Source organism: Pseudomonas sp. 86_A, from assembly GCF_017491705.1.
Lineage (GTDB): Bacteria > Pseudomonadota > Gammaproteobacteria > Pseudomonadales > Pseudomonadaceae > Aquipseudomonas > Aquipseudomonas koreensis.
The window spans coordinates 74,469-188,848 of sequence record NZ_JAFGYS010000001.1 but is presented as its reverse complement, the minus strand read 5'-3'; the positions used below and the strand labels follow the sequence as shown (position 1 = coordinate 188,848).

The window sequence follows — 114,380 nt, the reverse complement described above, 5'->3', positions numbered from 1 at the left end:
CCAGGTAGTCAAGGATGAGGGTGGAGTCCATCAGGACCACGCCGTCATCGAGGATCAGCGTGGGCGCCTTGACCACCGGGTTGATCTGCTGGAATTGCTCGAAGTGGCGGAACACCGAGACTGACTGGTGTTCGAGGTCGATGCCAAGACGTTTGGCGGAGATCGCTACGCGGCGCACGTAGGGTGAGTCGAGCATTCCGATCAGTTTCATGTGCAACTCCTTTGGCAGATCACGACCTGTGTTGGAGGTCGAATGTAGCGGGAAAAGTTGTTGGTTGACTACCGTGAAGAAAATTTTTGGCGTTTGTAATGCCTGTGAAACAGAAACTGTTACATCGGTGAAACACCCGAAAATAAAGGCTTTCACTGACCTTGCGAGGTGTTTTGGCAGGCCTATAGTCAAATTGCCAGCACCGACCAGGGATGGAACAGTTAAACGAGCTCAGGCCCTCTGACGCAGTACTCGTTTGTATTACTCCCTTGCAGTCCACGAACCCTAGATCGTTGAGGCGCCGACCTGTGCGCATCCACTGCCGCAGCTCGTGCTATCGAAACTCAAGGGAGGGTCATTGCATGAAAGTTTCCAAACATTTGGTTTTGTGTCTGGTGGGTGCGGGGTTAGCAGGATGTGGCAGTTCAAAACCGACACCCGGTGTGGTCGCGGAAAATTGGACGACCAACACCGAGCAACTTGGCATCCAGGCGATCTACCCGCCGCGTGCGCAATTTGAAGTGGGTGATGTGTTCATCGCGCGAGCGGTCGAAGCGGGCAAGAAGATCAAAACGGCGGATTATGTGTTGGGTTCGGTGCGGGTGGACCACATCGATATGAGCGAAGAGTTGTACCGGTCTGCGCCAACTGTGATGTTTGAGTCGAGCGACACTTACGACGATGGTACGGGCAACGGCACTGTAAAGACCCGCAAAGTCTTGCCTTTGATGGTGCGGGACAGGGTGGTTAACAGCCAGGTGGCATTCCCCGGGTTTACATTCGCCTCTCTGGCGGAAAGTGATGTTGGGGTGAACGTCACCAGTAGTGCGATTGGTGCATTGTTCGGGTTTGGTCGTCGGTCGCAATACAACGTTTCTTATTCGATCCCGGCGGCGGAAACCTACGGTGTCACTTATCTGGAGGCCAGGCGCCGTTTTGATCAGGAGGCGCCCGTGCGCTACAACGTGGCCGATCGCAAAAGAATGCGTGATGCTGCGACCGCCTTGCAGGCCTCTCGAGCCAGACAGTCGGATGCCTCGGATCCCATTCTTGTGTTCGTCACCGATGTTTATCTTGCCCGTGCGATCGATGTAACGGTGTCTTCGCAAGATGGGATGAGTGCTGCGTTTTCGGCGCTGACTCTGGCGATGGTCGACTTGAGTGATAAGAAAAAGAGTCTTGAAGCGCAACTGCTCAAGTTGCGTAAGCCGTCCGGTGGCTCTTCCGAAGCGGGTGCGGATAGCGAGGGGGCGGAATCGCCGGGCGAGAGCGCGGGCAAGGTACAAACCAAAACCGATAAGGTCACCAAGGTAGCAGATGCGACAAAGCCGGATTTACCAAAGCCTGAAGATAAACCGGTAACGCCGCCCGTGACGCCAGGCAAGCAATTGGAAATTGACCGGTTGCAGGCCGAACTTGAGAAGGTCAACTCGCAGTTACGCCAGCAAGTAAGTCAGGTGGCTCCCAGTTTGCCCGGGGTCACGGGATCGGTCGTCAAGTCGTCCGCGATGGGCGTAACACTTCGCCAAGCGTTTGCCCGTCCCGTAGCGATCGGCTACCGCGGTATCAACTTCAGTCTTGAGTCATTTCCCGGATCGCAAGCGGTGGTGGCAAGTGGTGGTACTAAACCGGTTCTGATTTCTTCCCCGGTGCCATTGAATAGAAATATTCGGCTTGAAAGTTTTCCGAACCTCGATCTGGATGCACCTGCGGTTGTCCCTCAGCCACCAGCTCAACGTTGACGCGGAGTCGGACATGAACGGGTCTGGAGTGCGCACACTCCAAACCCGCTCACTCATCGTCAAACCCCGCCTGCTCGTGAATCTCATCCACATTCAGTTCCAGCCGATACGCCACCGCCACAAACAACGCCTGACACAAACACAACGTCGCACTCAGCGAACGAAACGCCAGCGCGCTGCCTTCGTTCACCAGCAGCAGGCTGTTGGCGTTCCTCGCCAGTGGTGAGAGGTGGCTGTCGGTGATGACCAGGGTGTTGGCCTGTTGCTGGCGGGCGTAGCGCAGACAGTGTTGGGTTTCCTTGGCGTAGGGGGTGAAGCTGATGGCGATCACCAGATCTCCGCTACGCACGCTGCGCATCTGCTCGCGATAACTGCCGCCCAGCCCCGAAACCAGATGAATACGCTTTTGAGTGTGTTGCAAGTTGTAAACGAGGTAGTCGGCGACGGCGAAGGAGCGGCGCACGCCGACGACATAGAGGTTGTCGGCGTTGACGATCAGGTCGACGGCTTTTTCAAACGCGATGTCGTCGAGTTCGCGGCCCAGGCGTTCGATGCCGGAACGGGTCGCGTCGATGCATTCCCGTGCGAGGTCGCCGTCGCTGGCGTGCTGCGACTGGTTGGCGATCATGCTGCGGATGCGTTGCTGGTAGTTCTGCACCGGCGAGGCTTTGTGGGTGTAGGCGGTGCGGAACAGCGCCTGCATTTCGCTGAAGCCACTGAAACCGAAGCGCTGCGAGAAGCGCACGATGGCGGACGGATGCACCTCGCATTCCCGGGCGATGTCGCTGATGCGGTCGACCATGATCCGGTCGCTTTGCTGGCTCATGTAGCTGGCGATGCGCTTGAGTTGGCGCGGCAGGCTGTCGTATTCGTCGGTGATCAGTTGCAGCAGACGCTCGGCATTGATCGGGGGGCTGGCGAGGGGGCGCTCGTCGTTGGCCGGCAGATCGGGGCGGGGCATAAGTTATCCTTTGGGCTGATCAAATCACACTGTGGCGAGGGAGCTTGTCGAATCGTCGCACCGTCCCGCTGGACTGCGCAGCAGGCCCAATAATTGGGGGCCGCTTCGCGACCCAGCGGGAGCAAGCTCCCTCGCCACAGTGATGTACGGTGTGCCTGATGATAGGCGGGGTGCGGACAGTTGGCAGGGGAGATTTTCGGCGTCTGCGCAGCTGAAACGATGCACTGCGCGGGCGGCATGGCTGAAAAAAATGCAACCAACTGCCGCTCGGTTAGCCGTTTGTCTTCTATATACAGCCGCTCGACTGAATTTCTTGCTATAAACGCACTCCGATGACCGCCACGGCGCCTGTGTCAGAGCTGTTTACGGGTGTTGTCGGACAAATTCCCAGTATTTACAGTTGCTGAGGCCTCAAACGGGCCTTAGACTGCCGCCCCTTCGTAAATTGAGTGCCGGGTGGCGTTTGCAATAAACGATGCCTTTTCGTCGACCGGACACGGTTCGCCGGAACGCTCCCTAATTCGCCTTAATGCACGTTTTTTTATAGAGATATCAATGACAAAGGACAAGTTGCTGGCTATGCCGGCAGATGACTACATGAATGCCGAGCAGCACGCTTTCTTCACTGAGCTGCTGCAGAACATGAAAGTCGAAACCCACGAGCGCATTGAGCAAAACCGTATCGCCATCGAAAGCCTGGACACCCCGGCCGACCCGGCGGACGCGGCTTCGGTTGAAGAAGAGCGCACTTGGCTGGTCAACGCGATCGATCGCGACCAGCGCATGCTGCCGCAACTGGAACAAGCCCTTGAGCGCATCAAGGAAGACAGCTTTGGCTGGTGCGACGACAGCGGCGAGGCCATCGGCCTGAAGCGCCTGCTGATCAGCCCGACCACCAAGTACTGCATCGAAGCTCAAGAGCGTCACGAGCAGATCGACAAGCACCAGCGTCAGGCCTGATTCCATGGCTGTCCCCTGAATGGGGGGCGCCTGCAAAAGATCGCAGCCTTCGACAGCACCACATGGTTTTTCGTGAACCACTGTAGGCGCTGCCGAAGGCTGCGATCTTTGCTTTTGCTCGTCTGCACTATTCCCGAGCGCTTCCATTGACCTGCTGCAAACTCCACGACTAACGGACCATGGATAATGGCGTTCTAGTGGCGTTTAATGCAGTCACAACAATGAGAACAAGCGTGGGGTGTTGATATGACGAGAGATGGATCTCTGGTTGGGGCTCTGCCCGCACCAGTGCTGTTGCCGAAGAACCGCTGGATCGCTCCGACTTTGCAAAGCATCGCCCTGATGCTGTTGCTTGTCGGCATGACGCTGGGTGAGTGGTCGTTGTATATCTGCCTGCCGCTGGCGGTGCTGATTGTCTGGCTGCCACGCCTGCGTTCCCGCGCCGTCGCCGATGCTGCACCGGTCGACACCGGCAGCGCGATTTCCGAGCTCACTCGCGATCTTTCCTACACCACCAGTCATAACGCGCTGTCAGCCGCGGGCGTGGCGTTTTCCGTCAAGCAACTGGCCAGCAAGCTTGAATCGCAACTCGATGCGGCGGCGCAGATTGTCAGCAACGCCGAAGTGATGATCGCCACCGAACACGCCACCTCGCAGCTCAGCCGTGAAGCGTTGGCCGCCGCCAGTGAAGCGCATCACAGCAGCGCGGCGGGGCGCACCGAGCTGGTGGATTCGATTGCGCGCATGCACCAGCTCAGCCAGCGCGCCAACGCCAGCCGTGAGCTGATCGAAGCGCTGAGCCTGCGCAGTGACGACATTCAACGGGTGACGCTGGTGATTCAGTCCATCGCCAGCCAGACCAATCTGCTGGCCCTCAACGCCGCGATTGAAGCGGCGCGGGCGGGCGAGCATGGTCGCGGATTTGCCGTGGTGGCGGATGAAGTGCGTGGTCTGGCAGCGCGCACGGCGTCGGCGACTGGCGAAGTCGGCGAGATGGTCGCCGATATTCAGCAGCGCACGGCACAAGTGGTGGAGCAGATCCGCGAGCTGTCCAGCGATCTGCAAACCGGCGTCGAGCAGGTGGAAAACACCGGTCAGCACCTGGAAAACATTGCCCGTCTGGCCGCTGGGGTGGAAGGTCAGGTTGGCGAAATTGCCCGGGGCGCGGAAACCAATCGTGAGCAACTCGACAGCCTGTTCAAGGCGATCGAGCAGATGCGCAGTGATCTGGCGATCAGCGATCAACAGACTCGCCGCCTGGCCGAGGCTGCCGTGCAGATGGAAGGCCAGGCGGAAACCATCAGCGAGCGTCTGGCCGAAGTCGGTCTGGATGACTATCACCAGCGGGTCTACGACCTGGCGCGTGAGGGCGCGAGTCAGATTGCGGCGCGGTTCGAGGCGGATGTCGAACAGGGACGAATCAGCCTTGAGGATCTGTTCGACCGCCAGTATCAGCCGATACCCGGGACGCAACCGGCGAAGTTTCAAACCCGATTTGACCGTTATACCGATCAGGTGCTGCCAGCGATTCAGGAGCCGTTGCTGCCACGCCATGAAGGTTTGGTGTTCGCCATCGCCTGCACGCAGCAGGGCTATGTGCCGACGCATAACCTGGCGTTCAGTCAGCCGCTGACCGGTGACCAGCAGGTCGACGCCGTGGGCAACCGCACCAAACGCAAGTTCGCTGACCGCACCGGCATCCGCTGCGGCAGTCATCAGCAAGCGGTGCTGTTGCAGACTTACACCCGCGACACCGGGGAGCTGATGCATGATCTGTCGGTGCCGATCATGGTCAAGGGCCGGCATTGGGGCGGGCTGCGGCTGGGTTATAAGCCGGAGGCTGCGCGCTGATCGATTGTTACCGCTGGCGCAATGAATCTGTACACGAGCGTTGCTGTTTCCGCTGTGGCGAACTCATTAACATGGCAACTAGTTAGGTAGCTAATGAAATTGAGAGGTCAGCATGCAGAGCAGAGTCGATGTCGCGGTGATGATTGGCAGTGGCGTGCCCGCCGGACTGCGCGCGATGGGGCAGAGCGTGTGCTGGGTCGTGTTGCTCAACGGTGAGCGTCGCGGCACCGCGTTCGCCAGTCGCGTCGAGGCGGAGGAGTGCAAGGCTGCCTGGCTCGAACAACTGAAAGCCGAGCCGGGCGACAGCCTGCACTGACATTGCTTAACTTCCGTCGTGCAGGCGCACGTTCAACTCATCGACCATCCCGGCTTCTTCACCGTCGGCGCGCAGCCATTCCTTCAGCAGTTGCGCCTGTTGCGGCGACCAGAAGTCGGCATCGATCAGTTTGGTATTGGCGTCCAGCGGATGCTTTTCGATGAAGTCGTCGATCGCACTGCCTTCCGAAGGCAGTCCCAGTTGGTCGAACAGGGTTTTCAGATCATATGCAGGCAGTTCCATCGTGTACTCCTTTTGCGTGTGCCGGAATGGCGCTGTCGCTCGCCCTTTATCTGAGGCAGCCGCTAGGCAAGAGTTCGATTTGTGATTCAAGCGAACGGGCGAGAGCGCAGGCTTCGTTATGATCTTCGCGGAAACCTCTTACACGCCCGGTCGATGATTCCTTGATATGAAAGAACGCATTACCCGCCGGGACGACCTGAAAGCGTGGGGTTTTGGCGTTTTGTGGGTATTGCGCAAGTTCCGGTATAGCGCCACCGTGCAACACGAAAGGCGCGTCGATGCGAGTGCTGGAAGGCCGGACAAAGTGAGTCAGAGTGCACATATGAAGTCCTTTTCATGAGTTGGCCGACGTTTACTGGTCGGTTCGGGTAGTCGTAAGGAGCATCGCTGCTCTAGAATCGCCAGTGCCTGCTGGCGACAGGTGTCTATCTAAAGCAATTTTTTGCGGGCGATATGTCGGAAAAGGGCTTTTTTTCGTCAGCCTTTTCCCTAAAGTTTGTAGTCAGTCTTCACTACGCTTAGGTGAAGATTTTTCCTTCAAGGTCTGGCGAACGTCGGGGCAAGTTTCTCGCGCTACTTTCCAGTAGTCTTGCGAGCTCGCGATGAATGGGCGTTCTGCTTGATTCAGGTTTACTGGAGTCATTCGGTAACAGCACCGGCCTGGCCGTTTTTTTGCCGTGCGCGTTTGGCGCAGGGTACTTTTCAGATGTGGGGATGTTTCTTTGGCAGTCAGTAATCTCGATATGCATGCTTTGTTCGTGCTGGGTGATTTGCGTGCAAAGCTGGTCAAGTTGTTCCAATCGCGTTTTGTTTACATCACCGAACAGAACGCCGAAGGCATTTACGTGGCCGAGATCGACACCGAAAGCGCCTTGGTGGTCGATGACAAACCGGGGCTCAAGCTCAAGGTTGGCGATCATTTCAGCGCCTCGGTCCTGCCCAGCCGTGAAGGCGGCAAGATGGATATCCGCTTTCGCGAGATCAAACTGACGGTGTACGGCCTGGGCGATTACGCTTTTGTCGAAACGGCCGATGGTCACGCGATTCTGTTCAAGGAAGGCCACAGCGTGGTGACGGTATTTGCCGCGCATCAGCAATTGCAGGAAGGCCTGACCAAGACCCTGAAAGCCGTCACCGGCAAAGCGGCGAAATGGCGCAAGGGCGAACTGGTCACGTTCAAGGCCAGCGAATGACCGGTGGCTTGAGCCGCGCTGACTTCCATTCGCAGAACCTCGAGCGCGCGCGTGAGGAGGCCTTGCGCCTGTTCAACGCCAAAGCCGGGTTGCAGGGCGCCTGGCTGAATTGGGTCGGCGCGCAGATCTACAGTTTGCGGCCTGCGGCATACGCCAGCATGGTCAGACGCGAGCTGCAAAGCTTGCAGGAAAAGTCTGAAACGTAACCTCGTCGGCAGCATGCTCCCGGAAAAAGCAGGAACCTCGGCTACAGTCAGTTGACTGAGTATTCAGAGGCTTGCGGTCTTCTGCCGGGCCATCCTGCTATTGCTGTGAACAGCACGAGGTGCAAAGCATGAAAGGAATTCGACGGCTATTGGCCGCCAGCGTGGTCTCGTTCAGTGTGCTGACGGCCGCGCAGCCGGCAGCGGCGGCACAGGCGCCCATCCATTTCGCCGACCTGAACTGGGAAAGCGGCAGCCTGATCACCGATGTTCTGAGGATCATCGTCGAGAAGGGTTACGGGCTGCCGACCGATACGTTGCCTGGCACTACCATCACGCTTGAGACCGCGCTGGCCAACAATGACATCCAGGTCATTGGCGAAGAGTGGGCCGGGCGCAGTCCGGTGTGGGTCAAGGCCGAGGCAGAGGGCAAGGTTGTCAGTCTCGGCGACACGGTCAAGGGCGCCACTGAAGGCTGGTGGGTGCCGGAATACGTGATCAAGGGCGATCCGGCCAAGGGCATCAAGCCGCTGGCGCCGGATTTGCGCAGCGTCACTGACCTGAAGAAATACAAGGATGTGTTCAAGGACCCGGAAAGCCCGAGCAAGGGCCGGTTCCTCAACAGCCCGATCGGCTGGACCTCGGAAGTGGTGAACAAACAGAAACTGACCGCCTACGGCCTGCAGGATGACTACACCAACTTCCGCAGTGGTTCCGGTGCGGCGCTGGATGCCGAGATCAGCTCTTCGATCCGCCGGGGCAAACCGGTGCTGTTCTATTACTGGTCGCCGACGCCGCTGCTGGGCAAATTCAAACTGGTGCAGCTGGAAGAGCCACCGTTTGATGCCGAGGCGTGGAAGACCCTGACCGATGCCGACAATCCCAATCCGAAGCCGACCCGTTCACTGGCCTCGAAACTGTCGATCGGGGTGTCTACGCCGTTCCAGAAGCAGTATCCGCAGATTACCGAGTTCTTCAGCAAAGTGGATTTCCCGATTGCGCCGCTGAACAAGGCGTTGGCCGAGATGAGCGAAAAACACACCGCGCCACGGGAGGCCGCAGAAGCGTTCATGAAGGCGCATCCAGAGGTGTGGCAGGCGTGGCTGCCGAAGGATGTCGCGGACAAGGTCGCGGCCGAACTGAAATAAGCGGCGCATCTGTGGCGAGGGAGCTTGCTCCCGCTCGGCTGCGAAGCAGTCGCCATCTCGGCTGATACGGTTTACTGGATAACCGCATCAACCGATCTTGGGGCTGCTTCGCAACCCGGCGGGAGCAAGCTCCCTCGCCACAGGTTAAATGTCGACTCAGAATCGAGTCTGCACCGCTAGTTCAAAGGTGCGCGGCGTACCCAGGTAATAAGCCGGCGACACATGCGCAAACTCGGCATACACCTCATTGGTCAGGTTGCGCACCCGGCCTGTGACGGTGGTGTGTGAGTCGACCTTGTAGCTGAGGAAACTGCCGAACAGTGTGTACGACGGGACGGTCATGGTGTTCGCCGTGTCGGCATACACCGACGCCACATACCGCGCATCGACCCCACCTTGCCATTGCGGCGAAAAATCATAAGTCAGCCACAGGTTGCCCACCCGGTCCGGGACGTTGGTTGGCGTGTTGCCCTTGCGCGACACCACCACGCCAGCGGCATTCTTTTCGGTGAAATCGTCGTATTTCGCATCGACCCAGGCGAAGTTGCCTTCGGCCAACAGATTGTCGGTGATGCGCAGGGAGCTGGCGATCTCGATGCCTTTGGAGGTCTGCTGGCCCACCGGAATGCTGCTGGTGGGGTCCAGCGGATCGGTCACGGCGAAGTCCTTGCGTTCAATGGTGTACGCCGCCACCGTCGCCGAGCCGCGGCCGTTGAGGTAATCGAACTTGCTACCGATTTCCCATTGCTTGCCGGTCGACACGTCGAAGTCCTGAGTGCCGTTCGGTTGTTCGGCGGCGGTGCTGTATTGCACGTAGACGTTGGCCGACGGGATGAACTGGTAGGTCAAGCCGACACGTCCGGTGACCGGCTCCCAACTGCGCTTGAGGTGTTTGGGATTGGTCGCCGTCACGGTGCGGTGGTTAGTCACGTCGAGGTCGATGTCGTCGTAACGCAGGCCGGTCAGCAGCGCCAGTTTGTCGGTCAGGGCCAGGCGGTTTTCCACGAACAGTGCCTTGGTCGTGACCTCGTTGGTCTTGTCGCTGATCAGCGCCGGGTTGGTGCCGGGAATGTCGTAGAAATGCCCCGGCCGGTAGTGGTTCGGATCGACCGTGCTTGCGCCTTTGATGTTCAGCGGCGAGTTGGTGGTCTGGTTGACCTTGTATTCGAAGCCACCGGACCAGGTCGTGTCGAGCCCGAAAAACGTGTTGTCGTGACGCAGTTCGAACTGGTTGCCGTTCTGCTCGCCCTGATGCCGTACCTGATACGCGGTTGAGCGGTTCACCGCGCTGTTGTCGGCGTTGTACTGATAGGTCTCGAGGTTGCGGTAGTCGCGCTGGCTGTCGAGGTGATACAGCGTGTTGCGCAGGGTGGTGTTGTCGTTGATTCGGTAGTCGATGATCGAGCGTACCCAGATCGTGCGCTGCTCATAGCGCCCGTCTTCGACGTTGTAGTTGTTGAAGCGATTGTGTTTGTCGATCTTCAACTCGCCGGCCTTGGGATTGAGCACCGGCGTGCCCCAGTACGGGCTGTCTTCGTGTTCGTCCTGATACTCCAGGGCCAGGGTGTGCGACAGGTCCGGCGTGAGGTCGCTGAGCAGCGAGAACGCCACGCTCCAGGCATCGCGTTCCTGGCGGTCGATGTAGCCGTTGCTGGTGTTGTTACTGACGTCGAGGCGCGCGTAGTGCTGCACGTCGGCGCTTGGGTCGGTCAGCGCATGGTTGAGGCCGAACGCGGTTTCGGTGGTGTCGTAGGTGCCGTAGCTGACACGCCCCTCGACGGCTTGCTCGTCGCGGGTCGCCAGTTTGGTCACGTAGTTCAGCGAGCCGCCCACCGAACCTGCGCCGTTGACCAGTGACGACGGACCGCCGAGCAGTTCCACCCGATCATAGATCCACGCATCCACCGGGCGCGCGAGGCCGCCGGAGACGTTGATGCCGTTGAACATCTGGGTGATCTGGCTGCTGGTGAAGCCGCGATAGGAGACGAATCCGCCAAAGCCCGGCGGTGCGCTGGCATTGACCCCGGGCAGGGTGTTGGCGGCGTCCTGGAAGTTCTGCGCGCCGTGGCGTTCGATGTCGTTGCGGTTGGCGATGGCCACCGAGGCGGGCGTATCGCGCACGCTAAGGCCAAGGCGCGAGGCCATGCCGCTGGACTGGTCGAGGCTCAATCCCGGCTCGCTGCCGGATTCGCCGTCGATGGTGATCGGCGCCAGGTCCACGGTGGATTGCGCCCAGGCGTTAAGGGACAGGCAGCCGCACAGGCTTGCCAGCAGAGGAATATGTTTCATCGTTGAATCCTGAATGCTTGTCTAGGAGTCAGCGCACAGGCGAACGCCGCGCGTTGGCGCAGTGGGCTGAACAATCAAAAAAGGCAAAGACACTCAGGCAAGCGGCGGGGCGCGAGGATTGGCCGAAGGCCAGATGAAGCGGGCAGGGAGGTCGGCGCTGACGATGGGCGCCAGCGGCGGGCTGTGTTGTTCCGGCAGCACCGCCAGGGTCAAACTGGAGTTGAACGCCGGGCCCATGCCGCCGCCGACCGAACACAGCGGACAGCCGAACGCCTTGGACAGGGTCGGCAGTTTTTCTTCGGTGGGGTTGCTGGTCAGCGGCGCTTGAGTGGCCGGATCGACCGTACAGAACTGGCCGCCGATGCCGTTGAGTTGCATCCCGACCATTTGCCCGTGACCGATGCTGCAGGCGAACACGTTGAACAGGACGCAGCAATAAAGCATCCAGGCCAGCAGTGAGCGATCGGAACGGGAGAATTTCATGGGGCGGCACTTTACCGTACCGCTGATCGGTCGTGCACTTCAAAAAAAGCCGACTAGGATGATTTGTTCAAATCCCTTGAAAGGATTTCAACCATGACCTTTGTGATGGCTCAATGGCTGGTGACGATTTTTGCAGTGATCGCCCTGGTGCATGTGTATTGGGCGTTGGGTGGACAATGGGCAGCGGTGGCGGCAGTGCCGCAGATTCCGGTGCGCGGTTTGGTCGCGACAGTGCGGCCAGCGTTCAAGCCGTCAGGCTGGATCACGTTGCTGGTGGCGGCCGGGTTGCTGGTGATTGCCGGGTTGGTGTGCATGCGCGTCGGCTGGGGAATGCCGGCGGTGCATGACGGCTGGCTGCAATGGGTGATCAGCGCGATTGCGCTGGTGATGTTTGCCCGGGCGATTGGCGATTCGCATCTGGTGGGGTTTTTCAAGGAAGTGAAGGATTCACGGTTTGCGCGGCTGGATACCTGGGTGTATTCGCCGTTGTGTCTGGTGTTGGGGGCGGGGTTGTTGGCGGTGGCCTGGGTCTGAGGTTTGATTGATCTGGAGATTGCTATCGCGAGCAGGCTCACTCCTACATTTGGAATGCGTTCTTCTGTAGGAGTGAGCCTGCTCGCGATAGCGCCTGTCCAGGCAACCTAAGTCTTCAGCTACCGCTCTCGGTGCGGCGGCTACTGACCTCAGCCGGCACATCATCCCCGGCCATGCGCTTGCGGAACAACGCCGCCCGCGCCAGCAGCAGGGTGGTCACCGGCACGGTAATCGCCAGCAGAATCGGGATCAGCCAGGCGTGCAGCACCGGCCCCGATTTCAAGGCCGAGAAACAAATGATCGACGCCAGCGCCACGCACCATGCGCCCAGCGTCGACGCCAGTGCCGGCGGGTGCATGCGCTGGAAGTAGTCCTTCATGCGCAGCAATCCGATCGCGCCAATCAGCGCAAACACGCCGCTGAGCACCAGCAGGATCGCCACCGGAATCTCGACCCACAGCGACAATTCAGCATTCATTCGATCACCTCGCCACGCAGCAGGAATTTCGCCAAGGCAAACGAGCCGACGAAGCCGAACAGCGCGATCAGCAGCGCCGCCTCGAAATAGGTATCACTGGAATATCGGATGCCCAAGGTCAGCATCATCAACATGGCGATGATGTACAGGTAGTCCAGGGCGAGTACCCGGTCCTGCGCTGACGGTCCCTTGAACAGGCGGATCAGGGTCAGGACCATCGCCAGCGAAAACAGGAACAGCGTCAGCAGAATCGCGTTCGACAGCAACGGGCTCATTCGAAGATCTCCATCAACGGCTGCTCGTAGGCCGTCTTGAAGTGGTGGATGAAGTGCGCCTCGTCATCCAGATCCCAGACGTGCAGCAGCAGGATGCTGCGATCCAGCGCCAGCTCAGACCACACGGTGCCGGGCACCACGGTGCAGATCATCGCCAGTGCGGCCAGGCCGTGGGCATCGCGCAGGTCCAGCGGCACTTTGACGAAGCGCGAGCGCGGTGGGCGACGCCCGGCGTTGAGCACGCCCCAGGCGACGATCAGGTTGGACATCACCACGTCACGCCCCACCAGCAGGAACAGGCGCAGGATCGTCAGCGGGCGACGGATGCGCACCTGTTTCGGGCGCAGCTTGCGCATCATCAACGGTGCGGCGAACCCCAGAATCGCGCCGAGCAGCAAGTTGCCCGGGCTGACGGAGAGGTTCAGCGTCAGCCACAAAACCCACAGCGCCAGTGACAGCAGCGGAGCCGGAAACACGCGCTTCATGGCTGCACCTCCAGCATCGCGGCCTTGGCTTCCGGGCTTGGCACGGCACGGGTGCCGAGCACGGCCATCACGTATTGCTGCGGATTATTCAGCGCGTCGGCCGTGGCCTGGGTGTAACGCAGCAGCGGCTCGGCCTTGAAGGTCAGGGCGATGCTCAGCCCCAGCAGCAGGAAGATCGGCGCGCATTCGAGTTTGCGCAGCAACGGCGAAGGCCGCTCCTCCGGCGTCCAGAAGCGCTGGACGCCCATGCGCGCAAACGCCATCAGCGAGGCCAGCCCCGACAGGATCAACAGCGCCAGCAACGCCCAGGCGGCGTTCGAGATCGGGGCCTCTGTGCCCAGCCCCAATGGATTGAGCAGGGCGCCGATCAGGCTTAGCTTGCCGATGAAGCCGGACAGTGGCGGCATGCCGATGATCAGCAGCGCGCAGGCAATAAAGCTCAGGCCAAGAAATGCCATGGTCCACGGGATGACCTGACCGACCACGGCTTTCTGCTCGTCGTCGAGGTTGATGCCCTTGGGGGGTTGCAGTGATTCCTGCGGGCGCGGCAACAGTTCGCTTTCGTCTTCCAGCGGAATTTCGTTGGCCGAACGCGAGCGCTCGATCAACTCGGCCAGCAGGAACAGCGCGCTCAGTGCCAATGTCGAGCTGACCAGGTAGAACAGCGCCGCGCCAATCAGGTTCGGCTGGGCGAAACCGACGGCGGACAGCAGAATCCCCGCCGACACCAGGATGCTCAGGCTGGCCATGCGCTCCAGACGTTGCGCGGCGAGAATCGCCAGCGCCGCGCACGCCATGGTCGCCATGCCGCCGTAGATCAGCCAGTCGCCACCGAAGAACGCCGAAGCCCCGGCCTGCCCGGAGAACAGCAGCGTCCACAAACGCAGCAGGGTGTAGACGCCGACCTTGGTCATGATCGCGAACATTGCCGCCACCGGCGCACTGGCCGAGGAGTAGGCCGGCACCAGCCAGAAGTTCAGCGGCCACATGCCGGCCTTGGCCAGGAACGCCACCGCGAGAATCCCCGCGCCGGCGTGCAGCAAGCCACGATCAGCTTCCGGCACCAGCGGAATCTTCAGCGCCAGATCGGCCATGTTCAGGGTGCCGGTGACGCCGTAGATCAGCGCCGCGCCAATCAGGAACAACGACGAGGCCAGCAGGTTGATCGAAATGTAATGCAGCCCCGACGACACCCGTGCCCGCCCCGAGCCGTGCAGCAACAGGCCATAGGAGGCGGCGAGCAGCACTTCGAAGAACACGAACAGGTTGAACAGGTCGGCGGTGAGGAACGCGCCGTAAAGGCCCATCAGCTGAATCTGGAACAGCGCGTGGAAGCTTGAACCCGCGCCGTCCCAACGGGCCATGGCGAAGAGCAGGGCGCTGACACCGATGACGCCGGTCAGCACCAGCATCAATGCCGACAGGCGATCGACCACCAGCACGATGCCGAACGGCGCCTGCCAGTTGCCCGGCAGGTACACGCCGATGGAGCCGGGCACGCCGGTGGTTTGCGTCCACTGCAGCAGCATCACCGAAATGAACAGGCCGACGAGGCTGGAGAACAGGTTGATTTTCGCCTTCAGCGGCCGGTGCTTCTCGCCGAGCATCAACATGATGGCGGCGGTCAGCAGCGGCAGCAGGATCGGTGCGGCGATCAAGTGGGTCATCGCCATCATTCCTTAGGCTCCCGGCCGTCGACGTGGTCGGTACCGGTCAGGCCCCGCGACGCCAGCAGCACCACCAGGAACAGCGCGGTCATGGCAAAACTGATGACGATGGCCGTCAGCACAAGGGCCTGCGGCAGTGGATCGGTGTAGTGCAGCAGGTCTTGGGTCACGCCGTCCTTGATCACCGGTTCTTTACCGATGAACAGGCTGCCCATGCTGAAGATGAACAGGTTGACCGCGTAGGACAGCAGGCACAGGCCCATGACCACCTGGAACGTCCGTGGCCGCAACACCAGCCAGACGCCGGACGCGGCGAGCACGCCGATGGCGATTGCGATGACTTCTTCCATCAGACGGCTCCTTTGCTGGCGACGGACTTGGGCAGCGACGCGGTCTTGTGACCACGCACCGATTGGTGAGCGAGGGCGGTCAGGATCAGCAGCGTCGAGCCGACCACCACGGCGTACACGCCGATATCGAAGAACAGCGCGCTGGCGATGTGGATATCGCCCAGCAACGGCAACTCGAAATGCCAGGTGTGGGTGGTCAGGAACGGATAACCGACCGCCATCGCGCCGAGGCCGGTCGCCGTGGCGAACAGCAGACCGGTGCCCATCCAGCGCAATGGTCGCAGGCTCATTTGCGCCTCGACCCACTGCGTCCCGGCGACCATGTATTGCAGGATGAACGCCACCGACATCACCAGCCCGGCGACAAAACCACCGCCCGGCTGGTTGTGGCCGCGCATGAACAGGTAGAACGAGACCACCAGCGCGACCGGCAGCAGCAGGCGCACCAGCACCGCCGGCACCATCATGAAACCGAGTGCGGTATCGCTGGCGGTCCGTGGGTTGACCAGATCGGTGACCACGTCCGGCGCGAGCAGACGTTGCTGGGCCGGCAGTTGCAGGCTTTCTTTCGGCGGGCGGAAGCGTCGCAGCAGCGCGAACACGGTCAGCGCCACAGCCACCAGCACGGTGATTTCACCGAGGGTGTCGAAGCCGCGGAAGTCCACCAGCATCACGTTGACCACGTTGCTGCCACCGCCCTCGGGCATGGCACGACTGAGGTAGAACGAGGAGATGTCGTTGGGTGTCTGTCGCGTCAGCATCGCGTAGGACAGCAGCGCCATGCCGGCGCCGACGGCAATCGACAGCAGCAGGTCGCGCAGACGGCGGATGCGTGCCTTGCGCAGGCTGCTTGGCAGTGGCGAGACTTCTTCGATGCGTCGCGGCAGCCAGCGCAGACCGAGCAGGATCAGCACGGTGGTGACCACTTCCACGGCCAGTTGCGTCAGCGCCAGGTCCGGTGCCGAGAACCAGACAAAGGTCACGCAGGTCATCAGGCCGCAGACGCTGACCATGGTCAGGGCGGCGAGACGGTGGTACTTGGCCTGCCACGCGGCGCCGAGGGCGCAGGCAATCGCCAGCAGCCACAGGGTGACGAACACGATGGAGCCCGGAATCTTCGGCCGGTCGCCCCAGCTAAGGCTGCTGTGCAGCATCGGGATCAGCCCGGCGAGCACCGCCGCCAGCACCATCAGGAACAATTGCATCTGCAGGCGCCGGGTGCCGAGTCGGCGTTCTACCCGGCGGGCCAGACGCATCATTACCACCAGACTGCGCTCGAACAGGCGCTTGCCGTTGAAGCGGCCCACCAGCGGCGGGTATTTGAAGCGTCCACGTTTGAGCTGGTTGCGCAGCAGCAGATAGACCACGATGCCGCCGGACATGGCGATCAGGCTCATGATCATCGGTGCGTTGAGACCGTGCCAGATCGCCAGGCTGTACTCCGGCAGCGTGCCACCCACCACCGGCAGCGCGGCGGCTGCGAGCAGCGGGCCGACCACTTGCGCCGGGAAGATCCCGACGACCAGACAGGTGAACACCAGCAGCTCCACCGGCGCACGCATCCAGCGCGGTGGCTCGTGCGGGGTGTGCGGCAGGTCGGTGGCTGTCGGGCCGAAAAACACATCAACCGTGAAGCGCAGCGAGTAGGCCACGCTGAACGTACCGGCGATGGTCGCGACAATCGGCAGCGCCGCTTCGACCCACGCGGTGGCGTTGATGAACACGGTTTCGGCAAAGAACATTTCTTTCGACAGGAAACCGTTGAGCAGCGGCACGCCGGCCATCGAGGCACTTGCCACCATCGCCAGCGTCGCGGTGAACGGTATCAGTTTGATCAGGCCACTGAGCTTGCGGATATCGCGGGTGCCGCTTTCGTGGTCGATGATGCCTGCGGCCATGAACAGCGAGGCTTTGAAGGTCGCGTGGTTGAGGATGTGGAACACTGCTGCGACCGCCGCCAGCGGGCTGTTCAGGCCTAGCAGCAGGGTGATCAGGCCCAGATGGCTGATGGTCGAGTAGGCCAGCAAACCCTTGAGGTCGTTCTGGAACATCGCGCAATACGCGCCGAGCAACAGCGTGCACGCGCCGGCGCCGCTGACGATGTAGAACCATTCTTCACTGCCGGCCAGCGACGGCCACAGACGTGCCAAGAGAAAGACCCCGGCCTTGACCATGGTCGCCGAGTGCAGATAAGCCGAAACCGGAGTCGGCGCCGCCATGGCGTGCGGGAGCCAGAAGTGGAAAGGGAACTGGGCGCTTTTACTGAGGGCGCCGATGAGAATGAGGGGAAGCAGGATGGGGTAGAGGGCATGTGCACGAATCAGATCGCCGGCGGCCAGGACCTTGTCCAGGTCATAGCTGCCGACGACATGGCCGAGGATCATGACCCCCGCCAGCAGGCACAATCCGCCGGCCCCGGTGACCATCAACGCCATGTACGCGCCACGCCGGGCATCGGCGCGATGGTGCCAGTAGCCGATCAACAGGAACGAGAAGAGGCTGGTCAGCTCCCAGAAGAACACGATCTGGATCAGATTGCCGGAGATCACCAGGCCGAGCATCGCGCCCATGAACGCCAGGAAGAAGGCGAAGAAACGCGGCACCGGGTCGTCCGGCGACATGTAGTAACGGGCATATAAAGAAACCAGGGTGCCGATGCCGAGGACCAGCAGCGAGAACAGCCAGGCGAAGCCGTCCATGCGCAGGACGAAGTTCAACCCCAGGCTGGGCAGCCACATGAATTCTTCGCGGATCACGCCGCCGTGGGCGATTTGCGGATACAACAGCGCGACCTGCACGGTGCCGATCAGAGCGACCAGACCTGCCAACAGGGATTCGGTATTACGCGCGTTGTGTGGCAGCACCGCTGCCAGACAGCTGCCAATGAATGGCAGAAGCAGTAGAACTATCAGGGACATAGGCTTCTAATCTGCGGAAGTTTGTGAAGCATCATACGTGCCAGCTCCCTGATTACCAAACCCGAGGATGTCTCAGAATCCTACAAAGTAGTCTGGAATTTTCTGTTTGGCTCTGTTTCCAAAGCGAAAAGATCGCAGCCTTCGGCAGCTCCTACATTGGAATGCATGTCCCTGTAGGAGCTGCCGAAGGCTGCGATCTTTTGATCTTCGCTTTCAATTGCCGCTGTCGTTTTCCAAGGCACCTTCAACTTCGACGTCAACCTTACCCTTGGTCTTCAGCTCGCTGACAATCACCGCCGCCACGATCAACCCGGCACCCAGCAGCGCAATCGCCGGCAAGCGCTCCCCGGCGATCCGCCCGACGATGCCGGCCCACACCGGCTCACCGGCGTAGATCAAGGTCGCACGGGTCGGCGAAACGCTTTTTTGCGCCCAGTTCATCGCCACCTGAATCGCCGCACTCGCCGCGCCCAGGCCCAGCGTCGTCACCAGCAGCGTCCAGGAAAAATCCGGAATCGCCTCGCCGGTCGGCACCACCAGCAGGAACGACAGCACTGACGTCGCCGCCAGTTGCACCACGGTCACCCGGCGTACATCGACCTGGCCGGCGTAGGTGCTGATCAGAATGATTTCGGCGGCAATCGCGATGGCGCTGATCAGCGTGGCAATCTCGCCGGGGCTGAAATTCAGCGACGCGCCGGACGGCCCGGACAGCAGCATCAAACCGGTAAACGCGAGCATGATGCCGATGCTCGGCATCAGCCCCGGTCGACGCCCCAGTACCAGCCATTGCAGCAACGGCACAAAGGGCACGTACAACGCGGTGATGAAGGCCGACTGGCTGCTCGGGATCGTCTGCAGGCCCACCGTCTGCAAGCCGTAACCCAGCATGATCGCTACACCGATGAACGCGCCGGCCTTGAGTTCGAACAGGGTCAGTGCGCGCAAGTGCCGCCAGGAGAACAGCGCGACGATGGCGGCCGCTGCGGAGAAGCGCAAACCGACGAAGAACATCGGGCCGCTGACGGTCATGGCGTGTTGCACCAGCAGGAACGTACCGCCCCAGACCATGGTGATCAGCACCAGCACGCACTCGGCCTTGCTGAAGCGGGAGAAGCGAATAGGGGAGGAGGAGTCGTTTGCTGACGTCATGACCTTGCGCACTATAAAAGGCAGGACGCACAATGCGTCCAACGTTGCGCAGTATACTGCCCAACCCCACCGAGTGAGCAATATAGTGCACAAAGATTCCAGCCAACGGGCGTCCGTCCTGCAACACGTCAGCCTGAACGTCCGGCGCCTGCGCCATGCGGCCGACATGAGCCAGACCGCGCTGGCCGAAAAGTCCGGTGTCAGTCGGCGCATGCTGGTGGCGATCGAGGCCGGGGAAAAGAATGTCAGCCTGACCACCCTCGACCGCGTTGCCGAGGCACTCGATGTGGCCTTCAGCGACCTGATCCAGGCTCCCGACGCCCGCGACCCGAGCCGCATCAACGAAGTCGCGTGGGCCGGCACCATTCCCGGCAGCAAAGCGGTGCTGCTGTCCAAGGCCACCGCCACCCGTGAGGTCGAGCAGTGGGAGTGGTGTCTGCAACCGGGCGAGGTTTACCCCTCGCAACCGGACGCCGATGGCTGGAGCGAGCAGATCTACGTATTCGAGGGCTGCCTGACCCTGATGCTCGGTGAGCAACGGCAGCAGATCGCCACCGGCGAGTTTTTCATGTTTGCCAGCAACCAGCCGCACAGCTATCGCAACGACGGCGACGTGGCGACGCGGTTTGTGCGTAACGTGGTGATTTGAATGAGTGAGTGTGCAGACATCCTGATCATCGGCGGTGGCCTCAGCGGCACCATGCTGGCCGTGCAATTGTTGCGGCGCCCCGGCCAGCGCCGGATCCTGATCATCGAGCCGCGCGCCGAACTCGGCCGCGGTGAAGCCTACAGCGCGGTCGAACTGGGCCATACGCTGAACGGCAATGCGGCGCGGATGAGTGTCGACCCGGATAACCCCGATGACCTGACCCAATGGCTGACCACGCACATTGCCGGCGGTGGCTGGCCCGAGTCTGCCGAGCAGAAGGTGCCGGTCAGTGAGCTGTTTCCGCCGCGCGGCCTGTTTGGCGTGTACGTGCAACAGCGTCTGGCGCAGGCGCGGCTCGCGGGTGCGCAGCACGGTTCGACGCTCGAGCATGTGTGTGCCGAGGTGGTCGATCTGCAAACCGCTGTCGATTCGGTACAGCTGACCTTGAACGATGGTCGGCGCTTGAGCGCTGCGTACGCGGTGCTTGCCACTGGCATGTTCCCGGCCGCGCGCACGCCGCAGAAAAACTCCAGTGGCCTGAATGCCGCCGCGCTCGATCCGTGGGATGTCGCGGCCATGCGCCAGCTCGATGCGCAATCGACGGTGCTGATCATCGGCTCGGGGCTGACCATGGTCGATGCGGTGGTTTCGCTGGAACAGGCCGGGCATCGCGGGCCGATCGAAGTGTTTTCCCGTCACGGTCTGTTGCCCCATGTGCGCCGGCAACCGCCGACGTGGGTGGATTTTCTCGCCGAAGACCCGAGCATCCGCACGCCCCGGCAATTGCTGCGTGAATTGCGCAGGCAATGCCGGGATGCCATCGCCCAGGGCATCGACTGGCAGGCACCGCTGGACACCGTGCGCGCACATATCGGACGGCTGTGGAGTCAGGCCACTGACGTGCAGCGGCGACAATTCGTACGGCATGTGCGGCCGTGGTGGGAGAGTCATCATCACCGGTCGCCGCCGCTGAGTGCCGCGTTGGTCGAGCGTCTGCACCGTGACGGGCGATTGCGGATTCAGGCAGCGTCGTTCAAGGGGCTTGAGCCTGCGTCGGGCGCTGGCGTGAGTATTCGCCTTCGACGCCGTGGTGAAGCCGACACCTGTGTGGTGCACGGGGCGGCGCTGATCAATTCCAGCGGTATCGAGTACGACTGGCGCCGCGTTGCGCGGCCACTGCCGCAGCAGTTGCTGGCGCGCGGACTGGTGCGGCCGGGGCCGCTGGCGTTGGGGATTGCGGCGGCGGTGGACGGTGCCGTGCTGGATGCCGAAGGGCAGGCCGGCAGCCGATTGTTCGCCATGGGGCCACCGCTGCGCGGGATGTGGTGGGAGAGTACGGCGGTGACGGATGTGGCGTTGCAGGCGAAGGCGTTGGCGGCGCGGCTGGTGGATTGAAAGCAGACCGACTTGCACAGATCCCTGTAGGAGTGAGCCTGCTCGCGATAGCGGTGGGTCAGTCACCTCATTGCTGAAGGGGCTGACGCTATCGCGAGCAGGCTCACTCCTACAGTTGAACGGGGCAGCTCAGTCATCTCGGCAGCGCATTCATCAACCAGCGCTGGCGGATCTGCTCCAGGCTGCCATCGGCGCGCAAGGTTTCCAGTGCCTTTTGCCAGCGCGCGACCTGCTGCGGATCGGTCTGCAGCGAGAAGGCAATGTAAGTGTCCTGATGCCGCAGCGGGATCTGATACTGCAAGCGCCCCGGTTCCATGCCCTGGGTTCGGGCCAGTGCGGCGGTGGACAGGGTGTCGGAGACCACGAAGTCGGTCCGGCCGAGGCTGAACAGGCGCATCATCTGCTCAGGCGTTTCAACGCCTTCGAGGTTCTTCAGGTTTTGCTGTTGCAGGTAGCTGTAGATCAGCCATTTGCGCGGCACGCTGATGCGACCCGCCTGATCAGCCTCCTGCAGGGAGCGTACGCGTGGTTGGTTATAGGCATGACCGTAGAGGGCCGTTTCGACTTCGATCAGCGGCCCGACCCATTGGAAGCGTTCATCGCGCTCATCGGTCCGCAGGACGGTGAACACGCCGGTATTCGGGGTTTCGCTGGCAGTGCGCAGGGCACGCAGCAACGGCACTTGTTGCAGGCTGATGCGGTCGCCGACCTGTGCGGCCAGGGCGCGCACCACATCCACGCCGTAACCCACCAGTTGATCGCCTTGCTGAAAATGCAGGGGCGGGTGGTTGTCGGTGAGCAGTTGCAGATCCGCCGCATTGGCCGCGAGGGCCAGGAGTGACAGCAGGCACGCGGCAATCCGTTTCATGAATCGTCCCTGAACAATTGATCGCGAAGCTTAGTACGGGCCGAGGGCGGCTGTCGTGAGGAATGTACGGGGCTTTTGTGTCAGAAACAAAGGCTGTTTGGCTGCGCAGGGATCCGCCATAACAATTGTGGGAGCCAGCAGGCTGGCTCCCACAGGGAGGTGCGTCAGCGGTGCGGGTTACGCCACCACGCGATAGCACGGCACGTACGCCGCGCCGCCCGGGAGTTTCATCCGGTGCTGAGCGACGAAGGCTTTGAGCAGCGCGTCGAGCGGTTGCATGATCGCCGCGTCACCGCGGATTTGGTACGGCCCGTGTTCTTCAATCAGACGGATGCCCTTGTCCTTGACGTTGCCGGCCACGATCCCGGAGAACGCGCGACGCAGGTTGGCCGCCAGTTCGTGGGGCGGCTGGTCGCGGTGCAGCTTGAGATTGGCCATGTTTTCGTGGGTCGGATCGAACGGACGCTGGAAGCTTTCGTCGATCTTCAGCAGCCAGTTGAAGTGGAACGCGTCGTTGCGCTCGCGGCGGAACTGCTTCACCGCTTTGAGGCCGGCGGTCATCTGCCGGGCGACTTCGGCCGGGTCGTCGATGATGATCTGATAGTGCTGCTTGGCCGCGTCGCCGAGGGTGGCGATGACGAATGCGTCGAGTTGCTCCAGGTACGGCGCGGCATGTTTCGGCCCGGTCAGGATCACCGGGAACGGCAGGCCTTCGTTGTCCGGGTGCATCAGGATGCCCAGCAGGTACAGGAACTCTTCGGCGGTGCCGGCGCCGCCGGGGAAGATGATGATGCCGTGGCCGACACGGACGAACGCTTCCAGACGCTTCTCGATGTCCGGCAGGATCACCAGCTCATTGACGATCGGGTTCGGCGCTTCGGCCGCGATGATGCCCGGCTCGGTCAGGCCGAGGTAGCGGCCACCGTGGATGCGTTGTTTGGCGTGGGCGATGGTCGCGCCCTTCATCGGGCCTTTCATCACGCCGGGGCCGCAACCGGTGCAGATGTCGAGGCTGCGCAGGCCCAGTTCGTGGCCGACTTTCTTGGTGTATTTGTATTCTTCGGTGTTGATCGAATGACCGCCCCAGCACACGACGATTTTCGGCTCGACGCCCGGGCGCAGGGTGCGCGCGTTGCGCAGCAGGTGGAAGACGTAGTCGCTGATGCCTTGCGACGTGCTGAGGTCGATGCGTTGGCTGTCGAGTTCGTTTTCGGTGTAGACGATGTCGCGCAGGGCGCTGAACAGCATCTCGCGGGTGCTGGCGATCATTTCACCGTCGACGAAGGCATCGGCCGGAGCGTTCAGCAGTTCCAGGCGCACGCCGCGATCCTGCTGGTGAATGCGGATTTCGAAGTCCTTGTAGGCTTCCAGAATGGTTTTCGCGTTGTCGACATGGGCGCCGGTATTGAGGATGGCCAGGGCGCACTGGCGGAAGAGGGTGTAGGTGCTGCCGGATCCGGCTTCGCTCAGTTGCTGAACTTCACGTTGAGAAAGGGTTTCCAGGCTGCCTTTCGGGCTGACCGAGGCATTGATTACGTGTCGTTGGGTCATGCAATGATCCTTAAAACGATGTCATCCCCAAACCGGCGGATGGCATCCGAATAGTGTGTATCCATGAATGAAGATGGCACGATCTGCGCTGTACCGCCATGTCCCCGTTGGACGCTGAAAAGATGAAAAGGGCCCCCAGCATAGCTAAATCGTGCACAGAGGCGATAATGCCCAGCGAGTTTTTTCCGTTGCCCTTTTTATCGCTCAAGGAAGTCATGCCCGATGTTCGAGATCCAGCCGATGGACGCAGCAACGTTTCGCCAGCAGACCCGCCGCAGCACGCTGATCATTGCCGTGCTGTTCCTGGTGCTGGCGATGGGTTTTTCCACGGCGGCGGTGGCGCTGTTCGGCGAACCCGGCGGGGATAATCTGCGCTTCAACGTCGGCGGGGTGTTCGTCGCGTTGCTGCTGACGGCGGCGCTGATGCGCGGGCAGTTCTGGCATCAGGCGTGGATGGCGCCGGCGGTCTATAGCTGGCGGCTCAAGCGCAGTCTGATGAGCGTGACCAATGTGATGCATCAGGTGACGGCGGCGGTCGAGCAAAACGATCCGACCGCGATGAAGGTGCTGCGTTTCTACCATCTGGGGCTGACCCAGATGCACGAACTTGACGGCAACTCCAGCGATCATGCGCAGTTGCATCGGGAAGTCGAGGCGCATAAAGAGCGGATGCAGGCGCTGGGTCTGGAGATCGACCAGAAACGCCTGGATCCGGCCTGGCTGACGGCGTTGAAACCGGCTGCGGGTTAAAACGGGATCCGGCTGGCGCGGCGCAGTTTCCACGCGCGGATCAGGCGACCATAGACCAGCAGGTTGATCACCAGCACAACGCTGCCCAATGCCAGCTGGATCTGCGGCGTCAGGCCGGCGGGGTAGATGATCGGCCAGATGTAGTGCTCGATGAAGCCGCCGGCGTATTCGGTCTGCCCGGCGGCGTGGCGCATCAGGTTTTCCCAGTAGGTCAGCGGACAGGTCAGGTGCAACACCTCGACCGCCACGCCCCATGCCGCCGCCGGCAAATGCAGCCACATCACACGCGGCCACTTGAGCACCAGCAGCCCGCCGAACAGCACGAACAAAATGAAGCAAAGGTGAAACAGCACCAGCCCGTCGGCTGCGATTCGGTACAGCATGTCGTCTCCCTGACGCGATTGTGAAGGGCTCCATGGTACGCCGGCAGCGGCCGCGGGGCGCTGCGATTTAATGCTGTACCGGGAATGTTGACAGCAATCTGTGGGCGCATCGTGTTCAATTTGCAGTGGGACAAACTATATTTGCTTAGTTCGCGGGGGGCGATCGGACGTGTGTTGTTCACCCGTAATACGTTGCTCAGCCTGCTATTGAGCAGGGCGATGAGCTTTTTACTGCGCGGGTGGTTGTAAGTTGCAACGGTAAAATTGTTCTACGCTTAAAGGATTCAGGTGGCTTTTATCCAGAGCGAGGTGGACATGACGACTGAGCAAGAGCGTGTGGATGAAGACGAAAATGTCGATGAACCGACCGAAGAAGAGATCGAGCGTGAAAAGCGCAAGGAGCAGACCTGGAAGCACGATGATGACAAGGAACTCACAGGGCCCGATGTGAAGTTCTAACGCCAATTTGCAAAAAAAGCCCCGCGATTGCGGGGCTTTTTCGTTGTTCAGAGGTCTTCCAGCTTCGAGAAGTCCGGGTGTGACGCCCGGTAGCCGAGGGTCCTGTCGATCCACGCATTGAGTTCGTTGACCATCACCGGTGGGTGGCCGGGATAGTTTTCGAGTGTGGTACGCAGGACGCGTTCGATGTCCGGCACTGAACGCAGGTTTCGGGTCTTGATGTAGTGGCCGATAAAACAGTCGAGTTGAAAGCGTTCTGTCATGGACAGATAGATACACTCCAGGCCGTTGGCCTGTTTGATTGCAAAATCGTCGCGCAACTTAGTTCTCTGCAAGGCTTGTTAAAGTTGTAGGGGATTCCTGGTTTCTTGACTCTTTGGTCAACTGGTATGCCAATTGGAAATGCGGCGCGCATGCTAGCTGTAGCGAATGTAAAAGTATGTATGACGGTTGAAATGTCAGACAGGCGGTTATTTCGCTCAAACGACTGTTTTCTTCCGGTTGTCTCAGCATTGAAACAGCACCTGTAAAGATCTTGCGTCATCTGAAGAAACGCGTAAGGGCAGGGGATTGTCAGGTGATTGCTTCAATCAGGTGGGCGCCTTGATTACGTGAATTGCCAACCGCCTTGTCGACCTTGTGCCAGGCGAAGGCTTCGCTGCTTTCGCCCTCGAACAGCAGCATTTGTTCAGCACGCTCAACGGGTGTTGCCGGGTCGAGCCATTCGCGCGCCAGATCGGTGCACAGCACGATCGGTCGTCGATCATGGATATCGAGCAAGCCACCGGCGCTGTCGGCGGTGATGATCACGAAACCATCGTCTTCCCGGGCCTGCGTGCCGGGTGTCGGAAACTGGCCGATGGCCGCGCAGAAAACCGGCCCGTGGTCGGCCCGTCGGATCAGCCACGGCTGTCGCCCGCCGTCCGGGGTATCGACCCATTCAAACCAGTTGTCGATCGGCACGATCAGCCGATGGCGCCAGATCGCCCGGAAAAATGGCCCGTGGGCGACTTTCTCTACGCGGGCGTTGATCGGCGCGGCGCGGTCTTTGGCCCAGTGCGGGCGCCAGCCCCAGCGCAGGTTGTCGGCACAGACCTGTTGCTCGTGCTGATGCAGGACCGCCAGTGCAGTGGTCGGCGCCGCGTTGTAGCGATCCAGCGGCGCGTCGCCGACGTGATTGATCAGCGCATCGGGAATGCTCAGCACCGCGACGAAGTCGTGAATGCCGCGGTACTGCGAGAGTCTTCCGCACATGAGCCGAATCTCCGGTTGGACGCTTTCAGCTTAGTTGGCGCTGGCCAATCAATCCTTCGCCTCCTGACCGGTGAACGTGTCGCGCCAGACCAGCCAGCGGCGTTCAACTACTGCGAGCAAACCGTCGCTGAGTTTACCCAGCAAGGCGAGCACGATGATCGCAGCCAGCACGATATCCGGCCGTGACGTTTCACGGCCGTCGCTGAGCAGATAGCCCAGCCCTTTGGTCGCGGCGATCAGCTCGGCGGCCACCAGAAACATCCACGCCAGGCTCATGCCGCTGCGCAGCCCGGTGAACAGGCCGGGCAGGGCGGCGGGCAGCAGAATCCGCCGCACCAGTTGCCAGCGGCTGAAGCCATAAATGCGTCCGACCTCCACCAGTTTGCGATCGATGTTGCGAATTGCCGCGACCACATTGACGTAGACCGGAAAGAACGCGCCGATGGCGATCAGGACGATTTTCGACGTTTCGTCGATGCCCAGCCACAGCAGCAACAACGGCACCCAGGCCAGGCTCGGAATCGAACGCAGCGCAGCGAACGTCGGCTCCAGATATGCCTCGGCCTCGCGGCTCAGACCGACCCAGGCAGCAAACACCAGGGCCAGGCTGGCGCCAATCGCAAACCCGAGCAACACGCGGATCAGGCTGGCACCCATGTGTTTCCACAGTGCGCCTTGCGCAAGGTCGGTAAGGGTCAGGGCGATTTCACTGGGTGCGGGCATTTGGTAAGACGGCAGCCAGCCGATGCGCACGATGAATTCCAGGGCGACCACGATCAGCAGCGGCAGCGCCAGACCTTTCAGGCGCCGTCGCCACGTGGGGTTGAGGGGGGAAGGGCGCGGCCTCGGCAACGTTCGAGGCGCGGGCAGTTCATTACTGCGTGTGGTCATACGCGGGCTCCGCTCACCGTGAAACCGCGTCAGGCGCGGGTTCGCGGTGAGTCTGCTGGGTTACTGGCGGGCGACGGCTTGCTGCACACCGCTGTCGAGCAACTGATCGATGACTTGATCGACATTTACCCCGCGCCGCACCAGCTCCTCGGAAACCAGAATCGGCGCCGCCGCCTTGGATGCCTGCACGTCGTTGGCGGTGAGTTGCGGGCTGCTCAGGTCGGTGCGCGACAGTTGCAGTTTGGCCACGTCCAGCGGCAGACCGGATTCCTTGGCGAGCAGGGCTGCGAACTCGTCCGGGTTCTTCAGCGCCCACTGCCGCGCTTGCTCGTAGGCTTTGATCACGGTGTCGATGGTTTGCGGATGTTCTTTGGCGTACTGCTCGGTGACGCTGACCACGCCATAGCTGTTGAACGCCGGGTTGCGATACAGCAGACGCGAACCGGCCTGCACCTGACTGGCGGCCATGTGCGGATCGAGCCCGGCCCAGGCATCGACGTCACCCTTTTCCAGCGCAGTACGACCATCCGGGTGTTGCAGGTGCACCAGCTCCACATCGTCTTTCTTCAGCCCGGCCTGTTGCAGGCTGCGCAGGGTGAACAGGTAAGGATCGGTGCCTTTGGTGGCGGCGATTTTCTTGCCCTTGAGATCGGCGATGCTCTGGTGTGGCGAGTCTTTGCGCACCACCAGGGCCGTCCATTCGGCGCGGCTGTAGACGTAGACCGATTTGATCGGGCTGCCGTTGGCGCGGCTCAGCACGGCAGCGAGGCTGGCGCTGGAGGCGAAATCGACGCCGCCGCTATTCAGATATTCCAGCGAACGGTTACTGCCCTGGCTGAGTACCCAGCTGACTTTGGTTTGCGGCAGGGCTTTTTCGAGGAAGCCGAAATGCTTGAGCACCAGACTCACCGGGGAGTAATAGGCGTAATCCAGATGCACCTCGGCGGGCGCCGCTTCGATTGCGTGGGCCAGCGGCTGCAGGCTCAGCGCCATGGCGCTGGCGACCAGCAGCGTTTTGAGACGGGAAAACGGTAAGAACGATGTCATGGGGCGCTCCGGCAAAGGCACTGTTTTTATGTCCAAAAAGATATTTTTATCAGCTGCGTCCTGCATGAATGGAATATTGCAGGCTCTGTGCCATGTGTTCGGAGGCCCGTATTTATGGGAGTTCGTCCCGTTTTGGCGCCGTTCAACTGTTGCCGGAACAACAGTGTGCCAAGGGGCTGTTGCCCCGCGAACAGTCAGCATTCAGGGTGCTGAGCTTATGCATTAATCGAATTTAAAAATGGTCCATCAAGAGCGTTATGGTCTATGCAACATCTATCGCAGGACCCGCCATGAAGCTCTCTAGATTCCTCCGCATGACACTGATTGCTGGACTGTTCACCACACCGCTTTCCTACGCTGCTGAGCCGTTGGTCCTGCACGTCGGTGATCAGAACTACTACAACATCCGCGCCTCGATCGAGGCTTCCGGGGTATTGAAAGATGCGCCGTACAGCGTCGACTGGAAACATTTCCAGGCCGCTGCGCCATTGGCCGAGGCGTTGCAGACCGGCTCGCTGGATCTGGGCTTTCTCGGGGACTCCGGTTTTCTGTTTCTCGCCGCCAAACAGGCGCCGGTGAAACTGATCGGGGTGTCGCGGCAGAACCCTGACACCATCGCGTTGCTGGTGCCGAAAGATTCACCGGTGAAAACCATCGCCGACCTGAAGGGCAAAAAGGTCGCCTATTGGCCCGGCGCCTGGAGTCAGCAACTGACCTTGCGCGCGCTGGAGCAGGGCGGTTTGCCGGAAAACTACGTCGACTTCGTCAAGTTGATGCCGATCGATGCCGCGGCGGCGCTACCCCAGGGCAGCATCGATGCCTTCCCGGTATGGGAGCCGTACATCTCGCAGCAAATCGTGTTTTCCGGGGCGCGGCCAATTCTTACGGCGAAGAACCTCATGCCCGGCCTCAGTGCCATTGCCGCGTCGGCGCCATCAATCGACAGCAAACGCGAGGCGATTGCCGATTTTCTCGGACGTTTGAAACGGGCGCGTGCCTGGGTCGACAGCCATACCGACGAATACGCTGACCTGTGGGCGAAGAAGGCCAACCTCGATCAGCAGGTGTCGCGGCACTGGTTGCGCCAGGCGCACATGAGCGTCGGACCGGTGGATCAACAGGCGGCGGCCGACCTGCAAAGCACCGCGGACTTCCTGTTCAAGGTCAAGGCATTGCCGGCGCCGCTGGCCACCGCCGGGATCATCGACACCTCGTTCCAGCACGCCCTGGCTGACTGAGCGAGCGCCGGAACCAAACCCTGTGTAACCTATCCCACCCGGGCTCGCACAGCCGGGCACAGGGATGGATCAGGGCGACGGAGTTTTGCCAGACGACAACAGGACCGCAAGGGTCAGGTGCCAGGCAAAACATGAGATACGCGTTCAACCTTCTTTGTGCAGCGGCCATCGCGCTTGGGCTGGCCGGCTGCATTGCCGCGCCCGTCGAGTTGACCGCGCAGACCGAAACCCGCCTCAAGGCCCAGGCGCCGGTGCGCTTCCTGCTGACGTTCGATGACGGTCCCAGTGCTTCGAGCTTCTGGAACCCGTCGGCGACGGTGCTCGACAGCCTCAAGGTCAACCCGGTGCAAGCGGACATCAAAGCGGTGTTCTTCGTACAGACCCGCGCCCCCCGGGCCGGCAACAGTGAGATTGGTCGCGGCATCATGCGTCGCGAACACGCCGAAGGGCACATCCTGGGTTTCCACACCGCCACCCATTGGCACACCAATCATCGTTCGCTCGACCCGCAGGAACTGGAACAGTCGTTGACCAACGGCACGGCCGATATCGCGGCGATCACCGGGGCCGCGCCGGTCTTGCTGCGTCCACCGTTCTGGAACTACGACAAGCGCACCTTCGCGGCCTATCAGCAACACGGCTTGCATGTGTTGTTGACCGATTTGAGCGCCAACGACGGCAAGATCTGGGGCTTCAACGCCAGCCCGAGGCGTCGGGCGAACATGCTGCGTCAGCTATCGGAAGTCCGCGAGCGGATTGCTCTCGGCGAATTTCCCACCGTGGACGGGGTGATTCCGGTGGTGGTGACCTTTCACGACCTCAACCGCTACACCGCGCGGCACACCCGCGAATACCTGCAAATCCTCCTCGACAGTGCCGCCGCCACGGGCGTGCGACTGGCGGACAAGCCGTTTTACGACGACCACGCGGCGCTGCAGAAAGCGGCGTTGGCGCGCACGGTTCAGCAGAGTTCGGAGGCAGTGCAATTGCCGGGAATCTGGAACTGGATTTGGGACCATGACGCCCACTGAGGCAGCGTCAAATATGTGATCGGGTTGGCAGTTGCCAGGGCGGCAGGTTGTCGAGCGCTCATCTATGCTCAACCGGTCGACCGACTCATCGCCTGCGAGGCGTGCGCCCCATGCTAGCCATTGACGACATTTGCCGGATAGTCGAATCCGGCTTTCCGTTGCTTAAATGCGAATGCACAAAGTCGGAGCAGGGACTGTTGCGGATCAAGGTGTACGAGCCTGACTCCGGGCGAGTCGAGTTGTTGCTCAATGGCGTGTCGCCGGAACACCTGAAGACGATCCGCGACGTTTCCAATTTCGTTGGCGAGTTGCGCACGGAAATGCGCGCCGGGCGCCGGGCATTCGCCGGTTGAAACCCTACAAGCGTCGCTGAAACGCCTGCACGATGCGCAGCGTCGCGTCGCTGGTGGGCAGATTCTGCACCGCGTCCAGCGGATGCCAGATGCATTCGGTGATTTCGTTTTGCGGGCGCAATTGCTCAAAGTCCAGCACCGAGGCCTCGTAGACATGATGCTGGGTGCTGCCGCTGTGTAACTCCATCAGGTACAGCATTTGCTCGGCATCGAGCGCGGTTTCTTCCTGCAACTCGCGGGTTGCCGCCCCGGCTTTGCTTTCACCGGGCTCGACTTTGCCGCCGGGCAATGTCCAGCGGCATCGGGGTTTGCGCACCAGGAGAATGTGTCGATCCTGTTCGCAAATGACGGTGGCGCGTATTTTCATCTGTTACCTGTTTGCCACTTGTCACAAAAGTGAAATAAATCTGCAATATCCGAGCCGCTTCGCGGATTGAAGGTTCCGTCGAAGTTTGGAGCATCGGGTCGAACGAAAAGTGCCAGCGCTTGGGCGCCTGGCGGTCGCGACACCCGGTCGGCACATTGCTGGCAGCAGGGTGTAAGGTAAAACGGTAGGGCTGAATCAATCGTTGGCAAAAAAGGAGGTGCCCATGAGCATTCCTGTATTGAACAAGATGCACATCAACGGCTACGACGTACTCAGCGTAAACAATGGGCCCATGGCGGGTTTGTACCCAGGGCGACCGGCTTGCTTCATTTGGTAGCAGAGAAGAGGCGCTGGCGTACGCCGCCGCGTTGCCGGGTTACAAACAACGCTCGGCGCGGGCGCAAAGTCACACCGAGCGTTGAAACCCATCTAACGAAAGAGCCCCGGTCGATGCCGGGGCTTTTTGTGAGCGGAGGGGAAGTCAGTGAATTTTAATTCGGCTGATGGAGCGCGTCTTCACTTCCCTGGCGTACAACTGCAACCGTTCTTCATCACTTTGCAGGACCTCGCAAGACCTCAGCACCGCCTGGGCATCTGCTTCGTTGCCGCTCTTGCGCAGTTGTTCGGCAATGCGCTTGAGGTCGACCGCCGACCAGCGCAGATCCGATGCAACGGCCTGCAGGTCGCGCTGAAGTTCGTGTTCGTATGGATTGAGCCGCATGATCACCTCCGGAACCTTCTCGGTAGAACAGAGTAGTCGCATTTTTCGCCGGCGACGTACAGCTCGTCTGCCACTGGGCTGATCGGATGTAAATGTTTGTCCAAATACCCTTGCGGACGTCGTGCCACGATGGAAGTGCGCCCGGTAACACGGTACATTCGCGTTTTTTCAGATCAGGGAAACACCATGCGGATATGGATCGGGATTTTGGCGTTGGCATTGCTGGCAGGTTGCTCATTACCCGCATCGCTGGTACCGGGCGAGCCAAACCTCAGCAAGACCACCACCAAGGCGCCTAAAGACTATGCCGCGTGCTTGTTGCCGTTGTGGCAGCAGGACATTCCGAAGACCACGCAGACGTCGATTTCCAACGGCTACCGTATCAAGGCGCCGAGCCTTGTCACCGCTGACGAGATTCTCGACATCATCAAATACAAGGACGGCAGCCGCGTTTCCCTGTATCAGGGACCGCCATGGGCCAAGTCCGGGTCGTTGCGCAAATCGGTGCGTGACTGCCTGTAACGCACGTCTTCAGTTACGACAGCCAGCGACAAAAAAGCAGAAACCGGAGCAACGGTTTCTGCTTTTTTTTTTGCGTTTTGCGCAAGCCACGTTGTTCATTTGCAAGGCTATGAAAAAAACTCATGGCCCCATGATTTTTAATGGTTACAGCCCTCGCAAACCCCGGTGTTAAAAAATCGCAAACACAGCTCATCAATAACAACCAAAGAGCGTTTGCAGCCATGCCCCATGTTCCCCGCCGCATCTCCCCACGCCCGTTATTGAGCGCACTGGCCACTCGGCCCGCGTGAGCTATCGACCCTCCCTCACATCGCAAAAGAGTAATGACTGATGAAAGAACTCGACCTGTACATCGGTGAAGGTTTCGAAGGCCCGGGCGTGAACGCCGCACACATCAACATCCTGATCGGCCCGCGCAACGGCCCGGCCGGGCAGGCGTTCGCCAACAGCCTGGCGTCGCCGAGCCAGGGCCATTGCCCGTTCATGGTGATCGCGCAGCCGAACATTCCGGTCAAGCCGATGACCCTGTACGTGAACAAGGCCGCGATCAGCAGCGACCTGCACGGCAACGCCACCTGGGGCGCATCGCAGGCCGGGATTGCCAAAGCCGTGCTTGAAGCGCTGCTCGACGGCACGTTGCCGGCGGAAGCCGAAGATGAATGGGCGATCGTCACCGCCAACTGGGTCAACCCGGCCTGCGATGACCTCGATGCGGTCTACCGGAACAACTACAACGCCTGCCGCACCGCGATCCGCGCCGCCCTCACCGGCAAACCGGAAACTGCGCAACTGGCCGATGTGGTCAACCACATCAGCAACCCTTTCTACACGCCAAAAGCCTGAGGTCCGCGCCATGCAATACATTCGTTTGGGCAACTCCGGCCTGCAAGTCTCCCGCCTGTGCCTGGGCACCATGAACATGGGCACGCCAGACTGGAAACCGTGGATCTTCAATGAAAAACAGAGCGAACCGATCGTCGCCCATGCGCTGGACAACGGCGTCAACTTCATCGACCTGGCGGACTTCTATTCCGCCGGTGTCGGCGAAGAAGTGGTCGGGCGCATCGTCAAGCGCCTGGCCCGCCGCGACGATCTGGTGATCACCACCAAGGTCGGCTACGGCACCCGCAGCGGGATCAACGCCAGCGGCCATTCGCGCAAACACATCATGGACAGCATCGATGCCTCGCTGAAGCGCCTGGACATGGATTACGTCGACGTGTTCATGCTGCATTACTTCGATGTCAACACCCCGGTCGAAGAGACCATGGGCGCGCTGAACGACATCGTGCGTTCCGGCAAGGCGCGTTACATCGGCGTGTCGACCATGCTCACCGGACAACTGGCGAAGATCCTCATGGCTTGCGAACGCAACGGCTGGGTCAAGCCGATCAACATGCAATTGCAGCTGAACTGCGCCTACCGCGAAGAAGAGCGCGAGATGATTCCGTTCTGCCGCGACCAGGGCATCGGCGTCTCGGTGTTCAGTCCGCTGGCCCGTGGTCTGCTGACCGGCGACGTGCAGTCGACCCGCAACCAGACCGACTTCTTCACCCAGCAGATGTACAGCGACGAAGCCTCGTTCGAAATCGCTCATTCGGTGCAGCGCGTGGCCCGCGCCCGTGGCGTGTCGAACGCGCAGATCGCCCAGGCGTGGGTGGCCAATCATCCGGGGGTCGATTGCATGCTGGTCGGCGCCGACACCACCGCGCAGTTCGACAGCGCACTGGCGGCGTTGGAAACAAAACTGGATGCCGATGAGTTGCACGAACTGGAGCGCAATTACACCCCGTGCGACGTGATCAACGATTACACCGCCGGCAAACGTATCCTGCGCACGGCGCGTCCGGGGCTTGAGCGTTTCACTTTGCAGGGAGCGGTGGCATGAGCGAGCTGATCCGTCACGGCAACTTCATTGATGGCCAATGGGGGCAGGGTGGCGCGACCTACGCGGTGCGCAACCCGGCCAACGGCGAGCTGATTGCCGACGTGCAAAAGGCTGGCGCCGAAGCAACCAATCTGGCCATCGACGCCGCCAACCGCGCACTGCCGGCGTGGCGCAAACTCACCGCCAAGGAACGCAGCCAGCGCCTGAAACGCTGGAGCGATCTGATGCTGGCCAACCAAAAGGACTTGGCAACGCTGCTCAGCCGCGAACAGGGCAAACCGCTGGCCGAGGCCATGGGCGAAGTGGCCTACGCCGCGAGTTTTCTCGAGTGGTTCGGCGAGGAAGCCAAGCGTGCCTACGGCGATGTGATCCCAAGCCACAAGGCCGATGCGCGGATCATCGTGGTCAAGGAAGCCATTGGCGTGGTCGCGGCGATCACCCCATGGAATTTCCCGCTGGCGATGGTCACCCGCAAGGTCGGCCCGGCGCTGGCGGCGGGTTGCACGATGATTCTCAAACCATCGGAAGAGACACCGCTGTCGGCATTTGCTCTGGCGGTGTTGGCCGAGCGGGCCGGGATTCCGGCGGGCGTGTTCAACATCGTGTCTGGCGACGCGGTGGCGATTGGCGGCGCGCTGCAAGCCTCGAGCATCGTGCGCAAACTGTCGTTCACCGGCTCCACACGCACCGGCAAATTGCTGATGCGTCAGGCCGCCGACACCCTGAAAAAAGTCTCGCTGGAACTGGGTGGCAACGCGCCGTTCATTGTCTTCGACGACGCCGATCTGGACGCCGCCGTCAGAGGCGCGATGGCCTCGAAATTCCGCAACACCGGGCAGACCTGCGTCTGCGTCAATCGCTTCTTCATTCAGGACAGCGTCTACGAAGCTTTCACCGGCAAACTCGCCGAAGCGGTGGCTGCGATGCGCGTCGGCAGTGCGCTGGAGGGTGAAACCGAGCAAGGCCCGCTGATCAACAGCGCCGCGCTGGCCAAGGTCGAAAGCCATGTCAGCGATGCGCTGGAGAAGGGCGCCACGCTGCTGTGTGGCGGTCGTCGCCATGCACTCGGCGGCACCTTCTATGAGCCGACCATCCTCACTGAGGTCAACGGCGACATGCTGATCGCTCAGGACGAAACCTTCGGCCCGGTGGCCGCGTGCTTCCGCTTCAAGGATGAGGCCGAGGTGCTGGCGCTGGCTAACGACACGCCATTCGGTCTGTCGGCGTACTTCTACAGCCGCGACATCGGCCGGGTCTGGCGCATGGCTGAAGGGCTGGAAGCAGGGATGGTCGGGATCAACGAAGGGATCATTTCCACGGAAGTGGCGCCGTTCGGTGGCATCAAGGAATCGGGCCTCGGGCGCGAGGGTTCGAAGTACGGTCTGGATGACTATCTGGAGATCAAATACCTGTTGATGGGTGGCCTCTGACCCCCACCACCACCCCTTGTAGGAGTGAGCCTGCTCGCGATGACGGTGCATCAGGCAATACGGCTTTGACTGACATACTGCTATCGCGAGCAGGCTCACTCCTACAGAAGAAGCAAGAGCAATCGGTTTCTCCGTCAATAACAACAATTGGAGACGAACATGTCCGCTCAACCGGTAAAAATCGACGACCTGCCCATCGGCCGGTTTCATATCAAGATCGCCGGCCTGACCTTCGGCGCGCACTTCACCGACGGCTACATCCTTGGCCTGATCGGCATCGCATTCACCTTGCTCAGCCCGCAGATGCAGCTGGATGCGTTCTGGCAGGGCTTGATCGGCGCGTCGGCGCTGATCGGGCTGTTTCTCGGCAGTCTGTTTTTCGGCTGGATCTCGGACAAGGTTGGCCGGCAGAAAATCTTCCTGGTCAGCTTCGTGCTGATCACCATCGCCTCGGTAATGCAGTTCTACGTCGAAAGCGCGATGAGCCTGTTCCTTTGCCGGGTGTTGATCGGCATCGGCCTGGGTGGCGATTTCAGTGTCGGTCACGCGATGCTCGCCGAGTTCTCGCCGAAGAAACATCGCGGCGTGCTGCTCGGTTCGTTCAGCGTGATCTGGACCTTTGGTTACGTTGCCGCGACCTTCGTCGGCACGGCGATGCTCAGCCTGGGCGATGACGCCTGGCGCTGGATGCTCGCGTCGTCGGCGATCCCGGCGGCACTGATTCTGCTTGCACGCATCGGCACGCCGGAATCACCGCGCTGGCTGGTCAATCAGGGGCGCATTGCCGAGGCGCGGGCGATCGTCAAAAAGCATCTGGGCGACAACGTCGAGCTGGACGAAACCCGCAGCACGGAAACCCGCTCTGGCTACGCGGTGCTGTTCAGCCGCGAGTACCGCAAACGCACGGCGTTCAACTGCCTGTTCTTCGTCTGCATCGTGATGCCGTACTTCGCGATCTACACGTTCCTGCCGTCGATCCTGCAGAAGATGGGCCTGGCCGAAGGCTTCGGCACCGAACTGATGCTCAACCTGCTGCTGATCCTCGGCGCGTTGATCGGCATCTGGTGCACGATCAAGTTCAGCCGTCGTGGCTTCCTGATCAACTCGTTCATCATCCTCGCGGTGGCGCTGTTCCTGCTGGCGGTGCTGCCGGGTAGCGCGGCGTGGTTGATGGTGCTGGTGTTCGGCGTGTTCACGTTGGTGCTGTCGGCGGTGAGCAATCTGGTCGGGGTATTCCCGGCGGAAAGCTTCCCGACTGAAGTGCGTGCCAGCGGCATTGGCCTGGCCACCGCGGTCAGCCGTTTGGGCTCGGCGGTCAGCACCTTTCTGCTGCCGGTGAGTGTGGCGGGGATTGGTTTGAGTCCGACCATGGGCATTCTTGCGGCGATCCTGGCGATTGGCGCATGGCTGTCGTGGGCGTGGGCGCCGGAGACCAAGTCGCTGACGCTGAGTCAGGCGTGCAAGGCGCAGAGTCCGGTGGAGGGGAGCGTCACCACAGTGACCAAAGTGGCGACACAAATCTGACTATAGGCGTGAGCCTGCTCGCGATGAGGGACTGACATCCAAAATGGATGCTGGCTGAAAGACTGCTATCGCGAGCAGGCTCACTCCTACAATGGGAGCGCGGTGTTTCAAGGGTTACTGACCAGACTCAACCAATCGGTAAACAGCTTCACTTTCGACAAGCCCTGCTTGTCATTCGCCACGTCCAGCCAATAACCATACGGGCCGATCACCTCGATCGGGGTGATCGGCAGCAGGCTGCCGTTGGCCAGTTCCTTTTCGATCATCTGCCGGTCGATCACCGCCAGCCCGCCACCGGCCAGTGCGGTGTGGATCACCTGATCCAGGGTGCTGAATTCCAGACCTTGGGCGGCATCGATGTCGTCACGGCCCATGGCCGCCAGCCAGTTCTCCCAGACCTTCAAGCGCTTGCCGTCGTGCAGGATGTGCAGCAATGGAAATTGCCGCAGGTCCGGCGCCTGGTCGCCGTCGAACAGCTCCGGGCTGGCGACGGCGATGTGGCGTTCCATCACCAGCAGTTGGCTGGCGCAATGGCTGGACGCTGCGAGGCCGAAGCGGATGTGGCAGTCGATCTCGGCGAGGCTGTCGTGGCCGGCCTGATTGGTCACGCTGAGGCTGATGTCCGGGTAGCGCTGGCAGAAGGCGCGCAGGTGCGGCGACAGCCAGCGCGTGGCCCAGGTCGGCGGCGCCAGCACGCGCAGGCGTTGGCGCAGATTGGGTACGCGAATGGCTTGCAGGGCGCGCTCCATGTGGTCGAAAGCCTCGGCCAGATGCGGCTTTAAATTGCTGCCGGCCTCGGTCAGCGACAGGCCTTGCGGCGTGCGCACGAACAGCGCGACGCCGAGGTAGTCTTCAAGTTGTTTGATCTGGCGGCTGACGGCGCCCTGGGTGACGTTCAGACCGAGTGCGGCCTGACTGAAACTGCGATGCCGCACGACTTCTTCAAACACGCGCAGGGTGTTGAGCGAGGGCAGTTGACGCATGAAGGCGGGACCCCGGGTCGAGCGTTTGGCTCGGTGTTATTTTTGTAGGTTTTGTCGGTAGGGGCTATCTGACTATTGGTGGGGATTTGATGCAAGTGTTGTTTGGGCGGACGCCATCGCGAGCAGGCTCACTCCTACATTTGGATCTGTGCACGGACCACTCTAGGAGTGAGCCTGCTCGCGATAGCTATGTCATGAACGCCAAAGCATCAGGATCAGAAGTAATACCCGACATTCACATACAACTGATTCTCCCACTGATCCAGCCCGCCCGCGCCCAGGCTCTGGGTGTAACTGCTGCCACCGATGTACGGATCGTTCCGGCCGAACAACCACTCGGTCGCCACCCATAATTTGCTCACCGAAAACGAGCTGCCGAGGATCATTCGTTCAGAGGTCTTGAAGCCGCTGGCGGATTTGTCGAAGGCGCTGTAATTGGCGTAGAGCTTGATCCCGCTGACTTGATCGAACAGGTATTTGCCGGCCACGTCGTAGCTCAGGTCCGCCACGTACAGATTGCCGCGACTGGCGACGTTGTAAGTGCCGTCGTAACCGCCGAGGGTCACCAACTCATCGTTACCGGCATTGCGCGGCGACATCTGCTGGCGTGCCGCCTGCAACTGCACACCCCACGGGCCGTTTTTGCCCAGGTAGTGCACGGCCACGGCGTTGCGCCGACCGTCGTTGTCGGTGTCCTTGTTTTCCAGAGTCGAGGTCAGGCCGGAGATCCCCACTTCGGACTTCCACGGGCCCAGGTCCAGTGCTTTGGCCACGCGCAACACCACGGTGTTGCGCTCCTGGTTATCGCTGCCGTCCGCCACGTAGCTGTCGGCCCCGGACACCACGCTGGAGTAGGTCACCCCCTTGCTCGTGCCTTTGCCTTGCCACGCCGGGCGCAGGTAGTAGCCGCCCTGAATATTCCAGTCGCCGCTTTGCTGGATGTATTTGACGCCGACCTGCTGCACGTCTTCCAGGCCGATGACGTTGCCCAGGGTTTCGTAGAAGGTGCTGCCGAAGTACGGTTGCAAGCCGAATGGCACGGTGTTCAGGCCGACTTGCAGTTGCTGGTCCGGGTTGAACTTGTAGCCCACCCAGGCGAACTTGGCGAACTGAATGTCGCCATAGTTTTTCGTGTACTGGTAAGGGTAGGAGCGACCGTAGAAGCGGTATTGCGCCTCGCCGATCCAGCTGTCGGAGTTGTATTTGGCGCTGAGGAACACCGTGTCGAGACCGAACTTCTGAATGTCGCGATCCGGGTCCACATCCCAGCGCGCACGAATGGCGCCGCCGAGGTCGAGGTTGTCGGTGACTTGTACCGCCATCGCCGGCGCAGCAACGCTGCAGAATAGAACGATAGAGGTGGTGCGCAGGCGCAAAGAGACAGGGAAGGGCATGGAGCGGCTCTCGATTGTTTTTATTAGAGATGCCGCGCAGTTTTGCCATCCGCCGGAGGTTGAACAAACGATAAAAACGATGCGCAAACCTGCATCGAATGCATGTTACTCGGAAAATCCTGTAGGACAGTCCGGCACAGTCGTGGGATGCTTGGCGCCTTGTCAGTGGTTTTCGAGTGCCTTGATATGAAACGCAAAATGCCCGGCCTGAACGCGCTCAAGGCGTTCGAAGTGGCCGGCAGCACCGGCAGTTTTACCCGCGCCGCCGAGTTGCTTAACGTCACCCAGAGTGCGGTCAGCCGTCAGGTGCGGCAGCTGGAAGAACAGCTCGGCGAAAGCCTGCTGGAGCGCCGCCATCATCATCTTGAGCTGACAGCCGCCGGCAAGGTGCTGCTGCGGGCGTTGCACCAGTCGTTCGACAAGATCGAACTGACGGTGCGCAGCATTCAGCAGAAAACCCATTCCAACCGACTGCACATCAACGCGCCGCCGACCTTCACCAGTCGCTGGCTGATGCCGCGTCTGGGGCGCTTGCGCGAGCAGCATCCGGAACTCGAACTGAGCATCACCACGCGTTTGCAGGACAGCCTGGCAGAAACCAGCACCCTCGATTGCGCGATCCGTTTTGGCGATGGCGAATGGGACGGCCTCGACAGTTCGCTGCTGATTCAGGAACGGCACATCGCGGTGTGCGCGCCGTCGTTATATGCCCGCGAGGGCGGCGAGCAGGGCATCGACCTCAACCGCCTGACGCTGCTGCATGTGCTCGCCAGGGAAGATCAGCGTTACCTGACCTGGAAGCACTGGCTGGACGCGGCACGCATCAGCGGCGTCGATACCCAGGGCGGCTACGAGTTCGACCTGCTGGACCTGGCGATCCAAGCCGCGACCGACGGCCTGGGCATCACCATTGCCGACTGGCACATGGTCGCGGCGGAACTGGCCAGCGGGCAGTTGACCCAAGTGCTGAATGTGCACGTGGAAGGGCATCAATCCTACTGGCTGGTGACCCGGCCGGAGCAGACCGAGATGCCGCAATTGCAGGCGTTTGCGCAGTGGCTGCAAGAGGAGATCTGGCTGGCGCAGCGCCAACTGGAGCCTTCCACTGCGGTGACCTGAGGAAAAAGATCGCAGCCTGCTGCAGCTCCTACAGGGGAAGGCGATCAATGTAGGAGCTGCCGAAGGCTGCGATCTTTTGGGTAACCTGCATTTTTCGAATGTTCAACCGCCCTTTAAATCGTTTGTTCAACCTGCCGTCGATGACAAGACTGGTGGCATTGATAAAAACAAACGATGGGCGATACACATGCGAATCGAGCGAAATTTTGTTAACGGCCAGTTTGTCGAGCCGGCCAGCGCGGCGTTGATCGCGGTCTACAACCCGGCCACCGAAGCCTTGCTCGGCCATGTGTCGGCCGCAAGCGCCGAAGAGGCTACCGCAGCTGTCGATGCCGCCGCCGCTGCGCAAAAGCGCTGGGGCAAGCTCACCAGCATCGAGCGTGCCGAGCACCTGCGAGCGTTAGCCATTGCCCTTGAAGAACGTGCCGAAGCCATCGGCGCCGCGCTGGCTGCCGAATCCGGCAAGAGCCTCAACGACGCCAGCAACGAAGCGCGCTACGCCGCGCAGATCACCCGCTACCACGCCGAATGGGCCCGGCGCATCGAAGGCGAGATCATTCCCAGCGACAGCCCTGACGAAAACCTGTTTCTGCACCGCGAACCGATCGGCGTCGTCGCGTGCCTGATCCCGTTCAACTATCCGGTCTACACCTTGCTGCGCAAGATTGCCCCGGCGCTGATTGCCGGCAACACCGTGGTGGTACGGCCGAGCAACAACACGCCGACCTCGGCGTTCGAAATCGCCAAGGCGGTGCAGCAGTCGGGCATGCCGGCGGGCGTCATCAATATTCTGACCATGGATCACGCCACAGCGGCGGTCGTCTGCACCCATAAAGCCGTGGGCCTGATTACCCTGACCGGCAGCGTCAACGCCGGGCGCATCGTCCTCGACTACTGCAAGGCCAACATCGCCAAGCCGTCGCTGGAACTGGGCGGCAAGACCCCGGCGATCATCGAGGCCGATGCCGATCTGGAAGCGGCGGCCACTGCGATCATTGCCTCGAAAACCACCCATTGCGGCCAGTTGTGCACGGCAGTGGAGCGGGTCTACGTGCAGGAAAGCGTTCACGATCGATTCCTCGCGTTGCTCAAGGCCAAAATCGCCGCTGTGAAATTCGGTGATCGCGCCACCGATGCGAGCCTGATGGGCCCGCTGGTCAACGCCAGTTCGCAGCGCAACATCCACGCCATGGTCGAGCGCGCCATCGCCGACGGCGCGGTGCTCGAAAGTGGCGGCGTGCTGCCGCAAGGCAAGGGGCATTTCTATCCGCCGACCCTGCTCAGCGGCTGCCGCCAGGACATGGAAATCGTCCAGGAAGAAATCTTCGGCCCGGTGCTGCCAGTCCTCAAATACCGCGACATCGACGAAGCGCTGGCCCTGGCCAACGACCATCAGTTTGGCCTCGCGTCGGTGCTCTACACCGAGAATTACCGCACCGCGCAGAAAGTCGCCAACGCCATCGAGGCCGGCGAGTTGTACGTCAATCGCACCCCGGCCGATCCGTATCAGGGCTACCACGCCGGCTGGAAACGCTCCGGCCTGGGCGGCGATGACGGCAAGCACGGCATGCTCGAATTCACCCAGACCCGACTCGTGGTCATGAAGTACTGATCCACCGCTACACGCCTCATGCTGCACCTATAAAAACAATTATCAGGGGCGCCCGGAGCACGGGTTGCCCGAGGTCACTTCAATGTCCAAGCATGCATCCTCTGCTGCCGCTGTTCAGGGATCCCATTCGGCTGTGAAAAGCCCGAGCGACAAGGGAAGTCGCTATTTCCAACTGATGTTGCTGGTGCTCGCCGCCGGTGCGATCTATCCGATTCTGTACCTGCGTCAGGTCTACCAGACCACGATGCTCGAGGTGTTCCAGATCAGCCACAGTGAACTGGGCTATCTGTACTCGATGCTCGGCACGATTTTCCTCCTCAGTTACTTGCCCAGCGGCTGGCTGGCCGACCGGATTGCGCCGCGCTTTCTGATCTTCTTCTCGCTGGTGGCAACCGGGGCGCTGGGTCTGTGGTATTCGACCGCGCCGTCGCTGACCGGGCTGATGATCATCTTCGGTTGCTGGGGGTTGACCACCGGTTTGACCTTCTGGGCCTCGGTGCTCAAACGCGTGAAGATGATCGCGCATCACACCGAGCAGGGACGCTTCTTCGGCATCCTCGATGGCGGTCGCGGCCTGGTCGAGGCGCTGCTGGCGACGGTGGCACTGGCGCTGTTCGCCTTCGCCACTGAAACCCGCGGCGAATCCACCGCCGAAGGCTTTCGCCATGTGGTCTATCTCTACGCCTTCACCTGTATCGCCATCGGCTGTGTGCTGGTATTGATCAAGGACCCGAAGTCGATGGAGGACACGCCGCCGGTGGAGAAGGGCAAGTTCAACCTGCTCACGGATCTGGCGACGCTGGTGAAGATTCCCGAGCTGTGGCTGGTCACTGCCATCGTGTTCTGCGGCTATCACATCTTCTGGGCCACCTACAGCTTCTCGGACTACCTGCAAGGCAGCGGCCTGACCGCCGTCATGGCCGGCACCATCACCACCATCAAGTTGTGGATGCGCCCCATCGGCGGCATCGGCGGTGGCTGGCTGGGGGACAAGTTCTCGAACATCTCGGTGTTGATCGTCGCGCTGTTGCTGGCGAGTCTGGCGATCATCGGCCTGATCGTCTTCCCGGCGCTCAACAGCATGGGCCTGCTGATCGCCACGGTGATTTTCATTGGCCTGATGACCTACGCGATTCGCGGTCTGTACTGGGCGATCCTCGACAGCTGCAACATTCCGCTGCGCATCACCGGCCTGGCCATCGGCATCGTCTCGGTGGTCGGCTACATGCCGGATGCCTTTATCCCGTTGATCAACGGCTACCTCACCGAACACTTCCCCGGCGCCTTCGGCTACCAGCTGTACTTCGGCTACATCGCCGCCATCGGTCTGATCGGCACCCTGGCTGCCGTGGTCCTGCGCGCCCGAATCAATCGCAAATCTCTCAATAAAGCAGGTGCCTGAGATGAAAGTCATCGCCCTTGAAACCCATATCGTCGCCGTACCGCCACCGCACGTGGGCGGCATGTACTGGCTGTTCGTCAAGCTCAAGACCGACTGCGGCATCGAAGGCGTGGGCGAGATCTACGCCGCGACCTTCGGACCGAAAGCCATGCTGCCGATCATCGAAGACGTGTTCGAACGCTACCTGCTCAACCAGGATCCGCACCACATCGAACGCTTCTTCCGCCAGGCCTATTCCAGCGGGTTCACCCAGCGTCCCGACCTGACCATGATGGGCGTGGTCAGCGGTCTGGAGATGGCCTGCTGGGACATCATCGGCAAAGCGGCGAACAAGCCGGTTTATGAGTTGCTCGGCGGTAAGGTCAACGAGCGTCTGCGTTCCTACACTTACCTGTACCCGGTCAACAGCCGTGGCGAGTACGACTACGACGACCCGGACCTGGCGGCTGAATGCGCCGTCGAGAACATGAACAAAGGCTTCACCGCGCTGAAGTTCGACCCGGCCGGCCCGTACACCGCGTACTCCGGGCACCAGATTTCGCTGGAGGTGCTGGAGCGCTGCGAAACCTTCTGCCGCAAGATCCGCGAAGCGGTGGGCAACAAATGCGATCTGCTGTTCGGCACCCACGGGCAGATGGTGCCGTCGTCGGCGATCCGTCTGGCCAAGCGTCTGGAAAAGTACGACCCGCTGTGGTTCGAAGAGCCGGTGCCACCGGGTCAGGAAGAGGCCATGGCGCAAGTCGCGGCCAAGACCAGCATCCCGATTGCCACCGGTGAGCGCCTGACCACCAAGTACGAGTTCTTCAAGCTGTTGCAGGCCGGCGGCGCGTCGATTCTGCAGATGAACGTGGCGCGCTGCGGCGGCCTGCTCGAAGCCAAGAAAATCGCCAGCATGGCCGAGGCCTACTACGCGCAGATCGCCCCGCACCTGTACAACGGGCCGATTGGCGCGGCGGCGAGTTTCCAGCTGGCGACCTGCACGCCGAACTTCCTGATCCAGGAGAGCATCGAGACCTGGGGCGGCTTCCATGCCGAGATCCTGAAAAAACCGCTGCAGTGGCAGGACGGTTACATCATTCCGTCCACCGAGCCGGGTCTGGGCGTGGAGCTGAACATGGACGTGGTGCGCAAGCATTCGCCATACACCGGCGCGCGCCTGCACCTGCAAATGGCGCCGACTCCAGTGGACGTCAAAGACACATCGCCAGCGCGTGGGTGACACGGTTCCTGTAGGAGTGAGCCTGCTCGCGATAGCGGTGGGTCATTCTCTGAAGGTGGCGGCTGATACGACGCCTTCGCGAGCGGGCTCGCTCCCACAGTGGAATTCCGGCGCTCATTCAAATTTTGTACAACGACTTACGCGGTAACCGTGCATGACATACGACTACATCATCGCTGGCGCTGGCGCAGCAGGCTGCGTGCTGGCAAACCGGCTCTCAGCCTCCGGGCAATACACGGTGCTGCTGCTGGAAGCGGGCGGCAAGGACAGCTCGCTGTGGTTCAAGATCCCGGTCGGCTTCGCCAAAATGTATTACAACCCGACCTTCAACTGGATGTACTACAGCCAGCCGCAGAAGCAACTGGGCAATCGCGAAATCTACGCCCCGCGCGGCAAGGTGCAGGGCGGATCGGGGTCAATCAACGCGATGATCTACGTGCGTGGCCAGGCCCATGACTTCGACGACTGGGCGGCCAACGGCAACGCCGGCTGGGGCTTCAAGGACGTGCTGCCGTACTTCCGCAAACTGGAAAATCATCCGCTGGGCGACAGCGAATACCACGGTGGCAGCGGCCCGATCAGCATCACCCCGATGAAGGGCCAGACCCACCCGATCTGCGATGTGTTTCTTGAAGGTTGCTCGCAGCTCGGCTATCCGCGCAGCGACGATTTCAACGGCGCTAAATTCGAAGGTGCGGGCCTGTACGACGTCAATACCAAGAACGGTCAGCGCTGTTCCAGCAGCTTTGCGCATTTGCACCCGGCACTCAGCCGGCCGAATCTGACCATCGAGCATTACGCACTGGTGGATCGCGTGCTGTTTGACGATGCGCAACAGCGCGCCACCGGTATCTCGATCACCCAGCACGGTGTCGTGCGTACGTTTACTGCGCGCAAGGAAGTGATCCTCTGTGCGGGTGCGGTCGACACGCCGAAGATCCTGCAATTGTCCGGCGTGGGCGATCGCGAGCTGCTCGCCAGGCACCAGATTCCGCTGGTCAGGCACCTGCCAGCGGTGGGGCGCAACCTGCAGGATCACCTGTGCGTCAGCTACTACTACAAGGCCAACATTCCGACCTTGAACGATGAACTGAGCTCGCTGTTCGGCCAGCTCAAACTCGGCCTCAAATACCTGCTGACCCGCAAGGGCGCGCTGGCGATGAGCGTCAATCAGGCGGGCGGATTCTTCCGTGGCAATGCCCAGCAGGCGCATCCCAACCTGCAGCTGTACTTCAATCCGCTGTCGTACCAGATCCCGAAAAACAACAAGGCCAGCCTCAAGCCAGAGCCGTATTCGGGCTTCCTGCTGTGCTTCAATCCGTGCCGGCCGACCAGTCGCGGGCACGTTGAAATCGCTTCGAAAAATCCACGGGATGCGGCGTTGATCGACCCGAACTACCTCAGCACGCAAAAGGACATCGATGAAGTGATTCAGGGCAGCCGCCTGATGCGCACGATCATGAGTGCGCCGGCGCTCAAGAGCATCACCGTCGATGAAGTCTTGCCGGGGCCGGCGGTGGAAACCGATGAGCAGATGTTGCAGTACTTTCGCGACAACTGTGGCTCGATCTACCACCTGTGCGGGTCCTGTGCGATGGGCGCGGACGAGCAGACGTCGGTGGTCGACAAGCGCCTGAAGGTGCATGGTTTCGCAGGGTTGCGGGTCGTCGATGCGTCGATCTTCCCGAACGTGACGTCAGGCAATACCCATGCGGCGGTGCTGATGGTGGCGGAGAAAGGGGCTGATCTGATTCTGCAGGATGCATAGGTTTTAGCGGCGTGCGTAATGCGCTGTGACAGTTGGGCGGCGGCATTTTTTCAGTCTGCACTAGGCTTTGATTGCCGGTCACTTATCGGGCCGGCAAGTCTTTCAAGGAGCCCTGGATCATGGATGATCTGGTCAAAGAAGTGATTCCGCTGTTGCAATACCTCATCCCCGGGTTTGTCTCGACCTGGATTTTTTATACGCTCACCGCATTCAAGCGACCTAACACGTTTGGGCAGATTGTGCAGGCGTTGATTTTTACGTTTGTGATTCATGGGGTGGTGTTGGGGATCGGGGCTGTTGCCTTATGGATAGGCTCGGAGGGCTTTTCTGTAGGGAAATGGGATGGCAAAGCCCAGGCTATGTGGGCGTTTATGGTTTCAACGGGACTCGGCTTGTTGTCGTGTGCGCTGGCCTCGAATGACAAGTTGCACAAATGGTTACGAAGTAAAAATGTAACCAATAAAAACTCTTATCCCAGCGAGTGGTACAGCACGTTTGTCCGCCACAATCGGCTGGTAACGCTGCATTTGACCGATGAAAGGCGATTGTTCGGCTGGCCCATCGAGTGGCCTTCCGGCCCCCTGGAGGGACAGTTCATCATGCTTAATCCAGGCTGGTTGGGGGAGGATGGCGTGGCGTTGCCTTTTGGCGCCGAATTATTAGTGATAGATTCCTCGAAAGTTCAGTGGGTCGAATTCAGTTCTGTCGAAGAGGTTTCACCATGAGCGCAAAAGAGCCTACTCCCATGCCACCTAGCGTCAGGCGCCTCTTTTATGGCCCGGACGGCAAGTTGCTGGCCAAGCCGCTTGTCAAAGGGCCGAGTGCGCCGCCACCGCTAAAACGCCATCATAAAGATTGACTGAACGCCGCTCATCGAGCGGCGTTTTGTTATGTCATGCATTCATGGGATCTGCGGTCAAAGCGTATCCACCAACCAATCCCGAAACGCCTTCAACGACGGCAACGCCTCATTACGTGGCGGGTACACCAGGTAATAGCTGCGCCGGCTGGTGATCGGTTCCCCCAGTTGCAGCAGCTCGCCGTTAAGCAATTCGTCCTCCACCAGAATCCGCGGCACCAGCCCCACGCCGATATTCGCTCGCACCGCTTGAATCAGGTGCGAGGTCATTTCAAAGCTCGGCCCGATGCGCATGCTGCGGTGCGGCAAGTCGTGATGGGTGAACCATTCCGCCCAGGCCTGGGCGTTGCTGCTGACATTGAGCAACAGCTGTCCGGCAATCTGTTGTTCAGCGTCCAGCCGTTCGGCTGCCGACAACTGCGCACTGGCGATCACCACCAGTTCTTCAGTGTGCAGGGGCAGGGCGCTCAGCCCTGGCCAGTCACCGGCGCCGACACAGATCGCAGCGTCGATCTCACTGGTGTCGAAGTCGATCGCTTCGATTCGCGAATGCAAGTGCACGGTCATGCCGGGGTGCGCGGTGTAGAAATCCTTGAGGCGTGGCAGCAGCCATTTCGAGCCGAAGGTCGGCAGCGTCGCCAGACGCAGGCTGTGAATGCCCGAACCAAACGCCATCGCCTGCAAGGTCGCACTGCGGATCTGCCCGAGGGCTTCGGCCAGTTCGCGCTGATACATGCGTCCGACATCGGTCAGCACCACTTGCCGGCCTTCACGGCTGAACAGGCGCATGCCGAGCATCTTTTCCAGAATCTGCACCTGGCGGCTGACCGCGCTCTGCGTCAGCGACAGTTCGTGGGCGGCGCGGGTGTAGCTTTCATGGCGCGCGGCGGCCTCGAAAGCCAGCAACAACGACATGGACGGGGTGAGGGTGCGTGGATTCATTCGTTTTAGTCATGGATTACGGGTCGATTTTACGCTTGTCCCGACGGCGCCAAGCAATGAACATAAGCACCATGAGATGGCGGGAGCGTGACGCAATCATTCGTTGCGCACAACTGTTCACCGCCACACGGCCCGATTTTGACCGAGATTTACCGACCGATGATTGCCCAGCTGTCGCCCGCCAGCGCATTGAGCGCCGATTACCAGCAGTTCCTCAACGCCCTGAAAACCAGCGGCTTTCGTGGTGAAATCAGCGCCGATTACGCCAGCCGCGTGGTGCTTGCCACCGACAACTCGATCTATCAACGCCTGCCGCAAGCGGCGGTATTCCCAATGGACGCCGAGGATGTGGCGCGGGTTGCACGCCTGATCGCCGAGCCGGCTTACCGGAAAGTGGTGATCACCCCGCGTGGCGGCGGCACCGGCACCAACGGTCAGTCGCTGACCGACGGCATCGTGGTCGACCTGTCGCGGCACATGAACCGCATTCTGCAGGTCAACGTCGAAGAGCGCTGGGTGCGCGTGCAGGCCGGGGTGGTCAAGGACCAGCTCAACGCTGCGCTGAAGTCTGCCGGGCTGTTCTTCGCCCCGGAGCTGTCGACCTCCAACCGCGCCACCGTTGGCGGCATGATCAACACCGACGCCAGCGGCCAGGGCAGTTGCACCTATGGCAAGACCCGTGACCATGTGCTGGAGCTCGACATGGTCCTGCGCGGCGGCGAGCGCCTGCACGGCGAAGCACTGGCCGAAGATGATCTGGCAGCGCTGTGCGCCCGCGAAGACCGGGTCGGCGAAGTCTATCGCTGTGCGCGGCAGATCATTGATGAGCAGGGCGAACTGATCAAGCAACGCTTTCCTGATCTCAACCGCTGCCTGACCGGCTACGACCTGGCGCACCTGCGCGAGGCCGACAATCGCTTCAACCTCAACAGCGTGCTGTGCGGCGCCGAAGGTTCGCTGGGGTTTGTGGTCGAGGCCAAGCTCAACGTGCTGCCGATTCCCAAACACACCATGCTGGTGAATATCCGCTACGCCGGGTTCATGGATGCGTTGCGCGATGCCCGGGCGCTGATGGCGCTCAAGCCGCTGTCGATTGAAACCGTCGACTCCAAAGTGCTGCTGCTGGCCATGCAGGACATCGTCTGGCACGGCGTCGCCGAATACTTCCCGCAGAGCGCCGAACGGCCGACACTGGGGATCAACCTGGTGGAGTTCTGCGGTGATGATCCTGATGATCTGCAGCGCCGGGTCGAAGCCTTCCTCGAACACTTGAGCCGCGACGCCACGGTCGAACGCCTCGGGCATACGCTGGCGGTCGGGCAGGCGGCGGTGAACAAGGTCTATGGCATGCGCAAACGCGCGGTGGGCCTGCTTGGCAACGTTGCCGGGGAAGCGCGACCGCAGCCGTTTGTCGAAGACACGGCGGTGCCGCCGCAGCACCTGGCCGAGTACATCGCCGAGTTGCGCGAACTGCTCGACAGCCACGGTTTGCAGTACGGCATGTTCGGCCACGTCGATGCCGGCGTGTTGCACGTACGGCCGATTCTCGACATGAAAGATCCGCAGCAAGCGGCACTGGTGCGTCCGGTGTCCGATGGCGTGGCGGCGCTGACTCAGCGCTACGGCGGACTGTTGTGGGGCGAACACGGCAAAGGCCTGCGCTCGGAATACGCGCCGGCGTTTTTCGGCGAGCTGTACCCGGCGCTGCAGGCGCTGAAAGCCGCGTTCGACCCGTTCAATCAGTTCAACCCGGGCAAGATCGCCACCCCGGCCAACAGCGATGCGCAGCTGTTGAAGATCGACGAGGTGACCCTGCGCGGCGAACTGGATCGGCAGATCGACGAGAAGGTCTGGCAAAGCTACGGCGCTGCCCTGCATTGCAACGGCAACGGCGCCTGCTACAACTTCGATCCCGACGACGCCATGTGCCCGTCGTGGAAGGCCACCCGCGAGCGTGCGCAATCGCCCAAGGGCCGCGCCTCGCTGATCCGCGAATGGCTGCGTTTGCAAGGTGAGGCAGGCGTGGACGTGTTGGCCGATGCGATCCGCCGGCCGGCGTTTTTCAGCAGCTTGTGGACGCGCTGGCGCAACAGCCGCACGCAGGATGCGGACTTTTCCCATGAGGTTTACGACGCCATGGCCGGTTGCCTGGCGTGCAAGTCCTGCGCGGGCCAGTGCCCGGTCAAGGTCAATGTGCCGGAATTCCGTTCGCGCTTTCTCGAGCTGTATCACACCCGTTATCTGCGCCCGGCGCGGGATTATCTGATCGCCTCGCTGGAGTACAGCATCCCGTACATGGCGCGGATTCCGGCGCTGTACAACGGTTTGATGGGCGCCTCGTTGGTTCGCAACCTGCTGGAACGTCTTGGCGGCATGGTCGATGTGCCGTTGCTGAGCCGTTTTGATTTCCACGCGACGCTGCGTCGCTGGAATGTGCAGCCGGCGACGGTGGCCAGGCTCTCGGCGCTGACCCAGGCCCAGCGCGAGCGCAGTGTGGTGCTGGTGCAGGACGCGTTCACCCGTTATTTCGAAGCGCCGCTGCTGGCGGATCTGCTGGAGCTGATGTCGCGGCTGGGCTATCAGGTGTATCTGGCGCCGTTCAGTGCCAACGGCAAGCCGCTGCACGTGCAGGGCTTCCTCTCGGCGTTCAACCGCGCAGCGTTGCGCAACGCCCGGCAACTGCGCGAGCTGGCCGATGTTGGCGTGCCGCTGTTGGGGCTGGACCCGGCGATGACCTTGGTCTATCGCCAGGAATACCTGAAAGTGCCCGGTATGCAGGCGTGCCCGGACGTGGCGCTGGTTCAGGAGTGGCTGCTCAAGGTGATGCCGGAACGGGCCTGTGCTGACACAGCCCAGCCGTTCCGTTTGCTGGCGCACTGCACCGAGAAAACCAATGCGCCGGCGGCGACCCGGCAGTGGGAGCAGGTGTTCGAACGGGTCGGGCTGAAACTGGCGACCCAGGCCACCGGTTGCTGCGGCATGTCCGGCACTTACGGCCACGAGGCGCGCAACCGCGAAACCTCGGCGGTGATCTACGAGCAATCCTGGGCCAGTCAGGTCGAAGCGCCGGCCGAGCGCGGCGAAGCGCTGGCCACCGGTTACTCATGCCGCAGTCAGGTCAAGCGCCAGTCGGATCGGGCGTTGCGCCATCCGTTGCAGGTGTTGCTTGAGGTGCTGCGTCGCTGAGCGGCTCGTCGTCAGGGGCGTTGTCCCAGATCAGTCGCGGGTCGAAACTCATTGCCGAGAGCATGGTGAACACCACCACCATGCCGAAAAACAGGATGCCCGGGCGAGGTTCGATATCGCCCAGCGCCTGAAACTTCACCAGTGCCGCGACCAGGGCAACCACCAACACGTCGAGCATCGACCAATAGCCGATCAGCTCGACGAACCGGAACAGCTTCGAACGCTCACGGCGCGCCCAGCCGCTGTCGCGCTGCACGGTGACCAGCAGCAGCGTCAGCGCGACGAACTTGATTCCCGGCACCGCGATACTGGCGATAAAGATGATCAGGGCGATGTCCCACGCGCCACCTTCCCAGAACTCCAGCACGCCGCTCATGATCGTGCTGTCGGCGCCGTTGCCGAGCATCACGGTGTTCATCACCGGCAGCAGATTGGCCGGCACATAAAATGCCAGCGCGGCAAACAGGTAGGCCCAGGTGCGCGTCAGCGAGTTGGGCTTGCGTCGATGCAGGGGCGCCTCGCAGCGCGGGCACTCATGCGGCTCGTCGGTCATGTCGCAGGCCAGTCCACAGCTGTGGCACAGGCACAGGTTGAGTTCGCTGGCGGTCGCGGGTCGCTTCATAGAATGTCCCACAGATCCCGAACATCGCGCCCGGCGATGCGGATCATCATCAGGCTCAGCACCGCCAGGGCGAACAGGCCGATACCCGGCAGCACATCGAGCAGCCCGGCCAGTTTGAACACCGCGACCATCGCCCCCAGCAGACACACTTCAAGCATGCTCCACGGGCGCAGGGTTTCCAGCCAGCGCATGCACAGCTTGAACCCCGGCGCGCGCCGCGAGGACATGGCGAAACTCAGCACCCAGATCAGCAGCACCAGTTGAAACGCCGGGGCGATGATGATCGAGATCGCCGCGACCATCGCGATGAACGTGATCGGCCCCTGACTCAGCGCCACCACTGAATCCCACAGCGTCGCGCTGTTTTTCAGGCCCTTCATGCTGATGCTCATCACCGGATAGAAGTTGGCGAACAGCCACAGCATCGCCGCAGTGAAACTCAAGGCCAGGCGCTGCTCGACGGTCAGGCCGTTATAACGCTGCAGCACGCCGCCGCAACGCACGCAGAGGGTTTTCTGGTGTTTGGCGAGCGCGACTTTTTCGTACACGCAATCGCAATGCTCGCAGATGATCAGGTGTTCGGTTGAGGTCATGGGCAACGCTCGACAGCAGGCGCAAAGGGCAGGGGGCGCCTGATCACTATAGAAGCCTGACGTGATTGGGCAAATGTCGTTTGGGTTGGGAATCGACTTTTAATGTTATAGAGTAACGCCAATTTTTGGCGGGTCGTGCGGTTGCGATCCCCTGATTCATTTACTTGTTGGCGAAATGTCCATGACCACTGCGTTTGCTCGCTCCACCCCGGCGCCGACCGGCCGCCTGCTGTCCATTGATGCATTGAGAGGTCTGGTGATCCTGTTCATGTTGCTGGACCACGTGCGTGAGACGTTTCTCCTGCACCGTCAGGTGTCCGACCCGATGGACATCGCCAACACCGAGCCGGCATTGTTTTTCAGTCGTACGCTGGCGCATCTGTGCGCACCGGTGTTCGTGTTTCTGACTGGACTGTCTGCGTGGCTGTTTGGCGAGAAGTATGCGGGCAAGGTTGACGTGAGTGCCTTCCTGTTCAAGCGTGGGCTGTTTCTGGTGGTGCTGGAATTCACATTGGTGAATTTCGCGTGGACGTTTCAGTTGCCGCCGAGCGTGATCTATCTGCAGGTCATCTGGGCGATTGGTCTGAGCATGATCGCGTTGTCGCTGCTGGTCTGGCTGCCGCGCGGGCTGTTGCTGACGCTGAGCCTGGCGATCATTGCCGGGCATAACCTGCTCGATGGGCTGCATTTCGCAGCGGACTCGGCATTGCATGTGCCATGGGCGATTCTGCATGACCGCGGCTGGATCGACGTTGGCGACAGCTTGCGCTTGCGCACCTCGTATCCACTGTTGCCGTGGATCGGTGTGATCGGCCTGGGTTATGCGCTGGGCCCGTGGTTCGCCCGGGCGGCCGATGCCGGGACCCGTCAGCACTGCCTGTTGCTGGCGGGTGCCGCCGGTCTGCTGGGCTTCGTCGGGCTGCGGCTGCTCAACGGTTACGGCGAAAAACCTTGGGCACTGCACGACACGACCGTGCAAACGTTGATGGCGTTTTTCAACATCACCAAGTACCCGCCATCGCTGCTGTTCATCACCCTGACGTTGGGTGTGGGACTGCTGTTGTTGCGGCTGTTTGAAAGGTTCCAGACGCGGCGCTGGATCCGCTGGCTGTGCGTGTTCGGTTCGGCACCAATGTTTTTCTACCTGCTGCACCTGTACGTGCTGAAGGTGCTTTATCTGATCGCCGTGGCGCTGTTTGGCCTTAACCACGGTAGCTATTTCGGCTTCGATTCGGTGCCGGCGATATGGCTGATGTCGGTGTTGTTGGCGCTGGCGCTGTACCCGGCGGTGCGCTGGTTTTCGTCGCTGAAGGCGCGGCGTCGCGACATTGCCTGGCTGAAATATCTGTAAGCCCTAATGGCCACTGCGCTCGCGCGCAAAGTCGATAAAAGCCTTGAGCGGCGCCGGTACATGGCGCCGGCTCGGGTAATACAAATGCAGGCCCGGATAATAAGGGCACCAGTCGGCCAACACCTGAATCAGACGTCCCGAGGCCAGGTGTTCGCTGACCATTTCATCGAACACATAGGCCAATCCCAGGCCTTGCAGCGCAGGGCCGATCATCAAGCTGACGTCGCCCAGGGTCAGTGGGCCGTTGACCTCGATTTCCTGGGCAATGCCCTCCCGTTCGAATTCCCAGCGATACATCGTGCCACTGGGGTAGCGGTGGCGAAGGCAGGGCAAATCCTGCAGATCTTCGGGTTTTTGCGGCGCAGGATAGCGTGCAAAGAATGCCGGCGAACCGACCACCACCGAACGCATCGCCGGGCCGATCGGCAGCGATACCATGTCCGCCTCCAGTCGATCGCCAAAGCGCACCCCAGCATCAAATCCGCCGGCGACGATATCCAGCAATGCTTCGCTTTCGACTACCTCCATGCGAATGTCCGGATACCTCTGCAGGAACTCGCTGGCAATCGGCAGCAATACCAGTTCGCACGCCTGGCGTCCGCAGGTGATGCGCAGGTTGCCTGCGGGTTTGTCGCGAAAATGGTTGAGGTCTTCCAGTGCATCGTCGATGTCGCGGAACGCCGGTTTCAAGCGCGCGTAGAGGCGTTCACCGGCTTCGGTCAACGCCACGCTGCGGGTGGTGCGATTGAACAGACGCACACCGAGGCGATTTTCCAGAGCCTTCACCGAATGGCTCAGGGCTGAGGGGGTAAGGCCAAGTTCGACGGCGGCCTTGCTGAAATTCAAGTGCTGCGCCGTACAGAGAAATACTGCAAGGTCTGCTGCTGAGGGTGATTTCATCTGTGAATGCCTTTCACAAACCCATGAAAAATTGCTGGGATTATCACATCAGTAGCACGGCTTTAGAGTTGCAGCCTGGCAATTTTTTAAAGGATGAATTCATGACAACTGTCACTCAACAGCAAGGAGCACGTAACAAGCTGCTGATCCTCGCGGCCGTCTGCCTGTCGGCACTGGTACTGCCCTTGAGTTTTACCGGTGGCGCAGTGGCGACGCCCGCCATTGGCCGTGATTTGGGGGGCAGCCCCGTTGCCCTGACCTGGATTACCAATGCGTTCATGTTGTCGTTCGGCAGTTTGCTGATGGCGGCGGGGGCGTTGGCCGATGTCTATGGGCGTAAACGCCTGTTCACCTTTGGCATGTTGCTGTTCACCGCAGCATCGATCGCCCAGAGCCTGGCACCGTCGGTGTGCTGGCTGGATGGGCTGCGCGCGGTGCAGGGCGTGGCCGGTGCTGCGGCGTTGGCCAGCGGTTCAGCGTCGTTGGCGCAAGAGTTCGAAGGCCATGCGCGGACCCGAGCGTACAGCGTGCTCGGCACCACATTCGGCATCGGTCTGGCTTTCGGGCCGTTGCTGGCCGGCGCGTTGATCGAGGCGTTCAACTGGCGGGCGATTTTCGTCTTTACCGCGCTGATCGGCGTGATCGCCATGGTCTTCGGTCTGCCACGCATGCGCGAAAGCCGCAACCCGGATGCCACGGGGCTGGATTGGCCAGGCACGCTCACGTTCAGCACGATGCTGGCGCTGTTCACCTTCGGCGTGATTCAGGCCCCGGAAAGCGGTTGGGGCAGCCCGCTGGTGGTCGGTCTGCTGAGTGCTTCGGCCGTGTTGCTGGCGTTGTTCGTGATCATCGAAAGGCGCGTTAAACACCCGATGCTCGATCTGAGTCTGTTCGGTTTTCCGCGCTTCATCGGCGTCCAGATGCTGCCGATCGGTACCTGTTTTTGCTACATCGTGCTGGTGGTGATGTTGCCATTGCGCTTTATCGGCGTCGAAGGCTTGAGCGAAATCGACGCCGGCCTGCTGTTGCTGGCGCTGTCGGCACCCATGTTGGTGGTACCGATGCTGGCGGCATGGATGACCCGCTTTGTCTCGGCGGGGATCTTGTCGGGGATTGGTTTTCTGATCGCTGCAGTGGGGTTGCACGGGTTGAGCCTGTACAACGTCAGTGAGCCGAAATGGGCCTTGGTCATTGCGATGGTGTTGATCGGGATCGGCACCGGTTTGCCGTGGGGCTTGATGGATGGTCTGTCGGTCAGCGTTGTACCGAAGGAGCGCGCGGGGATGGCGGCGGGGATCTTCAATACCGTGCGAGTGGCGGGTGAGGGGATTGCGCTGGCGGTGGTGGCCGCAGTGCTGACTTCGCTGTTGCACAGCGATCTGACCCGTGCCATGGCAGGCAGTGGCGATGTGGCGCTGATTGCCGAGATCGCGCACCGGGTTACCACGGGGGACATGGCGCATGCGATCAACAGGGTGCCGGGGCTGGCCAATGAGCGTCTGGTGGCCGGTTATGCGTCGGCGTTTCAGTACTTGCTGCACGTCCTTACGCTGATCACCCTCGTTTCGGCGGCGGTAGTGCTGGGGCTGTTGAGCAAGGATCGGACGGCGGGCGAGGCGCAACAGCAAACGGCGTGACTACTCCCTGTAGGAGCTGTCGAGTGAAACGAGGCTGCGATCTTTTGATCCTGATCTGCAAAATCAAAATCAAGAGATCGCAGCGTGCCGCAGCTCCTACAGGTGACGGTGATGTCTCAGGTTATTTGCGATCCAGCCACACCGTCTGCGCGTTGCAGAACTCGCGCACGCCGAAGTGCGACAGCTCGCGGCCGAAACCGCTTTTCTTCACGCCGCCGAAGGTCACGCGCGGGTCGCTGGCGGAGTAGCCGTTGATGAACACGCCGCCGGTTTCCAGTTCGCTGGTCAGTTGCTGGGCCAGTTGCACGTTGGCGGTGTAGATCGTCGCGGTCAGGCCGAAATCGCTGTCGTTGGCCAGGGCCACGGCGTGGGCGCAATCGCGGGCGGTGATGATCGACGCCACCGGGCCGAACAATTCCTGTTTGAACGAGGTCATGCGGTCAGTGACGTCGGCCAGCACAGTCGGCTCATAGTAGTTGCCCGCACCTTCGGCCTTGCCGCCGCCGAGCAGCAGGGTGGCGCCTTCTTCGAGGGTGGCGCGCACTTGCTGGTCGAGTTCGTCGCGCAGGTCGAAACGTGCCATCGGGCCGATGTAGGTGTCGGCGGACAACGGATCGCCGACCTTCAGCTTGCGCGTGGCTTCGACGAATTTACGGGTGAATTCCTCGACCACGCCTTCTTCGATGATCAGGCGCTTGGCCGCGGCGCACACCTGGCCGGAGTTCTGGTAACGGCCAATCACGGCAGCCTGCACGGCTTCGTCGAGATCAGCGTCGTTGAGCACGATGAACGGATCAGAACCGCCCAGTTCCAGCACGCATTTCTTCAGTGCGGCACCGGCCTGGGCACCGATGGCCATGCCGGCGCGTACGCTGCCGGTCAGGGTGACGGCGGCGATGCGCGGGTCTGCAATTGCAGTGGATACGCCTTCCGGGGTGACGTTGATCACTTCAAACACGCCGTCGGCGAAACCGGCATTTTTGAACGCGTCGCGCAGCAGGTAGGCGCTGCCCATCACGTTCGGCGCATGCTTGAGCACGTAGGTGTTGCCGGCGATCAGCGCCGGTACCGCGCCGCGCAGCACTTGCCAGATCGGGAAGTTCCACGGCATCACCGCGAGGATCGGGCCGAGCGGACGGTACTCGATCCGCGCTTTGCCGCCTTCAACCTGGGTCGGCTCGGCGTCGAGCATGGCCGGTCCGTTTTCGGCGTACCACTCGCAGAGCTTGGCGCATTTTTCGATTTCGCCACGGGCCTGGGCGATCGGCTTGCCCATTTCCAGGGTGATCATGGTCGCCATGGCTTCAGCGCTGTCACGCAGGGCACCGGCCAGTGCGGTCAGGGCGCGGGAGCGGTCTTGCAGCGGCTTGCGTTTCCACTTCGAGAAACCGAATGCGGCGCGGGTCAGCGCAGCGTCGAGGGCGTCGGCGGATTCAAACGCGTAGTGGCCGATCTGCTCGCCGGTGGCGGGGTTGATCGAGATGGCGTGGGTCTGGCTGGAAATCGGGCTCATGGCGGGCTCCTGCGAGTTCAGTGGATGGGCCTAGAGTAGGGTGGCGTTTGTTTTCTGGAAACTGAATAATAAAGATCGTTTCTTTCACGATTGGAGAATGACTGTGGATCTGGTGCAGCTGGAAATCTTCAAGGCCGTTGCCGAGCACGGCAGCATCAGTGCCGCCGCGGCGCAGATCCATCGCGTGCCGTCGAACCTGACCACGCGGATCAAACAACTGGAGCAGGATCTGGGCGTCGACCTGTTCATCCGCGAGAAAAGCCGACTGCGTCTGTCGCCGGCCGGCTGGAGTTTTCTCGAGTACACGCGGCGCATTCTCGATCTGGTGCAGGAGGCCCGCGCCACCGTCGCGGGTGAAGAACCGCAGGGCGCGTTCCCTCTGGGGTCGCTGGAAAGCACGGCGGCGGTGCGTATTCCCGAGTTGCTGGCGGCGTACAACCAGGCGCATCCCAAAGTCGATCTGGACCTGTCGACCGGCCCGTCCGGGACAATGATCGACGGCGTGCTGTCCGGGCGATTGGCAGCGGCGTTCGTCGACGGCCCGGTGCTGCACCCGGCCCTCGAAGGCGTGCCGGCGTTCGAGGAAGAAATGGTCGTCATTGCGCCGCTCAATCACGCCCCGGTGCAGCGCGCGGCGGACGTCAACGGCGAGAATATTTATGCGTTCCGCTCCAATTGCTCCTACCGGCACCATTTCGAAAAATGGTTCAGCACCGACGCCGCCGTGCCCGGCAAGATCTTCGAGATGGAGTCGTATCACGGCATGCTCGCCTGCGTCAGCGCCGGGGCCGGGCTGGCGCTGATGCCGCGCAAGATGCTGCAGAGCATGCCCGGCAGCGCGACGGTCAGCGTCTGGCCACTGGCGGCGGATTTTCGTTATTTGACGACGTGGCTGGTGTGGCGCCGGGGCACGGTGTCGCGCAGTCTGAGCATGTTCGTGCGCTTGCTGGAAGAGCGCGGCGTGGTGCGCGCAGAAGCGTAGCCGCGTCGACGGCCTCCCTTATGCCGCAGGACACTTATGCTTCACGGCGTACCGTTTCTGCCGTGAAGACGAAAGCCTTCGCGCTGACTCAGACGCTCGTAATACGCCCTGACGGCCGGATAGTGCGGATGCGCAAGCGGCGTTTCGAACCAGCGATTGACCGACAGCCCGATGGGAATGTCTGCCAGCGAAAACGCCGCGCCGCTGACGTAGGCGCCAGTCTTCTGCAACTGCTGATCAAGGATGCCCATGGTCTTCGACCATTGCTCGACACCGTTGGCCAACGCGGCACGGTCCTGATGATCCGCTGACTGGCGGACCAGCGACATGAACGCATACGACCATGAGCGGTTCAGCTCCGACGCCTGCCAGTCGATCCACTGGTCGACTCGCGCCCTGGCTTGCGGCTCGGAAGGGTAGAGGCCTGCGCCGCCATATTTGGCCGCCAGATAACGAATGATCGTGTTTGATTCCCACAAGGTGAAATCGCCGTCCTGAATCACCGGCACCATCGCGCACGGGTTGAGGGCGAGGAACTGCGGTGTGTCGGTGGGGGTGAAGCCCGAGCCCCAATCCTCGCGTTCGAACGGGATCTGTAGTTCGGCGCAGGTCCACAGCACTTTGCGCACATTGATCGATGACGCCTTGCCCAGAATTCGCAGCATGGGATTCCCTGTCTCGTGGATGCCTGTCGGGCCTCAAGAAATACCACACTGCGACGCAGAAGGCCCGCGCATGGCGGGCCTTCGTTTGTCATCCGGACATCGTTACAGACTGCCCACCAGTTTCCCGCCCATCATCCGCCGTCGATAGGCGCTGTCTCGACTGGCCAGCCAGAAGTACAGCGGCGAGGTCACCAGCAGGCCCACCAGCCACGACAGGTCCGCGCCGTTGATGTGCGCCGACACCGGGCCGACGTACAACGGGGTGTTCATGAACGGGATCTGCACGGCGATGCCGATGGCGTAAGCCAGTAGCGCCTGCGGGTTGTAGCGTCCGTAGATACCGCCGTCGACCTGGAAGATCGACTGGATGTCGTACTTGCCCTTGTGGATGGCGTAGAAGTCGATCAGGTTGATCGCCGTCCACGGCACCAGTACCACCAGCAGCACCAGCACCATGTCGACGAAGTGGCCGATGAAGTCCTTCGATGCGCCGACGGCAGCGAAGCAGCAGGCCAGCAGAACGATGATCGAGATCACTGCGCGGCTTTTGGCGGTGGGAATCCAGCGGTAGGCGAAGGTCTGCACCAGGGTGATCAGCGACAGCACCGCGCCGTACAGGTTAAGGGCGTTGTGGCTGATCACGCTGAGCAGGAACAGCACCAGCATCAGCGGGCCGATGGAGCCGGTGGCGAGTTTGACCGCGTCCATGGTGTCCATGCCCACCGGTGTCGCCAGCACGGCGACGGCACCGAAGATGAACGCCAGACTCGAGCCCAGTGCCGAGCCCAGGTATGTCGTCCAGAACGTCGACGAGACTTTGACGTCGGCCGGCAAGTAACGCGAATAGTCGGACACGTAGGGCGCAAACGCGATCTGCCACAGCGCGGCCAGCGACACGGTGGCGAGCCAGCCGGACAGGTTGAAGCTGCCGCGGGTGAGGAAGTCATCGGTTTGAATATGGGTGAAGATGTAGCCGAAACCGACGACGATGCCGATCCCCAGCACCCAGGTGCCGATGCGGTTGAGCACGTGGATGAAGCGGTAGCCGATGATGCCGATGATCCCCGAACCGAGGGCGCCGATCACGATGCCGACCGGCACCGGCACGCTGTCGACCACGCCATGCAGCGACTTGCCGGCAAGGACGATGTTGGAGGCGAAAAAGCCGATGTACATGACGCCGGCAATCAGCACCACCAGCAGGGCGCCGAGCGAGCCGAACTGCGCGCGGCTCTGGATCATCTGCGGAATGCCCATCTGCGGGCCTTGCGCCGAGTGCAGCGCCATCAGCACGCCGCCGACCAGGTGACCGACCAGAATGGCGACGATGCCCCACACCAGGTTCAGGTGGAACAACTGCACGCCCAGCGCGCCGGTCACGATCGGCAACGGCGCGATATTGCCGCCGAACCACAGCGTGAACAGATCCCTGACCTTTCCGTGGCGATCTTCGGGGGGCACATAGCCTATCGTGTGTTTTTCAATGAGCGGGGCGGATGTTGTTGCAGAGGTGGACATGACGAACTCCAAGGCAAGGATGAGTACGTGGACGTACTTCGGTAAGCGCCGACACGGACGGCGCATTTCTTGTTGAAGCGATCATGTGCAAAGCCCCGGGATAGATAAATTAGTAAGTTTGTTGCTTCAGACCTTAAAAAATATATGCCCCGGGTTTGGGAGCGGTCCGGTATGTTCAACCGTGATCAACCACAAAAACGTTCAGCGGCGAAAACTTTCCTGTGGCGAGGGAGCTTGCTCCCGCCGGGCTGCGAAGCGGCCCCCAAAACTGCGCCACGCCCGCTGATGTTGTGAGTGCTGCGCACTCAAGCGGGAGCAAGCTCCCTCGCCACAAAAGCGTTGTCTTACTTGCAGAGGTTTTATATGGCCGCCTACAACCTGCGCCAGCTCAAATACTTCGTCACCACCGCCGATTGCGGCAGCGTCGCCGAAGCCTCGCGCAAGCTCTATATCGCCCAGCCGTCGGTGTCGACCGCGATCAAGCATCTGGAGGAAAGCTTCGGCGTGCAGCTGTTTATCCGCCATCACGCCCAGGGCGTTTCACTCACGCCCAGCGGTTCGCGGTTCTATCGCAAGGCGCTGGAGTTGCTGCGGGTGGCGCATGAGTTCGAGCAGAACGCGCTGGCTGACAACGACGTGGTCTCAGGGCAGATCGATATCGGCTGTTTCGAAACGGTGGCACCGTTGTATCTGCCGCGCCTGATCGCCGGGTTCAAGGAACGTTGGCCGGGAGTGGAAATCCGCATTCGCGATGGCGAACAACAGGAACTGGTGCAGGCGTTGACCGCCGGCAGCATCGATGTGGCGATGCTGTTCGAACATGAGCTCGACACCACTATCGAAACCACGCCGCTGATGCCGCCGCAGCAGCCTTACGCCTTGCTGCCAGCCGATCACCGCTTTGCACAACAGGCAAAAGTCTCGCTGCACGATCTGGTGCTGGAACCGATGATCCTGCTCGATGTGGTGCCCAGCCGCACCTACTTCGTGAGCATCTTCGAGGAGCGCGGACTGACGCCGCACATCGTCTTCAGCTCGCCGTCGATCGAGATGGTGCGCGGCATGGTCGGGCGCGGTTTCGGCTTTTCGATTCTGGTGACCCGACCGTTCGGCGAATACACCTACGACGGGCAGAAGGTGGTGTGCGTGCCACTGGCCGAAGACGTCACCGGTTCAGGCTTGTCGGCTGCGTGGCTACGGCGCGTGCAACTGACCAAACCGGTGCAGTTGTTCGTCGATCACTGCCGAGAAGAGCTGGCCCGACTGCACGCCTGAATGCCGGCAGTCAGGCCGAACGGATCAAGCGCGAATCGAGGTCAGCATCCGTTGCAGCATCGCGTCGCAGGCATCGAGTTGCGCACGACTGACAAACTCATCGGGCTTGTGCCCCTGGTCCATGCTGCCGGGGCCGCAGACCACCGTGGGAATACCCGCCGCATCGAACAGTCCACCCTCGGTGCCGAACGCCACCGTGCCGAATTCCCGTGAACCGCAGAACGCAGCAATCAGCTGCGCCGCCTCACTCCGGGCATCGGTGGCCAGGCCAGGATAGGCCGACAATTCACTGAATCGAATCGCGCTGTGCGCACTCACCGCCCGCATGCGCGGCAGCATTTGTTGCTCGGCGTAGGCCTGCAACTGCTGCGCGACCTGCGCCGGATCCTGCGAGGGCAGGGTGCGGATCTCGAAGTCGAAGCGGCAATCGGCAGGAACGATGTTCAGTGCCTTGCCGCCGCTGATCACCCCGGTCTGCACCGTGCTGTAGGGCGGGTCGAAACGACTGTCGTGATGCTCGGGCGCTTGCAGTTGCCGGCCGATGCGCCCCAGCTCGCCGATCAGTTCGGCGGCGTACTCGATGGCGTTGACCCCCAGCGGCGCGTACGCCGAATGACACGGATGACCGTGCACGTCGCAGCGCATCGCCAGTTTGCCTTTATGGCCGAGCACCGGTTTCAGTTCGGTGGGTTCACCGATGATGCACAGCAGCGGTTTGACCGGGCGCTGTTGCAGCTCGGCGAGCAAGGAGCGTACGCCGAGACAGCCGACTTCTTCGTCGTAGGACAGCGCGATGTGTACGGGCCTGCGCAGTTCAGTCGCCACCAGTGCCGGCACCAGCGCCAGCACGCAGGCGATGTAGCCCTTCATGTCCGCCGTGCCGCGCCCGAACAGCTTGCCGTCGTGCTCGCTGAGTTCGAACGGCGCAACGGTCCATGGTTGCCCGTCGACCGGCACCACATCGGTGTGGCCCGAGAGCACGATGCCCGGTTGATCGGCCGGACCAATGGTGGCGAACAGGTTGGCCTTGCTGCGCTCGGCGTTGTAGATCAACTCGCACGGCACGTCGAAACCGGCGAGGTAGTCGCGTACGAACTCGATCAACTGCAAGTTGGATTCGCGGCTGGTGGTGTCGATCCCCACCAGCGTCTTGAGCAACGCGACGCTGTTCATCGATCATCACCGGCAACGCCATAGCCCGGCGCCTTGGCCGGGTCGAGCGCGCGGTCGATGTAGTCCTGCAACTGCGGTTGATAGGCGTCCCAGAGCTTTTGCAACTGACCGATCGGGTCTTCGTCGGCCCAGTCGACGCGCAAATTGACGATAGGCCAGGTCTGTTCGCCAACCACCACCACGGCCGCTGAATGCACCGGTCCGGCTTCGCCACCGAGGGCTTGCGCGGCGTGCAGAGCCTTGAGCAAGCGGTCGGCCAGTTGGCCTTCGCCGTCTTCAAAAGCACGGACCATCGCCTCGATCACCGCACGCCCGGCGAGCATGTTGCCGGCGGCCACGCATTGTTCGCCGGAGACTGCGTTGTGCACGCCGAGGGTCTGGGCGCCGCTGAAATGCGCGGTCTGGCCGAGGTGGTTGATTGCAGTGATCTGCCGATACTGGCTGTAGCCGTTGCGGGTCAGGACGTTGTCCAGCGCCGTGTCGGGCGCCAGGCCTTGCTCCATCAGCGCGAGGACTTCGGGGCCGAGGGACGGCAGGGTGATGTTCTGGCTCGACACCGCGCCGACGCCCGGCAGCAGCCACGGACAGCGCGCGCCGACGGCGATGCTGGAGGAACTGATGGCGACCCCGAACTGGCCGGTTTCGGGGCAGCGGGCTGCGATTGAAAAGGTCATCTGTTTACTCCTTGTGTGTCTTGACTGGCCTCATCGCGAGCAGGCTCACTCCTACCTTGGAATGCATTCCCCTGTAGGAGTGAGCCTGCTCGCGATGGCCGCGACTCGGTGCGTCTGATTACTCGGGAATCACCGCCACCACATCAATCTCCATCAACCACTGCGGTTGCCCCAGTGCCGACACCACCAGCCCGGTAGAAATCGGGAACACGCCTTTGAGCCATTTGCCGACTTCCTGATACACCGGCTCGCGGTAGCGCGGGTCGATCAGGTAGGTGGTGGTCTTGACGATGTGGCTCATGTCGCTGCCGGCTTCTTCAAGCAGTTGCTTGACGTTGCGCATCGCCTGTTCGGCCTGGGCGCGCGGATCGCCGAGGCCCACCAGATTGCCGTCGAAATCGGTGCCGACCTGACCCCGCACATACACGGTGTTGCCGGCGCGCACGGCCTGGCACAGGTCGTTGTCCAGGGTCTGGTTAGGGTAGGTGTCCTTGGTGTTGAACATACGGATGCGGGTGTGGGTTGGCTTGCTCATGTACAGCTCCTGACAGTGGCGGCGACGGTGCGCTGAACACCGCCGCGAAAGAGGGAAATCAGGCGTCGACGGTGTCGGCGGCTTTCGTGTTGGCGGTGCAATGCAGGGCCGCTTCACGCTGCTCGGCATCCTGGTAGTCGAGGTATTTGCGCTGGGTGGCGATGTGGTCGGCCACGTGTTTGGCGTCGTGCCACACGCCCCAGATGAACGACGAGCCGCGCCGTGACTGCCATGGCAGCCCGAGGAAATACACCCCCGGCTCACTGGACACGCCGCGCTGGTGCTGCGGTTTGCCCTTGTCATCAAAGGCCGCGACTTGCAGCCAGGAATAATCCACGGCAAACCCGGTGGCCCAGATGATCGAGGTGATACCGGCCTCGGCCAGATCCAGGTCGACCAGCGGATGTTTCACGCAGTCCGGATCGGGATACGTCTCGCGCGCTTCAGGTTCTAGCGGCAGGTCGAGGCCGTTGCGCTCGATGTAGGCGTCGGCGGCATCCAGCAGGGCGAGGTAGTTGTCATCGCCACGTTTGAGGTTGTCGACCAGGTCCTGCTTGAAGGTCACCACGCCGTGATTGAACGACTCGGTGACGCCGACCAGGGTCATGCCGCGATGGGCCAGGCCACGGAAGTCGATGGTGCGCCCACCATGGGCACCGCTGACCGCGATGGTCACGTGCTCGCGGCCGGGTTTCATTGCCGCCTGATCCCACTCGCCGAGCACCCCCAGCCACCAGCAGAAATCGCGGTTGCGATAGGCACGTGGCGGACGGTCGTGGGCGCCCACCGAGAGGTAGACCTGCTTGCCGGAACGCTGCAGTTCATCGGCGATCTGCACGCCGGACGAACCGGCACCCACCACCAGCACCGCGCCTGCAGGCAATTGCTGCGGGTTGCGATAGTCAGCGGAGTGGATCTGCAGCAGGCGCGGGTCTTGCGGGGCGATCGGCGGGATCACCGGGCGCTGGAACGGGCCGGTCGCCGCGACCACGCGGCTGGCCTCAATGACTCCTTCGGAGGTCTCGACGGTGAAGCCCGGACGACCGACATTGCGCACCACGCTTTTGACTTCGACGCCGGTGCGGATCGGCGCGTTGAATTTCTTCGCATAGGCTTCGAAGTAGTCCGCTACGCGCTCTTTAGGGGCGAACCCGTCGGGATCGACATCGTCGAATTCCAGCCCCGGAAAGCGGTCGTGCCACGCCGGACCGTTGGCGACCAACGAGTCCCAGCGTCCGGTGCGCCAGCGTTCGGCAATGCGGCTGCGTTCCAGCACCAGATGCGGCACACCGAGTTTGCTCAGGTGCTCGCTCATCGCCACACCCGCCTGTCCGGCCCCCACGACAAGCGTGTCTGTTTTTATTATTTCAGTGGTCATTTCTACATCCTTCCTGGCAAGGCAAGTGGATTCGGATCGCTTCAGGCTTGTCCGTTTTGCTTGCGGTCAGACTAGGCAGGAGGGGGGTATCGGTAAAATATTATTAAGCTGGGATGTGAATACAAATTGCTGAAGCAGAAGGGCGAAACCCAGTAAAACCGGGGTTTTCAGAGCAGGAGGAGAGTTGTCCCGGGCAGGAAAGCCCGGGACAGGAAGGTGAAAATTCACTTTAAGGACGCAGGAGCGTCGCGTCAGTTACCGTCAGCGACCTTGCGTTCGATCGCATCGGTCTTGCGCTTGAGCTCCTCGGCCTCCTGTTCCTTGGTGCGGATCGAGGTCGGCGTAATCACCTCGTCCACGACTTTAGTGTCATCGTCGGTGTCTTGCAGATCCCGGCGAACCACATCGACCGGGTTGCCCGCAGCGTCGAGCGGTGGCGCGTTATGAGGGGTTGCAGGCTTGCTGTCGTCGGTGCTTTTCATTTTTCATACCTCCATTGGCTTACAACGTTGGATACGACGACATGACGCGAGTTCGAGAAATTTCATCGCTTGCGTTTTGACCCGTTGCTTGCTTGGGTGGGCGACGGTCAGCGCATGCCGTCAAAGCAGACTCCACGACACCCCGACATAAACCCCCAGCCCTTCACCCGGCGTAGACCGTGCCGCGTCCAGGCCCTTGTCGTCATACCCCGGCGTGACCGTTGCGGCGTAGTGCTGGTTGGTCAGGTTGCGCAGGTCCAACCAGGTTTGCCAGTCGTTTTTCGGCGCGTTGTAGCCCACGGTGGCGCCGAACAATGCGTAGGGATCGGCGTAGTAGCTGTTGGCGTAATCCACCGCGACCTTGGACACCAGTTGCGTGTTGACGGCGGCGAAGAAGCCTTGCGGCCAGTCGTGGCGCAGTTCGCCCTGGTAATAGTGCATCGGCAGGCCGGGCAGGCGGTTGTCGCCGAAACGCTGGTCGTCGCGGTAGTGGAAATCGCTGAAGGTGTAGGCCTGGCGCAGGCTCAATTTACGTCCATCGGCGGCTGACCACAGGGTACTTTGCAGGCTGGCTTCCACGCCCTGATGCACGGTAGGGCTGGCGTTGAGTTCGTACGGCGTGACGGCGTTGGCGTCCGGCAGCACCGAGAGCAATTCGTGGCGCACCTGCGCGTAGTACCACGCCAGGCTCCACTGGCCGATTGCGCTGTCGCCACGGCCGCCGAGTTCGAGGGTGGTGGCGGTCTGGTTTTGCAGTTTGATCGGGTCGCTCTGGGTGCCGCTCGCCGCACCGTTGCCGGCCGGGAAGCGGATGTTCGAGCTGTAGATCAGCGACCACGGATGCGGCGCCTCGACCGAACGGCTGAGGTTGCCGAACAGTTGCAGGTCCGGCGTGAGCTGATAGCGCAGGCCCAGGCGCTGGGCGTAATCCCAGTCGTTCAGGCTGGTTTTGCCGCCGCTTTGCGGGTAAGTGACGGCACTTTCGCGGCGGGTGTAGATGGCGGCGAGGCCGGTGGTCAACCACAGATCGTCGGCGATCTCCAGATCGTTGCCGACGTGCAGAACCGTATCCGAACCCTGATAAGTGAAGTTGCGCATGCGGGTGCCGGGCGCATAACCGGCGGTGTTGCCGCCGGGGATGCGCACGAATTCGCTGGCGCCGTCGTTGGGCAGGTGTTTGGTGGTGCGCAGGCCCACGGTGCTGCGGCTTTCCATGCCGAGAAAGGTGTCGCGGCGCTTGTAGTCGAAGGTGCCGCTGACGTCGGTGTAGGCCACTTTCAGCCGGTTCGGGCCTTCGCGCAGGTCCATCGGGTAGTCGTGATAGACCAGCCCGGTCTGAATGCTCGAATCATCATCAATGTAGTAGGTGGTCTTGTTGCCGATGAAGGTGCTGCCCGGTTGTTTGCGGCTGTCATCGCGCGTCACGTAGGCCGGGTTGGCTGCCCGTGGAGTGTGCTCGATCGAGTGCTTGGTGACGCGCCCGGCCAGGTCGTTGTCGGTCTGCCGGTAGCGGAAATAGAAGCGGGTTTCCAGGTTCGGATTGAAGCGATAGCCGAAGTTGGCGATCACGCCCCGGCTTTCGCTGGCGGTGTGATCCTGATAGCCGTCGGTGTTCGAATCGGTCAGCGACACGTAGTAATCGAAGTCGTCCAGCACCTGTCCGGAACTGACCTGACGCTGCTGATAACCATGGCTGCCGGTGGCATAGCGCACCTGCAGTTTCGGCGCGTCGTAACCGGTGTGGCTGACGTAATCGACGGCGCCGCCCAGCGCCAGTGCGCCGCGATCGAAGCCGTTGGCGCCGCGCAGCACCTCCACATGGTCGAGCCACAGCGGTTCGAGCAATTCGTAAGGCGTGCCGCCCGGGCCGGTCAGCGGCAGGCCGTCGAGCATCGTGTACAGCCCCGAAGCGTGGGCACCCGGTGCACGGTTGATCCCCGAACCACGGATCGAAATCTTCACCCCTTCGTTGCCCGCCGACTGCGCGTAGACCCCCGGCTGGTACGCCAACACATCCTGATTGCTCGCCACCTTGCCCTGCAACGGCTGGCGCATGTCGACCACGTTGCTGCCGCCGGGCACTTGCGCCAGGCGCGCTTCGGCCTCGGCCACGGAGGCATCGGCGCCGCTTTGTTCGTCAGCCGAAATCAGTACCTGGCCCAACTCCATGCCTTTGGGTTCCTCGGCCATGGCCGGGCAGGCGAGGGCCAGGCCCAACAGGGCAGTGGGCAGGGATTTGGGCGCGGGCATCGAGAAAACTCCAGACAGACGGGAACGGGCAATGAACAGTTGCGACGCAACAAGGAACGATGGAAACACATGGCAATTTTGCTTTTTTGCCGGGGAGCGGGGGGCTGGACGTGGCGGGGACGGCACTCAGGGCTGTAAAACCCGGACGACTGGCCGCATGGGAGGGCGGCCAGTCGTCCGGTTGGCCTGCGCGTCAGTCGGCGCGCAAGTGAGCGTCAGGCAATGTTCAATGCCTGCAGAATAACCAGCGATGTCTCGGCAAATGCCTGGGCTTGTTCGGTCAGTTCGGCAAGGTTCTCTTGAGCCGTAAGCAAAGGCTGGTCACCCTTGAGCAGCACTTCGCCCTGATCGCCGATGACGCTCCACGCCAGTTGCGCCCAGTCTTGCGGGTCAGTGATGCCTTGCTTGAGCGCAATCAGGAACAACTGCTGAAAACGGCTGACCGGCACACCGCCGCCGGTGACCGGACTGGCGAGCACCTGAATGTTGCTGTTGAACAACGCGCGTTTGCACAGTTGCAGGTTGAGTGTTTCGCAACGCTCTTGCACTTGCCGTTCGGCGGCTTCGCTCTGGCACGGGGCGGCGACGCCCATGCCGATCAGCACGGTGACCGCCTGCACCAGATCGTCATAAGACACAGCGCCGACAGCCGTCGACAACTGCTGCAAGGTTTTCGGTGCATAGGCATTCGCGGCAAGCGCTTCAAGCACCGGGCCGTAGATCTCTGCCTGTAGCGAAGCTTCGCCGGCGGGGCCCGTGACCATGCCCGGAATGCTTTCGATGGTTTGCAACAAGGCGAAACGGCTTCGCAGCAGGCCGTCGCGCTGCTCGGCGGCAGACAGCCGATTGGTGCCGCGCACGTACAGATCGCGGCGGAAGTTTTGATTGACGAAATAGTCACGCGCCTGCTCGCGCATGATCGGGTGTTCGATCCCCTCGAGGAAATCCATGCCTTCGGCACTCAAGTTGAGCGGGGTGACCGTGTCCAGTGGCACCGCTGTGGTGGCGTAATCCAGTTTGGCTGCGGTCATGGCATCGACCACGTCAGTGAAATACATGCAGTTCCAGTCGCGGTTGAAGTATTCATGGGCCACGTACTGACGATTCTGGCCCTTGATGCTGTTCAATTGGGCGCCCAGACTTGGCGCCGCGTGGGCATATTTCGGATTGGCCGCCAGCAGTGCTTCGGAAAATTGCAGCGCGGCATCGATGCGTTTGGCCGGGGTGGTGGCGGCTTGGCTGGCAAAGCGGTTGTGCAGGCTGAACAGATTGCGCAAGGGCGCCGAAGGCGACCAACCGGGGAAGCAGTTGTAGCTGACGTACAACATCCCGCCGGGTTTGAGGTGACGGCGGGCGAATTCGACGATCAGTTTCTGATTGTCCCGGCTGACCCAGGTCCAGATGCCATGCAGGCTGATGCTGTCGAAGGCCGGCAGATCATCACGGGCCAGCAGTTGCTCGAAACTGTCGTCATACAGCCGCGCCTGGCTGTTCCAGTCGTTCGCCAGCGCAATGGCATGCGCAGCCTGGGACGGTGTGAAGTCGGTGCCGACGAAGTTTCCCGGGTTGGCGGCGGCGTGGATGTTGATCGACACACCCTGGCCGAAGCCCAGTTCGCAGTGATAGCCGCCGGCATTCTCCAGCGTGGCAAAACCACGCAACAACAGACAAAAGCGCTGGAACACCGGGTTGATTTCCCGGCTGTACGAGTAGGTGTAGCCCTCGTCGGTAAAATACCCTTCGTTCCAGGCATTGCTCATGTGTGCACCCATTATGTCGAGAGAGAAAGCCGCTCTTATAAGGGGTTGGGCTGGCGCACCACAAGCGGAAAAACCTGTAAGTGGATCTTACGATTGCCAAGGCACGTAGACATCGGTCTGCCATGGCTGCTGCGGGCTGCGAATCGTGCATGCAGTCTTTCGGGACAGCGCCCGGATTTACTCGAGCGCCATCCTCTGTAGGAACTGCCGCAGGGGAACATGGGGATTCAGCGCCCGTGCGCCGCGTCCGCCAGTTGCCCGGTATCGACCCGCACAAACACCGAATCGCCAATCGCTGTCAGCACATCGCCGGCGTATACCTCGCAGATCACCCGCGTCTTGCGCCCGACCTCGCCCTCGACCTTGGCCCGCAAGGTCAGGGTGACGCCCATCGGGGTGGGTTTGATGAACTTGATGCCGAGGTTGCCGGTGACGCAGTCGATGCGCGGCAGGCTGCCCGCTGCACGCTGTTCGGCGCGGTAGTGGTAAGCCATCGCCGTCCAGTTGGAGTGGCAGTCGACCAGCATTGCCAGCAAGCCGCCGTACACCAGATCCGGCCAGCCGCTGTATTTGGCGTCCGGCAGGTGTTCGGCGATGACATGCTCGCCGTCCTCGTGCCAGAAGCTTTTGACGTGCAGCCCGTGAGGGTTGCGGCCGCCGCAGCCGTAGCAGACGCCTTCGGGGGCGGCGAGGTCTTGCAGGGGCGTATCGAAACGGGACATGGGGCTGGTCATCCTGGAGAGGTGAGTCCGGTCAGGCGCAGGCGGTTGCGCCCACCGCGCTTGGATTCGTAGAGCGCGGCGTCGCCTTGTTCGATCAGCGCCGCGAGGCTGGCCGGCGGTGTGTTGAACAGGCTGGCGCCGATGCTCAGCGTCACCGGCTCCGAGGTCGGGAAGGCCTGGATGGCGATGCGCTGAAACTGATCGCGCAGGGTATCGCCGAGGGTGACGATGCGTTCACTCGGCGCGTTGTTCAGCAAAATCACGAACTCGTCCCCGCCCAGGCGAGCGGCCAGCGCCTGATCGGGCGACTCGGCGCGGATCATCTCGCTCAAGGCCACCAGCAGGCGGTCGCCGGCGGTGTGGCCATGCTGGTCGTTGACCAGTTTGAAGTTGTCGATATCGATCAGCAGCAGGGCGCCGGGATGCGCCGGGGAAACGTCCTGCAGCAGACGCGGGGCGCGCACTTCGAGGGCGCGGCGGTTATAGAGGGCGGTCAGCGGGTCACGGGCGGCCAGCCGAGCGATCTGTTCTTCGCGCCGGTAGCGTTCGGTGCCGGTCATCGACAGTGCGATCAACATGATCGCCATCGCACCCTCGACCAGCGAGATCTGAATGATTACGCCACGGAACGCCGCCAGATCGATCAGTGTGCCGGGGATCAGCACGGTCAGGGCCTTGGCCACATAGAAAATTCCATGGCCCAGCAGCACATAGCGCAGTTGCACCGCGCCGACGCTCAGCGATTTGCCATGCGGGCGCAACAGCAGGCTGGCCTTGAGCGTCGAGGCGGCCACCAGCAGCGAGTTGGCGGCCAGCATCACCTTCGACCACAGCGGCCCGTCCGGCAGCAACAGCATCACCAGCCACGTGACGAAGATCAGGTACCAGGCGCGGGACAGGCGGCTCTGGGTGAAGCGTGCCACCCCCAGCAGAAACAGGAAATGCGCGGTCACCAGCAAGCCGTTGGCGAACCAGATACCAATCAGCAATAAGCCGTTGCTGCGCAGCAGGGCCAGGGTGGAACCGACGGTGATGGTGGCGAAACCGGCGCTCCAGAACAGCAGCGAAGGCTCACGGATGCTGCGCCATTCAATCGCCAGGTACAGCGCGGCAGCGGCTGCGAGCGCGATCGAGATGGTCAGCATCGTTGGCGGGTCGAGCGGCATTTCTTCAAGCGCCTGTCTGAAGTCGGTTAGACGGGCGATTGTAAGCGTTCAGACCGGTTTTGGCAGGCGCCGCACGCTATATCAGTGCTGGATGTTCCACCGTCACGATTGTGGCGCGAGCCAGGTGTCGACGACCCGTCGATCCAGTTCCTCCCAATAGGCCATGCCCAGCACCCGCGTGGTGTTCAGCCCGCGCAGGTAACCACGCAACTGGTTGGCGGTATCGCGTTTGAGCGCCGCATCAGTGATGTCCTTGTCCAGCAACACGCTTTCGTATTGCACCAGGTATTCCGCCACCCGCTCGCGAAAATCGGGCAAGACCGCGTCGCGGATCAGGTCAAAGGTTCTCAAATCGGCTTCCTCACTGTTGTTTTAGTCGTTGTGGATGAGTGTGTACCCGTCTTTATCGTGCGCAACTATCGCTAGAAGTAATAGTGACCATCACGAAACGCAAGTTCAGCTTTACGGGCAATAGGCGGAAAATTGCCCTCATTGAACACGCAGCTCAAGGAAATGCGCGATGAAGACACTGACCCGACTGGCGCTGATCGCCCTGCTGATGGGCGGGGTGATAGCCACGGCACCGTCTTACGCAGACGACGCCTGTGCGTGTCATCTTCAACCGATCGCCGGCAGCGTCGCGACCTTGCAGCATTCGCAGAGCGTGGGTGTGTGGTACAGCGAAGACACCCTGGAAAACCTGCAGTACCTGACGCGTTACCACGACATGGCGCTGCACGGTGCCAAGGATGCGCTGGACTCGCGGATACGTGCAGCGTTTGTCAGCAGCTCCGATCCGGAACTGGCCATCGACTGGTTGCTCAGCTCGCTGCAGCGTCAGTTCATGTCGGTGACCGTATACGACAACCTCGATGCATTGATACAGGCACACCCGGACATCGTGGTGCAACTCGACACCTTCAACCGCTTGCTGACCCAGCAGAACAGCCTGTTCGAAGCGCACTTCATCGCGCGTTTCTACGACGCCGACCTGCAGTACATCGGCAAGGCCGAAGGCGCCGTCGAGAAACAGATCCCGTCGGTCTGGGTTCACGACAAAGCGGCGCACGAGATTGCCGCACAGATCGCGAAACAACGGGACCTGCAACTCAATGCCTTGAAACAGTTCGATGCCTCGCTCAAGGCGCTAGTGGCGTCTAACTGAACATTCAAAACCAAAAGGGTAGCGGCGGCGCCGTGACGCCGAACCGCTGCCAGTTGAACCGAATCTTTATTTTCAGGATGACACCGATGCGCACTTTATTTGCCCCGTCCATGGCCGTTGCCTCGTTGCTGCTCGCCGGGTGCGCCTCCGCGCCGAACGACCCGACGCTGACCCTGCAGACCCGCAAGACCCCGGCGCAGTTCGCCGATTGCGTGGTGCCGAAGCTGCAGCTCAGTGCGCTGAACCCGACCGTCTCGCAGACCCAGCGCAGCTACCGGATCGTGGTGCCGAGCAAGGTCTCGGCCGACAACGTGCTGGAAGCCTACAAGGCCGGCAGCGGCGGCAAGGTGTTCATCTACGAGCGCCACTTGCTGGCCTCGAACTTCCTGCCTTCCAGCTTTGAACGCGCCGCCCAGGATTGCATCTGATCCGGGTCTGCCCACTGTTTTAACCGAGCTCCTTTGGTTGGCCGCAACCAACCAATACTTTGCCCCGCACCTCATTCGGTTGCGGGGCTTTTTTTTTCCTGGATTTTTGCGCTTCAGGCGACGTCGATCACCACCTTGCCAATAGCCGTGCCCTGTTGCACCGCGTCGTGTGCTTGTCGCGCCTGGCTGAGGCTGAAGCGTTCGGCATGCAGCAACGGCTTGACCTTGCCTTCTTCAATCAATCGCGTGGCGTAGCCGAGGATTTGCGCGTGGTGCTTGCGCCCGACACCGGTGAGCATCGGCAACAGCACGAAAATCCCCGAGAGCGTGGCACTGCGCAGCGAACCGGTGGCCAGGTTGTGGGTGCCGAACGCCGCGCAACTGGTGACGTGGCCGTAGAGCCGGATCGCCGCGAACGAGTCGTCCAGACTTTTGCCGCCGACGGTGTCGTAGACCACGTCGAACCCCTTGCCGTCGGTGAACTGGCTCACGTACTGCTCGACAGGAACGTTCTTGTAGTCAATCGCCGTGGCGCCGTAGCCTTCGACAATCGCGCGCTTGCCCGGCGACACCGTGGCGAACACATCAGCACCCAGGGCCGCGGCAATCTGCACCGCCATGTGTCCGACACCGCCCGCGCCGCCATGCACCAGCACCTTCTGGCCGGCCTGGACGTGCGCACGGTCTACCAGACCCTCCCACGCCGTCAGGAACACCAGCGGCACCGCTGCCGCCTCGCGGAAGCTGAGATTTTTTGGCTTGAGCGCCACCAGGTCAGCATCCACCGCCAGGTATTCGGCCAACGAGCCCGGCAGGCCACGTACGCCGCCGACCATGCCGAACACTTCGTCGCCCACCGCCAGATGGCTGACGTCGGCACCGACCGCTTCAATCACCCCGGCCATGTCAGTTCCGAGAATCGCCGGCAACTCCGGCATCGCGTACGGTGCATTGCCGGTGCGGATTTTATAGTCGATGGGGTTCACGCCACTGGCGACGATGCGCACCAGCACTTCATTGGCCTTGGGCACCGGGCGCTCGATCTGTGCCTCGCGAAAGGTGTTGGCGGCGTAGTCATCAAGGATCAACGCGCGGATGGTGGATGGGCTCATTACAACGCCTCGCTGTCATTTCAAGGAAAGGGGCATGGTGAAACCTGCTGGCGGTTTTGTCGACCGGATACGCGTCGCCGTTAACCAGCGTAGCCGGCGCATTGCTCAGCGGTATAGGAATATGGTTGTATCGTGCAACCATATTCCAGAGGTGCCTGGCCATGACGATTGCCCCTGCCTTGATCGAAGATATCCGCACGGCGTCGCGCACCATGGTGCGTGAGCTGGGCTTCATGCGCGCCACGCTGGCGGCGACCGACTATTCCGCCTCCGGCGTGCATGCGCTGCTGGAAATCGAGGCCGGGGACGGTGTGAGTTCAGCACAATTGGGGCAAAGCCTGGGGCTGGAAAAGTCCAGTGTCAGCCGCATGGTCGGCAAACTGATCAAGGCCGGGGAGATCGCGGAACGTCCCGCCGAGGACGCCCGGGTCAAGCGCCTGCACCTGACGCCGCAGGGCCGGCAGACCGTTGCCGCCATCCACGCCTTTGGGCAGGACCAAGTCAGCAAGGCGCTGCAGGCGCTCAATCCCTCGCAACAACAGAGCGTGGCGCAAGGCCTTGCCACCTACGCCCACGCCCTCAAGACAATCCGCCTGGGCACCCAACAGGCACTCACGCCGAACCTGACCATCAGCGCCGGCTACCGTCCGGGCCTGATTGGCCGGGTGACGCAAATGCATGCCGATTATTACTCGCAGCATGCCGGCTTCGGCGCGGTCTTCGAAAGCCGGGTTGCCAGTGGCGTGGCAGAGTTCGTCGGGCGCCTTGATCAGCCGTGCAACCAGATGTGGGTGGCGATGCTCAACGAGCGCATCGTCGGTTCGATCGCGATCGACGGGCAGGACCTGGGCAACCAGCAAGCGCACCTGCGCTGGTTCATCCTTGATGAAGGCTGTCGCGGGAGCGGTGTCGGCCGGCAACTGCTGAACGCGGCCGTCACGTTTTGTGATCAGCAGGGCTTTGACGCCATTCAACTCTGGACTTTCAAGGGCCTTGACGCTGCGCGCCGACTGTACGAGGCGTCCGGTTTCGCGCTGAGCAAAGAAGAGCAGGGCAGCCAGTGGGGCACGCTCGTCACCGAGCAGCAGTTCACCCGACACCGAGCGCCCGGCGGATTGACTCTGATGGCTGATGCAATTGCTCCCTGTTGATGAGTGCGGTGATGTCCGGGTTACCCCAGAGGAAACTTTCAGTCGATGACGACATAAACAACCGTGCCGTGGTTACCATGGGTGCCGTTTCGACAGGAGTCACACCATGGATCTGAAGTTCAGCCACGTCGATGTACTGGTCACTGATCTCGAAGAAGCCTGTGCTTATTACGCACACATCCTCAACGCCAGAATCTCCAAAACGCTGATCTGGGAGCGGGGCGGGCTGCATGTCCGGTATGCGATTGCGCTGATCGGCCAGGAGCGTTTCATGTTGGTGCAACCGTTGGCCGGCAACCTGAAAGAGCTTCTGGATTCTGCAGGTGAGGGCATGATTTACCGTCACTGCTATTCGACACCGGATATCGAAAAAGCCTACGACGAATTGATCGCCGCCGGTGTTCAGCCTGAGGACGAAAACGGTCAGCCATTGGCTCGCGCGAATCTGCAGTCGCCGTCCGGGGGACGCATCATCTGGTTGCCAAAGCGCTTCGGGCATTTTTCCATCGAGATACTGGAAGAGAAGACGCTGGAGGCCTTTGTCGAGGCTGCGTTTGACTGAGATTTGGCTGATTGAATAGGACGACGCTAGCGCTTTGGCGTCGGCCTTCGAGCCTTGCTCCGCTGCGGCCAGACATTGAAGTGGCGGCGCAAATATCCGCGAGAACTTCCTGTACTCCTATAGCTCGACAAATGGCAATGTTAGTGCTGTTAATACCGGGCCAGCCGATCACGCCAGTTGCCACCCTGTGTGCGCAGGCACTCTTGCTCGGAGTCGAAGCGCACCCAGCGGTCTGAAGGGATCAGGTCGATGTCGGCCTCCCGCAGCGCGGTGGCAGTCAATTCAAAGATGCGTGCTTTGGCGTGCGTCAGGGCGAGGGTTTTGTCAGCCTCGGTTTCGAACACCCAGATGACTTTCAGGGTGGCCGGCAACGCGTTCAGGTCAGCGGTGTGGGTGAGCCAGGTGAAGCCTTTGATTTCTGCTTTTGCGGTTTCACACGCCTGCGTGAGCGTGGCAATCAAGCGCCGTTCGATCCGCGCCAGTTCGCGTTTTCCAGGGGGCATTTCGGGTTCCTTTACTGACAATGGCGAGCGATCAAAGACGCTCATCATATATCGCCGGCAACGGAAGTTCCTTGTCCAGGACAGATCTGTACGCCATACCCGATCCGCATTTTTTCCTTCGAGTCTGGTGCAATCAACCTTCAGCATCCCTGCAATTAACGCGCAGGCACAGTGACGTGAAGCTGCGGTACCATGCCTCACCTCATCACCCACGAGCATTGAAAATGGATTCTCACTCGATTCTGGCCTTTACCCTCATCGCGGCGATTGCCATCGCCAGCCCCGGGCCTGCGACGCTGATGGCGATCAACAACAGTCTGGCGCACGGTCAACGCAGTGCAATCTGGTCGTCGCTGGGCAATGCCAGTGGCCTGTTCTGCCTGTCGGCGGCGGCGATGCTGGGGTTGGGCGCGTTGCTGGCGAGTTCCGAGTGGCTGTTCAATGCGGTGAAAATTCTCGGTGCCGGCTATCTGTTCTATCTCGGGATCAAGCAGTTGTTCAAGAAAGGCTCGATGCTGCCCGACGGCATCGCCGATGACGTGAGCAAGAGCAAGCCGACCCGAATGAAACTGTACAAGTCGGCATTTCTCACGGCGGTGACCAACCCCAAGGCGACGATGTTTTTCACCGCGCTGTTCCCGCAGTTCATCGATCAGGGCGCGGCATTGCTGCCGCAGTTCCTGATCCTGACGTCGATCTTCATGGCGTTGTCGGTGTCGTCGCTGAGCCTGTATGCCGCGCTGGCCTCACGGGCCAAGGGCGTGCTGACCCGGCCCGCGTTGTCGCGTTGGGTCAGCCGGGTAGTGGGCACTACATTCATCGGTTTTGGTGCGGCAATTTTGACTATGCGCCGGCAAACCGTTTAAGCCCTGGGCTTAATCCAGATCGCTGGCCTGATGCCGTTCCGCAACCTGGCTTGCCTCGTCACCCCAGGTGCGGTTGACGCGCTGGCCACGCATCACCGCAGGGCGTTGGGCGATCTCTTCTGCCCAGCGCTGCACGTGGGTGTATTCCTGAGCCGCTAGGAACTCGGCAGCCGAATACACGTTGTTGCGCACCAGTTGCCCGTACCACGGCCAGACCGCGATGTCGGCGATGGTGTAGCTGTCGCCGGCCAGATAGCGTTTTTCAGCGAGGCGTCGGTCGAGCACGTCGAGCTGACGCTTGGTTTCCATGGTGAAGCGGTTGATCGGGTATTCGAGCTTCTCCGGCGCATACGCGTAGAAGTGCCCGAACCCGCCGCCCAGATAAGGCGCCGCGCCCATCTGCCAGAACAGCCAGTTCAGGGTTTCGGTGCGGCCGGCCGGATCTTTTGGCAGGAAGGCGCCGAATTTCTCCGCGAGGTACAGCAGGATCGAACCGGACTCGAACACGCGAATCGGCGGCTGCGCACTATGGTCGAGCAGTGCCGGAATCTTCGAGTTCGGGTTGATTTCGACAAAGCCGCTGGAGAACTGGTCGCCTTCGTTGATGCGAATCAGCCACGCATCGTATTCGGCACCGCTATGCCCCAGCGCTAGCAACTCTTCCAGGAGGATGGTGACCTTCACGCCATTGGGCGTCGCCAGCGAATACAGCTGCAGCGGATGCTTGCCCACTGGCAGCGTCTTGTCATGCGTCGGCCCGGCAATCGGCCGGTTGATGCTGGCGAACTGGCCGCCGGACGGTGCTTCGTGCTTCCAGACTTTGGGCGGTACGTAGGGCGCTTTACTCATGAACTGGGCCTCATCCTTAACTTGCCAAAAAAGAACCTGACGGGTATCAGACGCAACAGCATAAACGCTATGGCGCAAGACTGCGCAACCCCTGGGATCATCAGCCACGCCAGTCAAGCAGGGCGGTGCCATTGTGCGTGCCAGTGGTTAACCCGCGTTTGTGCTGAGCGGGTGTTCCAGCGGCCAGCGCTTCTTCAGGTGTTCCGTCAAATAATCCATAAAAGCCCTGACCTTCGGCGTCAGCGCCGCTCGCTCCTGCACGCAGGCATAGATGTCCATCGGCTCGACATAAGCGTGGGTTTCACCTGGGCGATGTTCAAACAGCGGCACCAGTTGACCGCTTTCGAGGTAGGGCGCGGCGACGAATTCGGCCAGGCGCGTGATGCCCGCGCCGTTGATTGCCATTTGCGCCAGGGCGTCGATGTCATCGCTGATGGCGGTGGCGTTGATCGGCGCGTCGTAGCGCTGGCCGTCGCGGATCAAACCCCAACGCAGAAAACGTCCGTCCAGTGGATAGCGGAACGCCAGGCAGGCGTGGTGCTGCAGGTCTTGCGGTGATTGCGGCACGCCGGCGCGCTCGAGGTAGGCGGGGGCCGCGCAGAAGATGAAGGGCAGGGACACGATGCGGCGCGCGACGATGCCGTCTTCCAGTTGTGGCTTGATCCGCAGGCTCAGGTCGATGTTGTCCTGGATGTGATTGATCTTGCCATTGGTGGTCGACAGTTCCAGCAGCAGACCCGGGTGCAGCGCGGCGAAACCGGCGATCAGCGGTGCCAGCACGTGGCGGCCGAACGCCGAGGTGGAGGCGATGCTCAAGCGGCCTTGCAGTTCGCCTTGATCGCTGAGGATCGAGCTTTGTGCCGACTCCAGGTCCGCCGCGATGCGTTTGACCTTTTCGTAATACAGCGCGCCGTTTTCGGTCAGGGCCATGCGGCGGGTGGTGCGTTGCAACAAGCGCACGCCAAGGTGCGTTTCGAGGCGATTGAGGGTCTGGCTCACAGCGGCGGCACTGACGCCCAGGGTCTTGGCGGCACCGACGATGGAGCCGGCTTCAACCACTTTGATAAAACTGGCAATCGCCGCCAACAGGTTCATCCGTGCTCCGCCAAGTGCGTTCGATTCGTAAGTTCTGCTTTATAAAGTACCTGTGGCTGGCGGTCTAGTTGGGGGCAGGGGGGCTTTGCTAAGGTGCCGGCTCCCTGTCAATGGATGGAAAAGCCATATGAATCAAAGAACCACCACCGATGCCCTGTATCCCTCGCGTCGCAAGCTGTCATCGCGGGCGACGCCCTATGTGTTTGCGTTGTACATGGCGACGATCATGGCGTTCCTGATGTCGCTGGTGATCACCGCCGCCAATTCCGGCATTGATAACGACTACCTGAGTAATGCGCTGCACGCCTACAAACTGGCGATGCCCGTGGCGTTTCTGTGCATCCTCGTGGTGCGCCCGATCGTGGTCAAACTGGTATCGATGACGGTGCACCCGCCTCGTTGATTCACCCTTCGCAAAACCTTGTCCGGCATCCAGCGCCGGGGGGGGGACCGATGCCCGGCGTAACCGGCCAGCGGCTAAAACAATCGAAACTTCACGCGCGCCTCGACTGTCCAGACCCTTGTACCGCCCGGCGGATATCTCTTCGGGCAGGCTTCATGCATCGGTGACAGGCGAGGAACGAGATGACGACGACAGTGGGAGATTTTCTGGTTGAGCGGCTCAGCCAATGGGGCGTCACGCGGATTTTTGGTTATCCGGGAGACGGCATCAATGGCGTGTTCGGCGCGCTCGCCCGAGCCAATGGCAAGATCGAATTCGTTCAGGCGCGGCATGAAGAAATGGCCGCGTTCATGGCCTCGGCGCATGCCAAATTCACCGGCGAGCTGGGGGTGTGCATTGCCACCTCAGGGCCAGGGGCTTCGCACTTGATCACCGGGCTGTACGACGCCCGCATGGATCACCAACCGGTGCTGGCGATTGTCGGCCAGCAGGCGCGTACCGCGCTCGGCAGCCATTACCAGCAGGAGCTGGACCTGGTCTCGATGTTCAAGGATGTGGCCGGCGCCTTTGTGCAGCAAGCGTCGGCGCCGTCACAGGTGCGCCATCTGCTCGACCGCGCCGTGCGCACGGCGGTTGGCGAGCGGCGGGTGACGGCGATCATCCTGCCCAATGACCTGCAGGACCTTGAGTACGAGGCGCCGGCCCGGGCGCATGGCACCGCGCATTCCGGCGTCGGTTACACCAAGCCGAAAGTGCTGCCCTACGAGGCGGATCTGCAGCGCGCCGCCGACGTTTTGAACAGCGGTGAAAAAGTCGCGATTCTGGTGGGCGCCGGTGCATTGCAGGCCACGGATGAAGTGATTGCCGTCGCGGAAAAACTCTGTGCCGGTGTCGCCAAAGCCTTGCTCGGCAAGGCCGCGCTGCCGGACGACTTGCCTTGGGTCACCGGCAGCATCGGCTTGCTCGGCACCGAACCGAGCTACAAGCTGATGAACGAGTGCGACACCTTGCTGATGATCGGCTCGGGTTTCCCCTATGCCGAATTTCTGCCCCAGGAAGGCCAGGCGCGGGGTGTGCAGATCGACTTGCAGCCGGACATGCTCAGTCTGCGTTATTCGATGGAGGTCAATCTGGTCGGCGACTCCGCCGAAACCCTTGCGGCGCTGCTGCCGTTGCTCGAACAGAAGACCTCGCGCAAGTGGCGCAAAAAGATCGAAGGCTGGCGCGGCAGTTGGGAGAAAACCCTGGAAAAACGCGCCATGGCCAAAGCCGATCCGATCAATCCGCAGCGGGTGGTGTATGAGTTGTCACCGCGCTTGCCGGAGCAGGCGATCATCACCAGCGACTCGGGTTCCTGCGCCAACTGGTTCGCCCGTGACCTGAAGATTCGCCGGGGCATGCAATGTTCGCTGTCCGGTGGGCTGGCCTCGATGGGCGCTGCGGTGCCGTACGCGATTGCTGCCAAGTTTGCGCATCCTGAGCGTGCGGTGATCGCGCTGGTGGGTGACGGCGCGATGCAGATGAACAACATGGCTGAGCTGATTACCGTCGCCAAATACTGGCGCCAGTGGGAGAGTCCGAAGTGGATCTGCGCGGTGTTCAACAACGAGGATTTGAATCAGGTCACCTGGGAGCAGCGAGTGATGGAGGGCGATCCGAAGTTCGAAGCCTCGCAGAGCATTCCCGACGTGCCGTATCACCTGTTCGCCATTTCCATCGGCCTGAAAGGCATTTTCGTCGACCGCGATGAGGACGTCGCCGCCGCCTGGGAGCAGGCGCTGGCCTCGGACGTGCCGGTGCTGATCGAGTTCAAGACCGACCCCAACGTGCCGCCGTTGCCGCCACATATCACGTTCCAACAGGCGAAAAAGTTTGCCACCACCTTGCTCAAGGGCGACCCGGATGAAGCGGGCGTGATCGTGCAAGCCGCCAAACAAGTGTTGGCGAGCGTCCTCCCCGGCAAAAAATAATCCGAGCAGGCGCTGCTGCAGGCTGCGATCTTTTAAAAGGATCGCAGCCTGCCGCCATTGACTAGTTACCACGCAAAAAAAAGGAACGCCCGGCGCTCTCCATGGGCCTCAAGCAAAAGCCCCCTCAAGCCGCGAGCGATCACCCGATGAGCAAAACCGTCAGCGCCCACGACCTGCACATCAGCCTTGATCCAGTGAGCGAGGAGGGGTTGTTCAAATGGCTGCTCGCCAGTTTTCTGATGGGCAAGCGTATTCAGGCCGGCATTGCCGCCGAGGCCTATCGAGTGATTGCCGAGCGGCATCAGCGCGACACGCCGCGCAAACTCGCGAACTGCACGCATCGGCAATTGGTCGGCATGCTCGGCGAGGCGCATTACGTGCGTTACGACGAAACCACAGCCACGCGTCTGTTGGCGCTGGCGGCGCGGCTCAATGACGAATACGCCGGCAAGGTCGGCAACATCGTCAAGGCCAGCTCCGATCGTGGCGAGTTCGAACAGCGCCTGAAGGCTTTCGACGGGATTGGTCCGAAGACCGTGGAGATTTTCATGCGTGAAGCGGCGAAGGTGCTTTTTTGATGTTCATTGGTTGCGCAGGCTGGAGTCTGGGGCGTGAGTATTGGCCGCAGTTTCCGGCCGAGGGCACGCATCTGCAGCGTTATGCGGCGCGATTCAATGGTGTGGAAATCAACAGCTCGTTTTATCGCCCGCATCGTCGTCAGACTTATGCGCGCTGGGCGGAATCTGTGCCGCCAGGCTTTCGTTTTTCGGTGAAGGTGCCGAAGCGGATCACCCATGAATTGCGTCTGCAAAACTGTGATCAGGCGCTTGATGAGTTTCTGGAGCAGTGCGGCGGCCTGGGTGATCGACTGGGGTGTTTGCTGGTGCAACTTGCGCCGTCGCTGGCATTCGAGCCGGCAAGCGCTGAGGCATTTTTCGTCGCGTTGCGCCAGCGATTCGACGGTGACGTGGTGGTTGAGCCACGGCACGCATCGTGGGTTACCGCGCAGCCCCTGTTGCAGGCGTATCGGATTGCCCAGGCGGTGGTCGATCCGTCGCGGATCAGCACCGATGGCTCGGCGCAGGACTGGGCGGGGCTGGGTTATTGGCGACTGCACGGTTCGCCGCGGATCTACCACAGCGCCTACGATGAGCGTTATCTGCAAGCGCTGGCACAGCAGCTGAAAGTCGCGGCAGCACAAGGCGCCGTGACTTGGTGCATCTTCGACAACACTGCCAGTGGTGCCGCGCTGGGTAACGCGTTGGCACTGACAGCGTTGATTGCAGGTTGAATCAGACCGACAAGTGCTCGTAGAGGATGGTCGCGCCGACGATCATCAACACCACGCCACCGACAATTTCCGCGCGCTTGCCGACGACCGCGCCGAGCACCCGGCCGAGCATCACGCCGAGGGTCACCATGGTCATGGTCGCCAGGCCGATGGCCGCTGCCGCCACCCAGATATTGACGTCGACGAACGCCAGGCCGACGCCCACCGCGAGTGCGTCGATGCTGGTGGCAAACGCGGTGACCGCGAGAATCAGGAACGAATGTTGACCGGGTTTTTCCTCTTCCTCGTCTTCGTGTTTGAGGCCGTTGTAGATCATGTGCAGGCCGAGGATGACCAGCAGGGTGAAGGCGATCCAGTGGTCCCATTCGGCGACCCAACGGGTGGCGGCCTGGCCGATCAGCCAGCCGATGATCGGGGTGATGGCTTCGATTACGCCGAAAATCAGACCGGTGCGCAAGGCTTCGGTCAGACGCGGTTTGTGCAGGCTGGAGCCTTTGCCGATGGCCGCGGCGAACGCGTCCGTGGACATGGCCAGGGCGAGGAATATGAGGGAAACAGGATTCACGGGGGCACACTTCCAGTCGGGCTATGAGTCAACGACACAACCACACGCCCGACTTTAGGCATGGATGTGTCGTCGGTCTCACCAACCAAAAGGTGTTCGCACCACGGCATGTTGCCGAGAATGTTGATACGAACGCTTCCGAGGAACTCGGAAACAGGCTACTCCCCAACGAGGCTGCGGATCTTATGGGGGCCAACATGAAAATTTTGTCAAAAGCGCCGAGGCCATCGAAAAAGAGCAAATCTCTGTGGCGAGGGAGCTTGCTCCCGCCGGGTCGCGCAGCGGCCCTTTTTTTGCCGAACAGCAGAAGCCCTGCTGCGCAGTCCAGCGGGAGCAAGCTCCCTCGCCACAGCGAATCTGACCTGAGAGAGCAGCGCTAAGCCAAGGGGGCCTCATTGATCCGCAACTGCGCGCACAATCCACCCTGCGGCCGGTTGTACAGCTGCAGCGTGCTGCCGATCTTGCTGACGATCATCTGCACGATCGCCAGCCCCAGCCCGGCGCCATTGCCATGGCCGTGGCTGTAGAAACGCTCGAACAACCGCGCGTACTCCAATTCGTTGATCCCGGGCCCGGCGTCCTCGACGCTGATGTACACCGCGCCGCCGGCCTGCGGTTGCACCTGAACCCGCACCTCGCTGCCGGGCGGGGCGAAGTTCAGCGCATTGGTCACCAGGTTTTGCAGGGCGATGGCGAGGGCCACCGGATCGGTTTCGACCGGGCAGTGGTGGTCGCTGTCGAGGATCAGTTCGACGTCTTTTTCCAGGGCCAGCGGCGCCAGTTCGGCGAGTTCTTCGCGGACCAGTTCGGTCAGGTCCACGGCGCTGGTTTCGGGATGCGCCAGGCGCGGTTCGATCCGCGCCATGGTCAGCAACTGACTGGCGATGCGCGTCGCCCGATCCACTGCGCTGACCAGAAACTCCAGGGCTTCTTCGCGCTGTTGCGGGGTCGCGGCCAGTTGTGCGTTTTGCGCGTGGATCCGCAGGATCGCCAGCGGCGTGCGCAGCTCATGGGCCGCATCGGCGATGAAGCGGCGTTCCCGGGCCAGCAGGTTGTCGATCTGCTGCAACAGACGATTGAGCGCGGTTTGCATCGGCTCCAGATCATGCGGCAGGGGGCTGAGGTGCAGCGGTTTCAGGGTTTCGGTGTCACGTCCGCGAATGCTCTGCGCCATCGCGCGCAACGGCTGCAGGCCCCAGCCGATGTTCAGCCAGATCAGCGCGGCCAGCAGCGGTACGCCGATCAGGCTCGGCCACAGGGTGTGGCCGACGATGCGCTCGATCAGGTCCTGGCGGATATCGTCGCGCTCGCCGACCCAGATCAACAGCCCTTGTTGCGGGTCCTTGAGCAGGAACGCGCACCAGTCGCGGCCATTTTCCATCAGGTCATGCGAGCCGAGAGTGGTTGGCGGTGCGGCGAGCTCCGGTGCTTCGGCCGAGCGCACCAGCAACTGCCCGTCGCTGCGCCAGACCTGAAAGGTCAGACGAGTTTCGTAAGGGTGCGCGGCCTCGCCATCACCGACCCGGCTCATGGCTGCATCGAACGCCTGATAGAGCCGGGTCCAGTCGTTGTCGCCCGGCGCACGCTGGGCCAGCACGCCTTGCAGCAGACGGGCACTTTGCGCCAGTTGGGCATCGTAGACTTCTTCGATTTCGTGGTGGCTGTCGCGCAGCACCAGCCAACTGATCAGGACGTCGCCGATCAATACCAAAATCAGCACCGGCACCAGAATTCGCGCACGAATGGAAATCATGGCTTGAGCTCCAGCACATAACCGACACCGCGCACGGTGCGGATCAACTCGGTCGAAAGCTTTTTGCGCAGGTTGTGGATCAGCACTTCGAGGGTGTTGCTCTCGACCCGTTCCTGCCAGCCATACAGCGCCCGGGACAGGCGTTCGCGGGTGACGACCTTGCCGGGACGGGCCAGCAGTTGGTGCAGCAGTTGATATTCCATGGGGGTGACCACCACGTCGTTGCCGTGCCAGCTGACTTGTTGCGTGACCGGGTCGAGACACACCCCGGCATGCTCCAGCACCGGTTGCGCACGGCCCTGGCTGCGGCGCAGCAAGGCGCGGATGCGGGCTTTCAATTCATCGACGTCAAACGGTTTGATCAGGTAGTCGTCGGCCCCTGCGTCCAGCCCGGCGATGCGTTCGGCGGTGCCGTCGCGGGCGGTGAGGATCAGCACCGGCAGATCCTGTTGTTCGCCGCGCAGGCGTTGCAGCAGGGCCAGGCCATCGAGGCGCGGCAGGCCGAGGTCGAGCAGCAGCAGATCGAAGCTTTCGCTGCGCAGGGCATGCAAGGCGCTGACCCCGTCCTGCAACCAGTCGAGGGTGTAGCCTTCGCTGCCGAGGGCAACACGAATGCCTTGACCGAGGGCGCGATCATCTTCGACCAGCAATAGGCGCATAACGGAGTCTCTTGAGGAAACAGGGCGGGTGACCGGCGGCATCATGCCGCTGTGCGAGGGGCTGTGGCAGTTCACCCGACGGGAAAGATGTAACGACTCGTTGCCAACTAAGCTTTCACTAAGGTTGCTTTTGCACAGTGAGGCCTTCCTCATCGAGCGAGAGTGTTTTCCATGCGCAAACTTCTGCTGTTGTCCCTGATCGTTGCCAGCCCGTTGGCCGTCGCCGGCCCGCAATGCACCACCGCCGAACGTTCGCAATGGCAAGACCAGAAAGCCTTTCAGGAGCAGCTCAAGGCCCAGGGCTACGAGATCAGCAAGTTCAAGGTTACCGACGGCAACTGCTATGAGATCTACGGCTTCGACAAAGACAAGCGCAAGATCGAGATCTACCACGACCCGGTCAGCGGCAAAGCGGTGAAAACCGAGATCAAGGGCTGATGCCAAGCGCGTCCCTGCGCCTGTGGGACCCCGTGGTGCGGCTGTTTCATCTGTCCATCGCGGGCGTCTTCGTCGCCAACTACTTCTTCAATGAAGCCGGTGACGACTGGCATGTCTGGCTCGGCTATTACGCCATGGCCTGGCTGCTGGTGCGCGTGGTGTGGGGATTCGTCGGGCCGCGCAGTGCGCGCTGGGCGGATTTCTGGCCGACACCGACGCGGCTGATCGCCCATGGGCGATCACTGATTGCCGGACGGCCCGAGCATCGCCTCGGGCATTCGCCGATTGGCGCGCTAGTGATGCTTCTGATGTTGCTGGCGATGTTGATTGCCGGTTTGAGCGGCTGGGCCATGGAAGAGGTCGACGCCTTGTGGGGCGCCGACTGGCCGTTGCAGGTGCACGAAACGGCTACCGACGTCTTGTTGGTGCTGGTGGGTCTGCACATCGCCGCTGCGGTGTTCGAAAGTTTTCTGGTTCGCGACAACTTGCCGTTGTCGATGCTCACCGGACGCCGTCGCCGCTTGCCGGACGACCCGACGCGCTGACAGGGATGTGTTGCCGATGCCCTCCCTCCTGTTCTTGCCGTGAGTCCACTATGCGTGCGTTGTCCTATCGCTTGAAACTGACCCTTGGCGGACTGGCCGTGTGCCTGATTTTCTGGAGCGCCTGGCGCAGTCATCCGGCCCATGTGCTGGCGCCGTTTGCCGTGACGACGCCGCCGGTCGATGCGTCGTTGCAGGCACCGGAACCGGTGTACAGCAGCCGCTTCGTCTCATCAAAACTGAATGATTTCGTGCACTCGTCGTCGGTCACCGCGCTGCCGGGCGGCGACCTGATGGCGGTGTGGTTTGCCGGTTCCCGAGAGGGTGCGGCCGACGTGCAGATTCGCACCGCACGGTACGACGCCGACACCGCGGAGTGGGGTGCCGAGCAGGTGCTCGCCACCCGCGAATCGACTCGCGATGGCACCCGCCGCTACATCCGCAAACTGGGCAACCCGGTGATCGCCCTCGCGCCGGATCAGCGCCTGTGGATGTTTTATGTGTCGGTGTCCGTGGGCGGCTGGGCCACCAGCGCGATCAATGTGATGGTCTCGGATGATTTCGGGCGCAACTGGACGGCGCCACGGCAGTTGGTCACTTCGCCGTTTTTCAACATCAGCACGCTGGTGCGCGCGGCGCCGGTGTTCCATGCCGATGGCTCGATCGGCCTGCCGGTGTACCACGAGTTCATGGGCAAGTTCGCCGAGTATCTGTACCTGAGCGCGGACGGGGCGGTGATCGACAAATTCCGCATCAGCCGTGGCAAGCATTCGTTGCAGCCGACCATTGTGCCGCTGGACGGGCGACGTGCCGTGGCGATGCTGCGTTATGCGGGCGAGACCCATCATCGGGTGCTGGCCAGCCGCACCGAGGACGCCGGGCAGACCTGGAGCGAGCCGTATCCGCTGGAACCGGCCAACCCCAATTCGTCGCTGGCGGCAGTCGGCACCGACGACAACGGCTTGCTGGTGGCACTGAACGATCTGCAGGACGGGCGCTTCAAGCTCAGCCTGTATGGCACCGATGCCAACCTGAACGACTGGCGCAACGTGATCGAACTCGATCAGTCGCCCGATCCGCTCGGCCAGCCGTTCGCTCCCGAAGCCTACAAGGCGATCATCGGCGAAGGCTTTCGCGCCTCCAGCGGTGCCCGGCGCCTGCCGCTGGAGGAGCGCTTCCTGAGCAATCTGGACTACCGGGTGTGCAAGCCGCAGGGCTGTGATTTCGAGTACGAATACCCGTACTTCAGTCGCGGCAGCGACGGCCTCTATCACCTGGTGTATTCGTGGAATAACACCTTCATCAAACATGTCAGCTTCAATGAAGCGTGGCTGGCGGAGCGCCTGTGATGTTGTTTCTCTGGCAAGCCCATTTGACCTTCATCCTGCTCGGCTTTGTCCTGCTGGGTTCGCTGCACTGCACGCAACGCTGGCGCCCATGGCTGCTGCCGGTGCTGGCGGCGGTCAGTTTCATTCCGCTCAACGATCTGCCTTTGGCGGCCTACGTGCGCAGTTTCACCGACGATCTGGCGATCACCACGCTGGTGTTGCTCGGCTGGGCCAGCCTGGTCCGGCTCGGCGTGGTCAAGAAGCAAACGCTGTCGGCGCGGGTTCAAGTGTTGGTGCTGTTCATCGCACTGGCCGCGCTGTTGTACCCGGCGACGATGGGCCTGACGTATGTCGATCCCTACCGTTGGGGCTTCAACCCCCGGCCGCTGATCCTCTGTATGGGGCTGCTGACCCTGGGGTTGTTGTGGCTGCGCAACACGCTGGCGGTGTCGATGCTCGCGCTGGGTACGCTGGCCTTTGCGCTGCGGCTCAAGGCCTCGGAAAACTATTGGGATTACCTGATCGACCCGCTGCTGGTGGGTTACTGCCTGGTGGCGGGGGCGACGCTGTGCCTGCGCGAGGTCTGGCGTCTGCTGCGACCGGCCCCGGCGATCCCGACATCTTCTATCTGAACCAACGACACAGAGGTCAATGATGGGCTGGTTGCAATCGCGACGCCTGCGCTACGGCGTGGGTGCGGCAGGTTTGGCGTTCTTGTTGTTTGCCGTGCTCAGACTGGTGTTTGTGCTGGGGTTTTCCGGGATCGCGCCCAGCGAGTTCGTCGATAACCCGGCGTTGCGTGAAACCCTGAGCATCGGCTTGCGCTTCGATCTGCGCCTCGCGGTGTTGCTGATATTGCCGCTGGCGCTGCTGGCCTGGCTGCCGCGCTGGAACCTCACGCGGCTGCCCGGATTGCGCATGCTGGTGCGGGTTTACTGGCTGCTGGCGCTCGGTGCGGTGGGCCTGCTGTACATCATCGATTTTGGCCACTACGCCTACCTCGGTGTACGGATCAATGCCACGGTGCTGCGTTATCTGGAGGATGCGCAGATCTCGCAGCAGATGGTCTGGGAAACCTATCCGGTGCTGTGGATCGGCCTCGGCTGGTTGGCGACGCTGGGCCTATGGTTCTACGGATTTGTAACACTGGAACGCCGGACCCTGGCCCGTGAACCCAAGGTCATCCGGCGTACCTCGCTGGCACTGGGTACAGGTTTCGGCGTGGTCGCGGTGCTGCTGGCGTTGCTCGGCCGGGTGGAAAATCTCAACCTGGAAAACCCGGTGCCGCTGCGCTGGAGCGATGCGTTTTTTTCCGGCAACGGGCAAATCGCCGCCGTGGGCCTGAACCCGGTGCTGTTCCTCTATGACACGCTTAAGGCCGGGCAGGCGCAGTTCGATGAGGCGCAGGTGCGTGAGCATTACCCGGTGGTGGCGCGGTATCTGGGTGTGGACCAGCCGAATGCGCAAAGCCTGACGTTCGAACGCCAGCAAGGCGTGCAGCCGTATCAGGTGAAGGGCACGCCGAACGTGATGTTCGTCATGCTCGAATCACTGGGCACCAGCGCCGTCGGCGCCTACGGCAATCCGCTGAACCCGACGCCGAACCTCGACCAACTGGCGGCCCGCAGCTGGTTCTTCAAGCACTTCTATGTGCCGGTCACCGGTACCGCGAAAACCGTGTGGGCGAGCATCACCGGCGTTCCCGACGTGACGCGCCGCGAGACCGCCACCCGTCATCCGCTGATCACACGTCAGCACACGTTGATCAATGCCTTCACCGATTACCAGAAGCTCTACATGATTGGCGGCAATGCCGGCTGGGCCAATATCAATGCGCTGATCCAGCAGAGCATCGAGGGCGTGCGCCTGTATCAGGAAAGTGACTGGCGTTCGCCGCTGGTGGACGTGTGGGGGATTTCCGATCTGGATCTGTTCAAGGAGAGCGACCGCATCCTGCGCGACTTGCCGAAGGACCGACCGTTCTTTGCCTATGTGCAAACCTCGGGCAACCATCGGCCGTTCACCATCCCCAAGGACAATGACGGCTTTCAGATCAGCAACCTGTCGCTGGAACAGGTGCAGGCCGCCGGTTCGCGCAGCGTCGAGCAGTACAACGCGGTGCGCTTGCTGGATTTCAACATCGGCAAGTTGATGGAACTGGCCAAGGCCGGCGGCTATTACGACAACACGATTTTTGTGTTCTTCGGCGACCACAACACGCGCATCAGCCAGATCCCGCACATGCCGCCGGCGTTCGAACAATTGGGCCTGGAAAGCAATCACGTGCCGATGCTGATTTACGCGCCGGGGCTGCTCGCGCCCAAGGTCATCGACGAAGCGGTGGGGCTGGCGGACCTGTTGCCGACGGTGGCGGGGATGGCCGGCGTGCCGTTCCGTAACGGTGCGATGGGCCGCGATGTCCAGCAACCGGCGCCGGAAGGTGAGCGTGTGGTGCCGCTGGTGTTGCGCGAAGGGACGTTCCCGTTGATTGGCGGGGTGACGCAGGATTTCCTGCTGCAGATGCAGCATGACGGCAGTTCACCGACGCTGCATGACCTGGCATCGAAGACGCCGCTGGATAACGTCGCCGAGCAAAATCCGCAGGAGTTCCAGCGTCTGGTTGAGTTGACGCGGGGGCTGCACGAGAGTGCGCGGCTGATGCTGTATCGCAACGTGCGCTGACCGGGATTGCGCCCGGTCAGCGCAGCGTTTTCAGCGGTTGAGGAAGGCCAGCAGGTCTTCGTTCAGCGCCTCGGTGTGCGTCACCGCAAAACCGTGCGGTGCGCCGGCGTAGACTTTCAGCTCGGCGCCCTTGATCAGCGCGGCGGCCTGCTTGCCGGTGGTTTCGAACGGCACGATCTGATCGCCGTCGCCGTGGATCACCAGGGTCGGCACATCAATCTTGGCCATGTCCGGGCGGAAGTCGGTTTCGGAGAACGCGGTGACGCAGTCCACGGTGCCTTTCAGCGAAGCCAGCAGGGCGACGTTGAGGGTTTGCGTGAGCACGCCGTCGGAGACTTTCTGGCCCTGATTGGTGCCATAGAACGGCGCGGCGAAATCAGCGATGAACTGCGCACGATCCTTGAGCAGGCCGGCCTTGATCCCGTCGAACACCGAGGTGTCGACGCCTTGCGGGTAGTCGGCCTTCTTGCCGAATAGCGGTGTCACTGCGCCCAGCAGCACCAGACCGGCAACGCGTTCGGTGCCGTGACGCGCGATGTAGCGGCTGACGTCGCCGCCGCCCATGGAGAAGCCCACCAGCGTCACGTCGCGCAGGTCGAGGTGCTGGATCAGTTGCGCGATGTCATCGGCGAAGGTGTCGTAGTCGTAACCGTTCCACGGTTGATCGGAGCGCCCGAAACCACGGCGGTCAAAGGCAATCGTGCGGTAGCCGCGACTGCTCAGATACTCCATCTGGTATTCCCACATGTCGGCATCCAGCGGCCAGCCATGGCTGAACAGCACGGGCTTGCCGCTACCCCAGTCCTTGAAATAGATCGCGGTGCCGTCATCGGTAGTGAATGTGCTCATGGAAACTCCTTGCTTGAGTGGGCGTTCGGGAGGGACTTTGAAAGCAGGATTCACTATCCGCGCAATCGAACGCGGCCACTTGTATGCAGGTGCTGCGCTGTCGGAAATGGTCTTTTGATACCGGGAAAACGGCGGGAGCGCCGATTGTTCAAACGCTGATACAAACCCGACAAACGGTCGAAACGATAGTTTGACGTCAAAATGATGGCCATCTAATATCGCGCCACTATTTTGATGTCATTTTCCGTATCGAGGGATCGAACATGTCCTCACCCGCCCTCGCGGCGAGGTTGTGCGTAGCGTTGCTGTGCCTGTCTCCGCTTCAAATTGCCTTCGCTGCACCCACCCCCGGTGAAACCGACCTGATTCGCGAACGCCAGAATCGCCTGCTCGAAGAGCAGCAGCGGCGTCTCGAAGAACTCAAGGATCTCCCGGGCAAGGAGGCCAAGCCCGCACAACCGGCAGCGCCTGCCGATACCCGTTGCTTCCCGATCAAGGACATCGAGCTCAAGGGCGCCGACAGTCTGTCCGACAGCGACAAAACCCGTCTGCTCAAGCCCTACATCGACCAGTGCCTCGGTGTACCGCAGCTCAACGAGCTGCTGAAAGTCATCACCGACCATTACATCGAGAAAGGCTTGGTCACCAGCCGTGCTTACCTGCCGCAGCAGGATTTGTCGGGTGGTCATCTGAAAGTGCTGGTGGTCGAAGGCAAGCTCGAAGGCATGAAAGGCGCCGAGAACAGCAAGCTGTCGGAGCGTGAACTGGCCATGGCATTTCCCGGCAAGGCCGGCGAGCTGGTCAACCTGCGCGAGATCGAGCAGATGGTCGATCAGCTCAATCGCCTGCCGTCCAATCAGGCAAAGATGGAGCTGGCGCCGGGCAAGAACGTCGGCGGCAGCGAAGTGCTGGTCACCAACACCCCACAGAAACCCTGGCGTGCCGGGCTGTCGCGCAGCAACGACGGCCAGCGCAGCACCGGTGAACAGCAGTGGGGCACGACCTTCGATTGGGACAGCCCGCTGGGCCTGGCCGACCAGTTGAGCCTGCGCGGTGGTCACGATGCAATGACCGACCACCAGCACACCTCCAGCAACGCCATGCTTAATTACAACCTGCCGTGGGGCTGGTGGAATTTCAGTTACACCTACAGCCAGAGTGACTACCGCTCGCAGATCGCCGCCAATGGCTACAACTTCAAGCAGACCGGCGACAGCGAAAACCATCAGCTGCGCGCCGAACGGGTAATCCATCGCGACTCGGTGAGCAAGACCTCGCTCAGCGCCGGCCTGTCCTACCTGCGCACCAACAACTACATCGAAGACAGCAAGCTCAAGCTCAGTAGCAACCGCATCAGCGAAGCGCAGTTCGGTTTCAACCACGGTCGCCGCATCGGCAGCGCCTTCGTCAACTTCGACGCCGGCATGCAAGAAGGCATCGGCGCGTTCGATGCGCAGGGCAGCCACGATCCAGGCCCGGGTGAACCGGATGCGCGCTACCGCAAATACACCGCGACCCTGAGCTACCTGCAACCGTTCAAGGTGTGGGGGGAATCCTTCAGCTTCAGCAGCCTGATGACCGGCCAGCGCAGCGAGGACGTGCTGTTCAGTTCACAACGCACCAGCCTCGGCGGGCTGTCGTCGATCCGTGGTTACAAGGATCAATCGCTGTCTGGCGACAGCGGCGGTTACTGGCGCAACGACCTGCGCTGGAGCCGTCCGGTCAGCGCCGAGTGGCTGCGCCCGGTGTTCGCCGAATACGGCACCAGCCTCGGCTACGACCAGGGCGTGATTCGCGGCGATCGTTACAACGGCGATCAGCACGGGCGCATGTCGAGCAACTCGCTGGAACTGTTCGCCCGTGGTGAACACGTGGCCGCCAGCGTGACCTTTGCCCATTCCCTGGAACGCCCGGACGTGCTGACCGAGCGTGAAGCGCCGATCTATTTCCGCCTCGACTTTTTCATCTGATAACCACTTTTCGAGATCATCGACATGGATGTTCGCCAGTTCGCCTTCCTTGCAGGCCAGCCTTCTGCGGCCGTGAAAAACCGTGAGTCGTTCCTGGGCATGCCCAAACGCGGACTGGCGTTCCTGCTGGCGAACGTCATGTTCTGGCAGCCGATGTGGGCACAGGCCGACGGCATTGTGGTGGCCAACCCGAACACCTCGCTGGATCGGGCCGGCAATGGCGTGCCGATCATCAACATCGCTACGCCCAACGGCAGCGGGCTGTCGCATAACCAGTTTCACGATTACAACGTCGGCGCGCAGGGGCTGATCCTCAACAACGGCTCGACGCAGAATACTGTCACGCAACTGGGCGGGCATATCGTTGACAACCCGAACCTGAAATACAGCGGAGCGGCACAGACGATTCTCAACGAAGTCATCAGTGCCAACCCGAGCCAGTTGCGCGGTTACACCGAAGTGGCGGGGCAGTCGGCGCGAGTGATCGTCGCCAACCCGTATGGCATCACCTGTAATGGCTGCGGCTTCATCAACGCACCGCGCGTGACGTTGAGCACCGGCAAACCGGTGCTGGATAACGGCCGTCTGGATCGCTTCCAGGTCGATCAGGGCAGTGTCGCCATCGAAGGCGCAGGGCTCAACGCGAGCAACGTTGACCGCTTCGAAATCATCACCCGCAGCGCGAAAATCAACGCGCAACTGCAGGCACAGAACCTGACCATCGTTGCCGGGCGCAACGACGTCAATGCACAAACCCTGAACGCCACGGCCCGCGCCGACGATGGCAGCGCCAAACCGCAACTGGCAATCGACTCCTCGGCACTCGGCGGCATGTATGCCGGGGCAATCAAACTGGTCGGTACCGAGGCCGGGGTCGGGGTGAAGCTTGACGGCAAACTGATCGCCAGCGGTGGCGATATCCAGCTCGATGCCAACGGTCAATTGAGCCTCGCCGAGACCTCGGCGACCGGCGCGGTCAACGTCAAGGCGGCCAGTCTCGATGCGCAAGGTGCGGTTTACGCCGGCACGGCGCTGAACGTGCAAACCCAGGGTAACCTGAGCAACCGGCAAACCCTCGCTGCACGCGACAGCGTATCCCTGAGTGCCGGCGGGCAATTGACCAACGGCGGCGTCATCGAAGCCGGGGTCAACGCCGATGGCAGTCGCAACGCCAGCGGTGATTTGAGCCTGAATGCCCAGAACCTCGACAACACTGGCAAGAGTCTGGTGGCGAGCCGCAGTCTCACCGTCAGCACCGCACAAACCCTGAACAACCAGGGCGGTACGCTGAGCGGCCAGAGCGCGACGGTCAACGCCGGCACACTGGACAACCGCAATGCGGGGCGCGTGCTCGGCAACGCGACGCTGAACGTCACCGCCAATCAGCTATTCAACACTCAAGGGGTGATCCATAGCTCGGGCAACCTGACCGGTAGTTTCGGTCAGCTGGACAACCGCAACGGCGAGATTTCCAGCAGCGGCGTCACCCGGCTCAACGCGGCAACGGTGAATAACCGCAGCGGTCAGATCCTCGGCGATCTGGGGCTGAATATCGACCTCAGCGGCGCGCTGGACAACCGTGACGGGGTGCTCGGCTCCGGCCAGTTGTTGAGTCTGCAGGCGGCCAGCCTGGATAACCGCGATGGCGGTGTGCTGGTCAGTGACGGCGGCATGACCGTGCGTCTGCGCGGCTCACTCGACAACCGCAACAAAGGCGAGATCACCGCCAAGGGCGCCATCGATGCGCAAACCGGCAGCCTCGACAACCGCGACGGCAAAGTCATCGGCAAAACGACGCTGGCACTGCGCAGCGATAGCGCGGATAACCGTGCTGGCGTGATCCAGGCCGATCAGCAACTGACGCTCAACGTCGACCGCCTGGACAACCGCGACAAGGGCCAGATCACCGGCAAGGCCGGTATCGCTTACGCCGGTACACGTCTGGACAACAGCGGCGGATTGATCAGTGCGGTCGGCCCGGTCGGCCTCAAGGCCGGCGAAGTGCAAAACGCAGCAGGTCGGATCTCCAGCCAGAGCGATCTGACGGCGACTATCGGCTTGCTGCAACAGCAGGGTGGTGCGCTGGTCGCTCAGGGCAACCTGAGCCTGACCGGCAAGACCCTCGACAACCGCAATGGCGGTCTGGTCGGCAGCACAAAAGCGCTGACCCTGGCGGTCGACGAGATCGACAACCGCAACGGCGAACTCTCCAGCAGCCTGCTGCTGAACATCAAGGGCCAGCGCCTGGACAACAGCGACGGCGGCAAGCTATTGGCCGGCAGCGACCTGGGCCTGACCGTGGCGAAACTGATCAACCTGAATAAAGGCCTGATCAGCGCCAAGGGCACAACCACCCTGACCGGCAGCAGCCTGGATAACAGCGGCGGTCGCTTCAACAGCCTCAATGGCCTGGTGATTACCCTCGACGATGCCCTCATCAACGCGCAAGGCACTCTCAGCAGCGAGGGCGCGCTGACGGCCACTGTCGGCCGGCTCGACAACAGCGCCGGTAGCCTGAGCACAGCCGGAGTCTTGTCGATAACCAGCCGTGGCCTGGTACTCAATCGGGCGGGTTCGATCGGCACCGACAACACGTTGACCCTGACTAGCGCCAACCTCGATAACAGCCAGAAAGGTTTGATCAGCGCCAAAGGCGCAAGTCATGTCGATACCGGCGACTTCGATAACAGCTTGGACGGCAAACTCACCAGCGAGGCGTCTCTGACGCTCAAGGCCGCTCAGGTCAACAACGCCACTGGCCGGATTGCCAGCCAGCAAGCGCTGGACGTATCGGTCACCGGGCTGGATCAGCAGGGTGGCGAGCTGTTCAGCAAGGCAAACCTGACCCTTGATCTGAACAACGGTCAGTTGAACAACCAGAACGGTTTGATCAACGCCCCCGGCGCACTGCTGCTGAAAAATCTCAATGGGGTGAACAACCAGAACGGCGAGATCTCCAGCCAGCAAGCATTCACCCTCGCCGCCAATGACCTGGACAACAGCAGCGGCAAGCTGATCAGCCAGCAAGGGCTGACACTGCGCATTGCTCAAGCGCTGAATAATCTCAAAGGCGTTATTTCTGCGGCGGCACTCGACAGCCATTCCGTGAGCCTCGACAACCAGGATGGCTTGATCAGTAGTCGTGGCCCACTGGTGCTGACCACCGACAAGACGTTGAATAACCAGTCCGGCACACTCGTCGCTGATGGGGAACTGACGCTGACCGCCGATACGCTTGTCAATCAGCAGGGCAGCATTGCCGGCAAATCCGATGCATCCGTTCAGGTAAAAAGCCTGAACAACCAGGACGGTCAATTGATCGCCACCGGTGTGCTCAAACTGAGCGCCGCCAGCCTCGACAACCGTCAGGGCGGCCTACTCGGTTCGACCAAGGCGATGACCCTGACGGTCGATGAACTGGACAACCGTGGCGGTGAAATCACCACCAACAGCGATCTGCTGCTTACCGGCAAAAAACTCGATAACAGCGATGGCGGCAAGGTCTTCACCAGCAAGGCACTGACGCTCACGGTCGATCAGTTGCTCAATCGCAACAAAGGCCTGATCGATGCGGGCACGTTGTTGAAGCTGCAAGGACGTACGCTGGACAACAGCGGCGGTGAATTGCTCAGCCAGCAGGACATGCTGCTGAACCTCAGCGGCGACTTCACCAACCAGCTCGGCAAAGTCAGCAGCGAAGGCGCGCTGACCGTCAATACTGCGCAACTGAGCAACACCGGTGGCAGCCTGTCCAGCGCGGCGGATCTGACCCTCGACAGCAGCGGCAACGTCGATAACCAGAGCGGCCGGATCGTCACCGATGGCGCCCTCGTGCTGAAAAGTACCGGCCTCGATAACCGGCAGAAGGGCACCGTCAGCGGCAAAGGCGCGGTCACGGTCACGACCGGTGACTTCGATAACAGCAGCGGTTCGCTGAGCAGCGCCGACACGCTCGATCTCGTCGCCGGCCAGGTCACCAACAGCGATGCCGGCAGCATCGGCAGCCAGGGCGCACTGACCGCGTCGGTGACGGGCTTCGATCAACAGGGCGGCAAGCTGCTCAGCAGCACGCGCCTGAGCCTGGACCTGAACCACGGCCAGTTGAACAACATCAACGGCGTGATCAGTGCGCCCGGCACGCTATTGCTCAAGCAGCTCAACGGCGTCAACAACCAGGGCGGCACGATCTCCAGCACTGAAGCGTTCATCCTGAGCGCTGACAGCCTGGACAACAGCAACGGCAAGCTTCTGAGCAATCAAGGCCTGACTGTGCGCATCGCCAACGCGCTGGACAACGTCAAAGGCCTGATCGGCGCGGCGTCGATCGATGTGCGGGCTGGCAGCCTGAACAACAGCGGCGGCAGCCTGGTCAGCCGTGGCGATCTTGAACTCACGGTCGATGGCCTGCTGCGCAACGATGCGAGCGGTTTGATCAGTGCCGCACAGGCGCTGAACATCAGCAGCGCCGACCTGAACAACCAGAGCGGCACACTGCTGGGTGTCAGCGCGGTCACGCTCAATGCGATGGCGCTGAACAACCGCGACAAGGGTTTGATCAACAGCAAGGGCAACCTGACACTGACCGCGACCGGTCTGGATTCCAGTAATGGCGGTGAAGTCTCCGCGGCCGGTGACATCGGTCTCACCCTGACTTCGTTGACCCAGAACGGTGGACGCCTGTTGGGCGACCAAGCCGTTACGCTGGACCTGGCTAACGGTGATCTCGACAACCAGAACGGTCTGCTCACCGCCAAAGGCCCGCTGACCCTCAAGCGTCTGCGCGACCTGAATAACCAGCGCGGCGAGATCTCCAGCAATCTGAGTTTTGACGTCATCGCCCGGGCCGTGAACAACAGCGCCGGCAAGTTGATCAGCGGCGAAAAACTGTTGCTGCGTGGCACCTCGCTTACCAACCAGAAGGGCTTGCTGTCCGGCTGGCAGGGATTGAGTGTCAGCGGCGACAGCCTCGACAACCGCGACAGCGGCACACTTTCCAGCAAGCTCGGCGATGTCGCGGTCGATCTCAAAGACGCGTTGCTCAACAGCGGTGCCGGCGCACTGGTTGCCGATGGCAGCCTGACGGTTAAGGCCGGCAGCCTCGATAACAGCAACAAAGGCATTCTGAGCAGCGGAGCAGGGCAGAGCCTGACGCTGAGTGGTGCGCTCAATAACAATCAGGGCGGTTTGATCGCCAGTGATGCGGCGCTGGATCTGGTCAGCATGGCGCTGACCAACGTCGGCGGCGCGATCAATGCGCAGCAAGCAATCACCGCCACGGTTTCGCGACTGGACAACAGTGGCGGCCAGATCGCCAGCAACGACGCGATCACCCTCAACCTCAGCGGCGACCTCAACAACAACGCTGGCCGACTGGCTGGCGCGGGACCCGTGCTGATCAAGGGCGTGACCGACCTGAGCAACCAGAACGGCCAGATCGCCAGCCAGAAGAATCTGGAGCTTTCGACCGGGTCGCTGGACAACAGCAACAAGGGCACCATCGCCGCCAGGGATCTGTTGCAGATCACCGCCAGCGGCGCGGTACGCAACAACGCTGACGGCTTGATCTACAGCCAGAACGCCGCCCTGCAACTGAAGGCGGCGAGCCTGAATAACGGCAAAGGCGCGCTGCAAAGTGAAAACGGCCTGACCCTGGATGTCAACGGCGACCTCGATAACCAGAGCGGCAAAGTCATCGCGCAAAACGGTGATGTGAGCGTCAACGCCGCCAACATCGATAACCGCGGCGGCATCCTGTCCAGCATCAAGGGTGCGCTCGAAGCGCGTACGGTGGGGGTGCTGCGCAATGGCTACGACCTCAACAACAACCGTCAGGGCGGCATTATTCAGGCGCAGGGTCTGAAGCTGACGGCATTGGCGGGGCTGGACAACAACGGCGGACGAATCTCCGCGCAAGCGACAGATGCGAACATCACCACAGCGGGATTCGATAACCGCAACGGTGTGCTTTATGCCAAAGGTCTGGTGAGCGTCAGCGGCACCAGCCTGGACAACGGCGCCGGGCAGATTGCCGGCGAGCGCATCGACTTCGGCCTTAGCGGCGCACTGAGCAACGTCGCGGGCGTCATCGAAAGCAACACGCAACTCAGCGTCAAAGCGGCCAGCGTCAACAACCAGAATGGCCGCCTGCGTTCGCTGGGCAACTGGGGCAAGACCGACTTCCAGATCGGCGGCCAACTCGACAACCGCAACGGCGTGCTGGAAACCGCCAACACCGACATGACCGTCAGCGTCGGCAGCTTCCTCAATGACGGCGGGCAGCTCAACCACGTCGGCCGCGGCAAGTTCGAAATTTCCACGGCCAATGTGATCGGTGCGGGTGGCAGCATCACCACCGGTGGGCTGCTGGAACTCAATGCCGATACCTGGAACAACTCCAGCGTGATTCAGGCCGGGCGGTTGAACGTCAATGTTCGACAGTTCAGCCAGAGTGCCAGCGGCAAGCTGCTGGCCTCGGATGTGTTGCAGGTGCGTGGCGGTAACTGGACCAACGACGGCTTGATCGCCAGTGATGGCTTGATCGACATGCAATTGAGCGGTGGCTACAGAGGTAATGGCCGACTGTCGAGCCAGCGCGGGACTTACCTCTCCGCTGCACAGATGAACATCGGCGCGGGCGGCAGTTTTGCGGCGGGTGCGACCTCGACCATCAGTGTGGGCGGGGCACTCATCAATTCCGGGCGCATCACCTCCAGTGAAGACCTGACCGTCAATGCCGGCAGCGTGACCAACTACGGCACCCTGGGTGCCGCGCAGAACCTGAACATCAACACGCCTTCACTGCTCAATGATCGTGGGCTGATTTTCAGCGGCAATGACATGACGCTAAGTGTCGGCAACCTGACCAACCAGAACGGTGACTTCTACGGGTTGGGGAATGTGACGATCAAGGGTTACGGCGGCGCCGCGCGGGCTGCGGGGGTCTACAACATCTCCGGTTCGATGGAGAGCGGTGGCGGGTTCGAGATCAATGCCGATGTTTTCGAGAACCGTACGGAAGGCCCGGTGATGTCGGGTGACCGCAAATTGATCTCGGGTTATATCGCCAATATTTGTAATGACTGCCAGGGTGACAATTACGTCTTCACGCTGATGGCCAAAGAGTTTTATCAAAGTACGGACACTGATAGCAGCGCCTCGGCAGTGCTCAATGTCGGCAAGGATTTTGTTTTCCAGGGCGGTACGTTTCTCAATAGCAAAAGCACCGTCGCTGCTGGTGGCAATATCAATATCACCGCTGACAATCTCAAAAACATCGGGGCGAAAAGCGGCACCATCGAACGCACAAGTACTTACGTACTCAGCATGACTGACGGTGGTACCAAGCGGTTCTTTGACAGTGCCGTGGTGCCTTATAACCAGCGCAATAACCCTGATTTTCCGTTTGTTTATTACATCGGAGCGGGAGGCAGCATACGTAAGGCCGTTCCCAAGTCCACGAGTATCAGAGAAGGGGGGCGCGACGGCGAGTGGTTTGACGTTGTAACACTCAAGGACAGCGAAACCGGCGCGGTCGTCAGTAAGCTGCGTGGATGGGGCAATGCGATACCAGGTCTGAACTACGGCTTTGAAACCACAACCCCCTCCCTGTACGACCCGAACAATCTGGTTGAACTGCCTGGCCAGTTGACCCAGTACAAACCGGAGTCTGTCACTGAAGTCGCCGTGGACAGCACCGGTGCCGCCAGCACCAACACTGGCCGCAATGCAGTCATCCAGGCGGGTGGTAATGTTTCGATCACGGCTGCCAAGGAACTGGAAAACAGCGTTATCCACCAAGACTACGGCTCGACCGGAGGCACCAACAAGGTCGGCAACACCAACGTCGGCAACACCGGCACTACCGTTATTCGCATCAACAGCCAACTGCCGCCGGACCTCGCCCAGCAGCAGGTAAACCCACTTTCCCTGCCAGGCTTCTCCCTGCCAACCGGGGAAAACGGTCTGTTCCGCCTGAGCGGGCAGGGCGCCGCTGATACCGCGCCGGTCGCCACGACCGGCCCTGCGCCGACCTGGACCGTGGGTGGGCAAACCGTCGCCACGGAAGCTCACGTCGTAGCCGGCAGCAGCGGCGGCCCGCGTAATCTTTTGATTGACGCGCCGCCCGCAGTCTCCGACAGCACACGCGCAGTAGATACGTTCCACCGCACCCCGAGCATCGTGCAGGCCGTGGCCAGCACGGTCGACGTCAACGTGCCGGTGAAACCCGCCGGCCCGGGCATGAAAGACCGTGGCAACGACGCCATGGAGTCGATCGACACCCGCCCGGTGACCCGCGTCACCGGTCTGCCGGACACCAAGGCGCCGTCCAACGCGCACAAATACCTGATCGAAACCAACCCGGTGCTGACCGACCTCAAGTCGTTCATGAGCTCCGACTACTTGCTGGAAAAACTCGGCTACGACCCCGACCAGAGCGCCAAGCGTCTCGGCGAAGGCCTCTACGAACAACGCCTGATCCAGCAAGCCGTGACCGCACGCACCGGCCAGGCATTCATTGATGGCCAGACCTCCAACGAGGGCATGTTCAAGTACCTGATGAACAACGCCATCGCCAGCAAGGACGCACTCAACCTGTCGGTAGGCGTCGGCCTCACCTCGCAGCAAGTCGCCGCGCTGACCCACGACATCGTCTGGCTCGAAGAACACGAAGTGAATGGCGAAAAAGTCCTGGTGCCGGTGGTTTATCTGGCGCAGGCCAATGGCCGCCTCGGCCCGACCGGGGCGTTGATTGCCGGTAATGATGTGACGCTGATTGCCGGTGAAAACCTGGATAACGTCGGCACGTTGAAGGCAACGAATAATCTGTCGGCGACGGCGGGCAAGGATCTGGTCAACAGTGGAGTGATCGAGGCTGGTAACCGGCTGGATCTGTTGGCGACCAACAATATCGTCAACAAGTCTGGCGGGATTATCACCGGGCGGGATGTAAGCCTGACCACTCGCACCGGGGATGTGATCAACGAACGCACCATCACCTCGTCCGACAACAGCACCCGCTTCGGCACCCAGCATCATGACTATGCCGATAACGCGGCGCGGATCGAAGCGGTCAATGACCTGACCGTCAAAGCGGCCAACGACATCAACATCACCGGTGGCGTGATGAAAAGCGGCCAGGACATGGTCCTGAACGCCGGGCGCGACATTAACGTGTCGTCGGTGCAAGTCACCAACAGTGTGTTCCATGACGATCGGCACAACAGCAGCGACATCACCCAACTGGGCGCTGACATTGATGCTGGGCGTGACTTCAAGGCTGATGCCAAACGCGATATCAGTGTTATCGCGAGTCAGATTGACGCCAAGCGCGACGTTGCCATCAAGGCAACCGGAGATCTGTTGATCACATCGGCGGCAGATGAGGAGCACTCGCTATCCAAGAGCAAGAAACTCACCGTCCAGGAAGACCATGTCAGCCAGGTCATGTCCGGTATTTCAGCCGGCGGTGACGTCAGGCTGGACGCCGGTAAAGATTTGAGTGTGGTTTCCAGTCGCGTGACTGCTGGAGATGAAGCCTATCTGGTGGCTGGCGATAATCTGGAAATTCTTGCTGCGCAGGATTCTGATTACTCGCTCTATGACAAGAAGAAAAAGGGGAGCTTCGGCAAGCTCAAAATGAAGCGGGACGAGGTAAGGGACATCAAGTACATCGGCTCCGAGATCAAGTCGGGCGGCGATCTTACGCTCAAGAGCGGAGGTGATCAGCTTTATCAGGTCGCCAAACTGGACAGTGGTAACAACATCACGCTGGACAGTGGCGGGGCGATTACGTTTGAAGGGGTTAAAGACCTCCATGACGAGAGCCACACCAAGACCAACAACAATGCTGCGTGGGTATCTGCCAAAGGTCGCGGCAACACCGACGAAACCCTGCGTCAGACCCAGATGATTGCCAACGGCAGCATCGTGATCAAGGCCGTGGATGGTCTGAAGATCGACATCAAGGATGTGAACCAGCAATCGGTCAGCCAGACCATTGACACGATGGTCAAGGCTGACCCGCAACTGGCGTGGCTGAAAGATGCTGAAGCGCGGGGTGATGTTGATTGGCGGTTGGTGAAGGAAATTCACGAGTCGTTCAAGTACGAAAACTCGGGATTAGGTCCAGCCTCTCAGATGATCGTCGCGATCGTCATGGCCGCTGTGGTTGGACCGGCAGCGCTGACAGCCTTGAGTGGGATGGGGACTTTCTGGGCCGCAACTTTTGCTGCTGTGGCGACTGGAGCCGCCACGAATGCAACCACCAGCTTCATCAATAACGGTGGAAATCTTGGGGCTGTGTTCGCGGACGTTACTTCGTCTGATGCACTGCAGGGTTATGTTATTTCCGGACTGACGGCCGGGTTAATGGCTCAATACTTGAACAAACTCACCGGCGTGAAGTTTGAGAATGGTAAGTATGCCGGTCCGTCGTTGGCGACATGGGAGGGTGTAAGCAAGTTCGCGGGGAGCCAGATCATTCAAGGAGGTACTTCTGCGCTTGTGACCAAGGTCGTGGGAGGAGATGCAAAAGTTGGGGATCTTCTGCAAACCGCGCTCTTCAATACTGTGGCTGCGTACAGCTTCAACCTCGTGGGTGATCTCACACAAGGCGTTGTTGATGATGGCTCAGCGAGCAAAGTCATTATCCATGCTGCAGTGGGTGGGTTGCTGTCTGAAATGACGGGCGGGGATTTTGCGACTGGTGCGTTGGCGGCAGGCGCGAACGAGGCGCTCGTTGTCGAGATGAACAAATGGTTCAAAGGTAATCCTGATCTATTGCTCATGGGGTCACAGATTGTTGGGGTTTTGGCGGCTACAGCCCTGGATAAGACGGATGCCACCACTTTGCAACAAACGACATGGATTACCACTAACGCAACTCAATACAATTTTTTGAATCACACTGAAAATACCGAGAGATTTGAGGCTGAGCGAGCGTGTAATGACGGCAACGCCGATGCGTGCGCGAGAAAAGATGAACTCAACAGATTGGATGTAGAGAGGGATAAAGCCCTGCACTCGGCTTGCGAGGCGGACATGAGCAGTCCAGCTTGCAGAACTCTGCGTATTGAGTCGAAGAAAGCTGAGCTTGACCTCTTGCGGCACCGTAACACTCCAGAAGCGAAAGAGCAGTTTCAGGCTGCGATGCAAGATCCTGATTTGTGGAGGTATTCCATCGATGGCGAACTGCACAGCATCGGTTTGATGAATAATGATGTTGATCGTATGCTATCCACCAGCATTGCTAATAAGCTCATGGATATCCTCACGGATCATCTTCCTTACATAGGGTCAGGGAAGGGGTTTTACGAAGCAGAAAGTGTCTGGGATTACATCCTTGCCGCAGTGAATATTATCCCGGTTGAGAAATATGCTTCTGACGTTACGCAGGGGATCAAAAAGGTAGAAGAGCTTCTGAAGGCTGGTAAAGCGAAAGAGGCGGATGCCCTACTTTCGAATATCCTGAAAAAAACGTCGGATACACAAACGGGTGCGATAACAAAAATCTCGGATGAAATGAAAAAGGATCCCTATCATCCGGATTGGCAGAGATATACGAGTACAGAGCCTCGAGGTGTCGGCGCAGATGTTGTCGATACATCGGGTAGCACAAAAGTAGGAGGGGAAAAAATTGATCCGCCTATTCCAAAAGTTGACGTTACCAATGATTTTGTGATTAGTCGCAACAATGGATCGACTACTCTCAAATATGGCAATCCTGAAGGTGTTGCCGGTTTGGTCGTCGATGTGGATAAAACAGGTGTACTTGGATTTGAAGTTCGCGCAGCAAAGGACCATCCTTTTTACGATGCATCGGGTACTGATATGTTTGCTAGCGCAATGCAACGCCTCAGCAACGAAGGCGTCCAAGTCAATAAGATCCGTGGTGCTTGGGTTGAAGGAACTGATAGCGTCAACGTTACTCAATATTTACAGAATATCGCCAGCGGGATGTCAAAAGAGAATGCTGCTTTGAATACTTGGACTGGAAAGCTATCTCAGAAGTATGGCTATACGAAAGTTGAAAAAATTGAAATAATTGGCGGGATTACTTATGTCACTTTCGGAAAATAGAAGCTTTTTGGCAAGAATCCTGGAGGGGCAATCTCCCAGTTTGGTGCTGAATATGATGTTGGAGACTGATCCGGATTTAGATAAATATGAATTGGCTAATATCTTTCTAGAGGAGTTTGATCGCTTGGATAGTAAAGTCCTGCCAGCGATATGGCACTGGAAAAGCATCAGGTCGATTAGGGGCATGTCTGATGAAAAATTTGATGAGGTTGTGCTTATTTTGCTGAGGTCTGCGGGTTATAAAGTTTAAGGGGGTAGACTCAAGATGAAATAAAGGTGACAGATTTGAAAAAATAGATCTATTCCCATTTTTCGATTTTTTGTGTCCCCATTTACCCTAGTTGATGCGGAGCGTATAGATTAAAGGTGACGGATTTATTTTTTAAAAAGGTAAATGGGGATATACCACGTTTAGAAATACTCCGGAAATGTGGTCTGTCCCCGTTAATCGTCCGTTAATCGTCTAGGACCGCGCGCTGTACGATTTGCTGAGTTCTCGGATTAAGCTGCTCGAATGGAACCAGGCACTGAATGGAACCTATTTCCCCAGGAAGGGAAATGGTACAAAAGCTTTTGAGGGAAGCGTTCCTCAGGCGGTTCTGGATAGCTTAGGGGTTGAAGTGATGAAAATTTTTAGGGGTAATATTGCTAAGGAGTCATTGAATTTATTTGCTTCGGATATCGGTTCCGGGGAGTTTTTTTCGTATGCAGGAAATCTTGTTTCGTTGGAGCAAACCATTTCTGTTCTAGGTTTGCTTTCTCCTGATTTTATTGAGTTTGAAGGCCATGTTTTTTGGTTGCCTAACGCTGAGCAGTTCGACACGCAAAAGTTTTCTTTGAAGGGGCTGGTCGAGATAGAAGCTGGCGTGTTGGAAAAAAGTGAATTGCGTAGAGACGTTGAGCGATACAGAAATAATTTTTCAATAAATCAGTTCTTTTCAAAATGGGAAGAAGCGCCGGACCGCCCCGTGTTTAAGGTGGGTCTGTCGGAAGAAGACTATCGTCTTTGTCACTTGTTTGCCGAGCAGCTCTCTGGATATTGGAAACGCGTATTATCAGATTGCTTTCCAGACAAGGTGTTTCAGTTTGAAATTGCTGACGATCTTCTCGATGAATATGGCGTTTGTCTGACATTCTGGCAGTTGTAGTTATAGTTGTGGTCTCCAAAAATTAATGCGGCGGATCACGTTTATAAAAATACTTCGAATACGCGTTCTACCCCTCTTATGTGCGGTGGGCAGGTACCTCTAGATATTTAGAAATGAAAGCTTTTTCTTACTATGATGCGTGCCAGGAAATAAAGGGAAATGGGGACAGACCACGTTTAGAAAGCAATCGGAAAATGTGGTCTGTCCCCGTTTTCCTCCGTTTTCCTTCCTCATGGAAACTCCTTGCTTGAGTGGGCGTTCGGGAGGGACTTTGAAAGCAGGATTCACTATTCGCGCAATCGAACGCGGCCACTTGTATGCAGGTGCTGCGCTGTCGGCGAGGTTCTGTTTTCGGCAGGGTTGAATGCTTGGGCGCTGTTCTGCTCATCTATCAGGAAAAGCGAAAGGTAGGCATGATCAAGTGACCCGCGCCCCGCGTGTCCATGGACGGAGGTTTTTCCTGTGAATAAATCGCGTTACCCGCGCCTGAAAGTGTTCTGGGCGTTTCTTTTGTGCCCAATGGTCCCAGGCTTTATCGCCGGGATCGTCAAGACGATTGCAGCGATTGCGCATCTGGCCATGAATCCACGGCTGATCGGCGAGGTCGGGCCGGAGTTGATGGTGATGCCGCTCCTCGCTCCATTTTTGGCGCTATTGGTGTATCTCGTGCCGTTTCTGCTTTTTGCGTCGCTGATTGCATGGATGAAAATCGAAAGAACACGGCGCAACTGCACGATGATTTCTCTCGCAGGTGCAGGCATTGCCACGCTTTGGGTGGCGCCGTTTATTGTTGCTGTCGTGCGAGATGTCGACGGGGCCAGTTACCCTGATTATGCCTTGGGGCTGATCGTGCTTTTTGCTGCCGCCATGACGACTTGCTGGATGACTGCGTATTTTTTCTTGCCCTGTAGAATCTGTCTTGTTACAGACGTAAATCGTGGATAACTCAGTCAGGAGTTGGGATGGATCAGGCATTGTTAGCAAGAAGGAGAGAAAGTGGGACTGATTTGTTTTTTGGGGGGGAGTAATCATGTCCTTGTCGGCAACGATTTTTTCATCAGCGCAATTGACCGTAGAAGACTTTAAAGAAATCATATTGTCCAGTGGTGGGTATGTAAGTTCCGGCATACCTCATCGGGGCAGCATCAGTGAGGGTGATTCAGATATTTGGTTGGCTCTGCATTCAAAGGATGTTATTGAAGGATTTTATGATTCCGATGATCGTCAAGAATGGCAGGATGTCTTGGGGGACGTGCCGCAGGTAATGGTGGAGATTAATCTTGATCATACTGAGCATGCCAAATTAATGTACTTGAAGGTTTTTTTGAGATTTGCCAAAGCTTGGCCTTGTGTTTTACATGACGTAGACGACGCTGTTCTTTCCTGTCATTCGGTTTTGCTGAAATATAAAGCTTGTTTGGGATAGAGTTAAGTGGGGGTATTAATTTGTTTTGGGCCTATTTATTGTTCAGTTGTTGAGGCGAGTAATTGATATGGCATTTTATATAGAGATGGATAGAGCTGCAGAGACTGAGGAGTATGTTGAGTATACGTTTGGCCGGGGGGTGGAGGTGGGTTTGAGCGGTAAATGGGGACAGACCACGTTTAGAACGCACTCCGAAAATGTAGTCTGACCCAGGTTGCCTGTACCTGTGACCATTTTTACCTTTCAAATCAAAGGGCTATCGCCCGTGACCGCAGGTAGAGTTTCCAATTTTTTCGGGTACGCAGGACGTTTGGGATAATATCGTTAAAGGAACTGTCGATGCCTATAACAAGTAAATCAATAATCAGCTGGCTATTCAAATTCCGTGATTGGGTGGGGGGGGCTATTGCTCGCAGCACTACTCAATGGCTACTTTCAGTTCAATGGCAGCTGGGGGCGTTTTTTTACAATATTCGCTGTTCAGTTATGGTTTGCTCAAGGTGTTTATAACTATTTAAGAGGGGCAACGGTTGCCATTGCACCTGGTGGATTAGGCAGAGATGCTGACCCCGCCGGGCGGGCGGCATTGGCAATTTTTGCCTTCTTTTTGTATGCGATATTTTTCTTTGCGGATTACCAGTATTGAATTGTTGATTTCAAAATTTCCTTTGATATTCGAACTATTTCGGAGACACCAATCAAAAAACCGGGCTGATGCCCGGTTTTTTACAAGTCACCTCACCGAAACGCCGGCACCACATCCCTGATAAACAACTCCAAGGACTTCTTCTTCTCGTCATGCGGCAAACTGTTGTCACACCAGAAACTGAACTCATCCACCCCCAGTTCCTGGTAGTACTTGATGCGCGGAATGATCTCCTCCGGCGTACCAATCATCGCGGTCTTGTGCAGGCTCTCCAGTTCAAACTCCGGACGTCCGGCAAATTTCTCTTCCGGGCTCGGGGCAAGGAAGCCGTTGACCGGGGTTTGCTTGTTGCCGAACCACGCATCGAACGTACGGTAGAAACGCGAGATGGCTTTGGCGCCGACTTTCCATCCGTCCGGGTCATCAGCGGTGTGCACGTGGGTGTGACGCAGCACCATCAATTGCGGACGCGGGACGTCGGGGTTGTTATCCAGGGCGTTCTGGAATTTGTTCTTCAGGTCGACGACTTCTTCGTCGCCTTTCATCAGTGGCGTGACCATCACGTTGCAGCCGTTGGCCACGGCGAAGTTGTGCGAATCCGGGTCGCGGGCGGCGATCCACATCGGTGGGTTGGGTTTCTGAATCGGTTTCGGCACGCTGGTGGAGGTGGGGAATTTCCAGATGTCGCCGTCGTGGGCGTAGTCGCCTTGCCACAGGGCGCGGACTACCGGGACCATTTCGCGCAGGGCCTGGCCGCCGCTGGAGGCGGGCATGCCGCCGGCCATGCGATCAAATTCGACCTGGTAGGCGCCACGCGCCAAGCCGACTTCCATACGACCGTTACTGATGACGTCGAGCAGGGCGCATTCACCGGCCACCCGCAGCGGGTGCCAGAACGGCGCGATGATGGTGCCGGCGCCGAGGTGAATGGTGGTGGTTTTGGCGGCGAGGTAGGCCAGCAGCGGCATCGGGCTTGGCGAGATGGTGTATTCCATCGCGTGGTGTTCGCCGATCCACACGGTGCTGAAACCGCCGGCCTCGGCCATCAGGGTCAGTTCGGTCAGGTCTTCGAACAGTTGGCGGTGGCTGACGCTTTCGTCCCAGCGTTCCATGTGGATGAACAGGGAAAATTTCATGACGCTTCCTCGGATCTTTTATTGTTGAGGCTACAAAACTTGTCGGCGTGAGCCTGCTCGCGATAGCGGTGTGTCAGCAAACACATCGACATCTGATCAACCGCTATCGCGAGCAGGCTCACTCCTACAGTTATTCCATTCAGGCCAGAACGGGCAGGGCGCCCATCTTGCCGTGGCAATACACCAGCGGCCCGGCGTGCTGCTCCGGAACGATCAGATTCTTCACCGCGCCGACCATGATCGCGTGGTCGCCGCCTTCGTATTCGCGCCACAACTCACACTCGATGATAGCCGTCGCATTGGCCAGGATCGGGTTGCCCAGCTCGCTCAATGTCCACTCGATGCCTTGCGCTTTGTCCTTGCCTTTGCGCGCGAAAGCGTAGGCTTCGCTTTGCTGGCCGCCGGACAGGACGTGGATCGCGAAGCGTTTGTTCTTGATCAGCACGGGATAGGAGTCGGAACTGTAGTTGGGGCAGAACAGCACCAGGGCCGGGTCCATCGACAGTGAACTGAAGGCGCTGGCGGTGAGGCCGACGATCTGGCCGTCATCGTCCAGTGTGGTGATGACAGTGACACCGGACGGAAACGAGCCCATGACTTGTTTGTAGATGGCAGCATCGATCATTGGACGGTCCTCGGGTGTTGTGATGCGATTTTTATGTATTTGTTGGTCTGATGGTATACCAGTATTTTTTCTTTGCAAGGGCTTTTCGGCTGAACCGATAAACGTGGTGCTTTCGTCGGAAACTCAGCGTTTATTGGGCTTTCGGCTGGCCTGCAGGCCACGGTATCCGTGAGGATGGCGTATCAGTTGGCGCCGTAAACTACGGATCAGTCTTGTGAAAAGTTTGGAATACCATAATATGGTCTGCATCTGAGGGGCGGCCGCAGAGTCCCCCCGGTTTGGCTTCATACAAAGATAAGAACAGACAAACTCGAGTTCATGCATATGTCCCAGATGTCCCGGCAAGATCCGTTGATCGAGAATCACACGGTCGACTATGTCCCACTCACGGAACGCCACGGGAAGGCCCGCGACCTTTTCACCTTATGGTTCAGCACCAACATCGCGCCACTGCCCATCGTCACTGGCGCCATGGTGGTTCAGGTGTTCCATCTTGATTTGCTCTGGGGGTTGCTGGCGATTGCGCTGGGGCATCTGATCGGCGGCGTGGTGATTGCTCTGGCGTCGGCACAAGGTCCGCGCATGGGCATTCCGCAAATGGTCCAGAGTCGTGGTCAGTTTGGTCGATACGGCGCGCTGCTGATCGTGTTTTTTGCCGCGCTGATCTACATCGGTTTCTTCATTTCCAACATCGTGCTTGCCGGTAAGTCGATTGTCGGTATTGCGCCGTCGGTGCCGGCACCGCTGAGCATTTTGATCGGCGCACTGGCGGCCACGGCAATTGGTGTGATCGGCTACAACTTCATCCATACACTGAACCGCATTGGCACCTGGGTGATGGGCAGCGCGCTGCTCGCCGGTTTCATCTACATCTTCGCCCACGACTTGCCGGCAGACTTCCTGACGCGCGGCAGCTTCAACCTGTCGGGCTGGCTGGCAACGGTGTCGCTGGGGATCATCTGGCAGATCAGCTTCTCGCCGTACGTGTCCGACTATTCACGTTATCTGCCGGCGGATATCGGCATTGCCAAACCGTTCTGGGCCACTTATCTGGGCGCGACGCTGGGCACGATTCTGTCGTTCAGCTTCGGTGCAGTGGCGGTGTTGGCGACGCCGGAAGGCACCGAGGCGATGGCGGCGGTCAAGCAATCCACCGGTTGGCTCGGGCCGATTCTGATGGTGTTGTTTCTGCTCAACATCATCAGCCACAACGCGCTGAATCTGTACGGCGCGGTGCTGTCGATCATCACCTCGATTCAGACGTTTGCCAGTCAGTGGACGCCGAGCATCAAGGTGCGCGTGGTGTTGTCGAGCGTGGTGCTGGCGGGGTGCTGTGTGGTGGCGCTGGGTGCCTCGGCGGATTTCATCTTCCAGTTCATCGGGCTGATTCTGGCGTTGCTGCTGGTGCTGGTGCCGTGGGCGTCAATCAACCTGATCGACTTCTACCTGATCAAGCGCGGCAGCTATGACATCACTTCGATCTTCCGTGCGGACGGTGGCATTTACGGACGCTTCAATCTGCACGCGATCACTGCCTACTTCATCGGGATCATCGTCCAGTTGCCGTTCGCCAACACCTCGCTGTACGTCGGGCCTTACGCGAATCTGGTGGACGGCGCGGACCTGTCGTGGCTGTTCGGCCTTGTGGTGACGGTGCCGTTGTATTACTGCCTCGCCACA

104 protein-coding genes, 2 pseudogenes and 1 riboswitch (1 of these 107 only partly in view) are annotated in these 114,380 nt (G+C 60.6%); of the genes and pseudogenes, 55 read left to right on the top strand and 51 right to left on the bottom strand.

The window, feature by feature from the left end:
• Positions 1-211: the beginning of a glutathione S-transferase gene (locus tag J5M57_RS00860; RefSeq protein WP_207849810.1), read on the bottom strand. The gene continues 395 nt to the left of window position 1, outside the view; only the first 211 of its 606 coding nucleotides appear in the window; its start codon is at positions 209-211; the stop codon falls past the left edge of the window.
• A gap of 362 nt (positions 212-573) precedes the next feature.
• Here J5M57_RS00860 and J5M57_RS00855 point away from each other — a divergent pair, with 362 nt between their 5' ends.
• Positions 574-1,953, top strand: a complete 1,380-nt coding sequence (locus J5M57_RS00855) for a hypothetical protein (RefSeq protein ID WP_207849809.1) — start codon at positions 574-576, stop codon at positions 1,951-1,953.
• Between the two features lie 49 nt (positions 1,954-2,002).
• Here the strand turns inward: J5M57_RS00855 and J5M57_RS00850 are convergent, their stop codons facing one another.
• The gene (locus J5M57_RS00850) at positions 2,003-2,914 is read right to left on the bottom strand and encodes a MurR/RpiR family transcriptional regulator (RefSeq protein WP_207849808.1); all 912 of its coding nucleotides are present in this window, start codon (positions 2,912-2,914) and stop codon (positions 2,003-2,005) included.
• A 555-nt stretch (positions 2,915-3,469) separates the two neighbouring features.
• Here J5M57_RS00850 and J5M57_RS00845 point away from each other — a divergent pair.
• The 3 genes from J5M57_RS00845 (at position 3,470) to J5M57_RS00835 (ending at position 6,041) form a co-directional block, all read left to right on the top strand.
• A complete protein-coding gene (locus J5M57_RS00845) occupies positions 3,470-3,874 on the top strand; it encodes a TraR/DksA family transcriptional regulator (RefSeq protein WP_003225981.1) in 405 nt (134 codons plus the stop codon).
• 246 nt (positions 3,875-4,120) lie between these two features.
• Complete coding sequence (locus J5M57_RS00840; RefSeq protein ID WP_169841367.1) at positions 4,121-5,725, top strand: methyl-accepting chemotaxis protein; 1,605 nt, start codon at positions 4,121-4,123, stop codon at positions 5,723-5,725.
• A gap of 112 nt (positions 5,726-5,837) precedes the next feature.
• Positions 5,838-6,041: a hypothetical protein gene (locus J5M57_RS00835; protein ID WP_064587978.1), complete on the top strand. Its 204-nt coding sequence runs from the start codon at positions 5,838-5,840 to the stop codon at positions 6,039-6,041.
• 6 nt (positions 6,042-6,047) lie between these two features.
• Here the strand turns inward: J5M57_RS00835 and J5M57_RS00830 are convergent, their stop codons facing one another.
• Together J5M57_RS00830 and J5M57_RS28880 are read right to left on the bottom strand one after the other, a co-directional pair.
• Positions 6,048-6,284, bottom strand: a complete 237-nt coding sequence (locus J5M57_RS00830) for a DUF2789 family protein (protein WP_207849807.1) — start codon at positions 6,282-6,284, stop codon at positions 6,048-6,050.
• A 46-nt stretch (positions 6,285-6,330) separates the two neighbouring features.
• Positions 6,331-6,606, bottom strand: coding sequence for a hypothetical protein (locus J5M57_RS28880; protein ID WP_243435276.1), 276 nt, complete (start codon positions 6,604-6,606; stop codon positions 6,331-6,333).
• A 421-nt stretch (positions 6,607-7,027) separates the two neighbouring features.
• Here J5M57_RS28880 and J5M57_RS00825 point away from each other — a divergent pair, with 421 nt between their 5' ends.
• The 3 genes from J5M57_RS00825 (at position 7,028) to J5M57_RS00815 (ending at position 8,828) form a co-directional block, all read left to right on the top strand.
• Entirely contained in the window at positions 7,028-7,477 is a 450-nt protein-coding gene (locus J5M57_RS00825) for a hypothetical protein (protein ID WP_169841369.1), read from the top strand.
• Positions 7,474-7,683, top strand: coding sequence for a hypothetical protein (locus J5M57_RS00820; RefSeq protein ID WP_229755015.1), 210 nt, complete (start codon positions 7,474-7,476; stop codon positions 7,681-7,683). Before J5M57_RS00825 ends, J5M57_RS00820 begins: the two co-directional genes overlap by 4 nt.
• A 128-nt stretch (positions 7,684-7,811) precedes the next feature.
• Complete coding sequence (locus J5M57_RS00815; RefSeq protein WP_207849806.1) at positions 7,812-8,828, top strand: ABC transporter substrate-binding protein; 1,017 nt, start codon at positions 7,812-7,814, stop codon at positions 8,826-8,828.
• Positions 8,829-8,984: 156 nt separating this feature from the next.
• On the opposite strand, the gene J5M57_RS00810 is transcribed toward J5M57_RS00815, so the two are convergent.
• Both J5M57_RS00810 and J5M57_RS00805 read right to left on the bottom strand, forming a co-directional pair.
• The gene (locus tag J5M57_RS00810; protein ID WP_207849805.1) at positions 8,985-11,117 is read right to left on the bottom strand and encodes a TonB-dependent receptor; all 2,133 of its coding nucleotides are present in this window, start codon (positions 11,115-11,117) and stop codon (positions 8,985-8,987) included.
• A 93-nt stretch (positions 11,118-11,210) separates the two neighbouring features.
• Complete coding sequence (locus tag J5M57_RS00805; RefSeq protein WP_207849804.1) at positions 11,211-11,600, bottom strand: DUF2946 domain-containing protein; 390 nt, start codon at positions 11,598-11,600, stop codon at positions 11,211-11,213.
• 93 nt (positions 11,601-11,693) lie between these two features.
• On the opposite strand from J5M57_RS00805, the gene J5M57_RS00800 reads away from it, so the two are divergent.
• Positions 11,694-12,134, top strand: coding sequence for a DUF3995 domain-containing protein (locus J5M57_RS00800; RefSeq protein WP_064587972.1), 441 nt, complete (start codon positions 11,694-11,696; stop codon positions 12,132-12,134).
• Between the two features lie 115 nt (positions 12,135-12,249).
• Here the strand turns inward: J5M57_RS00800 and J5M57_RS00795 are convergent, their stop codons facing one another.
• The 7 genes from J5M57_RS00795 to J5M57_RS00765 form a co-directional block, all read right to left on the bottom strand.
• Complete coding sequence (locus J5M57_RS00795) at positions 12,250-12,612, bottom strand: Na+/H+ antiporter subunit G (RefSeq protein WP_064587971.1); 363 nt, start codon at positions 12,610-12,612, stop codon at positions 12,250-12,252.
• Positions 12,609-12,887 (bottom strand): K+/H+ antiporter subunit F, encoded by a 279-nt coding sequence (locus J5M57_RS00790; protein ID WP_007966917.1) that lies wholly within the window; start codon positions 12,885-12,887, stop codon positions 12,609-12,611. The genes J5M57_RS00795 and J5M57_RS00790 overlap by 4 nt, the downstream gene beginning before the upstream one ends.
• Positions 12,884-13,372 (bottom strand): Na+/H+ antiporter subunit E, encoded by a 489-nt coding sequence (locus J5M57_RS00785; RefSeq protein WP_064587970.1) that lies wholly within the window; start codon positions 13,370-13,372, stop codon positions 12,884-12,886. Before J5M57_RS00785 ends, J5M57_RS00790 begins: the two co-directional genes overlap by 4 nt.
• Positions 13,369-15,048, bottom strand: coding sequence for a monovalent cation/H+ antiporter subunit D (locus tag J5M57_RS00780; RefSeq protein WP_064587969.1), 1,680 nt, complete (start codon positions 15,046-15,048; stop codon positions 13,369-13,371). Before J5M57_RS00780 ends, J5M57_RS00785 begins: the two co-directional genes overlap by 4 nt.
• Positions 15,045-15,389 (bottom strand): Na+/H+ antiporter subunit C, encoded by a 345-nt coding sequence (locus J5M57_RS00775; protein WP_003225953.1) that lies wholly within the window; start codon positions 15,387-15,389, stop codon positions 15,045-15,047. The genes J5M57_RS00780 and J5M57_RS00775 overlap by 4 nt, the downstream gene beginning before the upstream one ends.
• Positions 15,389-18,307 (bottom strand): monovalent cation/H+ antiporter subunit A, encoded by a 2,919-nt coding sequence (locus J5M57_RS00770; protein WP_207849803.1) that lies wholly within the window; start codon positions 18,305-18,307, stop codon positions 15,389-15,391. The genes J5M57_RS00775 and J5M57_RS00770 overlap by 1 nt, the downstream gene beginning before the upstream one ends.
• A gap of 213 nt (positions 18,308-18,520) precedes the next feature.
• The gene (locus tag J5M57_RS00765; protein WP_207849802.1) at positions 18,521-19,459 is read right to left on the bottom strand and encodes a DMT family transporter; all 939 of its coding nucleotides are present in this window, start codon (positions 19,457-19,459) and stop codon (positions 18,521-18,523) included.
• A gap of 85 nt (positions 19,460-19,544) precedes the next feature.
• Here J5M57_RS00765 and J5M57_RS00760 point away from each other — a divergent pair, with 85 nt between their 5' ends.
• A complete protein-coding gene (locus tag J5M57_RS00760) occupies positions 19,545-20,108 on the top strand; it encodes an XRE family transcriptional regulator (protein WP_064587966.1) in 564 nt (187 codons plus the stop codon).
• Positions 20,109-21,503 (top strand): FAD/NAD(P)-binding protein, encoded by a 1,395-nt coding sequence (locus tag J5M57_RS00755; protein ID WP_207849801.1) that lies wholly within the window; start codon positions 20,109-20,111, stop codon positions 21,501-21,503.
• A gap of 133 nt (positions 21,504-21,636) precedes the next feature.
• On the opposite strand, the gene J5M57_RS00750 is transcribed toward J5M57_RS00755, so the two are convergent.
• Both J5M57_RS00750 and ppnN read right to left on the bottom strand, forming a co-directional pair.
• The gene (locus J5M57_RS00750; RefSeq protein ID WP_169841379.1) at positions 21,637-22,371 is read right to left on the bottom strand and encodes a transporter substrate-binding domain-containing protein; all 735 of its coding nucleotides are present in this window, start codon (positions 22,369-22,371) and stop codon (positions 21,637-21,639) included.
• A gap of 177 nt (positions 22,372-22,548) precedes the next feature.
• Complete coding sequence (ppnN, locus tag J5M57_RS00745) at positions 22,549-23,922, bottom strand: nucleotide 5'-monophosphate nucleosidase PpnN (protein ID WP_064587963.1); 1,374 nt, start codon at positions 23,920-23,922, stop codon at positions 22,549-22,551.
• 222 nt (positions 23,923-24,144) lie between these two features.
• On the opposite strand from ppnN, the gene J5M57_RS00740 reads away from it, so the two are divergent.
• Positions 24,145-24,672 (top strand): DUF3087 domain-containing protein, encoded by a 528-nt coding sequence (locus tag J5M57_RS00740; RefSeq protein ID WP_083368794.1) that lies wholly within the window; start codon positions 24,145-24,147, stop codon positions 24,670-24,672.
• Here J5M57_RS00740 and J5M57_RS00735 read toward each other — a convergent pair.
• Positions 24,669-25,055 carry a DUF2784 domain-containing protein gene (locus tag J5M57_RS00735; protein WP_207849800.1) on the bottom strand — a complete coding sequence of 129 codons (387 nt, stop codon included), beginning with the start codon at positions 25,053-25,055 and terminating at the stop codon, positions 24,669-24,671. The two genes, J5M57_RS00740 and J5M57_RS00735, sit on opposite strands and share 4 nt — an antisense overlap.
• Positions 25,056-25,115: 60 nt before the next feature.
• Between J5M57_RS00735 and J5M57_RS00730 the strand changes: the two are divergent.
• Positions 25,116-25,304: pseudogene (locus J5M57_RS00730) on the top strand (AzlD domain-containing protein); the annotation flags it as partial.
• 66 nt (positions 25,305-25,370) lie between these two features.
• Positions 25,371-25,514, top strand: a complete 144-nt coding sequence (locus tag J5M57_RS00725) for a hypothetical protein (protein ID WP_207849799.1) — start codon at positions 25,371-25,373, stop codon at positions 25,512-25,514.
• Positions 25,515-25,561: 47 nt separating this feature from the next.
• Here J5M57_RS00725 and J5M57_RS00720 read toward each other — a convergent pair whose 3' ends face one another.
• From J5M57_RS00720 to J5M57_RS00705, 4 genes are all read right to left on the bottom strand, one after another.
• Positions 25,562-25,834, bottom strand: coding sequence for a hypothetical protein (locus J5M57_RS00720; protein WP_064587960.1), 273 nt, complete (start codon positions 25,832-25,834; stop codon positions 25,562-25,564).
• A gap of 253 nt (positions 25,835-26,087) precedes the next feature.
• Positions 26,088-26,768, bottom strand: a complete 681-nt coding sequence (locus J5M57_RS00715) for an SOS response-associated peptidase family protein (protein ID WP_207849798.1) — start codon at positions 26,766-26,768, stop codon at positions 26,088-26,090.
• A 48-nt stretch (positions 26,769-26,816) separates the two neighbouring features.
• Positions 26,817-27,659, bottom strand: coding sequence for an ABC transporter permease (locus J5M57_RS00710; RefSeq protein ID WP_083368798.1), 843 nt, complete (start codon positions 27,657-27,659; stop codon positions 26,817-26,819).
• A gap of 60 nt (positions 27,660-27,719) precedes the next feature.
• Positions 27,720-28,706, bottom strand: coding sequence for an aliphatic sulfonate ABC transporter substrate-binding protein (locus tag J5M57_RS00705; protein WP_207849797.1), 987 nt, complete (start codon positions 28,704-28,706; stop codon positions 27,720-27,722).
• Positions 28,707-28,996: 290 nt separating this feature from the next.
• On the opposite strand from J5M57_RS00705, the gene J5M57_RS00700 reads away from it, so the two are divergent.
• The 3 genes from J5M57_RS00700 (at position 28,997) to J5M57_RS00690 (ending at position 31,328) form a co-directional block, all read left to right on the top strand.
• Entirely contained in the window at positions 28,997-29,944 is a 948-nt protein-coding gene (locus J5M57_RS00700) for an ABC transporter substrate-binding protein (RefSeq protein ID WP_083368800.1), read from the top strand.
• Between the two features lie 131 nt (positions 29,945-30,075).
• On the top strand, positions 30,076-30,975 hold the full coding sequence (locus J5M57_RS00695; protein ID WP_207849796.1) for a polysaccharide deacetylase family protein: 900 nt from the start codon (positions 30,076-30,078) through the stop codon (positions 30,973-30,975).
• Positions 30,976-31,085: 110 nt separating this feature from the next.
• Positions 31,086-31,328: a DUF1652 domain-containing protein gene (locus J5M57_RS00690; RefSeq protein WP_207849795.1), complete on the top strand. Its 243-nt coding sequence runs from the start codon at positions 31,086-31,088 to the stop codon at positions 31,326-31,328.
• A gap of 4 nt (positions 31,329-31,332) precedes the next feature.
• On the opposite strand, the gene J5M57_RS00685 is transcribed toward J5M57_RS00690, so the two are convergent.
• On the bottom strand, positions 31,333-31,695 hold the full coding sequence (locus tag J5M57_RS00685) for an NUDIX hydrolase (protein ID WP_083368802.1): 363 nt from the start codon (positions 31,693-31,695) through the stop codon (positions 31,333-31,335).
• 223 nt (positions 31,696-31,918) lie between these two features.
• On the opposite strand from J5M57_RS00685, the pseudogene J5M57_RS28875 reads away from it, so the two are divergent.
• A pseudogene (locus J5M57_RS28875) lies at positions 31,919-32,117 on the top strand (DUF2188 domain-containing protein).
• 59 nt (positions 32,118-32,176) lie between these two features.
• On the opposite strand, the gene J5M57_RS00680 reads toward J5M57_RS28875, so the two are convergent.
• Positions 32,177-32,416 carry a hypothetical protein gene (locus J5M57_RS00680; protein ID WP_083368803.1) on the bottom strand — a complete coding sequence of 80 codons (240 nt, stop codon included), beginning with the start codon at positions 32,414-32,416 and terminating at the stop codon, positions 32,177-32,179.
• 186 nt (positions 32,417-32,602) lie between these two features.
• On the opposite strand from J5M57_RS00680, the gene J5M57_RS00675 reads away from it, so the two are divergent.
• The 5 genes from J5M57_RS00675 to J5M57_RS00655 all read left to right on the top strand — a co-directional run bounded on the left by J5M57_RS00675 (position 32,603) and on the right by J5M57_RS00655 (position 37,780).
• Positions 32,603-32,938: a hypothetical protein gene (locus tag J5M57_RS00675; RefSeq protein WP_103484181.1), complete on the top strand. Its 336-nt coding sequence runs from the start codon at positions 32,603-32,605 to the stop codon at positions 32,936-32,938.
• Between the two features lie 330 nt (positions 32,939-33,268).
• Positions 33,269-33,781 (top strand): formaldehyde-activating enzyme, encoded by a 513-nt coding sequence (gene fae / locus J5M57_RS00670; RefSeq protein WP_169841390.1) that lies wholly within the window; start codon positions 33,269-33,271, stop codon positions 33,779-33,781.
• Positions 33,782-33,791: 10 nt separating this feature from the next.
• Complete coding sequence (locus J5M57_RS00665; RefSeq protein ID WP_169841391.1) at positions 33,792-34,826, top strand: aldo/keto reductase; 1,035 nt, start codon at positions 33,792-33,794, stop codon at positions 34,824-34,826.
• Positions 34,823-36,256: an NAD-dependent succinate-semialdehyde dehydrogenase gene (locus tag J5M57_RS00660; RefSeq protein WP_207849794.1), complete on the top strand. Its 1,434-nt coding sequence runs from the start codon at positions 34,823-34,825 to the stop codon at positions 36,254-36,256. The genes J5M57_RS00665 and J5M57_RS00660 overlap by 4 nt, the downstream gene beginning before the upstream one ends.
• Before the next feature lie 159 nt (positions 36,257-36,415).
• Positions 36,416-37,780, top strand: coding sequence for an MFS transporter (locus J5M57_RS00655; RefSeq protein ID WP_207849793.1), 1,365 nt, complete (start codon positions 36,416-36,418; stop codon positions 37,778-37,780).
• 107 nt (positions 37,781-37,887) lie between these two features.
• Here J5M57_RS00655 and J5M57_RS00650 read toward each other — a convergent pair whose 3' ends face one another.
• Positions 37,888-38,763, bottom strand: coding sequence for a LysR substrate-binding domain-containing protein (locus J5M57_RS00650; protein WP_207849792.1), 876 nt, complete (start codon positions 38,761-38,763; stop codon positions 37,888-37,890).
• A gap of 215 nt (positions 38,764-38,978) precedes the next feature.
• Positions 38,979-40,157, bottom strand: a complete 1,179-nt coding sequence (locus J5M57_RS00645) for a hypothetical protein (protein ID WP_207849791.1) — start codon at positions 40,155-40,157, stop codon at positions 38,979-38,981.
• Positions 40,158-40,343: 186 nt separating this feature from the next.
• On the opposite strand from J5M57_RS00645, the gene J5M57_RS00640 reads away from it, so the two are divergent.
• The 6 genes from J5M57_RS00640 (at position 40,344) to J5M57_RS00615 (ending at position 48,002) form a co-directional block, all read left to right on the top strand.
• The gene (locus J5M57_RS00640; protein WP_169841395.1) at positions 40,344-41,276 is read left to right on the top strand and encodes a LysR substrate-binding domain-containing protein; all 933 of its coding nucleotides are present in this window, start codon (positions 40,344-40,346) and stop codon (positions 41,274-41,276) included.
• Positions 41,277-41,463: 187 nt separating this feature from the next.
• A complete protein-coding gene (aldA, locus tag J5M57_RS00635; protein ID WP_207849790.1) occupies positions 41,464-42,888 on the top strand; it encodes an aldehyde dehydrogenase in 1,425 nt (474 codons plus the stop codon).
• Positions 42,889-42,970: 82 nt separating this feature from the next.
• Complete coding sequence (locus J5M57_RS00630) at positions 42,971-44,290, top strand: MFS transporter (RefSeq protein ID WP_207849789.1); 1,320 nt, start codon at positions 42,971-42,973, stop codon at positions 44,288-44,290.
• Position 44,291: 1 nt separating this feature from the next.
• Positions 44,292-45,509, top strand: coding sequence for a mandelate racemase/muconate lactonizing enzyme family protein (locus tag J5M57_RS00625; RefSeq protein ID WP_207849788.1), 1,218 nt, complete (start codon positions 44,292-44,294; stop codon positions 45,507-45,509).
• 154 nt (positions 45,510-45,663) lie between these two features.
• Positions 45,664-47,277, top strand: a complete 1,614-nt coding sequence (locus J5M57_RS00620) for a GMC family oxidoreductase N-terminal domain-containing protein (protein ID WP_207849787.1) — start codon at positions 45,664-45,666, stop codon at positions 47,275-47,277.
• Between the two features lie 119 nt (positions 47,278-47,396).
• Entirely contained in the window at positions 47,397-48,002 is a 606-nt protein-coding gene (locus J5M57_RS00615; protein ID WP_207849786.1) for a DUF6338 family protein, read from the top strand.
• Between the two features lie 191 nt (positions 48,003-48,193).
• On the opposite strand, the gene J5M57_RS00610 is transcribed toward J5M57_RS00615, so the two are convergent.
• Positions 48,194-49,078 (bottom strand): LysR substrate-binding domain-containing protein, encoded by an 885-nt coding sequence (locus tag J5M57_RS00610; RefSeq protein ID WP_207849785.1) that lies wholly within the window; start codon positions 49,076-49,078, stop codon positions 48,194-48,196.
• 159 nt (positions 49,079-49,237) lie between these two features.
• Here J5M57_RS00610 and J5M57_RS00605 point away from each other — a divergent pair, with 159 nt between their 5' ends.
• Positions 49,238-52,264, top strand: coding sequence for an FAD-binding and (Fe-S)-binding domain-containing protein (locus J5M57_RS00605; protein WP_207849784.1), 3,027 nt, complete (start codon positions 49,238-49,240; stop codon positions 52,262-52,264).
• Here the strand turns inward: J5M57_RS00605 and J5M57_RS00600 are convergent.
• On the bottom strand, positions 52,197-52,886 hold the full coding sequence (locus J5M57_RS00600; RefSeq protein WP_083368806.1) for a paraquat-inducible protein A: 690 nt from the start codon (positions 52,884-52,886) through the stop codon (positions 52,197-52,199). The genes J5M57_RS00605 and J5M57_RS00600 overlap by 68 nt on opposite strands.
• Positions 52,883-53,479, bottom strand: a complete 597-nt coding sequence (locus J5M57_RS00595; protein WP_207849783.1) for a paraquat-inducible protein A — start codon at positions 53,477-53,479, stop codon at positions 52,883-52,885. Before J5M57_RS00595 ends, J5M57_RS00600 begins: the two co-directional genes overlap by 4 nt.
• A 181-nt stretch (positions 53,480-53,660) precedes the next feature.
• Here J5M57_RS00595 and J5M57_RS00590 point away from each other — a divergent pair, with 181 nt between their 5' ends.
• Positions 53,661-54,830: a DUF1624 domain-containing protein gene (locus tag J5M57_RS00590; protein ID WP_207849782.1), complete on the top strand. Its 1,170-nt coding sequence runs from the start codon at positions 53,661-53,663 to the stop codon at positions 54,828-54,830.
• 3 nt (positions 54,831-54,833) lie between these two features.
• Here J5M57_RS00590 and J5M57_RS00585 read toward each other — a convergent pair whose 3' ends face one another.
• Complete coding sequence (locus tag J5M57_RS00585) at positions 54,834-55,730, bottom strand: LysR family transcriptional regulator (protein WP_207849781.1); 897 nt, start codon at positions 55,728-55,730, stop codon at positions 54,834-54,836.
• Positions 55,731-55,831: 101 nt separating this feature from the next.
• Between J5M57_RS00585 and J5M57_RS00580 the strand changes: the two genes are divergently transcribed.
• On the top strand, positions 55,832-57,367 hold the full coding sequence (locus J5M57_RS00580; protein ID WP_207849780.1) for an MFS transporter: 1,536 nt from the start codon (positions 55,832-55,834) through the stop codon (positions 57,365-57,367).
• A 121-nt stretch (positions 57,368-57,488) separates the two neighbouring features.
• Here J5M57_RS00580 and J5M57_RS00575 read toward each other — a convergent pair whose 3' ends face one another.
• Entirely contained in the window at positions 57,489-58,880 is a 1,392-nt protein-coding gene (locus tag J5M57_RS00575; RefSeq protein ID WP_207849779.1) for an aldehyde dehydrogenase family protein, read from the bottom strand.
• A gap of 103 nt (positions 58,881-58,983) precedes the next feature.
• Here J5M57_RS00575 and J5M57_RS00570 point away from each other — a divergent pair, with 103 nt between their 5' ends.
• Complete coding sequence (locus tag J5M57_RS00570; protein ID WP_207849814.1) at positions 58,984-59,862, top strand: LysR family transcriptional regulator; 879 nt, start codon at positions 58,984-58,986, stop codon at positions 59,860-59,862.
• Between the two features lie 41 nt (positions 59,863-59,903).
• Here the strand turns inward: J5M57_RS00570 and J5M57_RS00565 are convergent, their stop codons facing one another.
• Both J5M57_RS00565 and J5M57_RS00560 read right to left on the bottom strand, forming a co-directional pair.
• Complete coding sequence (locus tag J5M57_RS00565; protein ID WP_207849778.1) at positions 59,904-60,527, bottom strand: glutathione S-transferase; 624 nt, start codon at positions 60,525-60,527, stop codon at positions 59,904-59,906.
• Positions 60,528-60,629: 102 nt separating this feature from the next.
• Positions 60,630-62,045, bottom strand: coding sequence for a cytosine permease (locus J5M57_RS00560; protein WP_064587942.1), 1,416 nt, complete (start codon positions 62,043-62,045; stop codon positions 60,630-60,632).
• 363 nt (positions 62,046-62,408) lie between these two features.
• On the opposite strand from J5M57_RS00560, the gene J5M57_RS00555 reads away from it, so the two are divergent.
• Positions 62,409-63,320 carry a LysR family transcriptional regulator gene (locus J5M57_RS00555; protein WP_083368812.1) on the top strand — a complete coding sequence of 304 codons (912 nt, stop codon included), beginning with the start codon at positions 62,409-62,411 and terminating at the stop codon, positions 63,318-63,320.
• Positions 63,321-63,344: 24 nt separating this feature from the next.
• Here the strand turns inward: J5M57_RS00555 and argE are convergent, their stop codons facing one another.
• The 10 genes from argE to J5M57_RS00505 form a co-directional block, all read right to left on the bottom strand.
• Positions 63,345-64,493 (bottom strand): acetylornithine deacetylase, encoded by a 1,149-nt coding sequence (gene argE, locus J5M57_RS00550; RefSeq protein ID WP_207849777.1) that lies wholly within the window; start codon positions 64,491-64,493, stop codon positions 63,345-63,347.
• Entirely contained in the window at positions 64,490-65,167 is a 678-nt protein-coding gene (locus J5M57_RS00545; RefSeq protein ID WP_207849776.1) for a DUF1028 domain-containing protein, read from the bottom strand. The genes argE and J5M57_RS00545 overlap by 4 nt, the downstream gene beginning before the upstream one ends.
• Positions 65,168-65,285: 118 nt before the next feature.
• Positions 65,286-65,702, bottom strand: coding sequence for a RidA family protein (locus J5M57_RS00540; protein WP_003225869.1), 417 nt, complete (start codon positions 65,700-65,702; stop codon positions 65,286-65,288).
• 58 nt (positions 65,703-65,760) lie between these two features.
• Positions 65,761-67,080: an NAD(P)/FAD-dependent oxidoreductase gene (locus tag J5M57_RS00535; protein WP_207849775.1), complete on the bottom strand. Its 1,320-nt coding sequence runs from the start codon at positions 67,078-67,080 to the stop codon at positions 65,761-65,763.
• A 251-nt stretch (positions 67,081-67,331) separates the two neighbouring features.
• Positions 67,332-67,562 carry a hypothetical protein gene (locus tag J5M57_RS00530; RefSeq protein WP_169841412.1) on the bottom strand — a complete coding sequence of 77 codons (231 nt, stop codon included), beginning with the start codon at positions 67,560-67,562 and terminating at the stop codon, positions 67,332-67,334.
• Between the two features lie 120 nt (positions 67,563-67,682).
• Positions 67,683-69,812 (bottom strand): TonB-dependent receptor, encoded by a 2,130-nt coding sequence (locus tag J5M57_RS00525; protein WP_207849774.1) that lies wholly within the window; start codon positions 69,810-69,812, stop codon positions 67,683-67,685.
• Between the two features lie 215 nt (positions 69,813-70,027).
• Positions 70,028-71,572: a class I SAM-dependent methyltransferase gene (locus tag J5M57_RS00520; RefSeq protein WP_207849773.1), complete on the bottom strand. Its 1,545-nt coding sequence runs from the start codon at positions 71,570-71,572 to the stop codon at positions 70,028-70,030.
• A gap of 227 nt (positions 71,573-71,799) precedes the next feature.
• Positions 71,800-72,294, bottom strand: coding sequence for a PaaI family thioesterase (locus J5M57_RS00515; protein WP_207849772.1), 495 nt, complete (start codon positions 72,292-72,294; stop codon positions 71,800-71,802).
• A gap of 8 nt (positions 72,295-72,302) precedes the next feature.
• Positions 72,303-73,460, bottom strand: a complete 1,158-nt coding sequence (locus tag J5M57_RS00510) for a GGDEF domain-containing protein (RefSeq protein WP_207849771.1) — start codon at positions 73,458-73,460, stop codon at positions 72,303-72,305.
• Between the two features lie 102 nt (positions 73,461-73,562).
• Positions 73,563-73,811, bottom strand: a complete 249-nt coding sequence (locus J5M57_RS00505) for a hypothetical protein (protein WP_169841417.1) — start codon at positions 73,809-73,811, stop codon at positions 73,563-73,565.
• 169 nt (positions 73,812-73,980) lie between these two features.
• Between J5M57_RS00505 and J5M57_RS00500 the strand changes: the two genes are divergently transcribed.
• Both J5M57_RS00500 and J5M57_RS00495 read left to right on the top strand, forming a co-directional pair.
• On the top strand, positions 73,981-74,625 hold the full coding sequence (locus J5M57_RS00500) for an ATPase (RefSeq protein WP_169841418.1): 645 nt from the start codon (positions 73,981-73,983) through the stop codon (positions 74,623-74,625).
• An 86-nt stretch (positions 74,626-74,711) separates the two neighbouring features.
• The gene (locus tag J5M57_RS00495) at positions 74,712-75,053 is read left to right on the top strand and encodes a hypothetical protein (RefSeq protein ID WP_064587926.1); all 342 of its coding nucleotides are present in this window, start codon (positions 74,712-74,714) and stop codon (positions 75,051-75,053) included.
• A 113-nt stretch (positions 75,054-75,166) separates the two neighbouring features.
• On the opposite strand, the gene J5M57_RS00490 is transcribed toward J5M57_RS00495, so the two are convergent.
• Complete coding sequence (locus tag J5M57_RS00490) at positions 75,167-76,165, bottom strand: zinc-dependent alcohol dehydrogenase family protein (RefSeq protein WP_207849770.1); 999 nt, start codon at positions 76,163-76,165, stop codon at positions 75,167-75,169.
• 161 nt (positions 76,166-76,326) lie between these two features.
• Between J5M57_RS00490 and J5M57_RS00485 the strand changes: the two genes are divergently transcribed.
• Both J5M57_RS00485 and J5M57_RS00480 read left to right on the top strand, forming a co-directional pair.
• Entirely contained in the window at positions 76,327-77,316 is a 990-nt protein-coding gene (locus J5M57_RS00485) for a helix-turn-helix domain-containing GNAT family N-acetyltransferase (RefSeq protein WP_207849769.1), read from the top strand.
• 106 nt (positions 77,317-77,422) lie between these two features.
• Positions 77,423-77,878 carry a VOC family protein gene (locus tag J5M57_RS00480; RefSeq protein WP_169841422.1) on the top strand — a complete coding sequence of 152 codons (456 nt, stop codon included), beginning with the start codon at positions 77,423-77,425 and terminating at the stop codon, positions 77,876-77,878.
• A gap of 149 nt (positions 77,879-78,027) precedes the next feature.
• On the opposite strand, the gene J5M57_RS00475 is transcribed toward J5M57_RS00480, so the two are convergent.
• On the bottom strand, positions 78,028-78,381 hold the full coding sequence (locus tag J5M57_RS00475; RefSeq protein WP_169841423.1) for a hypothetical protein: 354 nt from the start codon (positions 78,379-78,381) through the stop codon (positions 78,028-78,030).
• A gap of 224 nt (positions 78,382-78,605) precedes the next feature.
• Here J5M57_RS00475 and J5M57_RS00470 point away from each other — a divergent pair, with 224 nt between their 5' ends.
• Entirely contained in the window at positions 78,606-79,247 is a 642-nt protein-coding gene (locus J5M57_RS00470) for a LysE family translocator (protein WP_207849768.1), read from the top strand.
• A gap of 9 nt (positions 79,248-79,256) precedes the next feature.
• On the opposite strand, the gene yghU is transcribed toward J5M57_RS00470, so the two are convergent.
• A complete protein-coding gene (gene yghU / locus J5M57_RS00465; protein ID WP_064587917.1) occupies positions 79,257-80,096 on the bottom strand; it encodes a glutathione-dependent disulfide-bond oxidoreductase in 840 nt (279 codons plus the stop codon).
• 147 nt (positions 80,097-80,243) lie between these two features.
• The gene (locus tag J5M57_RS00460; RefSeq protein ID WP_207849767.1) at positions 80,244-81,191 is read right to left on the bottom strand and encodes a LysR family transcriptional regulator; all 948 of its coding nucleotides are present in this window, start codon (positions 81,189-81,191) and stop codon (positions 80,244-80,246) included.
• A gap of 127 nt (positions 81,192-81,318) precedes the next feature.
• Here J5M57_RS00460 and J5M57_RS00455 point away from each other — a divergent pair, with 127 nt between their 5' ends.
• The 4 genes from J5M57_RS00455 (at position 81,319) to J5M57_RS00440 (ending at position 84,855) form a co-directional block, all read left to right on the top strand.
• On the top strand, positions 81,319-81,594 hold the full coding sequence (locus J5M57_RS00455; RefSeq protein WP_207849766.1) for a DUF2798 domain-containing protein: 276 nt from the start codon (positions 81,319-81,321) through the stop codon (positions 81,592-81,594).
• A 182-nt stretch (positions 81,595-81,776) separates the two neighbouring features.
• Positions 81,777-83,564 carry a thiamine pyrophosphate-requiring protein gene (locus J5M57_RS00450; protein WP_207849765.1) on the top strand — a complete coding sequence of 596 codons (1,788 nt, stop codon included), beginning with the start codon at positions 81,777-81,779 and terminating at the stop codon, positions 83,562-83,564.
• 146 nt (positions 83,565-83,710) lie between these two features.
• On the top strand, positions 83,711-84,142 hold the full coding sequence (locus J5M57_RS00445) for a DNA methylase (RefSeq protein ID WP_207849813.1): 432 nt from the start codon (positions 83,711-83,713) through the stop codon (positions 84,140-84,142).
• Positions 84,142-84,855 (top strand): DUF72 domain-containing protein, encoded by a 714-nt coding sequence (locus tag J5M57_RS00440; protein WP_207849764.1) that lies wholly within the window; start codon positions 84,142-84,144, stop codon positions 84,853-84,855. Before J5M57_RS00445 ends, J5M57_RS00440 begins: the two co-directional genes overlap by 1 nt.
• A 1-nt stretch (position 84,856) precedes the next feature.
• Here J5M57_RS00440 and mntP read toward each other — a convergent pair whose 3' ends face one another.
• The 3 genes from mntP to J5M57_RS00425 form a co-directional block, all read right to left on the bottom strand.
• Positions 84,857-85,420, bottom strand: a complete 564-nt coding sequence (gene mntP, locus J5M57_RS00435) for a manganese efflux pump MntP (protein WP_083368837.1) — start codon at positions 85,418-85,420, stop codon at positions 84,857-84,859.
• A 6-nt stretch (positions 85,421-85,426) separates the two neighbouring features.
• Positions 85,427-85,599: riboswitch (yybP-ykoY riboswitch) on the bottom strand.
• Between the two features lie 197 nt (positions 85,600-85,796).
• Positions 85,797-87,173: an ATP-binding protein gene (locus tag J5M57_RS00430; RefSeq protein ID WP_207849763.1), complete on the bottom strand. Its 1,377-nt coding sequence runs from the start codon at positions 87,171-87,173 to the stop codon at positions 85,797-85,799.
• A complete protein-coding gene (locus J5M57_RS00425) occupies positions 87,170-87,832 on the bottom strand; it encodes a response regulator (protein WP_064587910.1) in 663 nt (220 codons plus the stop codon). Before J5M57_RS00425 ends, J5M57_RS00430 begins: the two co-directional genes overlap by 4 nt.
• Before the next feature lie 171 nt (positions 87,833-88,003).
• Between J5M57_RS00425 and J5M57_RS00420 the strand changes: the two genes are divergently transcribed.
• The 5 genes from J5M57_RS00420 to J5M57_RS00400 are packed head-to-tail and all read left to right on the top strand — an operon-like array spanning position 88,004 to position 92,822.
• The gene (locus tag J5M57_RS00420; protein WP_207849762.1) at positions 88,004-88,270 is read left to right on the top strand and encodes a PepSY domain-containing protein; all 267 of its coding nucleotides are present in this window, start codon (positions 88,004-88,006) and stop codon (positions 88,268-88,270) included.
• A complete protein-coding gene (locus J5M57_RS00415) occupies positions 88,270-88,815 on the top strand; it encodes a cytochrome b/b6 domain-containing protein (RefSeq protein ID WP_169841434.1) in 546 nt (181 codons plus the stop codon). The genes J5M57_RS00420 and J5M57_RS00415 overlap by 1 nt, the downstream gene beginning before the upstream one ends.
• Positions 88,816-88,865: 50 nt before the next feature.
• Positions 88,866-90,161 carry a sialidase family protein gene (locus J5M57_RS00410; RefSeq protein WP_207849761.1) on the top strand — a complete coding sequence of 432 codons (1,296 nt, stop codon included), beginning with the start codon at positions 88,866-88,868 and terminating at the stop codon, positions 90,159-90,161.
• Positions 90,161-90,772, top strand: coding sequence for a hypothetical protein (locus tag J5M57_RS00405; RefSeq protein WP_207849760.1), 612 nt, complete (start codon positions 90,161-90,163; stop codon positions 90,770-90,772). Before J5M57_RS00410 ends, J5M57_RS00405 begins: the two co-directional genes overlap by 1 nt.
• A 22-nt stretch (positions 90,773-90,794) precedes the next feature.
• Positions 90,795-92,822 (top strand): LTA synthase family protein, encoded by a 2,028-nt coding sequence (locus J5M57_RS00400; RefSeq protein WP_207849759.1) that lies wholly within the window; start codon positions 90,795-90,797, stop codon positions 92,820-92,822.
• A gap of 30 nt (positions 92,823-92,852) precedes the next feature.
• Here J5M57_RS00400 and J5M57_RS00395 read toward each other — a convergent pair whose 3' ends face one another.
• Positions 92,853-93,671, bottom strand: coding sequence for an alpha/beta hydrolase (locus J5M57_RS00395; RefSeq protein ID WP_064587905.1), 819 nt, complete (start codon positions 93,669-93,671; stop codon positions 92,853-92,855).
• A 263-nt stretch (positions 93,672-93,934) separates the two neighbouring features.
• Here J5M57_RS00395 and J5M57_RS00390 point away from each other — a divergent pair, with 263 nt between their 5' ends.
• From J5M57_RS00390 to J5M57_RS00360, 7 genes are all read left to right on the top strand, one after another.
• On the top strand, positions 93,935-95,641 hold the full coding sequence (locus J5M57_RS00390) for a ShlB/FhaC/HecB family hemolysin secretion/activation protein (RefSeq protein ID WP_207849758.1): 1,707 nt from the start codon (positions 93,935-93,937) through the stop codon (positions 95,639-95,641).
• A 24-nt stretch (positions 95,642-95,665) separates the two neighbouring features.
• Entirely contained in the window at positions 95,666-107,719 is a 12,054-nt protein-coding gene (locus J5M57_RS00385; protein ID WP_207849757.1) for a filamentous hemagglutinin N-terminal domain-containing protein, read from the top strand.
• Positions 107,700-107,969: a hypothetical protein gene (locus J5M57_RS00380; protein ID WP_169841439.1), complete on the top strand. Its 270-nt coding sequence runs from the start codon at positions 107,700-107,702 to the stop codon at positions 107,967-107,969. The genes J5M57_RS00385 and J5M57_RS00380 overlap by 20 nt, the downstream gene beginning before the upstream one ends.
• 235 nt (positions 107,970-108,204) lie before the next feature.
• Entirely contained in the window at positions 108,205-108,867 is a 663-nt protein-coding gene (locus J5M57_RS00375; RefSeq protein WP_243435274.1) for a hypothetical protein, read from the top strand.
• A 462-nt stretch (positions 108,868-109,329) separates the two neighbouring features.
• Positions 109,330-109,812 carry a hypothetical protein gene (locus tag J5M57_RS00370; RefSeq protein ID WP_169841440.1) on the top strand — a complete coding sequence of 161 codons (483 nt, stop codon included), beginning with the start codon at positions 109,330-109,332 and terminating at the stop codon, positions 109,810-109,812.
• 85 nt (positions 109,813-109,897) lie between these two features.
• Positions 109,898-110,293 carry a hypothetical protein gene (locus tag J5M57_RS00365; protein WP_169841441.1) on the top strand — a complete coding sequence of 132 codons (396 nt, stop codon included), beginning with the start codon at positions 109,898-109,900 and terminating at the stop codon, positions 110,291-110,293.
• Positions 110,294-110,699: 406 nt separating this feature from the next.
• A complete protein-coding gene (locus J5M57_RS00360; RefSeq protein WP_169841442.1) occupies positions 110,700-110,939 on the top strand; it encodes a hypothetical protein in 240 nt (79 codons plus the stop codon).
• Positions 110,940-111,031: 92 nt separating this feature from the next.
• Here J5M57_RS00360 and J5M57_RS00355 read toward each other — a convergent pair whose 3' ends face one another.
• Together J5M57_RS00355 and J5M57_RS00350 are read right to left on the bottom strand one after the other, a co-directional pair.
• Positions 111,032-112,075, bottom strand: coding sequence for an LLM class flavin-dependent oxidoreductase (locus J5M57_RS00355; protein WP_169841443.1), 1,044 nt, complete (start codon positions 112,073-112,075; stop codon positions 111,032-111,034).
• A gap of 139 nt (positions 112,076-112,214) precedes the next feature.
• Positions 112,215-112,700 carry a flavin reductase family protein gene (locus J5M57_RS00350; RefSeq protein WP_166497360.1) on the bottom strand — a complete coding sequence of 162 codons (486 nt, stop codon included), beginning with the start codon at positions 112,698-112,700 and terminating at the stop codon, positions 112,215-112,217.
• Positions 112,701-113,024: 324 nt separating this feature from the next.
• On the opposite strand from J5M57_RS00350, the gene J5M57_RS00345 reads away from it, so the two are divergent.
• A partial coding sequence (locus tag J5M57_RS00345; RefSeq protein ID WP_207871945.1) for a cytosine permease occupies positions 113,025-114,380 on the top strand: 1,356 nt, incomplete at its 3' end.

Coding starts and splice junctions, on each gene's coding strand:
- J5M57_RS00855 (WP_207849809.1), top strand. CDS start 574: ATGAAAGTTTCCAAACATTTGGTTTTGTGTCTGGTGGGTGCGGGGTTA.
- J5M57_RS00850 (WP_207849808.1), bottom strand. CDS start 2,914: ATGCCCCGCCCCGATCTGCCGGCCAACGACGAGCGCCCCCTCGCCAGC.
- J5M57_RS00845 (WP_003225981.1), top strand. CDS start 3,470: ATGACAAAGGACAAGTTGCTGGCTATGCCGGCAGATGACTACATGAAT.
- J5M57_RS00840 (WP_169841367.1), top strand. CDS start 4,121: ATGACGAGAGATGGATCTCTGGTTGGGGCTCTGCCCGCACCAGTGCTG.
- J5M57_RS00835 (WP_064587978.1), top strand. CDS start 5,838: ATGCAGAGCAGAGTCGATGTCGCGGTGATGATTGGCAGTGGCGTGCCC.
- J5M57_RS00830 (WP_207849807.1), bottom strand. CDS start 6,284: ATGGAACTGCCTGCATATGATCTGAAAACCCTGTTCGACCAACTGGGA.
- J5M57_RS28880 (WP_243435276.1), bottom strand. CDS start 6,606: ATGTGCACTCTGACTCACTTTGTCCGGCCTTCCAGCACTCGCATCGAC.
- J5M57_RS00825 (WP_169841369.1), top strand. CDS start 7,028: ATGCATGCTTTGTTCGTGCTGGGTGATTTGCGTGCAAAGCTGGTCAAG.
- J5M57_RS00820 (WP_229755015.1), top strand. CDS start 7,474: ATGACCGGTGGCTTGAGCCGCGCTGACTTCCATTCGCAGAACCTCGAG.
- J5M57_RS00815 (WP_207849806.1), top strand. CDS start 7,812: ATGAAAGGAATTCGACGGCTATTGGCCGCCAGCGTGGTCTCGTTCAGT.
- J5M57_RS00810 (WP_207849805.1), bottom strand. CDS start 11,117: ATGAAACATATTCCTCTGCTGGCAAGCCTGTGCGGCTGCCTGTCCCTT.
- J5M57_RS00805 (WP_207849804.1), bottom strand. CDS start 11,600: ATGAAATTCTCCCGTTCCGATCGCTCACTGCTGGCCTGGATGCTTTAT.
- J5M57_RS00800 (WP_064587972.1), top strand. CDS start 11,694: ATGACCTTTGTGATGGCTCAATGGCTGGTGACGATTTTTGCAGTGATC.
- J5M57_RS00795 (WP_064587971.1), bottom strand. CDS start 12,612: ATGAATGCTGAATTGTCGCTGTGGGTCGAGATTCCGGTGGCGATCCTG.
- J5M57_RS00790 (WP_007966917.1), bottom strand. CDS start 12,887: ATGAGCCCGTTGCTGTCGAACGCGATTCTGCTGACGCTGTTCCTGTTT.
- J5M57_RS00785 (WP_064587970.1), bottom strand. CDS start 13,372: ATGAAGCGCGTGTTTCCGGCTCCGCTGCTGTCACTGGCGCTGTGGGTT.
- J5M57_RS00780 (WP_064587969.1), bottom strand. CDS start 15,048: ATGATGGCGATGACCCACTTGATCGCCGCACCGATCCTGCTGCCGCTG.
- J5M57_RS00775 (WP_003225953.1), bottom strand. CDS start 15,389: ATGGAAGAAGTCATCGCAATCGCCATCGGCGTGCTCGCCGCGTCCGGC.
- J5M57_RS00770 (WP_207849803.1), bottom strand. CDS start 18,307: ATGTCCCTGATAGTTCTACTGCTTCTGCCATTCATTGGCAGCTGTCTG.
- J5M57_RS00765 (WP_207849802.1), bottom strand. CDS start 19,459: ATGACGTCAGCAAACGACTCCTCCTCCCCTATTCGCTTCTCCCGCTTC.
- J5M57_RS00755 (WP_207849801.1), top strand. CDS start 20,109: ATGAGTGAGTGTGCAGACATCCTGATCATCGGCGGTGGCCTCAGCGGC.
- J5M57_RS00750 (WP_169841379.1), bottom strand. CDS start 22,371: ATGAAACGGATTGCCGCGTGCCTGCTGTCACTCCTGGCCCTCGCGGCC.
- ppnN (WP_064587963.1), bottom strand. CDS start 23,922: ATGACCCAACGACACGTAATCAATGCCTCGGTCAGCCCGAAAGGCAGC.
- J5M57_RS00740 (WP_083368794.1), top strand. CDS start 24,145: ATGTTCGAGATCCAGCCGATGGACGCAGCAACGTTTCGCCAGCAGACC.
- J5M57_RS00735 (WP_207849800.1), bottom strand. CDS start 25,055: ATGCTGTACCGAATCGCAGCCGACGGGCTGGTGCTGTTTCACCTTTGC.
- J5M57_RS00725 (WP_207849799.1), top strand. CDS start 25,371: ATGACGACTGAGCAAGAGCGTGTGGATGAAGACGAAAATGTCGATGAA.
- J5M57_RS00715 (WP_207849798.1), bottom strand. CDS start 26,768: ATGTGCGGAAGACTCTCGCAGTACCGCGGCATTCACGACTTCGTCGCG.
- J5M57_RS00710 (WP_083368798.1), bottom strand. CDS start 27,659: ATGACCACACGCAGTAATGAACTGCCCGCGCCTCGAACGTTGCCGAGG.
- J5M57_RS00705 (WP_207849797.1), bottom strand. CDS start 28,706: ATGACATCGTTCTTACCGTTTTCCCGTCTCAAAACGCTGCTGGTCGCC.
- J5M57_RS00700 (WP_083368800.1), top strand. CDS start 28,997: ATGAAGCTCTCTAGATTCCTCCGCATGACACTGATTGCTGGACTGTTC.
- J5M57_RS00695 (WP_207849796.1), top strand. CDS start 30,076: ATGAGATACGCGTTCAACCTTCTTTGTGCAGCGGCCATCGCGCTTGGG.
- J5M57_RS00690 (WP_207849795.1), top strand. CDS start 31,086: ATGCTAGCCATTGACGACATTTGCCGGATAGTCGAATCCGGCTTTCCG.
- J5M57_RS00685 (WP_083368802.1), bottom strand. CDS start 31,695: ATGAAAATACGCGCCACCGTCATTTGCGAACAGGATCGACACATTCTC.
- J5M57_RS00680 (WP_083368803.1), bottom strand. CDS start 32,416: ATGCGGCTCAATCCATACGAACACGAACTTCAGCGCGACCTGCAGGCC.
- J5M57_RS00675 (WP_103484181.1), top strand. CDS start 32,603: ATGCGGATATGGATCGGGATTTTGGCGTTGGCATTGCTGGCAGGTTGC.
- fae (WP_169841390.1), top strand. CDS start 33,269: ATGAAAGAACTCGACCTGTACATCGGTGAAGGTTTCGAAGGCCCGGGC.
- J5M57_RS00665 (WP_169841391.1), top strand. CDS start 33,792: ATGCAATACATTCGTTTGGGCAACTCCGGCCTGCAAGTCTCCCGCCTG.
- J5M57_RS00660 (WP_207849794.1), top strand. CDS start 34,823: ATGAGCGAGCTGATCCGTCACGGCAACTTCATTGATGGCCAATGGGGG.
- J5M57_RS00655 (WP_207849793.1), top strand. CDS start 36,416: ATGTCCGCTCAACCGGTAAAAATCGACGACCTGCCCATCGGCCGGTTT.
- J5M57_RS00650 (WP_207849792.1), bottom strand. CDS start 38,763: ATGCGTCAACTGCCCTCGCTCAACACCCTGCGCGTGTTTGAAGAAGTC.
- J5M57_RS00645 (WP_207849791.1), bottom strand. CDS start 40,157: ATGCCCTTCCCTGTCTCTTTGCGCCTGCGCACCACCTCTATCGTTCTA.
- J5M57_RS00640 (WP_169841395.1), top strand. CDS start 40,344: ATGAAACGCAAAATGCCCGGCCTGAACGCGCTCAAGGCGTTCGAAGTG.
- aldA (WP_207849790.1), top strand. CDS start 41,464: ATGCGAATCGAGCGAAATTTTGTTAACGGCCAGTTTGTCGAGCCGGCC.
- J5M57_RS00630 (WP_207849789.1), top strand. CDS start 42,971: ATGTCCAAGCATGCATCCTCTGCTGCCGCTGTTCAGGGATCCCATTCG.
- J5M57_RS00625 (WP_207849788.1), top strand. CDS start 44,292: ATGAAAGTCATCGCCCTTGAAACCCATATCGTCGCCGTACCGCCACCG.
- J5M57_RS00620 (WP_207849787.1), top strand. CDS start 45,664: ATGACATACGACTACATCATCGCTGGCGCTGGCGCAGCAGGCTGCGTG.
- J5M57_RS00615 (WP_207849786.1), top strand. CDS start 47,397: ATGGATGATCTGGTCAAAGAAGTGATTCCGCTGTTGCAATACCTCATC.
- J5M57_RS00610 (WP_207849785.1), bottom strand. CDS start 49,078: ATGAATCCACGCACCCTCACCCCGTCCATGTCGTTGTTGCTGGCTTTC.
- J5M57_RS00605 (WP_207849784.1), top strand. CDS start 49,238: ATGATTGCCCAGCTGTCGCCCGCCAGCGCATTGAGCGCCGATTACCAG.
- J5M57_RS00600 (WP_083368806.1), bottom strand. CDS start 52,886: ATGAAGCGACCCGCGACCGCCAGCGAACTCAACCTGTGCCTGTGCCAC.
- J5M57_RS00595 (WP_207849783.1), bottom strand. CDS start 53,479: ATGACCTCAACCGAACACCTGATCATCTGCGAGCATTGCGATTGCGTG.
- J5M57_RS00590 (WP_207849782.1), top strand. CDS start 53,661: ATGACCACTGCGTTTGCTCGCTCCACCCCGGCGCCGACCGGCCGCCTG.
- J5M57_RS00585 (WP_207849781.1), bottom strand. CDS start 55,730: ATGAAATCACCCTCAGCAGCAGACCTTGCAGTATTTCTCTGTACGGCG.
- J5M57_RS00580 (WP_207849780.1), top strand. CDS start 55,832: ATGACAACTGTCACTCAACAGCAAGGAGCACGTAACAAGCTGCTGATC.
- J5M57_RS00575 (WP_207849779.1), bottom strand. CDS start 58,880: ATGAGCCCGATTTCCAGCCAGACCCACGCCATCTCGATCAACCCCGCC.
- J5M57_RS00565 (WP_207849778.1), bottom strand. CDS start 60,527: ATGCTGCGAATTCTGGGCAAGGCGTCATCGATCAATGTGCGCAAAGTG.
- J5M57_RS00560 (WP_064587942.1), bottom strand. CDS start 62,045: ATGTCCACCTCTGCAACAACATCCGCCCCGCTCATTGAAAAACACACG.
- J5M57_RS00555 (WP_083368812.1), top strand. CDS start 62,409: ATGGCCGCCTACAACCTGCGCCAGCTCAAATACTTCGTCACCACCGCC.
- argE (WP_207849777.1), bottom strand. CDS start 64,493: ATGAACAGCGTCGCGTTGCTCAAGACGCTGGTGGGGATCGACACCACC.
- J5M57_RS00545 (WP_207849776.1), bottom strand. CDS start 65,167: ATGACCTTTTCAATCGCAGCCCGCTGCCCCGAAACCGGCCAGTTCGGG.
- J5M57_RS00540 (WP_003225869.1), bottom strand. CDS start 65,702: ATGAGCAAGCCAACCCACACCCGCATCCGTATGTTCAACACCAAGGAC.
- J5M57_RS00535 (WP_207849775.1), bottom strand. CDS start 67,080: ATGACCACTGAAATAATAAAAACAGACACGCTTGTCGTGGGGGCCGGA.
- J5M57_RS00530 (WP_169841412.1), bottom strand. CDS start 67,562: ATGAAAAGCACCGACGACAGCAAGCCTGCAACCCCTCATAACGCGCCA.
- J5M57_RS00525 (WP_207849774.1), bottom strand. CDS start 69,812: ATGCCCGCGCCCAAATCCCTGCCCACTGCCCTGTTGGGCCTGGCCCTC.
- J5M57_RS00520 (WP_207849773.1), bottom strand. CDS start 71,572: ATGAGCAATGCCTGGAACGAAGGGTATTTTACCGACGAGGGCTACACC.
- J5M57_RS00515 (WP_207849772.1), bottom strand. CDS start 72,294: ATGTCCCGTTTCGATACGCCCCTGCAAGACCTCGCCGCCCCCGAAGGC.
- J5M57_RS00510 (WP_207849771.1), bottom strand. CDS start 73,460: ATGCCGCTCGACCCGCCAACGATGCTGACCATCTCGATCGCGCTCGCA.
- J5M57_RS00500 (WP_169841418.1), top strand. CDS start 73,981: ATGAAGACACTGACCCGACTGGCGCTGATCGCCCTGCTGATGGGCGGG.
- J5M57_RS00495 (WP_064587926.1), top strand. CDS start 74,712: ATGCGCACTTTATTTGCCCCGTCCATGGCCGTTGCCTCGTTGCTGCTC.
- J5M57_RS00490 (WP_207849770.1), bottom strand. CDS start 76,165: ATGAGCCCATCCACCATCCGCGCGTTGATCCTTGATGACTACGCCGCC.
- J5M57_RS00485 (WP_207849769.1), top strand. CDS start 76,327: ATGACGATTGCCCCTGCCTTGATCGAAGATATCCGCACGGCGTCGCGC.
- J5M57_RS00480 (WP_169841422.1), top strand. CDS start 77,423: ATGGATCTGAAGTTCAGCCACGTCGATGTACTGGTCACTGATCTCGAA.
- J5M57_RS00475 (WP_169841423.1), bottom strand. CDS start 78,381: ATGCCCCCTGGAAAACGCGAACTGGCGCGGATCGAACGGCGCTTGATT.
- J5M57_RS00470 (WP_207849768.1), top strand. CDS start 78,606: ATGGATTCTCACTCGATTCTGGCCTTTACCCTCATCGCGGCGATTGCC.
- yghU (WP_064587917.1), bottom strand. CDS start 80,096: ATGAGTAAAGCGCCCTACGTACCGCCCAAAGTCTGGAAGCACGAAGCA.
- J5M57_RS00460 (WP_207849767.1), bottom strand. CDS start 81,191: ATGAACCTGTTGGCGGCGATTGCCAGTTTTATCAAAGTGGTTGAAGCC.
- J5M57_RS00455 (WP_207849766.1), top strand. CDS start 81,319: ATGAATCAAAGAACCACCACCGATGCCCTGTATCCCTCGCGTCGCAAG.
- J5M57_RS00450 (WP_207849765.1), top strand. CDS start 81,777: ATGACGACGACAGTGGGAGATTTTCTGGTTGAGCGGCTCAGCCAATGG.
- J5M57_RS00445 (WP_207849813.1), top strand. CDS start 83,711: ATGAGCAAAACCGTCAGCGCCCACGACCTGCACATCAGCCTTGATCCA.
- J5M57_RS00440 (WP_207849764.1), top strand. CDS start 84,142: ATGTTCATTGGTTGCGCAGGCTGGAGTCTGGGGCGTGAGTATTGGCCG.
- J5M57_RS00430 (WP_207849763.1), bottom strand. CDS start 87,173: ATGATTTCCATTCGTGCGCGAATTCTGGTGCCGGTGCTGATTTTGGTA.
- J5M57_RS00425 (WP_064587910.1), bottom strand. CDS start 87,832: ATGCGCCTATTGCTGGTCGAAGATGATCGCGCCCTCGGTCAAGGCATT.
- J5M57_RS00420 (WP_207849762.1), top strand. CDS start 88,004: ATGCGCAAACTTCTGCTGTTGTCCCTGATCGTTGCCAGCCCGTTGGCC.
- J5M57_RS00415 (WP_169841434.1), top strand. CDS start 88,270: ATGCCAAGCGCGTCCCTGCGCCTGTGGGACCCCGTGGTGCGGCTGTTT.
- J5M57_RS00410 (WP_207849761.1), top strand. CDS start 88,866: ATGCGTGCGTTGTCCTATCGCTTGAAACTGACCCTTGGCGGACTGGCC.
- J5M57_RS00405 (WP_207849760.1), top strand. CDS start 90,161: ATGTTGTTTCTCTGGCAAGCCCATTTGACCTTCATCCTGCTCGGCTTT.
- J5M57_RS00400 (WP_207849759.1), top strand. CDS start 90,795: ATGGGCTGGTTGCAATCGCGACGCCTGCGCTACGGCGTGGGTGCGGCA.
- J5M57_RS00395 (WP_064587905.1), bottom strand. CDS start 93,671: ATGAGCACATTCACTACCGATGACGGCACCGCGATCTATTTCAAGGAC.
- J5M57_RS00390 (WP_207849758.1), top strand. CDS start 93,935: ATGTCCTCACCCGCCCTCGCGGCGAGGTTGTGCGTAGCGTTGCTGTGC.
- J5M57_RS00385 (WP_207849757.1), top strand. CDS start 95,666: ATGGATGTTCGCCAGTTCGCCTTCCTTGCAGGCCAGCCTTCTGCGGCC.
- J5M57_RS00380 (WP_169841439.1), top strand. CDS start 107,700: ATGTCACTTTCGGAAAATAGAAGCTTTTTGGCAAGAATCCTGGAGGGG.
- J5M57_RS00365 (WP_169841441.1), top strand. CDS start 109,898: ATGTCCTTGTCGGCAACGATTTTTTCATCAGCGCAATTGACCGTAGAA.
- J5M57_RS00355 (WP_169841443.1), bottom strand. CDS start 112,075: ATGAAATTTTCCCTGTTCATCCACATGGAACGCTGGGACGAAAGCGTC.
- J5M57_RS00350 (WP_166497360.1), bottom strand. CDS start 112,700: ATGATCGATGCTGCCATCTACAAACAAGTCATGGGCTCGTTTCCGTCC.